Below are 113,050 nucleotides of genomic sequence, written 5' to 3' on the forward strand. Positions count from 1 at the left end.
CGGACGCGGGACGCCGGGCGCGCGGGACGCCGGGCGCGCGGGACGCCGGGCGCGCGGGACGCCGGGCGCGCGGGACGCCGGGCGCGCGGGACGCCGGGCGCGCGGGACGCCGGGCGCCGGGCGCCGAGTGCCGGGCGCCGAGGGCGCGGAGTCACCAGGCGCGGCGCGCCGGGCGCTGGGCGCGGCGCGCACTGAGCACCGGAGGCGCGCACCTTGCGCCGAGGCGCGGGACATGCCGGCGGCTCGCACGGAATCGCCCGCCCCGACGGATTTCGGGGCGGGCGATTCGGTGTTGCGCGGTAGAGGCGCGCGGGTCAGGGGGCCGTGTACGTGACCGTGATCTGCTGGTAGCCCAGGGAGCGCAGCAGCCCCTCCAGCATCTTGCGGGTGTTCTCCTCGGCGCGGGCGGAGAGACCGCTGTCCCGGGCGGCGGCGGTGATCCGTTCCTCGGCGAGCTGGTAGACCTGCTGCTGCCGGTTGGGGTCGTTGCCGACCAGGTCACCGAGCCGGTTGAGCAGACCGCGCTGCTCGGCGAAGACGTAGCTCTTCTCCAGGTCGAGGTTGGTCTCGCCGAGCTGCGGCGCGGGCAGCTTGATCTCGACCGACTTGCCGTCCGCGGACTGGACGACGGCACCCTCACCGATCTTGGTGAAGTCGACGTACGCCTCGACGCTGCCGGCTCCGACGAACAGGGTGCGCTCGTTGAGCAGGAAGTCCGGAACGTTGCGGCGGTCGTTCTGCGTGTCGACCACGACCTGGAAGTTGCCCTCGGCGGCCACGTAGCGGCTGAGGTCCTGGATCGACTTCAGCAGCGGGGGTTGGCTGCGGTCGGTCTGCTCCTTGGCGAACGGGTTACGGAAGTCGGGCAGGAAGCCTGTCACCTGGACGCCGAGCAGCACGACCACGGCAAGCGCGGCGGCGCCCAGCAGAAGCAGCAGGCCCCGGGCCGCCCCACCGCCCCCGGAGCCGCCAGGTGTGTCGGTGGTTGGTTCGGGTGTCGCGCTCGACCGCTCCTTGAGATCGTCCGCGGTCGGGTAACCGGGGAACTCCTTCGTGGGCTCGTTGATGCCACCGTCGCGGGCCATCACGCTCACCGTCCTCGTCAGACACGTCGTCTGTCAATGACGGTACGGCCCCCGTACGACAGCCGCGCGGCGAGCGGCCGGAAAGCACAAACGGGCAGGTCAGGCGAAGGCGGAGAGCCCGGTGAGCCGCTGTCCCACGACGAGCTGGTGGATCTCCGAGGTGCCCTCGTAGGTCAGCACGCTCTCCAGGTTGTTGGCGTGGCGCATCACCGGGTACTCCCCGGAGACGCCGTTGGCGCCGAGGATGGTCCGGCACTGCCGGGCGATGGCCAGGGCCTCGCGTACGTTGTTCAGCTTGCCCACGCTCACCTGGTCGGGGCGGAGCCGGCCGGCGTCGGCGAGGCGGCCCAGGTGCAGCGCGAGCAGTTGTCCCTTGACCAGTTCGACTGCCATGTCGGCGAGCTTGGCCTGGGTGAGCTGGAACCCGGCGATCGGGCGGCCGAACTGGGTGCGGGTAGTGGCGTACGCCAGGGTGGTCTCCATGCAGTCCCGGGCGGCGCCGAGGGAGCCCCAGACGATGCCGTACCGGGCTTCGGTGAGGCAGCTCAGCGGGGCCTTGAGCCCGGCGGCCTCGGGCAGTTGGGCGTCGGCCGGGAGCCGGACGTCGTCGAGCACGATCTCGCCGGTCACCGACGCGCGCAGCGACATCTTGCGGTGGATCTCGCGGGCCGTGACGCCGGGCGTGTCCATGGGTACGGCGAATCCCCGCACGCCAGAGTCGGTGCGCGCCCAGATCACCGCGACGTCGGCGATAGGCGCGTTGGTGATCCACATCTTGCCGCCGTTGAGCAGCCAGTCGTCGCCGTCGCGGCGGGCGCGGGTGTTCATGGAGGCGGGGTCGGAGCCGTGGTCCGGCTCGGTCAGGCCGAAGCAGCCGATCGCCTCACCTGTCGCCATCGACGGCAGCCAGCGTTGCTTCTGCTCCTCGCTGCCGTAGCGCCAGATGGCGTACATGGCGAGTGAGCCCTGCACGGAGACCAGCGAGCGGAGGCCGGAGTCGCCGGCCTCCAGCTCCTGGCAGGCCAGTCCGTACGCGACGGCGGAGGCGCCGGCGCAGCCGTAGCCGGTGAGGTGCATGCCGAGCAGCCCGAGTTTGCCGAATTCGCGGGCCAGCTCGCGGGCCGGCACGCGGCCGTCCTCGTACCAGTCGGCGACGTGCGGGCGGACCAGGTCGTCGACGAGGTGGCGGACGACGTCGCGGATCTGCCGCTCCTCGTCGGTGAGCGACGGGTCCAGGTCGAGCAGGTCCAGCGCAGCGGTCATGGACGCCACCTTAACGAAGGCTCAGCGCGGGAAAGAAGGGCTCGTCACTCGATCGGCTCGGAGAGCACGAGCACCCGGGCGTGGATCTGGTTGCGCTGCTGGAGGGCGGCGCGCAGCGCCCGGTGCAGCCCGTCCTCCAGGTAGAGGCCGCCGTTCCACTGCACCACGTGCGGGAAGAGGTCGCCATAGAAGGTGGAATCCTCGGCGAGGAGCTTGTCGAGCGCCAGCTCGCGCTTGGTGGTGATCAACTGGTCCAGGCGCAGCGGACGCGGCGGAATCTCCGCCCACTGCTTGAGCGTCAGATTGTGCTCCGGATAGGGACGCCCGTCCCGGACCGCTCTGAAGATCACGACGGCACGCTCCCCTCCCCGTGGCCGGGCCGACCGACGGCGCCGAGCCGGGCCGCGGCGGGCACCGCGCGGCGCGGCACCGATGACCGTGCCAGCCTAGCCGCCCGGTGCACGTTGCGTTCTGCTCCCTGATGTCAGTTTCGCTATCGGTCGTCCGATCCTCAACCGGACGAACGGGACATCTGGTTCAGCTCCACCGGCCCCGCCGCACCACCTCGTCCACTCCGCGACGTCCGCGACGCAACGACGGTGACCGATGGTCGGGGGCGCGGTAACCGATTGTGATGGCACCGACGGGTTGGTACTCCTCCGGCACGCCGAACGCGTCCCGGTAGGCGGCCAGTCGCTGCGGCGGCATGCCGAAGAAGCACGCCCCCAACCCCTCGTCCACCGCGGTGAGCAACATCAGCAGCGCGGCGAAGCCGGTGTCGACATGCCAGTACGGCACCGGCCAGCGGTCGGTCGACTGGTCCGTCCAGCCCTTGTCCGGCTCGGCGTACCGCCGTAGGTAGGCCGACGCGTTGGCGTGCGGCACCACGATCAGTGGCGCCCGGCGCATCCCGGCCAGCCACCGCTCCCGGCCGCCGCCGTCCGGCGTGGTCGCGGCCCAGAACCGGTCCCGGTCGGCGGCCTCCTCCAGCACGAGGAAACCCCAGCCCTGCGCGAACCCGGCCGACGGGGCGCGGATCGCGTGGTCGAGCAGCCGGTCGACCACGCCGGGCGGGACCTGGCGGTCCGGGTCGTAGTTACGCACCATCCGCCGTCGGCGGACGACCTCGGCGAACTCCATCAGGCGCCGGGGCGGATGCCCCAGGCACCCCGCCAGGTCCTGCCCGGCTTGAGCGTGAGCACGTCCTTGCCCGACCGGAACGCGTCCGGCGGGCAGGTCATCGGCTCGATCGCCACCGAGCGGCGGTGCCGCTCACCGGTGAGGGCGTCCCCGGTGAACACCTGCCACCAGCCGAACTCGGCGTCCGCCCAGATGCGCACGCCCGCCGAGCCGTCCGGGGCGGCGAGGCTCACCGAGGAGCCGCCGTCCGCGTCGCGGATCACCCCGCCGAAGCAGAGGTCCAGCTCCGCGCCGCCGATCCGGCGTGGGCTCGTCCAGTCGTACTGGGTGCCGGCCACCGGGCTCGCCCCCACCGGCAGCAGCCGACCGTCCACCAGCACACGGGTACGGGCGGGCAGGCGCATGACCAGGTCGTCCACGGCGACGCCGGGCAGTTGCAGGTACGGGTGCACGGAGAACCCGAACGGCGCCAACTCGGCACCGGTGTTGGTCACCTCGTGCTCGGCGCGCAGCCCGTCCGCGTCGACGCTCCACCGGCTGCGCAGCCGCAGCGGCCACTCGTAGCCGGGCTGCGGCGGCAGGTCGTAGCCGATGGTCACGGCGTCCTCCGACTGCTCCAACAGCTGCCACGGCACCCAGTTGACCAGGCCGTGGATGGCGACGTGCCGTTCCGGCTCGGTCAGCGCCAGCCGGTGCGTCTGTCCGCCGAACTGGTAGCGGCCGTCGCGGATCCGGTTCGGCCACGGTGCCAGCACCTGCCCGGCACAGCCGGGGCAGACCTCGTCGGTCCGGTACCCGTCGACCAGGTCGACGCCGTCGTGCCGGTACGTCCGCAGCCCGCCGCCCACCTCCACGATGACGGCCTCGTGGCCGGCGGCGGAGATGGTCCACTGTGCGCCGGAGAACGGGCGCTGGTCGGGGCTTTCCATGCCGGCGACCCTAACCGGTCAGGTGCGCTCACCGCTCGACGCGGTAGCGGCCCGGTACCGCAGCAGCGCCGGGAACGCGACAGCCAGCACCACCACGAGGACCGCCGAGGCGAGACCGCCGGCGACCCAGGCGACGCCGCCACCGAAACCGGCGGCCATGGTGCCGGCCCGCAGGTCACCCAGGCGCGGGCCACCCGCCACCACCACCGTGTTGACGCCCTGGAGTCGACCGCGCATCCGGTCCGGCGCGTACACCAGCAGCATGGACTGCCGAAGCACCGCGCTGATCAGGTCGGCGGCGCCGGCCACGGCGAGCAGGGCGACCATCAGCCAGAGCTGCTGGGCCAACCCGGCGGCGGCGACGGCGAGACCCCAACCGACCACTGCGAGAACCAGGCCGAGCCCCTGGCGGCGCAGCCTGCCGATCCAGCCGGAAGTCAACCCGCCGAGCATCGAGCCGATCGCGATGGCGCTGTAGAGCAGGCCCACCGACCCTCCGCCGCCGAACCGTTCGTTGGCGATCTCCGGGAAGAGCGCCCTCGGCATGGCCAGGATCATCGCGATGAGGTCCACCGCGAAGGAGAGCAGCAGCACCGGCGTGGTGGCCAGGTACCGGAATCCGTCGACCACGCTGGCCAGGCCGGCGCGGCGGGCCTGGCCGTCGTCGGTCGGCTCGGGCGGCAGCGCGGGCAGGCGCAGCGCGGCCCAGAGCATCGCGGTGAACAGCACGGCGTCCACCCCGTACGCGATCGGCAGCACCACAGAGGTGTCCGGCGAGGCGGAGAGGATCAGGCCGGCGGCCAGCGGGCCGGCGACCGAGGCCGCGGTGAAGGTCGTGTAGTTCAGGGTGGTGGCCGACGCCACCAGGTCCTCCGGGACCAGCCGGGGCAGCATGGCGCTGCGGGCCGGCGAGGTGATCGCGAACGCCACCGACTGCAACGCCATGAGCGCCAGCAGCAGCACCGGACTGCCCACGTCCAACACCGCCTGGAGCAGCAGCCCGAGAGTGGATGCCCAGAGCAACAATGAGCCACCGAGCAGCACCGCACGGCGGTCGCGGGCGTCGGCGACCGCACCGCCCCACAACCCGAAGATCAGCAGGGGTACGAAGGCCGCCACGCCCAGCAGACCCACCCAGAACGAGTCCCGGGTCAGCGCGTACATCTCCACCGGGACCGCGACAGCGGTGAACTGGAAGCCGAACATCGCCACGGTGTTGCCGAGCCACAACCGCCGGTACGCCGGGACGCGCAGCGGACGGACGTCGATCGCCCAGCGGCGCGCTCCGCGCGGCCGGGTCTCCTGCACGCCTGTCACGGGGCCAGCCGCTCGACGGTCCACGCACCCTCGTCGAGGTGGCGGAAGCGCAGCCGGTCGTGCAGCCGACCGGCCCGGCCCTGCCAGAACTCCACCGAGTCGGGGCGGACCCGCAGCCCACCCCAGTGCGGAGGGGTCGGAATGTCGTCGTCGGCGTACCGCTCGGCGACCTCCCGGTAGTGCTCCTCAAGTGCGGCCCGGTCCGGCACCACCTGCGACTGGGGGCTGGCCCAGGCGCCCAGTTGCGAGCCGCGCGGACGGCTCGCGAAGTACGCGTCGGTCTCGGCCCGGTCGACAGGGGCGATCCGTCCGGTGACGACCACCTGCCGCTGCATCGCGAACCAGGGAAAGACCAGGCTGGCGTACGGGTTGGCGCTCGCCTCGACACCCTTGCGGGAGAGGTGGTTGGTGAAGAAGACGAAACCGCTCGGGTCGTACCCCTTGAGCAGCACCGTCCGTCCACTCGGCCGGCCGTCGGCGTCGGCGGTGCCCACCACCATGGCGTTGGGCTCGGGCAGCCCGAAGGCCACCGCGTCGGCGAACCAGCTGCCGAACTGGGTGTGCCAGTCGGCGGCCAGGTCAGCTTCGGTCAGGCCCAGGTCCGCCGCGTACTCGTTACGCATGGCGGCCGGGGCGGGTGTGTCACCCGTCACGTCCCCACTCCTTCTCGACGGCCTCGCCGACGCCCTCCCGCGCTGACCAGCCCGCACCGCCCCCAGTCTCACCGAGCCGCGCGGAGAATGCGCGTCCTGAGATGTCGTGTGCAGCACAGTGACGGTGGGTCGCGTATCCGGTTACCGAGCGGGCAAGATGTTCCGAACACATCCCTGAGGGTCGCCTGAGGCGCCCGGCCGATCGGGCCGGATGAGCGATCGGGCGCACCGACCAGATCCAGGAGAGTGACATGGCCGACTTCAAACCCGGACTGGAGGGCGTCGTCGCCTTCGAGACCGAGATCGCCGAACCTGACCGCGAGGGTGGCGCGCTGCGCTACCGCGGGGTCGACATCGAGGATCTGATCGGCCAGGTTTCGTTCGGGAACGTGTGGGCGCTGCTTGTCGACGGTCGGTTCGGGCCGGGCCTGCCGCCCGCGGAGCCGTTCCCGGTGCCTGTGCACTCCGGCGACATCCGGGTCGACGTGCAGTCGGCGGTCGCCATGCTGGCACCGTACTGGGGGCTCAGCCAGCTGCTGGACATCTCCGACGAGCAGGCCCGCGAGGACCTCGCCCGCGTCTCGGTGACCGCGCTCTCCTTCGTCGCGCAGTCCGCCCGGGGCCTCGGGCTGCCGGCGGTGCCGCAGAAGGAGATCGACAAGGCGCAGACCGTCGTCGAGCGGTTCATGAAGCGCTGGCGCGGCGAGCCCGACCCGCGGCACGTCAAGGCCGTCGACGCGTACTTCATCTCGGCCGCCGAGCACGGCCTGAACGCCTCCACCTTCACCGCCCGCATCGTCGCCTCCACCGGGGCGGACGCGGCGGCCTGCATCTCGTCGGGCATCGGCGCCCTCTCCGGCCCGCTGCACGGCGGCGCCCCGTCGCGGGTGCTCAGCATGCTGGAGGCGGTGGAGCGCAGCGGCGACGCCGAGGGCTACGTCAAGGGCGTCCTGGACCGCGGCGAGCGCCTGATGGGCTTCGGCCACCGGGTCTACCGCGCCGAGGACCCGCGCGCCCGCGTGCTGCGGCGCACCGCCAAGGAGCTGGGCGCGCCGCGCTTCGAGATCGCCGAGGCGCTGGAGAAGGCGGCCCTGGCCGAGTTGCAGGCCCGCCGCCCGGACCGGGTGCTGGCCACCAACGTCGAGTTCTGGTCGGCGGTCGTGCTCGACTTCGCCGAGGTACCGGCGCACATGTTCACCTCGATGTTCACCTGCGCCCGGATGGGCGGCTGGAGCGCGCACATCCTGGAGCAGAAGCGCCTTCAGCGGCTGGTCCGCCCGTCCGCCAGGTACGTCGGTCCGGAAACCCGCAAGCCGTCCGACGTCGAGGGCTGGGCCGCCATCCCGCACGGCGTCTGATCCGTCCGACCTGGGCCCTTCCGGCACGCCTGGCGTGTGGGAGGGGGCCCCGGGTCGCGTCCAGCGCCGGATGTGGCGAACGACTCACGCCCGCCCTCGGGGGCCCGGCTTGAACCGATGGGTCCGGGTGCGAGGATGAGGGCCGGCAGTGTCGCCGGGCCCGCCCTCGCCCTTGCGGAAGGATCTTCAAGACCGTGGCTGACGCACCGACCATCCGGATTCCCGATGAGATCAAGCCCGCCGACGGCCGTTTCGGCTGCGGCCCGTCCAAGGTCCGTCCGGCGGCCGTGTCCGCACTCGCCGAGGTCGCCACGAGCTACCTGGGCACCTCACACCGGCAGAAGACGGTCCGCGACCAGGTGGCGCGGCTGCGCTCCGGCATCGCCGAGTTCTTCTCGCTGCCCGAGGGCTACGAGGTCGTGATCGGCAACGGCGGCACCACCGCGTTCTGGGAGGTCGCCACCTTCGGCCTGATCCGCGACCGGGCGCAGTTCGCCAGCTTCGGCGAGTTCGGCGCCAAGTTCGCCAAGTCGGTCTCCGACGCGCCGTTCCTGGGGCAGCCGACCGTCCGCAAGGCGGACGCGGGCAGCGCCCCGGCCCTGGTCGCCGAATCCGGTGTCGACGCGTACGCGACGCCGCAGAACGAGACCTCGACAGGTGTCGCGGTGCCGATCAGCCGGGTGGCCGGCGCGGACGAGGGCGCGCTGCTGCTCGTCGACGCCACCTCGGGCGCCGGCGGCCTGGAGGTGAACGTCGGCGACACCGACGTCTACTACTTCGCGCCGCAGAAGTGCTTCGGCTCCGACGGCGGTCTCTGGCTGGCCCTGATGTCGCCTGCCGCACTGGACCGGGCCGCCGAGATCAAGGCGTCCGGGCGGTACATTCCGGCGTTCCTCGACCTGGTCACCGCGATCGACAACTCGCGGTTGGAGCAGACGTACAACACCCCGGCGTTGGCGACCATCTTCCTGGCCGCCGAGCAGACCGACTGGATGAACGCGCAGGGCGGCCTGGCCTGGGCGGCCAAGCGCACCGCGGAGAGCGCCGCGACGGTGTACGGCTGGGCGGAGCGGTCCACGGTGGCCACCCCGTTCGTCACCGACCCGGCGCTGCGGTCCAACGTGGTCGCCACCATCGACTTCGCCGACGGGGTGGACGCCACCGCGATCGCGAAGGCGCTGCGCGCCAACGGCATCGTGGACACCGAGCCGTACCGCAAGCTGGGCCGCAACCAGCTGCGGGTGGCGCTCTTCCCGGCCGTCGAGCCGGCCGACGTCGAGGCGTTGACCGCGTCCATCGACTACGTGGTCGAGCGCCTCTGAGCTTCGTCACGGTCGGTGTCCGTGGAGGCCTCCACGGACACCGACCGTGATCATCGTTGCAGCTCAGTCGCGACATGCGGGGTGTCGCTTCCCCCACCCCGAGACAGATGCGCGTACGGTGGTCCGAGACGCCTGGGTGGCCGACTCGTGGCGTGCGGCCAACGAAGCGGGACGGAGGCAACGCTATGCGCCCAGTACGCTTCGTCGCCCTCTCCGAGGACGGCCATGCCCTGGTTCTCGCCGACGAGGTCGGGCGGCTGCTCGCACTGCCGATCGACGAACGGATCGCCGGCGCGTTGCACGCCGAGCCGGGCGCGCCGCCGCTCCCGGCCGCGCCGACTACCGTCGACCCGGTTCCGTCGCTGTCCCCTCGGGACATCCAGGCCCGCATCCGCTCCGGCGAGTCCGCCGAGGACGTCGCCCGGATCGCCGGGGTGCCCGTCGACCGGGTGCTGCGCTACGCCGGCCCGGTTCTCCAGGAACGCGCGATGCTCGCCCAGCACGCCCGCCGTACCCGGCTCAGGGGTGCGGAGAAGCCCACCCCGCTCGCCGAGGTGGTCAACGGCCGGCTCAGCCAGCACGGCATCGACACTGAGAAGATCTCCTGGGACGCGTACCGGCGCGACGACGGCACCTGGCGGATCATCGCCACCTGGCCGTCGGGCAAGGCCACCGCCCAGGCCATCTGGGATCTCGACAAGACCCGGCAGGCGGTCACCCCGCACGACGACATGGCGCAGTATCTGTGCGCCGAGCGGCCCACGCCGATCCTCGGCCAGGAGCCGGCGCCGGAGCGGGGTGGGCACGCCCTGCCCGGTCCGTCGCGGGGCGAGCCGAGCCGTGGTGGTCACGGGCTTCCGGCGGCGTCGGAACACCCGCGCCCCGGCCGGGATCCGATCCGTGCCGGCCGGGACGCCCTGCTCGCCTCACTGGACCGTCCGCTCGGCGCCTCGTCGGGTCGCGGGTTGGAGCCGCGTACGCCGGCTGCCCTCGCCGGTTCGGACGCTCCCCGGCAGCGGCCGGTCGGTGGCGGTGCGGCGGCGCTGCTCGGCGGCGGCCAGGGTTCGGCCTTCGACGACGATTCGGACGCGCCCAAGGAGGTGCCGGCCGTGCCGTCGCTTGCGGTCCTGCGGCCGCGTCGGACCGGCACCGCGGCGGCTGCCGCAGGCAGCGGTGGCGAGTCCACAGATTCCAACGGCAAGCCGCGTAAGCGGCTGCCGAGCTGGGACGACGTGCTCTTTGGCAGTGGCCCCGCCGCGCGTGAGTCCTCCTGACGCTTCGCGTTGACGGGTGGCGGTTCGCCACCCGTCAGCGCGAGGCACGCGGCGCGTCCGCTGCCCGATCTTCACCGACTGCTTGTGGTGTCGTCGGCGCCCCTGCGGTCGAGGTCCGCGACCTCGCGTACGGCTTCGGCGATCGCCCGGAAGTCCTTCTTGAGGATCGCTCCGTGGTTGCTTGTCACCTTCGCGCCGATCCGGATGTGCTGGTTGCGGGTGGTCACCGCGTCGAGGCTGGTGCGGATCCGCTCCTGCTCGTCACCGCGACTGCCGAGGGACGTCCCGGAGGCGACGACGTACCGCACCGGAACGGTGATGGCGTCCAGCACCGGGCCCAGCTCGCGCTCGCGGGACAACCTGCCCAGCTCGATGTTGCTGTCCGCCATCTGCTCGGCGTTCATCCGTGGGGTCAGGCCGGTCGGGCGCAGCAGCGGCATGAACAGGTTCATCCGCCGGAACAGCTTGCGGATGCGCTGCTCCATGGCGTCGTCGAGCCAGTCGTACGGGAAGGCGCCGTCGACCAGGACCGCGCCCATGGCGCGGGCCGGGTTCCGGCGGACCCAGTGCGCCCCGACGACGGCCCCGTAGGACCAGCCCACGAGCACCGCCCGGTCCACTCCCCTGGCCGCGAGGACGGCGTCGACGTCCCGGACTGCCGCTTCGAAGGAGTAGTCCGTCGAACGCTTCGACGTCCTGCCGCGCGCCCGCTCGTCGTAGGTGATGTGCCGCCACCCCGCCCCCAGGTCGGCGACGACCCGCCGCCAGTAGCGCTGGGTGGAGAACTGACCGTTGAGGTAGAGCACCGGGATGCCGGGGCCTCCGGTGTCGGTGACGGCCAGGGCTGTGTCGTCGACAGCCACGAGGCCCGTCCACGTCGAGCGGGTCGAGGGCGCGTTGTTCGTCGTCATGTCATCAGTCCTGTTCAGAGGCTACGAGCGGTGATGTCACCGAGGGAGGTGGTGGCGCGGATGTCGAGGTCGGCGGCGCCGTCGTTCCGCAGGGCGTTGCTGACGCGGCCGTGGCCGGTGCCGGCGTCCAGGGCCGCCGAGACGCCGACGGCGGCGGCGACCGAGATGTCGCCGGACTGGGTACGGAGCACGACTGTGCCGCGCGTGGCCTCGGCGATGGTGATGTCGCCCCGGGTGGTGCTGATGTCCGCGGAACCGTTGAGCCGGCCGACGTGGACGTCACCGTCGATCGCGGTGAGGTGGACGCTCGCGGCCTCGTCGATCTTGATTCGGCGGTACGCCCCGTCGAAGGCGACGTCACCGAGGCGTCCGACGCCACGGATTTCGGCGCTGGCGGTGCGGGCCTCGACGCGGGAGCTGGCGGGCAGTTGGACGGTGACCTCGACGGCTCCCGAGGGGCCGAGGAGCTTGTTGGCGGGCTTCGCTGTGGTGATCCGCAGGACGCCGTCGGCGTAGGTGACGGTGGTCTGCTCGGCGGTCGTGACGTCGCGGCGCCGGTGGGGGTCGGCGGGCAGCACCTCGACGGTGGTGTCGACGCGGTCCGCGGCGATGAACTGGATGCGTCCGGCGGGAACGTCCAGGACTGCGGAGATCGGGGTGGGGGTCTCGAAGGTCTGCATCGTGCTCTCCCAAGCTCGTTCGCTGTTTCCGATACGGGAAAAGCTACGTTGCTTTCTAAATACCGGCAACGGGATCGTTGCGCTGAGTTCGCGTATTCCCAGCTAGGAAGATTGAAGTCATTGCAATGGATCAGAAACTAATGCAACGACAGCCAGCTTCGGCGTTGCAATGGATAGTGGGTGAACGCTACGGTGGGGACGTCAGGAACGTCGTACGGGACCACCGAGGAGATCGCGATGCCGGGAGGCAGGCTCACCCAGCAGGAGCGCCAGCAGATCGCGCTGGGGCTGGCCGACAGCCAGCCGTACGCGGAGATCGCCCGCCGCCTCGACCGTCCCACCTCGACAGTCACCCGGGAGGTGATGCGCAACGGCGGCCCCACCGGCTACCGGGCCGACCTGGCCCACCTCGCCACGGAACGCCGCACCCGTCGACGCGGGCCCGCCGCCACCCGGGCGGTCGAGTCGGTCCCGCCGCCGCACGGGCGCGACGCGCGAGCCGTCGCCGAGTACGAGGAGACATTCACCACCGTGCTCATGTCCTCGGGCCTGAACAGGATGGCGTCCCGGGTGCTGACCTGCCTGTTCACAAGCGACGCGGGCAGCTGCACCGCATCCGAGCTCGCTCGACGCCTCCAGGTCAGCCCGGCGTCGATCTCCAAGGCGATCACGTTCCTGGAGAGCCAGAGCCTCGTCCGCCGGGAACGCGACGAACGCCGCCGCGACCGCTACGTCGTCGACGACGAGCTCTTCTACCAGGCGACGATCGCCAGCGCCCGGGCCAACGACCAGCTCGTCGCGACCGCACGCCAGGGCGTGGCGCTCCTCGGCCCGGACAGCCCCGCCGCCGCCCGCCTGGAGAACATCGCCCGCTTCCTCGACTTCATCAGCGAAAGCGTCATCCGCGCCGCCGAACAGGCCCGCCAGGTCCTGCACACCAGCCCGGGTCAGAGCGGCCAGGCGGCGAGCCGGTCGTAGCGCGGTCGAGGGCCGAGGTGGCTGCGCACCAGCAGCAGCTCGGTCGCCGACCAGTCCGGCCCCTGGTAAGCGTCCAGAGTGGCCACGTCGGCGTCGAGGTCCGCCGGGGTCATCCGGTCGCCGGGGCGGGCGATGGTCAGGTGCGGCCGGAACGGCTTGTCGTCGTACGGCAGGCGGGCCTCGCGCAATCGGGACCGGATCAGCCGGGCCAGGTCGCGCAGCACCTCGACGTCGCCGCGCAGATCCACCCAGAGCACCGTGGACCGGTCCCGGCCGAACCGGCCGCCGCCGCCGAGGCTCAACCGGGGTACGGCGTACCGACCGTCGTGGAACCACTCGGCGGCCAGCCCGAGCGCGCTCTCCACCTCGACCAGCCGGGCGGCCTCGACCACGCCGAGGAACGCCAGGGTCAGGTGCAGGTGGGCGGGGTCGGCGAGCCGTACGTTGACGCCGGAGGCGGTCGCCGCTCCGACCCGCAGCCGGGCGACCTGCGCCCCGAGATGGTTGACCGCCTCGACGGGCGGACAGACCGCGACGAAGAGCCGCACACCGTCTAGTGGTGCCGTTGCCGGTGCCCCGCCCGGGCCGCCGGCAGGGTCAGACCGGCGGCGTGCAGCACGCCCTCGACCCGTACCCGCTCGATCTCCTGGTCGACACCCTCCAACTCGGCGAGGTGTTCGGTGATGCCCAGGGCGCGGCACGCCAGTCGCAGCCGGTCGTCGTACGCCTGGAGCACCGCGCCGTGCCACACCATGGACCGGCCCGTCCCGCCGAGCCGCTGGCCGGCGAGGCGGCGCAGGTCGGCGGCGAGGTGCTCGAGAGGTCGCCTGTCGGCCCTGTCGAACTCGCTGAGGTCGATGTCCCGGGTCAACGCGTCGGCTTCGATGGCCCGGTCGAGGCGGGCGATCGTGCGTTTCTCCCGTCTACGCTCACGCCACTCCGACCAGCCGCAGACCACCCGGTCGAGGATCTCGTCGTAGCAGAAGAGCAGCGCGAAAGCCGCCGGGAGGCTGGCCACGGCGAGGAACGCCAGGGCCAGCATCAGCGCGCGTCCGACTCCCACGTATCGACGCTAAGCCCCCTCGTGCCGCCTCGCCAGCGATTTGGCCGCATCCGCGCCATCCGCTCATCAAGACGGGCGCGTCAGCAGTCGGTGGAGGTGACGTAGAAGCGGGGCATCGGCAACACCCGGAAACGCAGCCGGGCACCGGAGCGGCGCAGCTGCCAGGTGAGCGCGATCAGGGCTGCGGCCAGCGAGATGAGGCCGCCCATCCAGATGCTGGCACCGGCGCCGAAGCGCTCCGCGACCCAGCCGATCAACGGCGCGCCGACCGGGTTGGTGCCCAGGAACACCAGCACCCACAGCGCCATCACCCGTCCCCGGAACGCCGCGTCCACGCCCAGCTGGACCCGCTGGTTGGCGGCCTGGGCGAAGAAGACCATGAAGAACCCGGTCGGCACGAGCAGCGCCACAACCAGCCAGTACGTCCCGGCGAAGCCGACCAGGGTGCCGAAGCTGGCGCAGGCGATCGCGGCGCCGAGCACGAGCCAGACCGACGGCCGGCTACGCCTACCGGTGCCGCTGAGCGCACCACCGAGCGCACCGACGGCCAGGGCGGTGCTGAACAGGCCGAAGGAGGCCGCACCGGTGTGGAAGACCGTCTTGGCCAGCGCGGCGAGGGTGAGCTGGAAGTTGAACAACGACATGCCGATCACCGACATGACAGCCATCGGCAGCAGCAGGTCCGGCCGACGCCACACGTACCGCAGGCCGTCGACCACCTTCGCGGACGCCCGCTCGTCGCGCGGCAGCAGGGCGTCGCGGTGCAGTTCGGCCGTCCGCATCCGTACGACGTTGACCAGCGGCGCGACCGAGCTGAGGGCCGTGAAGAGGAAGACCGGGCCCACGTCGAACGCGGCGATGGCCAGGCCGGCGACGGCCGGGCCGACGATCCGGGCCGAGTTGAACACGGCGGCGTTGAGCGACAGCGCGTTGGGCAGCAGGGGCGTACCGACCAGCTCGGAGACGAACGCCTGGCGGACCGGGGTCTCCACAGCGTTTGCCGTGCCGAGCAGCGCGGCGAACGCGAAGACGTGCCAGAGCTGCACCAGGTCGGTGAGGACCAGCACGGACATGCCCAGGGCCAGCACGGTCCAGAAGGCGTTCGCGGCGAAGAGCAGCACCCGCTTGTCGTACCTGTCGGCGAGCCGGCCGGAGAAGAGCGTGAGCAGCAGCACCGGGGTGAACTGACACGCGGTGACCACGCCGAGCGCGGTCGCCGAGTTGTCGGAGAGGTCGAGGACGAGCCAGTCCTGGGCGATGAACATCATCCAGACACCGATCAGTTTGATCAGTTGCCCGGTGGCGAAGAGCCGGTAGTTGCGGACCTGTAGGGACTGGAACATCGTGCTCAGCTTGGCCTGCACTCTTGGTGCGCCTCCTCGGACGTACGCGTCATCGACAGGTGACGGCACGGCCCGGTGGCGCGGGCGTGGCTCAGGCGCGAGCGAGCTGCTGGAGAATCTGGGCGGCCCTGTGCAGGGTCTCCCGTTCGTCTTCGTCGAGCGCGGCCAGCCGGTGGGCCAGCCACTCGTCGCGGGCCCGCTCGAACTGGTCGAGCACGGCCTGCCCTCCTTCGGTAGCCGCGAGGATGACCTGCCGGCCGTCGGTCGGATGGGGTGTCCGCCGCACGAGGCCGCGGTCCTCCAACTTCCCGACGATCTTGGTCATCGTCGGTGGCTGCACCCGCTCGACGTCGGCAAGCTCCCGGGGCGTCATGGCGCCCGCCAGCCGCAGGCTGGTGAGCGCGGAGACCTGGGTGACCGTGAGGTCGCCGACCGGTCGGGCCTGGCGGACCCGCCGGTTGAGTCGGGTGATCGCATCACGCAACTGGGGAGCCAGCTGCGCCGGTGGCACGCGTTCCGCCGTCACCGTCCGCTCCATCACGTTAGTTAGCTTAACTAATGAGCATGGCTAACGACATCCGTTATGACCAGGCTCACGAGGATGTTTGTGCACTTCCGGGCGGGGAATCCACCTCGATTCCCCGCCCGGACGCACGTCAGAGCACCAGGGACTCGATGGGCCCGCGCAGGAAGTACAGCACGAACAGAGCGGCCACCCCGTACAGCAGCGGGTGGATTTCCCGGGCCTTGCCCCGGGCAAGTTTGACCACCACGAAGGTGATCAGACCGGCGCCGATCCCGTTCGAGATCGAGTAGGTGAACGGCATCAGCACGATGGTGAGGAACGCCGGGATGGCGATCTCGTAGTCGGACCAGTCGATCGTCCGTACCGCAGTCATCATCAGGAACCCGACCACCACGAGCGCCGTCGAGGCCGCCTCGAACGGCACGATCACCACGAGCGGCGCCAGGAACATCGCCAGCAGGAAGAGCGCGCCGGTGACCAGGTTGGCCACCCCGGTCCGCGCACCCTCCGCGACACCCGCGGCGCTTTCGATGTACGACGTGTTGCTGGAGGTGCTTGCCGCACCGCCGGCCGCCGCGGCGATCGAGTCGACGAGCAGGATCTCCTTGGCCTTCGGCGGGGTGCCCTTCTCGTCGAGCAGGCCACCCTCCTGACCGACCGCCACCATCGTGCCCATGGTGTCGAAGAAGTCCGTGATCAACAGGGTGAAGACGAACATCAGCACGACCAGCCAGCCGGCGCGACCCCACGAGTCGAGCACGTTGAACTTGCCGAGCAGCGACAGGTCCGGCAGGTCAACGACGGTCTTCGGCAACTCCGGCACGTTCAGCGACCAACCCTTCGGGTTGGGCTTACCGTCGACGAACGACGGCCCGATGTTGCCGACGGCCTCCACGATCACCGCCAGCACCGTCGACGCGAGGATGCCGATCAGGATCGCGCCCTTCACCCGGCGCACCACAAGCACCAGAGTGATCAAGAGGCCCACCACGAAGACGAGCATCGGCCAGCTCACCAGCTTGCCGCCGATACCCAGGCCCACCGGGACCGTGGTGTTGGCGGCATCCGGGATCCGGCGGACGAAGCCGGCGTCCACCAGACCGATGATGGTCAGGAAGAGACCGATTCCAACCCCGATCGCGGTCTTCATCTGGGTGGGCACCGAGCGGAACACGGCGGTCCGCAGACCGGTCAGCACCAGCACCGCGATGATCACACCTTCGATCACCACCAGGCCCATCGCGTCGGCCCAGGTCATCTCCGGCGCGATCTCGTACGCCACCAGGGCGTTGACGCCCAGACCGGCGGCGAGCGCCAGCGGGAACCGGCCGACAACCCCCATCAGGATCGTCATCAGGCCGGCGACCAGCGCCGTCGCGGCGGCCAGCGCGGGAATCGGGAGGGTCTTGCCGTCCCCGTCGACGGCCCCACCGAGGATCAGCGGGTTGAGCACCACGATGTACGCCATCGTGAAGAAGGTCGCCAGGCCACCGCGTACCTCACGGCTCATCGTCGAGCCGCGGGCGGAGATCTCGAAGAACCTGTCGAAACCGTTACGCGGGTGAGCGGGGTCGGGGGTTGTGCCGTTCTCGGGCGGCGCTACTGCCATCGGGTCCTCGCAGGTGATCTTCCGGATGTCGCGCGCATCGTCCCAGATCACCGGCGGGCAGGGGAAGTGGATCGCGTACGCTTGCCCGATGCCGAACGAGCAGCCGCCGCGGCCCGCGCCACTCGACCCGCCGATGGTGCCGTTCGCTGTCGCCGGGCTGATCGCCTGGGCGGTGGCCGGGCTCGTCCTGTTGATCTTCTTCCGGGGCTGGCTGACCGACAACGGTCACGAGAACTGGCTCTGGACCTGCCTCGCCGGGTTCCTCTGGGGTTTCCCCGGCCTCGCCGTGATGCTGCGACACGACGCCAACCGGCGCCGCCGCCGCGCGAGCTGACCCGCGGGCGCGAACCGTCAGGGGTGCCCGTACGGCTCCGCCGGCTCGGCAGCCTCCACCGACCCCGGCGCGCGGCTCACCGACATGGCCTCCACGGCGCTGTCGTCGTACACCGTGGGAAGTTCCTCGACGGCGGTCTCGACCGCCTCGATCAGCGTCTCGGAGTGGGCGCCGCACCCGTGGTCGGCGCTGACCACCCGGCCGTCGTCGGGGGCGTAGAAGTTGCCACACGCGCCGAAGGCCTGCCGCATCGCGCCCGCCAACGGCAGGTAGAAGCCGCAGGTGCCGCATCGGGCGGCTGCCGGCGCGGCCGTGGAGATCGCGGCGGACGGGCCGTGCTCACCGTCGTACCAGCGCTGCGCCGCCTCGATCCGGCCCTCCCGGGAGAGCACCCGCGCACGCCCCAGGCCCAACTCCCAGGCTGTCTCCTCGACCGCCGGGTCGTCGGAGAGCAGGTAGCCGGGGACCAGCCGGTCGTCGTCCGGCGGCGTCGGCAGCAGGTCACCCGGACCGAGGTCGCCCGGCTTGAGACGCTCCTGCCAGGGCAGCCAGCCGGGCGCGAGCAGCGCGTCCGAGCCGGGCAGCAGCACCGTCTCGCAGATCGTCACGGTCTTGCTGCGCGGCACCCGGGTGACGGTGACCGCCCACCGCCAGCCGCGGTAACCGGCGAGCCGACATTCGAAGTAGTGGGTGACCAGCCGATCGCCCTCGGCAACGACCTGCAGGTGGTCGCCGACGTCGTCGGCGTCGACCTCGGTGATGCCGGCACGAGCCACCTCGACGGCGGCGGCGCAGACCTGGTCGAGACGAGCGGCACGGGTGGAGGCGGGCCTGGTCACCCGACCATTGTTCCCCATGCCACCCGCAGGGGTGACAGGGACTCCCGGGGAACCTTTCCCCGAGAGTGGTGCGGCGCACCTGGATCAGATGGGCGAGGATGGTGCACATGCCGTCGTACTCCCGCTCCGGGCGTTCCGTCCTCGGGCGGACCGTCGGCACCGGCATCCGGGCGGTCCGCCTGCTGCTGCGCGGTTCGGTGGGCAGCGGACGCTGGGTGACCCGCCGGGCCGGCCGGGCCCGGGCCCGCGGCGCCGGCGGCGAGGTCGGCATGGTCCGCCTGTTTGATCTGCACGCGCTGTCCTGCGCCGGTGACACGCTCATCGCCATCGGCCTGGCCGGGACGATCTTCTTCAACGTGCCGCTGGGCGAGGCCCGCAGCAAGGTCGCGCTCTACCTGCTGGTGACCATGGTGCCGTTCGCGATGCTCGCTCCCGTGGTGGGCCCGCTGCTGGACCACTTCCGGCACGGCCGGCGGTACGCCCTGGCCGCCACCATGCTCGGCCGCGCGTTCCTGGCCTGGCTGATCTCCGACTACATCCACGGGTTCGGGCTCTATCCGGCCGCGTTCGGTGTGCTCGCGTTGTCCCGCGCGTACGGCGTGGCACGCTCGGCCGCCGTGCCCCGGCTGCTGCCCGAAGGGCTCGGCCTCTCGCAGGTGGGCGCGCGGGCCAGCGTCTACGGCACGGTCGCCGGCGCGTTGGTGGCGCCGATCGGGTTGGCGGCGTTCTGGTTCGGGCCGCAGTGGCCGCTGCGGGTCGCGTCGGTGATCTTCCTGGTCGGCATGGTGATCTCCCTGCGTCTGCCGCCGAGGGCCGACTCGGAGCCGCCCGAGCGTGTTCCCCGGCCGCTGCGGGCACTGGGCCGCCGTGGCGGCGACCGGCCGCTGGGTCGGGGGCGACCCGCCGGGCGGCTGGTGATCGCCACCCTGATCGGTGCCGCGACGCTGCGCGCGGCGTACGGCTTCCTGCTGCTCTTCCTCGCCTTCGCGATCAAGAAGGGCGACCTGACCACCGACGTGTTCGGTCGGGAGCTGGGCGCCGAGTGGGCGTTGGGCCTGGTCGGCGGAGCGCTGGCGGTCGGCAGTTTCCTGGCCACCGCAGTCGGCACCCGGCTGCGCATCCACCGGCCGGCCACCATCCAGTCCAGCAGCATGGTCATCGTGGCCGGCGTGGCGGTGCTCGCCGTGATCCAGTTCTCGCTGCCGATGGTGGCCCTGCTCTGCCTGGTCACCGCGCTGGTGAGTGGGGTGGCGAAGCTGGCCGTGGACGCCTCGATCCAGGAGCGCATCCCGGAGCGGTTGCGGGCCAGCTCGTTCGCCCACTCGGAGACGGTGCTGATGTTGGCGTTCGTCGCCGGTGGAGGCCTCGGGCTGGTGCCGTTCGACGGGAGGATGGGCATCGCGGTCGCCGCCGGGGTGGCTGTGCTGGCCGCGACCCGGGGTGTGCTGGTGGCAGCCCGGCTGCGCGGCGAGAAGCTGGCGGGCCGGCCGCTGGGCGACGACGAGCTGGGCGACGACGAGTCGGTGGACGATGCGGCCGACCCGACGCCCACCTCCCCGGCACCCAGCCAGGCCAGTTCGCCGCAGTACGACGAGTCGAGGCTGACCCCGCCGGGCTACCACATCTACCGGCCCTCCTCGGCGGTCGGCGGCCCGGGTGGCGGCACCGACGAGGAGTCCCGCCGGGAGTCTCCCGGGCCGCTGTCGTGAGTGGCCTGCTCGTGGTGACCGCGGTGCCGGCCGAGGCGGACGCGGTCCGGGCCGGCCTGACCGACACCGCGGTGACCGTCGCTCCGGTCGGGGTGGGTCCGGCGGTGGCCGGTGCCGCCACCGCCCGGCTGCTGGCGCTGGCCGAGGCGGCCGGGCATCCGTTCCGTGCGGTGGTCAGCGCCGGCGTGGCCGGCGGCTTCGCCGGGCGGGCCGCGGTCGGCGACACGGTGCTCGGCTCCGCAAGCATCGCCGCCGACCTGGGCGCCGAGTCGCCGGACGGGTTCATCCCGGTCGACGAGCTGGGTATGCCGCCCGCACTGCTCGGCGGTGGCAGCGTGGTGCCGGCCGACCCGACGTTGCTTGCGGCGTTGCGCGGCACCCTGCCGGCCGCCACCGTCGGCCCGGTGCTCACGGTCAGCACGGTCACCGGCACCGCGGCCAGCACGGAGGAGCTGCGCCTGCGACATCCGGAGGCGGTCGCCGAGGCCATGGAGGGGTACGGGGTGGCGGTCGCCGCCGCGCAGGCCGGGGTGCCCTTCGCGGAGCTGCGTACCATCTCCAACCCGATCGGCCCGCGCGACCGCGACTCCTGGCGGCTGCGCGAAGCCCTCACCGCCCTGACCCTGGCGGCCCCGGCGCTGCGCTGACGGGCCCGACTTCGAGCGTGAGCGCCGACGGCCGACTTGGCTGTAGCTCGAACCCGCAGGCGAGCAGGAAATCGACGTCGCCGGCCTCGGCCATCGCGTGGGTGGTCCGGATGCCGGCCACCGCCATCTCCCTGGCCAGCAGGCCGATCAGCTGCCGCCCGATGCCCAGGGTCCGCAGGCCGGGAGCGACGAGAACGCCCTCCAACACCAGCTCACGCCGGTCGCCCCAATCCTCGCCGAGGCGCAGATCGAAGCTCCGCTCATGGGCCCTCAGCTCACCAACCGGCCCGGCACCTGGCACCTCCGCGAGAAAGCGCCACGATGTGGCCGGCAGCCCTTCGGTGGCACGCCGGAACCGCACCTGGGCCCGCGTCCGGTTCCGCAACCGTCGCTCGTCGCGCCGCGCTCGATCCAGGTCGTAGGTCAGCTCCGGGACGCGGACCGGCCACAACCGCTGCGGAAGCGTGTACGAGTGCACCCACCAGGCGCCCGGCCAGTCCTTGAGGGTGAGGACCCGACGGACGTCGAGGTGCGCCGGGTACCGACGGCCGGCCTCGTCCCGTGGCTCGTCCTCCCGCGCATGCTCTGGCTCGCTTACCACCTCGCAGGAGGGGTCGCCGGGCATCGTGACGGCGAGCTCGCCGCCGGCCGCACGGACCAGCAGCTCCACCGTCCGGAACGCCGGCCGGGCACCCTGCCCCGCCTCGATCCGCGCCACGGTGCTCTTCGGAACCCCGGCCTGCTCGGCCAACTCCCGCTGGCTCAGATCGGCGCGCCGACGAAGATCCCGCAGGGTCGCCCCCACGTCGATCGCACCCTTGTCGGCAGCCACCCCACAATGGTTTTCCGCTCAGATCGCGCCGTCAACAGCACCCCGTCCATCTGTGGACAACCCTGTGGATAGTGTCGCCGTCGCTGTGCACATCCCTTGCTGAGTGCCTGTAGAGCTGCCCCGTGGGTGGGGCAAGCCTGCCTGGTGCACGTTTCCGGCCGGGCGGGGCACGGGACGTCCCCGGGCCGCGCCGAGCACGGCATGTCCCCGGCCAGGCCGAGCAACGAAGGTCCCCGGCCGCGCCGAGCACGGCAGGTCCCCGCCGGGCCGAGCAACGAAGGTCCCCGCCGGGCCGAGCAACCAAGGTCCCCGCCGGGCCGAGCACCGCAGGTCCCCGCCAGGCCGAGCAACCAAGGTCCCCGCCGGGCCGAGCAACCAAGGTCCGCAGCTCACCCTGACGCACAAGGTCCGGCCCACCCCGCCGGGTGGCCGTACCCACGCTGATCATCATCGCCGCCATCGCGCCCCACTCACGGGGCAGCTCTACAGGGAGCAGCCGTGACCACCGCCACCCCGCACAGGCCGCCACCCCGACGATGGCTGGCTCGCACCTCACAGACCCGGCACCACGAAGAAGGCGTCAGCGGGTGCGGGGCTAACGTGAGGGCGTGGCGCTCTCTCTGGCGATCTCCCCCTGCCCCAATGACACGTTCGTCTTCCACGCACTGGTGCACGGCCGGGTGCCGGGTGCGCCGCCGGTCGAGGTCACGTACGCGGACGTGGACGTCACCAACACGGCCGCCGAGCGTGGCGCGTTCGACCTGGTGAAGGTGAGCTTCGCGGCGCTGCCGTGGCTGCTCGACGACTACCACCTGCTGCCCTGCGGCGGGGCGCTCGGGCGCGGCTGCGGGCCGCTGGTGCTCACCAGGGGCGACCGCACCGACCTGACCGGCGCCACGGTGGCGGTGCCGGGCGACCGGACCACCGCGTACCTGCTGTTCCGGCTCTGGTCGGCCGGTCAACCGCCGGCGCGGATCGAGGTGGTTCCGTTCCACGAGATCATGCCGGGCGTCGCGGCCGGCCGCTACGACGCCGGACTGGTCATCCACGAGGCCCGGTTCACCTACCACCGGCACGGCCTGACCGCGCTTGTCGACCTCGGCGAATGGTGGGAGGCCGACACCGGCCTCCCGATCCCCCTCGGCGCGATCCTCGCCCGGCGCGGCGCGGTCGACCCGCAAGCCGCCGCCGGCTGGGTCCGCGAGTCGGTCCGGCAGGCCTGGGCGGACCCGGCGGCCAGCCGGGAGTACGTCCTCGCGCATGCACAGGAGATGGAACTCGACGTGGTGGACCGGCACATCGGCCTCTACGTCAACGAGTTCACCGCGGACCTGGGCGAGGCCGGCTTCGCCGCGGTGACGGCGCTCCTCGACCGCGCCGCCACCGCCGGGCTGGTGCCTCAGACCTCCAGCTCGCGCGCGACCGCGTGGACCAGCTGAGCGATCTTCTGCGCGGTCTTCTTGTCCGGATACCTGCCACGACGCAGGTCCGGCTGGACCTTCGCCTCCAGCACCTTGATCATGTCCTCGACGAGGCCGTGCAGCTCCTCGGCCGGCCGGCGACGCAACTCCGCCATCGACGGCGGCGCGTCCAGCAGCTTGACGCCCATGGCCTGCGCGCCCCGGCGGCTGTCCACCACGCTGAAGTCGACCCGCTGACCACCCTTGAGGTCGGTGACGCCCGCCGGCAACGCGCCCTTGGGCAGGAACACGTCACCGCCCTCGTCACTGGTGACGAAGCCGTATCCCTTGGCCGTGTCGTACCACTTCACTCGACCCGTAGGCACCTGAAAACCCCTGCTTCACTTGAGCCGCTACTGCTCCAAGGCTAGCTGGATCATGCCGTCGAGCGCCCCTGGGAATCCGTAGAGATCGTCCAGAACCACTTTCGCACCCGCCGCGCGCAACTCGTCCGGCGAGCACGGACCGGTCGCCACGGCGATCCCGGGCACCCCGGCGACCCCGGCCGCCACCATGTCCGCCACATGGTCGCCGACGTAGTGGGTGGCGTCGTGCTCCCGCAGGGCTGTCGCCTTCTGCTCGGCGAACAGGTCCCCGGCCAGCTCGTCGACAGGGAAACCGAGGTGCTCCAGGTGCAGCCGCGCCAGCCGGCCCATCTTGGCGGTGACGACAAGCACCCGACCGCCCCGCGCGCGGATCGCGTCGATGGCCTCCCGCGCACCCGGCATCGGGACCGTCGGGGTGATCGCGTACGCCGGGTACAACTCGCGGTACGCGTGCACCGCCGACTCGACCTGCTCCGGCGGGAACCAGTGCGCGATCTCGGTGCGCAGCGGCGGGCCGAGCCGGGACACGGCCAGGTCGGCGTCCACCGGCACGCCAGTCCTCGCGGTCAACGCCCGGAACGTCGCGGCGATACCGGGACGGGAATCCACCAGGGTCATGTCGAGATCGAATCCGACGGTCAGCGCAGACATGCCGAGAAACGTACCCGGAGACTCCCGACCGGGCGGACGTCCGAGGGGCGCGATGACCGGGTGCCGGGCTAGCGTGGAAAGACGATGAGCACCTCACTCGCCGACCACCTGCGGTCGCTGCCCGACGAGTCACTTGCCGCACTCCTGCAACTGCGGCCCGACCTCGTCGTGCCCGTACCGGCCGACATCTCCGCACTGGCCATCCGGGCCCAGTCCCGGGTCTCGGTGGCCCGCGCGCTGGACGGGCTGGACCAGTTCACCCTCCAGATCCTCGACGCCGCCCGCCTCACCCGGAACCCGAACGACGGCACCACGGCCACCGACGCGGTGCTCGCCATGGCGACCACGGGGCCGCACCCGCCGGCGCCGACGGCCGTGCGGGCCGCCGTGGGCAGGCTACGGGCACTCTTCCTGCTGTACGGCCCGGAGCACGCGCTCCAGGTGACGACCGCCGTCGACGAGGTGGCCCCGTACCCCGCAGGACTCGGCCGGCCCGCCGCGGACCTGGACCCGCGCACGGCCGCGCTCTGCGCGGACGCGGCGAAACTGCGTCGGACGCTGCTCGCCGCGCCGCCCTCGGCCCGGGCGATCCTGGACCGGCTGGCTGCCGGTCCCCCGGTGGGCAGCGTGCCCCCTGGCGCGTTGCAGGCGCCACCCGTCGGCGCGGAGGACCCGGTCCTCTCCGACCCGACCAACGGCGGCGCGCCGGCCGGCTCCCCGGTGCGCTGGCTTGTCGACAACCGGTTGCTCGTGCCCATCTCGGCCGGCTCGTCGACGGCGAGCGGCACCGTCGAACTGCCCCGTGAGGTCGGCCTGCTGCTGCGCCGCGACAGCGGTCCGCTCGGCCCGCTGCGTACCAGTCCACCGCCGGTGGCCGCCGCTCCGCGCGAGGCGAAAGCAGTCGACTCGGCCGGCGCCGGGCAGACCATGGAGGTGGTCCGGCACACCGAGGGGCTCCTGGAGCAACTCGCCGCGGAACCAGCGCCGGTGCTGCGCTCCGGCGGCATCGGGGTACGCGACCTGCGGCGGTTGGCACGTACCGCCGGGCTGGACGAGCCGACGACCGCGCTGCTGCTGGAGGTCGCGTACGCGGCGGGGCTCGCCGGTGAGCTGGAGATGCCCGGCGCGGCCGCCACCCGGTACGGGGTGGATCAGCAGGTGATGCCCACCGGCGGGTACGAGGTGTGGCGGGCCGCGTCGCTGGCGCAGCGCTGGGAGCAGCTGGCCCGCGCCTGGCTGACGATGACCAGGCAGGTGGGGCTGGTCGGTCGCCGCGACGACCGGGACCGGCCGATCACCGCGCTCTCCGCCGAGGCCGAACGGGCCGGCGCGCCGGCCACCCGACGGGCGGTCCTCGGCGTACTCGCCGATCTGGAGCCGGCGACCGCGCCCACCCCGGAGGAGGTGCAGGACCTGCTGGACTGGCGTGCGCCGCGGCGCAGCCGGGGCCGGGAGGCGGGCCACCGGGAGGTGCTGGCCGAGGCGGCGCAGCTCGGCGTCACCGGGCTGGGGGCGCTCACCTCGTACGGGCGGCTGCTCCTGGGCGACCTCACGTCGGCCGACGAGCGGGGCGCGGACGACCCGCTGGGCGTGCACGCGGACGTCGAGAGCGGCGACCCGTCGGACGCCGCCCGCGCACTTGACGCGTTGCTGCCCGCGCCGGTCGACCACTTCCTGGTGCAGGCCGACCTGACCGTTGTGGTGCCCGGCCCGCCCGAACCGGCGTTGGCCGCCGAGTTGGAGGCGATGACCGAACTCGAGTCGGCCGGCGGGGCCAGCGTGCACCGGGTCACCACGGCGAGCGTGCGCCGGGCGCTGGACTCCGGCTACTCGGCAGGTGACCTGCACGACGTGTTCCGCCGACGCTCCCGTACGCCGGTGCCGCAGGGCCTGACCTACCTGGTGGACGACGTGGCCCGTAAGCACGGCGGGTTGCGGGTCGGCCTGGCCGGGGCGTACCTGCGCAGCGACGACGAGGCGCTGCTCAGTGAGGTGCTTGCCGACCGGCGGCTGGAGCCGTTGACGCTGCGCCGGCTCGCGCCGACGGTGCTGTGCACCCCGTACCAGGTGGGTCGGCTGCTGGGCGCGCTGCGCGAGGCCGGGTACGCGCCGGTGCAGGAGGACGCCACCGGTGGCACCGTGCTGTCCCGGCCCCGGATCCGACGGGCACCGGCCCGGGTTCCGATGACCACCCGGACGCTCGACCCGCTTGCCGCTCCGAAGCTGCCCATGCCCCGCCTGCTCGGCGTGGTGGAGCACATCCGTCGGGGTGACGCGGCGGCGCGGGCGGCCCGGCGGGCGCCGGCGGTGGTGCGCGGCGGCGCGGCGGGGCTGGGCGGCGGTCCGGTGCCGGCGCACACGCACACCGAGGCCCTCGCAGTGCTCCAGCAGGCGGTCCGCGACAAGGCGCTGGTCTGGGTCGGCTACGTCGACGCACACGGGGCGACCGCGTCCCGGCTGGTCAAGCCCGTCTCGATCGGCGCCGGGTATCTGCGCGCCGAGGACGAGCGGACCGAGATGCTGCACACGTTCGCGCTGCACCGGATCACCGCGGCAGTGCTCGCGGACTGACCGGGCGTGCCGCCGCTGGCCTGGTCGGTCAGCGGCGGCTGCGGCGTACGGTGCCGACGACGGAGACGACGAGCAGCAGCGCGAAGCCGGCGCCGGCGGCCTCCCCGACCGAGTCGACGAAGCCCTGCTGGAGCACCAACCACCCGAAGAGGAACCACCCGAACAGCAGCGTCGCCGCGACGGCGTACGCGATCACGGTCGCTCGGGACACCTCGTCGGGCGGTGCCTGCTCGTACTGCGCGATCACTTCACGGTCGACCGTCATGCCCAGCCTCCCCGCCCGGTCCGGCCCTGGACTCCCAGGGTGACACTCCTGGGACCGGTGTGACAGGGGATAAACCCCCGATCCGGGGTGTGTCGGTCAGGTGCCGGGGCGCCGGCCGACCAGCACGACGCGGGTGCCGACCTTGCCCAGCTCCCACATCCGCACGGCGTCGGCGTGCAGCAGGTTGACGCAGCCGTGCGAGCCGATCGACTTGTCGTGCAGGTAGGTGGTGGTCTCGTGGAAGCCCATGCCCTGGGTGAAGTGCTGCCAGTAGGGCAGCCACACCTCGTACGGGTCGGACCACTCCTTCGGGTTGCGGAAGTTGACCGTGTACGTGCCGGCGGGGGTGCGGTAGCCGGACATGCCGGTACGGGTCACGGTCGGCTCCATAACCACCTTGCCGCCCCGCATCGCCCAGACGGTCTGCCGGGTCAGGTCGACGCAGAACGTGGTGCCGGTGCCGGCCTTGCAGCTGGCCGGGTTGGTGGTGGCGAGGCGCTGGGCCACGTCGTAGGTGGTGGGGCCGGCGCGACCCTCGACGGGGCGGATGCCGTACCTCTTCTGGAACTTCTTGATGGCGGCGCAGTCGGCGGCGGACTGCCGGCCGTCCACGGTCACGGCCCCGAAGCCACCCAGGCGGGCCAGGTAGGTCTCGACGGCGCGCTGGTGCTGGCCCTGCGGGCAGCCGGCGACTGTCGACGTACTCGGGGCGGCTGTCGGCGTGGGGGCCTTGCGTGTCGGTTTCGGGGTGGGCGTCCGGGAGGGTTTCGGGGTGGGCGTGGCCGGCGTGGGCCGGCCGCGCTGGTCCGGCCCGGACGTGCCGCTCGCCCCCGTTGCCTGTTCCGCCACACCGGCTGGGGCGGCTCCCCCGCCACCACTCCCGCCGGACTGCGGATCGAACGTGCACGCACCGGCACCGACCAGCACGACCACCAGCAGGGCAACCAGCCGGAAAGTGCTCTGGACACGCCTCATGGCACCTCCCCTGACAGTTGTCCCTTTGCTAGACGTTCGTAGGTGCCGTCCCGGTTGCACCTGGTGAGCATCTTTCTTTCGACATCCCCCACCGTGCAACACTGGATGGTCGGCCAACCGAGGAGAGGACACTGGCGTGAGCGGTGGACCACTGATCGTGCAGTCGGACAAGACCCTGCTGCTGGAGATCGACCACCCCGACGCGCAGGCCTGCCGGATGGCGATCGCGCCGTTCGCCGAGTTGGAGCGTTCACCGGAGCACGTGCACACGTACCGGTTGACCCCGCTGGGTCTGTGGAACGCCCGGGCGGCGGGGCACGACGCCGAGGGGGTCGTCGACTCGCTGCTCAAGTACTCCCGCTATCCGGTGCCGCACGCGCTGCTTGTGGACGTGGCCGAGACGATGGACAGGTACGGCCGGCTCCAGCTCGCCAACGATCCGGCGTACGGGCTGGTGCTGCGCGCGCTGGACCGGCTGGTGCTGATCGAGGTGGCCAAGAGCAAGAAGCTCGCCGGGATGCTCGGCGACAAGATCGACGACGACACGATCCGGGTGCACCCGTCCGAACGTGGCCGGCTCAAGCAGGCGCTGCTGAAGCTGGGTTGGCCGGCGGAGGACCTGGCCGGTTACGTCGACGGTGAGGCACACCCGATCGAGCTGGCGGAGGCCGGCAAGGACGGGCGCAAGCCGTGGACGCTGCGGTCGTACCAGCGGGAGGCCGTGGAGGCGTTCTGGGCCGGCGGGTCGGGTGTCGTGGTGCTGCCCTGCGGGGCCGGCAAGACCCTTGTCGGCGCGGCGGCGATGGCCGAGGCGAAGGCGACCACGCTGATCCTGGTGACCAACACGGTCGCCGGCCGGCAGTGGAAGCGGGAGCTGATCGCCCGCACGTCGTTGACCGAGGAGGAGATCGGCGAGTATTCGGGTGAGCGCAAGGAGATCCGCCCGGTCACCATCGCCACGTACCAGGTGCTCACCTCGCGGCGCGGCGGCGCGTTCACCCATCTGGACCTGTTCGGGGCCCGCGACTGGGGCCTTGTCGTCTACGACGAGGTGCACCTGCTGCCCGCGCCGATCTTCCGGTTCACGGCGGACCTCCAGGCCCGCCGCCGGCTGGGCCTCACGGCGACTCTGGTACGCGAGGACGGCCGGGAGGGGGACGTGTTCAGCCTGATCGGCCCGAAGCGGTACGACGCGCCGTGGAAGGACATCGAGTCGCAGGGCTGGATCGCCCCGGCCGAGTGCACCGAGGTCCGGGTGACGCTGACCGACGCGGAGCGGATGTCGTACGCGACGGCGGAGGCCGAGGAGCGGTACCGGATGGCGGCGACCGCCCGCACGAAGCTGCCGGTGGTGAAGGCGCTCGTGGACCGGCACCCGGAGGACCAGGTGCTGGTGATCGGCGCGTACATCGATCAGCTGCACCAGCTCGGCGAGTACCTCGACGCGCCGATCATCCAGGGCTCGACGACGAACAAGGAGCGGGAGCGGCTGTTCGACGCGTTCCGCACCGGTGAGATCCGCACGCTGGTGATCTCCAAGGTCGGTAACTTCTCCATCGACCTGCCCGAGGCGGCGGTGGCGATCCAGGTGTCGGGCACGTTCGGGTCACGCCAGGAGGAGGCGCAACGGCTCGGTCGGGTGCTCCGGCCGAAGGCCGACGGGCGGCAGGCGCACTTCTACACGGTGGTGTCCCGGGACACGATCGACACCGAGTACGCGGCGCACCGGCAGCGCTTCCTCGCCGAGCAGGGGTACGCGTACACGATCGTCGACGCCGACGACGTCCTCGGCCCGAAGCTCCCGACAGTCGACTGATCCTGCTGGGCTGTCCCGGGGCAGCGCGACCGGGCCCGGACTCCGCGACGACGACACCTCGGCCCGCGGCGACCCGGTCAGCTCTGACCGGTGACGCTCACGGGGAGAAGCGCTGCACCAGGACCGCGAGCCGCCGGTCGTGGTCGGCGCGGCGGAGCCGACCGCTGCGCATCAGTGTGACGAGCCCGTGCAGGCCGGCCCAGAAGGCCTCGGTGACCGTCTCGAGGTCGTCGTCCGCGGCGACCGGGCGCACCGTCTCGGACAGTTCGGCGAAGCCCCGGGCCAGGTCGGTGGGTACGTCCTGGCTGGCGAACGGCAGGTCCACGGCGAGGGTGAACATCGCGTCGTAGATCGCTGGCCGTTGCTGGGCGAACGCGACGTACGCGGCGGCCACATCGGCGACCGTCTGTCGGGGGTCGGCGGCGGAGGCCCGGGCCGAGGCCAGTGCGGTCGCCAGTTCGGCGAAGCCCTCGACGGCGACCGCCGCCATGATGGCGTCCTTGCCCTTGAAGTGGCTGTAGAGGACGGGCTGGCTGTACTCGATCTCGGCGGCGAGCCGCCGGGTGGTCACCGCTTCCCAGCCTTCGGTCAGGGCCAGGTCGCGTGCTGCGGCGACGATCGCGCGTTCGCGGTCCGCCCGCTCGCGCTCCCGGCGCGACTGAGTCGACATGACAGCTATCCTAGCACCGCTAGCGTTTCTGCCATCGCTCTGCTAGCGTCGCTCTCGAATCTAGCAACGCTAGGAACTGGAGCGGATCATGCTGGCACCCCTCGCCTACGGGCTCGCCGTCGTACTCAGTCTCTTCGTCGCCTTCATCGGCGCGCGGTTCCTGCTCGTACCCCGGGCTGCGGCCGCCGGATACGGCGTGCCGGCCCGGCCGGACGGCGACCCCGCCTACCTGACGGTCAAAGGACTGAAGGACCTCACCTTCGGGCTGCTCGGCCTCGCCCTGATCGCCTTCACGACCGCCGACGCGGTCGCGTGGTTCATGCTGGTTGTCGCGCTCGTCCCGCTGGGCGACACCGTCATCGTGCTGCGCAACGGCGCAACGAAGGCCTTAGCCTTCGGCATCCACTTCGCCACCGCCATGGTGGTCCTCCTGAACGCCGCCCTGCTGTTCGCCCTGTAACCGGACTCGGCCCCAAACCTGACCCGCGCATGTTGATCAAGGAATTTGCGTCATCGATCGGACTGATGATGACGCATACTTCTTGATCCTCGTCACCTTGCAGGATTTCCGGCCCCACATAGCTGACGGTCTTCCTAAGGGCCGTCCACCCAGGACGTCGGGAAACACCGCGTGGGACGGGCCCGTCGGAGCCTATTCATTTGATGTCGCGAAGCGCATGATATGGGGGTGACTGCGCGGCGGGTAGCAATCCTGGTGACGTGTCTCGTGGTAGGAGCGCTCGGAGCGACCTTCGCCTTCAGCCAGTGGGACCAAGCAGATCGAATCGCCACCGTGGCGTCGGCCCTGACCGCGGTAGCGGCGCTAGGTGTGGCGGTATGGGCGGCGTTGCCGGGAAATAGCCAAGGCCACCGTGCCGGCAACACCGGCAGCGCCACCGCACGTGGGCTGGGCAGCCGAGCGAACACCGGGGTGACGGGCTCGTCCACGATCGCAGGGCCAGCGGTTGCGGATCGGACCGGTGACGCTCAGGCCAGCAATGGCGGCAGCGCCAACAGCGGTGTGAACCTCCACCCCTGACATCGAGGCCCTGCGCGGCGAAAGGGCTCGCGGTGAGCTTGAGACGATTGCCCGAGGCAGTGGCCCGCGACACCGGCAACGCGACAGCCGACGGCGGCGGATTCGCCAACACCGGCGTGATCAGGGGTTCAGTCACCATCGACTCGCGGCCTGTCGCCCGGTCGGCCTACCGCCAGCAGGTGCAACGCATCGCCCCGTCGGATCTACTGGACCGGGAACAGGAACTGGCCGAGCTCACGGCGTTCTGCACGCTGCCTGATGCCGCCGGCTACCGGTGGTGGCGTGCGGACGCGTGGGCTGGCAAGTCGGCGTTGATGTCCTGGTTCGTCCTGCACCCGCCGTACGGCATACGACTCGTCTCGTTCTTCATTACTGCCCGATGGGCCGGACAAAGCGACAGGGTCGCCTTCACAGACGTGGTCATCGAGCAATTGGCCGAACTGCTTGGTGAGCCCATGCCGGCCCATTACACGGACGCGACTCGCGACCAGAACTTTCTCGATCTACTCGACCGTGCTGCCGAGACCTGCCGGACACGAGGTGAGCGATTGATCCTGCTCATCGACGGCTTGGATGAGGATCGCGGATCGGACGGGTACAGCATCGCCGCACTGCTGCCCGCAACGCCGCCGGCCGGAATGCGCATCGTCGTTTCTGGGCGGCCGGCCCCCCCGATCCCCACCGACGTGCCAGATAGCCATCCGTTGCGCGACCCCCGGATTGTTCGACTACTGAACAGATCGCCGCAGGCGGAGGTGAACAGGGCAGACATGCTGCGGGAGTTGGCCAGGCTGCTGTCGGGCGCTCCAGCCGAACAGGACCTGCTGGGTCTCCTCACGGCCGCCGGCGGCGGCCTCAGCGCCAAAGACCTTGCTGACTTGACCGGCTGGCCGGACTGGCACATTGAGGACCGCCTCAGCACCGTGGCTGGTCGGTCGTTCACCCAACGTCCGAGCCACTGGCAGCGCAACACGGGACCCGACGTGTACGTGCTCGGTCACGAAGAACTGCAGAATGCCGCAGTTGAGCGCCTTGGCCAAGCGCGACTGCAGGGCTACCGGCAACGTCTACACGTCTGGGCCGACACCTTTCGGGAGCAACGGTGGCCGGCCGATACCCCCGAATATCTGCTGCGTGGCTACTACCGGATGCTGCTCGCCACCGGCGATGTATCCAGGATGATCGCCTGCGCCGTGGACCCTCACCGACACGACCGGATGCTCGACATCACCGGGGGCGACACTGCCGCCCTCGCTGAAATCACCGCCACTCAGGACGTCATTCTCGCCCAGCCCGATCCTGACCTGGTGGACATGGCTCGCCTTGCCATTCATCGAGACAACCTCGCGGGACGCAATGCCACCATTCCGACCGGGTTACCGGCCGTCTGGGCATCCCTCGGCCAGCCTGTTCGGGCCGAGGGATTGGCACACTCCATCGACCAACCCGATCGGCGGGCGTTGGCGTTGACTGAGCTCGCGTCGACGTTCGCCAACGGTGGCGACGTCGAGCGGGCTGGCGTGCTGGCCGATCGCGCTGAGGCGCTGATTCATTCGGGCGCTGATCCACACCGGCGGGTGCAGGTATGGATCGCCCTGGCCGGGGCAGTTGCCCAGGCAGGCGACGCTGAGCGGGTCGGCGGGCTGGCTGAACGCGTCGAGGAGCTGGTTCGCGCGGCCGACCGCCCTGACTGGCAGGCGTGGGCGCTGGCCGGCCTGGTCGTGGCGGTAGCCGCAGCAGGCGACACCGCGCGGGCTGACGGGCTGGCTGACCGCGCCGAGGAGCTAATTCGCTCGATTGACAATACGGAGAGGCGTGCGCGGGCGTTGTCCGGACTGGCGGCAGCGGTGGCCGCGGCAGGCGACAGTCATCGCTCCTACACCCTGGCCTGCTCGATTGGTCAACCTGAGCCGAGGGCGCGCGCATTGATCGCCGTGCTGAGAGCAGTGGCCGCAACGGGCGACGGCGACCGGGCTGGTGCGTTGACTGATCAGGCCGAGGATCTGATTCGCTCGCTTCCTGACCCACACCAGCGGGCGCAGGTATGGATCGTCCTCGCCGGGGCAGTCGCCCAGGCAGGCGACGCCAAGCGGGCTGGGGCGCTGGTCGAGGGTGCTGAAAACCTGATTCATTCGATGGGCCCCACCGACCGGGCGCAGGCGTTGATTGGCATGGTCGTGGCAACTGGCGGAGCTTACGACTCCGAGCGGGCGACTGTGCTGGTCGACCGGGCCGAGAAGGCAGTCAACTCGATGGTCAGCCCGGACAGAAAAGCGTGGGCGCTCAGTGAGTTGGCGAGGGCTGTCGCGGAGGCCGGCGACGCGGAGCGGGCCGGTGCGCTGGCCAACCACGCCGAGGAACTGGCTCGTTCGGTCCGCGACCCGGACCGGCTGGGGCGGACGCTGGCCGCTCTGGCCCCGGCGCTGGCTGCGGCCGGCGACGTCGATCGGGCAGAGACACTGGTGCGTTCGATCAGCGGCCGAAGGCTGGAGGCGGAAGCCTGGGCATCAGTGGTGCGAGTGACGGCTGCGGCAGGCGAAATCGAGCGGGCCGAAGGGCTGGCGCGTTCGATCAGCGGCCGTGACCGCCGGGAGCGGGCACTAGGTGCGCTCGCGCCGGCGGTGGCCGCAGCGGGCGAGGTCGAGCGGGCAGAGATGTTGGTCCGTTCCATCACGAACCGAGACCGGCAGGAGCAGGCGTTGTCTGGGCTGGTGCCGGCGATGGCCGCAGCGGGCGACATTGAGCGGGCGGAGAACCTGGCCCGTTTGATCACCAACCAGAGTCGCAGGGAGCGAACCTTGGGTGCGCTTGTGCCGGCGATGGCCGCAGCGGGCGAGATTGAGCGGGCAGAGATGTTGGCCCGCTCAATTGGTCGCCGTCAGGGGCGGGCCAAAGCGATGACCGCGATAGCGGAAACGGCGGCAGGCATGGCCGAGACCGCGGCGACCGAGGGCAACACGAAGCGGGCGGGGGCGATCGTCCGCTCGATCAGGAGCCCCGACCGGCAGGCGTCAGTGGCGACGGCTCTTGCCCGACGGATCGCTGCGGCTGGCCAGATCGAACAGGCAGAAGCGTTGGTGCGGTCCGTTCAGAGTCCGAAGCAGCAGGCAGAGGCACTCAGCGCGCTGGCGGAGGCGGTGGCTGCAGCGGGCGACGCGGAGCGAGCGGAAGCATTGGTCTCGTCGATTGACCGCCGCGACTGGCAGGTGCCAGCGTTGGCGGCTCTGGTAACGACGATCGCCAAAACTGGTGATGGGGAGAAGGCGGGCGCCCTGGCCGACCGGGCGGAAGATCTGGCTCGGTCGATCAACCATCTGGACCGGCGTGCCCGGGTGATGGGCGTGCTGGTCGCGGCGGTTGCTGCGGCCGGTGACATCGATCGGGCCGCGAGGCTCGCCAAATTGATCGACAACCCGGAGAGTCGAGCGAGAGCCTTGACCGCAGTCGTGATCTCGACGGCGGGGGCAGGGTGCACTGAGCCCGTCCGGGCCCTTGCTCATCGGGCGGAGGAGCTCGTCCACCTAATTGAACGTCCGGACAGCCGGGCGCGGGCGTTGGCACGGCTGGCAGTGGCAATGGCGGTGGTGGGCGATGCAGAGCGGGCCAGTGCGCTGGCCGACCAGGCCGAGGAAATGGTTCGTTCAATCAGCAACCGGACCCAGCGTGCACAAATTTCTCTCACGCTTGCGGAGATGGCTGTGGCAGGCGGCGAGATCGAGTGGGCCCAGAAGCTGGTCCGTTCTATTGGCCGGCCGGATCAGCAGGCGTCCATTTTGGCCGCGCTGGCAAGGACGGCGCTGGATGCCGGGAACGTCGAGTCGGCCAAGGATCTGGCCCAGTCGATACGGAATCAGGAGCGGCAGGCGTCGGTGCTGACCAGACTCGCCAGAACAGCAATGGCCAGCGGCGACACCGAGGGTGCCGAGAAATTGGCCCGCTCGATCGGAAATGTGGAGCGACAGGCAGCGGCGCTGACTACGTTGGCAGAAATGAACGCTGCCCGCGCACCGATGCTCATCGCGTGGGCGTTCCGTCTAGGCAGTTGGACGACTCCGCTGAGGGCTCTGGTTCAAGTCCAGCCAGCTGCACTGACGGAGGTCGCCGACGAATTCCTGGACCTCGCCTGAAGGCCAGAGCCGATGCCGAGGTCACGCACGACGTACCGCCCGGTGCCCTGGAAAATCAGCGGGGAGCAGCGGCGGGCGCGGCTCCCGCAGGCCGGGGACCGTCGGGCCGTCGGCCTGGGCCGCGCGGGGCAGTGGCGCCGCCGCCGGACCGGGCGCGACGACGCCGACGGTGAACAGTCCACCGGATGGGTGAAACGGACGGGGCCGGCGGGTCGCCGCAGAAGCGACCCGCCGGCCCCGACCCTGAAGTGAGCTATCCGGCGCCGCCGGCGCGGAACGCCACCCAGGCGTCGCTCATCCGGTCGGCCTGACCGGCGGTGAACATGTTCATGCAGGAGTCCTGCGTGTAGTCCATGAAGTTGTGGATCGGGTCGAGCCCGGGCGCGGTGCAGGTGTCAGCTCCCACCGGGCAGTTGAACTGCGGCGCCGCCTCGCGCGGGGTGTCCGCGACGAAGTCGCCGGACGCCGAGCAGCCGTGCGCGAAGGTGTGCTCCAGCATCAGCCAGTGCCCGACCTCGTGGGTCAGCGTGTCACCGAGTGCGTACTTGCCAGCTGTGCCGCCCGGCATCGACTCGTCGAGCATCACCACGCCGTCGATGTAGTCGCGGCCGTTGTTGTAGCCCTTCGGGAAGTACGCCCAGCCGAGTAGCCCGCCGCCGATGTTGGCCGCGTACACGTTGAGGGTTTCCGAGTCACCGGTGTACAGCGCCTTCTTCATGTCCCGCTCGTTCTTGCCGGGCTCCACCGTGTACCAGGCGCTGTTCACCGTCCACGTGGTGTCGACGAGCGAGAACCGGAACGGCGTGTTGGAGGCGTCTGCCGCGGTGCGCCCCGCGAACGAGTCGTTGAGCACCGTCATCTGCGCGGCGATCAGGTTGTTCCACCTGGTCGTCTCGGCGGCGGTGAGCGGATGGTCGGAGATCATGTGGAAGACCGTCGGGATGGTGACGCTGCCGTTCGGCAGGCGCGGAGCGTCCTTGACCACGCCGTAGGCGTTGGCTTCGTTCTTTGAGTACAGCTCCGGTTCCTGGGCGGTGGCGCCCTGGGCGAGCCGGGCCGCGCCGTGCGGGTCGGCGCCCGGCTCGCACGCCGCTACGCCCGGGGAGGCGGTCGCCGGGGCGGCCGTGGCGAGTGCCCCGGAGGCGCCGCCGGACGCCAGGAGCGTCGCGGCGGTGGCGGTGAGGACCGCCAGTCGGAAGGTCGGTCTCCTGCGCATCGGTGCACCTTTCAGTGAGGGAGGCGGTGCGGCGTCGATGACGTCCTTGCTCGGGTATGAGAACACGCCGACGACATCGACAACAGACCCTCTGAGCAGGGCGGACGGCGATGTAACGGATCCGGATCGGCCAGCGCTGTTTGGCCGCTCCGGCGGAGTTCAGAGGACCCGGGTGGCCTGCTCGGCGGCGACCACGGCGTCCCGCCGGGCCGGGTCGAGGTTGGCGCTGATGACCACTGACGCGCCAGCCGAGAGCGGCGCGAGCAGCCACTTCAACGGCTGCTCGTGCTCGGCCGCGTCGACGAGCAGCCGATCACCGGCACGCAGGTCGAGCATCCCGGCGACCTCCCGGGCGAGCGCCCCCCACTGGCCGTAGGTGGTGCCGTCCGCGCTGGCCGGGTCCGACGGGCGGATCGCGGTGTGGTCGGGCGTGACGTCCGGGTGGCGGAGCACCTCGGCGGACCAGTCCAACCAGCCCAACGGCACGTCGACCAACTGCCCCGGCCCGGTACCGACGAGGTAGCGGTGCGGGGCGTCCGGCACGTCCTCCAGCCAGTCGTCCTGCCGCTGCGGAGTCACGAAGACCGCGTCGAACGGCCGGTCACCGCCGGGTTCGAGCACTGGCAGGCCCGCCGTGGCGCGCGGCCGGAACGACACCGCCAGGCCGCACGCCCACGCGCCCAACAACACCGCAGCGGTACGCCAGTGCGGCGGCAGTAGCACCGCTACGCGGCTGCCGGGGCCGAGCCCGCAGCCGTCCCGCAGCAGACTGGCGCTGCGCGCCGACCAGGCGCCGACCTGCCGGGCGGTCAGGTCGACGCGTTCGCCTGTCGCCTCGTCGCGGTAACTCAGCAGCGGGCTCTCGGCCGCTGTGGGCGGGACGATCGGGTCGGCCGTGGCGTGTGGCTGCATCTGCGTGCTCCCGTGTGACGACGTCGGCACCACCCTACGCAACGACGCTGCTGGTCAGCGTGCACCGGGAGCGGTGGCAGGTGCCCGCCGTCGTCGCGGTCGCCCTGGTCGCCGTGGTCGGGCGGCGCGGCGGCGCGCCGGTCACTCAAGGTGACGCCGAGCGCGGTCCGCCACCCACCACCCCGGCCTTTGCTTTGCATACCTATACGCGACACTCACGCTGCGCGAGCACGACGATGGCCGCCGCCCAGGAAGGCCGGCATGAAGTCGCAGCTCAACGTGGGTGTTGCCTATTGGTATGCAGAGCAAAGGGGTTGGTCGGCCCGGCCGGAGGCACGGGCAGACTTGCGCTCAGTGACGTAGACCCCGTCGCGGGCCTGGGAAACCCACAGTGAGCCCTCGACCTTCGGACGACGGCAGAACCCTCATCGGGACCACGCCGCCCCACCTCACCTCAGAGGCAGTTCCGGGCCGCCGTCGAGCAGCGGGGCGAGCAGGTCGCCGTACTCCTCGACCCGGTCCAGGACCTCGGCGGCGGTGAACTGGCGGACGGCGGGCCTCCGGCCGCGGGCGCCGGCCTCGACCTCGTCCCAGGTCAGCGGCGTCGACACCGACGGCACCGACTGGGCCCGCAGCGAGTACGGCGCCACTGTGGTCTTCGCCGCGTTGTTCTGGCTCCAGTCGATGAAGACCTTGCCGGGGCGCAGGTTCTTCGCCATCTTCGACACGATCAGCTTCGGATGCGCCTTCTCCAGCTCCTGCGCGATCCGACGCGCGTAGGCCGAGACGTCGTCGGCGGACTGGGCGCCGGCGATCGGGCAGCAGAGCTGCATGCCCTTCTTGCCAGACGTCTTCGGGTACGAGTCGATTCCGTCGTCGGCGAGCCGGTCACGCATCAGCACCGCCACCGGGCAGCACTCGGCGAGCCCGGCCGGCGGGCCCGGGTCCAGGTCGACGACCATCATGTCGGGGTGCTCGCCGACCTTCCACTGGGGCGTGTGCAGCTCCAACGCGGCCAGGTTGGCAAGCCAGACCAGGGTGGGCAGGTCGTCCGCGACCACGTAGTCGATGGTCTCCCGGCCCTTCGTCGAGCCGGGCGCTGGCAGATTCTCCACGCGTACCCAGTCCGGGGTCGCGGCCGGCGTGTTCTTCTCGAAGAACGACTTGTCGTCCACCCCGTTGGGGAAACGGATCCGGGTGACCGGCCGGTCCCGCAGGTGCGGCAGCAGCACAGGCGAGACCCGCGTGTAGTAGTCGATCACCTCGCCCTTGGTGAAGCCGGCCGCCGGATAGAGCACCTTGTCCAGGTTGGAAAGCTCAAGCGGGCGGCCCTCGACATCCACCCGTAGCCGCTCAGCCGGCATCGTCGACCTCCTCCGGCGGCTTGTCCGGGCGCAACCGCAGCACCCGGGGGAAGCGCAGCCGGCCGTCGGGGGTGCGCTGGCCGTACTTCACCTCCACCACCACCCTCGGTTCTACCCAGATGGCGCCCCGGGCATCCTCGCGGGGCACACCCGCCGCGAACGGCGACGCGCCGGAGCGCAGCGGCTCCAGCTCGGCGAGGAGCGCCCGTTCGATGGCCGCGCCGATCCCGCCGCCGACCCGCCCCCGGTAGATCAACCGACCGTCCGGGCCGGGCACCCCGACGAGCAGGCCACCGATCCGGCGCGCTCCCGGCCGCCAGCCGCCCACCACGAAGTCGCCGGTCACCTCCAGCTTGACCTTCACCCAGTCCGGCGAGCGGACCCCGGGGCGGTAGACGGCGCCGACCCGCTTCGCCATCACACCCTCCAGGCCGTGCTCACCTGCCGCCTCGTAGGTGGCCGGGCCGTCGGAAAAGACCGGCGGGACCGCCCACCGGGCACCGCCGAGGGCGAGCGCGTCCAGGGCCTCGCGGCGGCGCTCGTACGGCCAGCCGGTCAGATCGTCGCCGTTCCACCGCAGCAGGTCGAAGATCATGTACGTCACCGGCATGACCGCCGCCAGGCGGGCCGCTCTGTTCCGGTCCCGCACGTGCATCCGCTCGGCGAGAGCCGTGAACGACGGCTGGCCACCCTCGCCGAGCAGCACCACCTCGCCGTCGAACAGCGCGTCGTCGACCTGCTCGTGCAGCGTGGCCAGCTCCGGGTACGCGGCGGTGATCTCCGCGCCAGAGCGGGCATACAGGCGCTGAGCACCGTCGGAGATGTCGGCGAGGGCGCGGATGCCGTCCCATTTGAACTCGTACACCCAGCCGTCACCGGCCGGGAGCGACCCGGTCATCGCGAGCATCGGCTTGAGCGGCGCGCCGGGCACGACCCGACTGTAGTAGCAGGCCGAACACCTCGCGTCCGGTTCTTTCGGATGCGAGCATGGTCGATACCGGGGAAGGGAGCGCAGGATGCGTGCCATCTGGAAGGGAGCCGTGTCGTTCGGGCTCGTCTCGATCGGGGTGAAGTTGTACTCCGCGACCGAGGAGAAGGACATCCGGTTCCATCAGGTGCACCGCGAGGACGGCGGGCGGATCCGCTACAAGCGCACCTGCTCGGTCTGCGGCGAGGAGGTCACCTACGACGACATCGCCAAGGGCTACGACATCGGCGGCGGCGAGATGGTGATCCTCACCGACGAGGACTTCGCCGACCTGCCGCTGACCAGTTCACGCGCGATCGACGTGCTGGAGTTCGTCCCCGCCGAGCAGGTCGACCCGATCCTCTACAACAAGGCGTACTTCCTGGAGCCCGAGGGCACGGCCACCAAGCCGTACGTGCTGCTGCGCGACGCGCTGATCGACTCGGAGCGGGTGGCCATCGTCAAGGTGGCGCTGCGCCAGCGGGAGCAGCTCGCCACGCTGCGGGTACGCGAGGGTGTGCTGCTGCTCAACACGATGCTCTGGCCGGACGAGATCCGTACCCCCGACTTCGGGTTCCTCGACGAGGACCTCAAGGTGCGTCCCCCCGAGCTGGCGATGGCCAGTTCGCTCATCGACTCGATGACCGGCGAGTTCGAGCCGGACGTCTTCACCGACGACTACCGGGCGGCGTTGCAGGAGGTCATCGACGCCAAGGTGGAGGGTCGGGAGGTCGTGCAGCCGGAGGAGGTCGAGGAGGCCCCGGCGGCGGCGGTCGACCTGATGGCCGCGCTGAAGGCGTCGGTGGACCGGGCCCGGGCGGCCCGCGGCGAACAGCCCGCGCGTGGCGGCGGTGGCGAGCCGACGCCTATCTCGTCGGCCCGTTCGGCGCAGAAGACGGCCGAGAAGAAGGCGACAAAGGCGCCCGCGAAGAAGACCACCGCGAAGAAGACGGCGGAGAAGAAGGCCACCGAGCCGGCGAAGAAGACCGCCGCCAGGAAGACCCCCGCGAAGAAGGCGGAGCCCGCGAAGAAGACGACCGCGCGCAAGACCGCGCCCCGCAAGAGCGCCTGACCGTACGCCGCACCGGGGGTGTCCACCGGACCGGGTACGCTCCGCCGGCCAGTGGCCACCGGAGGAGCCCCCATGCCGTACACCCCTGATCTGGGTCGGTTGTTGACGCCCGGCGCCCGATTCACGGACCAGCACGGCGCGTACCTGATCGAGGTCCACCCGGTGGGCGACATCGCGCTGCCGACCGGCCAGGTGGTCGGGTGCGACCCGCTGGTCCGGCCGGAGGCTGAGCCGTTCACGGTGACCGTGCCCCCGGGGCGGCATCCGGCCCGGGCCTGGGTGGCCGCGGTGCTCCGGGAGGACGCCGAGGTGGACCGGCGGGTCGCCGCGCTGGAGTTGGTGATCTCCGACGGGCCGACGGTCCGCTGGGAGCCGGCAGTCGTCGGCGACCAGGACGTCACCGACCTCGGCGCCGACGACTACTTCGGGTACGGGGTGGACGCGGGCGCCGGCACGCTGGCCGACCCGACGGCGCTCGCCGTCCTGGAGACCTGGGAGGAGGAGCAGGTCGAGGAGGTGTTCATCCCGGCGGAGCTGCCCTCGTCGCCGGTCCCGGGGCTGATCACCGCCGTCCTGGACGAGGCCACCGGCGCGAACGTCGTCACCGTCGCCACCGGTTGGGGTGACGGTTGCTACGGCACCTGGATCGGTCGGGCCGCCGACGGGCGGGTCACCTCGTTCGTGACCGACTTCATGGTCGTCCCTGGATAACCGCCTCCGACGGCGTCCCTGGGCGATCCGTGCCGTCCGGGGCGGGCACGGTAGGCCGCCGGGCGGGTACCGTGTGCGTCGGCTTTCCCCCCGGCACCGGGTGCCGGCCACACCTTCGCAGCAGGGAGTCGACGACGTGAGCGAGCGGACGCAGCAGAACCGGTCGGAGGGCCAGAGCCCGGCGACGAAGGCGGGGCGGCGGCTGGCCGCCCAGCTGGCGGAGCAGAAGGCCGCCGAGGCGAAGCGCCGCCGCAACGCGTGGGCCGGCGGCCTCGCCGGCATCGCCGTGATGGCACTGCTGATCGGCGGTTTCGTGTGGGTCGACAAGACGCGGGGCGACGACGACAAGTCCGCGAACCAGGCCGCCGCGACCCCCACCGCCTCCGCCCCGGCCGCGGACGCCCCCACCGCGCCCCCGGCTCCGCAGTTGCCTAAGGACGCCGACCCGGCGCTGGGCAGCAAGCCGAAGGTGACCGCGGGCAAGGGCGAGCTGAAGAAGCTCACGGTCACCCCCGTGATCAAGGGGACCGGCCCGGCGGTGAAGCAGGGGCAGACCATCACCACCAACTACGTGGGCGTGTTCTACAAGGACGGCAAGGAGTTCGACTCGTCCTGGAACTCCGGCCAGCCGGCCTCCTTCCCGATCGGCGTCGGTCAGGTCATCCCGGGCTGGGACCAGGGCCTGGTCGGCGTGACGGTGGGCAGCCGGGTGCAGCTCGACATTCCGGGCGAGCTGGCGTACGGCAACGACGAGGCCGCCGCCGGTGGACGCCCGACCGGGCCGCTGCGCTTCATGGTGGACGTACTCGCCGCACAGTGACCTGCCCGGATCGTCCCGGTTGTCGCCGGGCCGCGATGGAGTTGTTCACATGGGGCTTCCGGCCCGTCACCCTCCGGCAGTAGGTTCGGCGTCACCCCGGGCGGCCCACCGCCCGGGGTGACCATGCGGACGCGGGACGCGGAGGTGCACGTGACTGACGAGCCTGGGCGCACGGCCCGGTTGATGTGGACGCATTTCGAGCCGGTGCACGCGGTCACCTACTTCCACCCCCGGGCGCGGGCCGCGTACGAGGCGGTCGGGCTACGCGGCTACTGGCGGGGTTACTTCGCCGGGCGGGCCGCTCCGCTGGGCCCCACCGAGGCGGCCCCGGTGATCTCCGCGTTCTTCACCTTCGCGCCGCCCATGGTGACCAGGGCTCTGCCTGCGGTGTGGCGGTTGGCCACTCCGCAGGAGGCGCTGCGTGCCCGGCTGACCGGCGCGGTGCAGGCCCTCGCCGAGCTGACGTACGAGCTGCCGGAGACCCATCTGGCGGAGACCGCCGACCTGTTGGAGCGGGCCGCCGGGGCGGCGCAGACGGCCGGCCGGCTGCTCGGCGCGGTCAACGCGGCGCTGCCGATCGGGGAGTACCCCCTGGCCCGGATGTGGCAGGCCGCGACCACGCTGCGCGAGCACCGGGGCGACGGGCATGTGGCGGCGCTCGTGGCCGCCGGCCTGGACCCGGTGGAGACCCTGGCGTGGCGGGTCGCCGTGGACATGTCGCCGCAGAACCTCCTGGGTCGGGGCTGGTCCGAGGAGCAGTGGGGGGCCGCCCGCGAGCGGTTGACGCAGCGGGGTTGGTTGACACCGGACGGGACGGCCACCGAGCACGGCCGGGCCGGCTTCCAGGCGGTCGAGGACGCCACAGACCTGGCTGCCGCCCACCCGTGGCAGACCCTCGGCTCCGACGACACGGACCGGCTCCGGGAGCTGCTGGAGCCGATCGCCAGGTCCTGCCACACGCTGATCCCGGAGGGCAGCCCGATCGGACTGCCCGCGCTGCCCGGCTGACCGGACGCCTCCGGGTCGGGCAGGATGGGCCCGTGGCGGATGCGGTGGTCTTCGACCTGGACGGCGTGATCGTGGATTCCGAGCCGGTGTGGGAGGAGGTCCGGCGGGCGTACGTGGCGGCGCACGGCGGCACGTGGCAACCGGACACGCAGCGCCGGTTGATGGGCATGAGCACCGGTGAGTGGGCGCACTACCTCAGCGGCGAGCTGGGGGTGGACCGCACCGCCGGGCAGGTCGCCGACGAGGTGGTCGAGGAGATGACCCGGCGCTACCGGGAGCACGTACCCCTGATCGACGGCGCCGACGAGGTGGTGCGCCGGCTGGCCGCGCGGTGGCCGCTGGGGCTTGCCAGTTCGTCGCCGACCCGGCTGATCGCGGCGGCGCTGGCCGCCACCGGTCTCACCGACGCGTTCGTGACGACCCTGTCCACCGAGGAGACCGAACGCGGCAAGCCGGCCCCGGACGTGTACCTGAGCGTGGCGCGGCACCTCGGCGTCGACCCGGCCCGCTGCGTGGCGGTGGAGGACTCGTCGAACGGGGTCCGGTCCGCCGCCGCCGCGGGCATGCGTGTGGTGGCGGTGCCGCACGGGTCGTACCCTCTCGACCCGGACGCGGCCGGGCTGGCCGTGGTGTCGCTCGCCGCGATCGGCGAGCTGACCCCGGAGCTGGTGGACGACCTGGGTTGATCGAGGCTGAGCGGGGTACCGCAGCCGCGGTGCTCGGCGCGGAAGCCGTGCAGGGTGAGGAGACCACGGATGAAAGCCATCGTGTACGAGCGCACCGGCGATCCTTCGGTGCTGGAACTGGTCGACCGGCCGGTGCCGGAGCCGGGAGCGGGCGAGGTCCTGGTCCGGGTGGCGGTCTCGGGGGTGAATCCGACGGACTGGAAGTCCCGCCGCAGCGCCGCGCCGGACGGGTGGCAGATTCCCGGCCAGGACGGGGCGGGTGTGGTGGAGGCGGTCGGCGAAGGGGTCGGCCGTGAGCTGATCGGTGAGCGGGTCTGGATCTGGGAGGCGGCCTGGCGGCGGCCGTGGGGCACCGCCGCGGAGTACACGCTGGTGCCGGTCCGGCAGGTGGTACGCCTGGGTGACGCCTCGTTCGAGGTGGGGGCCAGTCTGGGCATCCCGTTCCTCACCGCGCACCGTTGCCTGACCGCCGGTGAGTTCATGCCTGACGCGCTGCGCGCCGGTGCCCTGGCCGACCACACGGTGCTGGTGCAGGGCGGGGCGGGCGCGGTGGGCAACGCGGCGATCCAGCTCGCCCGCTGGGCCGACGCCACGGTGATCACCACGGTGAGCAGCGCGGAGAAGGCGCAGCTCGCGGCGGCGGCCGGCGCCTCCCACGTGATCAATTACCTGGAGCAGGACGTGGTCGAGGAGGTCCGCAGGATCGCCCCCGACGGGGTGCACACGATCGTGGAGGTCTCCCCCGCCCGGAACGCCGCTATCGACGTGCAGGTGCTGCGGCACGGCGGCGCGGTGTGCATGTACGCGGACGACGGCGGGGGCGAGGTGACCATCCCGATCCGCCCGATGATGGTGCCGAACGCGCGTTGGCAGTTCGTGCTCGTCTACACCGAGCCGAAGGCGGCCAAGGCGCAGGGGGTGGTCGACGTGGCGGCGGCGGCCAACCAGGGAGGCATCCGGGTCGGCGCGGACGCGGGCCTGCCGCTGCACCGCTATCCGCTGGCCGGGACGGCCGACGCACACCAGGCGGTGGAGGACTCGGCGGTGGGCAAGGTGCTGATCAGCACCAGCGACGCCTGATCGGGTCGCGCACCACCCGATTTCCCCGTCATCAGGACAGAGGCGAACAAGTTTCGCAACAATGACAGTGCGGGTCGCCCCGCGTGGAACGGGCGGCCCCGGCGCGGTGCGAACGCCGGGGCCGCCCCCCTGGGGAGGAATGTCAGGAGTAATCCCTCACCCAACAGGCGACGGTGCCCGGAAATACGTTACGGGGCTGTCAGCTCCCGGACAGTCAGCTCGCCCCCGGCGTACTGCGAACGGACGACCTTCTTGTCGAACTTGCCGACGCTGGTCTTCGGCACCGCGTCGATGAACGCCCACCGCTCGGGCAACTGCCAGCGGGCCACCGAACCGGCCAGGAACTCGCGCAGCTCCTCGGCGGTCACCGAGGCACCCTCCCGGACCACAACGGTAGCCAGGGGCCGCTCGTCCCACCGCTCGTCCGGCACACCCACCACGCATGCCTCAAGCACCGCCGGGTGGGCCATCAGCGCGTTCTCCAGCTCCACCGACGAGATCCACTCACCACCGGACTTGATCACGTCCTTGGCGCGGTCGGTCAACGTGATGTACCCGTCCGGCGAGAGGGTGCCCACGTCCCCCGTACGCAGCCAACCGTCGCGGAACTTCTCCTCGTCCGGGACGTCGTCGCCGACGTACCGGGCGGTCACCCAGGGCCCTCGGACCTCCAGCTCCCCCACGGCCGTGCCGTCGGCGGCAAGCGGCTCGCCCAGCGGGCCGACGATCCGCGCCTGCACCCCCGCCGGCACCCGCCCCTGCGTGTAGCGGTACCGCCACGCCTGCTCACCGCTCGCGCCGGCCGGTGGACGCGAGACCGACCCCAGCGGGGACATCTCCGTCATCCCCCAGGCGTGGATGACGTCGATCCCGTACCGCTCGTCGAACGCGTGCATCAACGCCGGCGGACAGGCCGACCCGCCGACGATCACCTCGGTGAGCGAGGAGGTGTCCACGTCGTGGTCGTCCAGGTAGGCCAGCAGGTCGGTCCAGATCGTCGGCACCGCGCCGGCCAGGGTGGGCCGCTCCGCGGCGATCATCTCGGCGATCGGGGCGGCCTGGAGGAACCGGTCCGGCATGATCATCGACGCGCCGGAGAGGAACGCCGCGTACGGCAGGCCCCACGACATGGCGTGGAACATCGGCACGATGGCCAGCTCCCGGTGGGTCGGTCCGAGACCGAAGCCCTCCGGCATGCAGACCTGCAAGGAGTGCAGATAGATCGACCGGTGCGAGTACGCCACACCCTTCGGGTTGCCCGTGGTGCCGGAGGTGTAGCAGAGCGCCGCCGCGTCGCGCTCGTCCACCTCGGGCCAGTCGTACACCTCGGGACGGTCGGCGAGCAGCGCGTCCCAGTGGTGCACGGTGATCCGGTCACCGGCGGCCGCGACGAGCGGCGCCGGATCGCCGCCGCCGACCACCACCACGTGCCGCACCGTGGTCAGCTCGCCGATCACCCGGGCCAGCAACGGGATGAGGGTGGTGTCGACGAGCACCACCCGGTCCTCGGCGTGGTTGGCGATGTAGACGACCTGGTCGGGAAAGAGCCGGATGTTGAGGGTGTGCAGCACCGCGCCCATGCTCGGCACCGCGAAGTAGGCGACCAGATGCTCGTTGTTGTTCCACATGAAGGTGGCGACGCGCTCGTCGCCGGTCACCCCGCACTCGTCACGCAGCGCGTGTGCCAGCCGGGCGGCGGCCCGACCCACCTCGGCGTACGTCATCCGGCGGGGTTCGGCGCCGGTCCAGGTGACCACCTCCGCCGTGCCGTGCACGGTGGCGCCGTGGTCGAGGATCCGGGAGACCTGAAGGGGGGCGTCCATCATCGTGCTACGCATGGGTAACAAGCTAGTGTCGCCTGTCACACCTTGGGAACCCCCGTAAATTGTCGCAGGTGAGCATCTCCTGGGCCGATTCGTACGTGGGACAGTTACGCGCGCTCGCCGGGGACCGGACGCTGATGTTCGTCGGCGCCCGTGCCGTGGTCAGCGACAACGCCGGACGCATCCTGCTGATCCAACGCTCCGACAACGGCCAGTGGGCCATGCCCGCCGGGGCCATGGAGCTGGGCGAGTCGATCGCCGACTGCGCGGTGCGGGAGGTCCGCGAGGAGACCGGGCTGAGGGCGCTGCGGGTCTGCGCGTTCGCCCTCTACACCGGCCCGGACCGGACCAGCACCAACATGTACGGGCACACGTACCAGGTCTTCACCACGGCGTTCAAGGTCGAGGAGTGGGACGGGCAGTTGACCCGGACCACCGACGAGACCACCGACGCCGGCTTCTTCCCCCGGGACCGGTTCCCCGCCCCGCTCTCCGGCTCGGTCCTGGAAACCCTGGACGACCTGGACGTCTTCGAGAAGACCAACCGCCTGATCCTCAAGTAGGAAGGCCCCGGAGCCGGTCGGCTCCGGGGCCTCACCAGGTCGGATCAGTTCGCCGGCACCACACCGACGTCGATCGTCACCACACCGCCGTCCACCACCTCGATCACCGTGCTGTCGGCGTACTGGGCGTTGTACGGCGACTCCGGCACCAGCGTGACGTCCGAGTCGGTCGCGTCGTCCCCGACGTCCGGGGTGGTGGGCAGCCAGCCGTAGGTCAGCCCGGCCCGGACCACGTACCGTCCCGGCGGCAACGCGCGCTCGTAGTCGCCGTAGATCGAGAATCCGGACGTGGGCGCCTCGATCGGGGACCCGCCCTCGGGGATGAACGTCAGCCTGTTCACCGGCGGCTCGTAGCCGATCAACGGCTCACCGGCGTCCCGCTGGCCGTCGCGGTCCTCGTCGTACCAGCCGGTGCCGCGTACGGTGCCCTGGGGCAGGTAGGAAGTCGTTGCCGAACGGGTGTTGTTGGCCTGGTCGGTGTCCGGGTTCGCGGAGGTCACCGCCGCCGTCAGGGTCAGTGGGCCGGCGGGCGTACCGGCGCCGACGGTGACGTCGAGCGGGAGGTAGTGGTACTCGCCCCGGTACACGGCGTCCCGCTGGCACTCCCAGTACCAGACGCCGCTCCCGGCCTCCTGCCCCGGCTCGCACGTCCAGTCCGGATTGCCGGCACGGCCGGCCGTCGGCCGCACCGTGGGGGCGAGCAGCAGACGGACCCGGACGTCCTCGGCCGGCTGGTCGGACAGGTTCTCCACCACGACACCGACAGGCACGGTGTCGCCCGCGACCACCTGATCGTCGAGGAGCACCACGTTGGTGACCGCGATGTCGGTGGCGTCCACCGGGCCGGGACCGACGTAGCGGTACCGCACGTCCGTCTCGTTGTTCGAGTCGGTCATCCACTCCCGGCTGGACGTGGTGACCCGTCCGTGCACGGAGAAGCGCTCGTCGTCGACGCCTGCCACAGCCCGCATGGGGATGGTGATGGCGGCGGTGGCGTCCGGGGCCAGCGGACCGGCGGTACAGATCAACGGCGTCGACGCCAGGTCGCAGGTCCAACCGTCGGCGCCGGACGGCTCGCCGTCAAGCGTGACGCCTGTCGGGCGGTCGACGACCAGCCGGAGATTCTGCGCGGTCGCTGTACCTGTGTTCTTGACTGTGAACATCGGCTGGAGCAGCCCACCCTCGACCGGCACGTCCGTCTCGCCCCACACCCCGGTGTCCGGGCCGGGCAGCAGGTGCAGGTCCGCGGCGAGCGCGTAGGTCGTCTGGACCTGGTCGGTGTTGTTGGTCCTGGTCACCTCACGCGCGCTGGTCGAGGCCGTCGCCGCGATGGTGGCGACCTTTCCGGCAGGTCCGGCCGGGAGGTTGAGGTAGATCTGTAGCGGCTCCGCCGAGCCGCCCGCCGGCACCGCGCCGTAGGAGTGGACGCATTCGAAGGTGGTGTAGTCGCACTGCCAGGATGCGCCTGCGATCGAACTGCCGGAGGGCAGTTTGAAGGAGACCCGGACATCGTCCACGCCCGCCGTGCCGATGTTGTCGACGCTCGCCCGCACGACCACGGTCGTCCGGTCCGGCCAGATCAGGGCCGAGGAGCTGACGGTGGCCAGGTCGAGCCGTAGGTCGGCGCGGCCGGCGGCTGCGGCCGGCGTGGCCTGCGTCGTCGCGACTGCCGCAGCTGAGGTGAGCAGCGCGAGACCGACGCCGAGCAGGCGGCGTCCGAGGTACTGAGGCATGCACGTCCCCCGAGTAGGTAGGAAGACCGCGCGCGGCCGGCGGAGCCGCCGCGAGCGGCGCCGGCCGGTACGCCCCGTGCGACCGGCCGGGGGAACCGCTGATCGGCGGTTCCCCCTGAAGGACGTCGAAGGTCGTGATTTCGTTACGCGGTCCACACGGCGGGACGGGGGCCCGTTCACGCGCGAGTGCCGGACCCACCTCGGGCACGTGACGGTCAGTTGTCCACCGCCGCCCCTCCCGACCGCCCCGGCGACACCCGGGGCGGCCCGGAGGGGGCCAGGTCAGATCATCGTCTGGGACTTGGCCTCCATGTCGGCGGCCGCCTCGTCCTTGGACTCGCGGGTCAGCGGCTTGCCGCCGGGTGCCGGAGCCTCGCCGCCGAGCGGGTCGGCACCGCCCTTGGCACCCTGCGGACCGGCGCCGCGCAGTTCCTTGTTGGGCAGCGCCAGGGTCACCACCACCGCCACGATCGCGATCAGGCCGGCGGTCAGGAAGACCATGTCGAGCGCGTCGACGAAGGCGTTCTGGATAGCCGACCGCACCGGCCCGGGCAGGGCCATGATGGTCGCCGGGTCGTTGATCGAGATGTTCGTGCCGCCGCTCGCCGCCACCTGTGCCTGCTGCTGTGGCGGGAGCTGGGCGATCGCGCCGGGCAGCCGGTCGGACAGCCCTCCGGCGAGCCGCGTGGAGAGCACCGCGCCGAGGATCGCCACCCCGAACGAACCGCCGAGCGACCGGAAGAACGTCGCCGACGAGGTGCCGGCGCCCAGGTCACGGACGGAGACCGCGTTCTGCACCGCGAGGACCAGCGACTGCATGCAGAGCCCCAGGCCGACGCCGATCACCACCATGAAGGCGAACGCGAGCCAGAGCGAGGTACCGACCTTCAACTGGGTGAACAGGAACATGCCGACCAGCAGCGTCACCGACCCGGCGACCGGGAACCACTTGTACCGGCCGATCCGGCTCATCGCACGCCCGGTGAGGATGGAGGTGACGATGATGCCGGTCATCATCGGCAGCATCAGCAGACCGCTGCGGGTCGGCGAGGCGCCCTTGACGATCTGCAGGTAGAGCGGGATGAAGATGATCGACCCGAACATCACCAGACCGAGGACGAACCCGGCCGAGTTGGCGAGCGCGAACGTGGCGCTGCGGAAAAGGCGCAGCGGCAGGATGGGTTCGGCGACCCGGGCCTCCTGGAGTACGAAGAGCACGGCGAGTACGGCACCCGCGACGAAGAGCCCGATGATCACCCCGGAGCCCCACGCGTACTCGTTGCCGCCCCAGCTCAGCGCCAGCAGCAGACAGCTCACCCCGGCGACCAGCAGGCCGGCGCCGAGCCAGTCGATCGCGTGGTCGCGGCGCTCGAACGGGATCAGTCGCATGACGTGGTAGCAGACCACGATGGCAAGGATCGCCAGCGGAACGTTGATGTAGAAGATCCACCGCCAGTCCGTCTCCGCGAAGTAACCACCGACCAGCGGGCCGGCCACCGAGGAGATGCCGAAGACCGCGCCGAACAGCCCCTGGTAGCGGCCACGCTCGCGGGGTGACACGACGTCCGAGATGATGGTGAACGCCAACGTCAGCAGACCACCGGCGCCGAGGCCCTGGATGCCCCGGGTGACGATCAACTGGGTCATGTTCTGCGACAGTCCCGCCAGCAGCGACCCGACCAGGAACGTGCCGATCGAGAACAGGAACACCGGCCGGCGCCCGTACAGGTCGGCCATCTTGCCGTACAGCGGGGTCGACGCCGTCGAGGCGAGCAGGTACGCGGTCACCACCCACGAGTAGTGGTTGATGCCGCCAAGCTCACCGACGATTGTCGGCAGGGCCGTACCGACGATTGTCTGGTCGAGTGCGGCAAGCAGCATGCCGGTCATCAGACCGATCATGAGCAACCGGATCTGCTGACGGTTCAGCACCGGCGCGGCGGAGGCTTCGGTGGTCATGTGCCCTTCTATCCCGCGAGCCGCAGAACATGCGCCGAGCCGCGAAAAACCCCAACCCCGCCCCACCGGTGTTGATCATGAAGTTATCGCCACGACACGCCGGCCTCGATGGCGGCAACCTCATGATCAACGCCGGTGGGGCGGGTGGGGTCAGGCGAAGGCCTTGGTGATCTGGGCGCAGAAGGCGGGCAGGTCGTCCGGTTTGCGGCTGCTGGTCAGGTTGCCGTCCGTCACGCACTCCTCGTCGACCCAGGTGGCGCCGGCGTTGGTCAGGTCGGTCCGCAGGGTGGGCCAGGAGGTGATCCGCCTGCCCCGCACCACGTCGGCCTCGACAAGCGTCCACGGGCCGTGACAGATCACCCCGACCGGCTTGCCCGCGTCGAAGAACGCCTTCACGAACCGCACCGCGTCCGGGTCGCCCCGCAGGAAGTCCGGGTTCGCCACCCCGCCGGGCAGCACCAGCCCGTCGTAGCCGGCCGCGTCCGCCTTGTCCGCGGTGACGTCCACGTCGTACGTGCGGGACTTGTCCAGGTGGTTGAACGCCTGGATGGAACCGGGCTTGAGCGAGACCAGCTCGGCCGTCGCGCCTGCCTTCTCGACCGCCTCGCGCGGCTGGACGTACTCGACCTCCTCGACGCCGTCGGCGGCCAGGAAGGCGATCCGCTTGCCCTGAAGTGTCGCTGCCATCTCGGTACATCTCCTTTCCGAGGGGTACCACAGTTCCCTTCCCGACCCGCAACGCCCGAAACGGCCCCAGCCAGTAAGGAAGGGCACGACCCGTCGCCGCGCAGGTTTGTCCGGCAGGCCGCTGGGGACCCGGGGCGGCATGGCAGGAGCAGCAGCGGAACAGCGCCGGCTCGCCACCGTCGTGGAGAGCTGGCTCGGACGCCCGGTCCTCGTCGTCGGCGACGCCATGTTGGACGAGTGGCGGTTCGCCGAGTCCGACCGGCTGTGCCGGGAGGCACCCGCCCCGGTCCTCACCCTGCGTCGGCGGATCTCCGCCGCCGGCGGGGCCGCGAACACCGCGGTCAACGTGGCCACCCTGGGCGGCCGGGCGGTGCTTGTCGCACCGGTGGGCGCGGACGTCGCCGGCGACGAACTGCACGACTGCCTGGACCGTGCCGGCGTCTGGGACCGGACGGTCAACCAGCCGGGCCGGCCCACCCCGGTGAAGCGGCGGATGCTGGCCGGCAACCAGATCCTGCTCCGGGAGGACTCCGGCGACCCGGACGACGCGCTCGACCCGGACGGCGTGACCCGACTGCTCACCGCCCTGGACTGCGCCACCGAGGAGCTGCGCGCCGCCGCCGGCGGGGAGGCGCCGACGCTTGTGGTCTGTGACTACGGCCTCGGCGCGCTGCCCGCGCCTGTGCGCGCCTGGCTGGTCGAGCAGCGGGAGCGGTACGCCACTGTCGCGCTGGACGCCCACGACCTGGCCGACTGGCGGGGGCTCGCGCCCACGGTCGTCACTCCCAGCTTCGCCGAGGCGACCCGACTGCTGGCCCGCGCCGGCGGTGCGACCCGACCGGCGACCGGCCCCGGTCTGCACCTGGAACATCCCGACCACGATCCGGCCGACGGCCCGTCCGAACTGAGCGTCGGCGCCGCCCCGGGCGGAGCCCGCGCCGACGACGCCACCGACGACCGCCAGGGCCCGGTCGGTGAGCCCACACCCGGCGAGGGCCGGGTCGCCCTGACCGGTGACGGGCTCAGCGTCACGGGCACCGGCGTCACAGTGAACACCGAGGCCGGGGCGGGCGTCGACCGGGCCGTCCTGGCCGAGTCACGCCTCGCCGAACTGCGCGCCCACACCGGGGCGGACGTGGTCGCCGTGACCCTCGACACCGAGGGCGCGGTGGTCGGCGGCGCTGACGGGGAGCCACGGCGCAGCCACAGCACGCCCGTACCGGCGAGCCACGCCGTGGGCGCCGGCGACGCGTACCTGGCGGCGATGACGCTGGCCCTGGCCGCCGACGCACCGCTGCCCACCGCAGCCCAGCTCGCCCAACTGGCGGCCACCATCACGGTCTCCGACACCGGCACCTGCGTGTGCCGGCGCGAGGACCTGCTGACCGCGCTCGACCTGCCGCCGGAGACCGTCGGGCACCCGTCGCTCGTCGGCACCGACGAGTTGGAGGCGCTCGTCGCCGAGCACCGCGAGGCGGGACGGTCGGTGGTGTTCACGAACGGTTGCTTCGACGTGCTGCACCGGGGCCACGTCCGCTACCTGGAGCAGGCCCGCGCCCTGGGCGACCTGCTCATCGTCGCGGTCAACTCGGATGGCAGCGTCCGCCGCCTGAAGGGCCCGGACCGGCCGGTCAACCCGGTCGAGGACCGCGGCGCCCTGCTCGCCGCCCTGTCCTGTGTGGACCACGTGGTGGTCTTCGAGGAGGACTCACCCGCCGCGCTGATCGAGGCCGTCCGCCCCGACGTGTACGTCAAGGGCGGCGACTACCCACCGGAGCTGGTGCCCGAGGCGCCGCTGGTGCGCCGGCTGGGTGGGCAGGTCCGCACCCTGGGGTACGTGCCGGACCGGTCCACGTCCGCGATCATCGAGCGGATCCGGGCGCACAGCCAGGACCGGGAACCCGAGCCGGCCCGGGAACCCGACCCGTCGCTGAACACCCGCACCCGCGCGTCGTGAACCGCCCCCTCGACCCCGGCACGCCGGAGGGCTTCCGCACCGACCGGCTGGTCGACGTGCTGGTCCCGACCCGCAACCGGCCGGCCGAACTGGCTGTCACCCTGGCCGGGCTCGCCGCCCAGGAAGGGGTGCCCGGCTTCGGGGTGGTGGTCAGCGACCAGTCCGACGGTGAGCCCGCGTACGCCCACCCGGCGGCGGCCACCATGGCCCGGGCGCTGCGACACCGGGGGCACCCGGTGCTGCTGACCCGCCGGCTGCCCCGACGCGGGCTGGCCGAACACCGCGCGTACCTGCTCGCCGCCTCGGCCGCCCGGTACGTGCTCAACCTCGACGACGACGTCTGGCTGGAACCGGGGGCGCTGCACCGACTGGTCACCGCGATAGGTGAGCTGGGCTGCGGATTCGTCGGCAACGGCGTGCACGGCCTGTCGTACGTCGAGGACGTCCGACCGGAGGCGCACGGGCACTACGAGGAGTGGTCGGGGCCACCCACGCCGGAGCGGATCCGGCCGGGCACCCCGCAGTGGGACCGGGCCCGGATCCACTCGGCGGCCAACCTGCTGCACGTCACGGACCAGGTGGCGCTGCCGCCCGGCGCGTGGCGCGCGTACAAGGTGTCCTGGATCGGCGGGTGTGTGCTCTACGACCGGGCGAAGCTCGTCGACTCGGGCGGGTTCGACTTCTGGCGTCGGGTGCACGAGAAGCACCAGGGCGAGGACGTCGCCGCCCAGCTCGCCGTGCTGGCCCGGCACGGCGGGGCGGGCATCCTGCCCAGCGGCGCCTACCACCTGGAATCCCCCACCACCGTCACCGAACGGGACGTGGAGGCGTGGGAGGTAGTCCTCGCCGACGAGGACACCCCGCAGCCGGCCTGAGCGCCCGCTACCGGCTGAGCAGGTCCCGCGCGGCCTCCAGCACCTCGACGACGGGCACGTCGGTGACGAACGAGTCGCGGTGCGGGCATTCGCCGTCGCCGGGCCGGTGCGGGTAGATGCCAGGCGTGCAGTCCACCCCGCAGACCGGGCAGTGCACCATCCAGGAACTGATCGGCCGGTGCCGGCCCCGCAACGGATTCGCCGTGGTGATCAGGTTGCCGACCCAGAAGATGCCGACCGTGGGCGTGCCCACCGCGGCGGCCAGGTGCACCGGGCCGGTGTCGTTGGAGACGACGAGGGCGCAGTCCGCGTAGCAGCCGATGAGGCCGCCCAGGCTGAACGTGCCCACCTGCGGCCGGACCGGCACCCCGGCCGCCGCGACCACCCGGTCAACCACCTCCTGCTCGGCGGGCGTACCGGTGACCAGCACCTCGTACCCGTCGTCGTGCAGGGCACGGGCCACCTCGGCGAAACGTTCGGCGGGCCAGCGACGGCGGGTGTCGGTGGCGCCCGGGTGCAGCGCCACCCGGGGCCGGTCGGCCGGCCCGAGCACCCGGGCCGCCTCGGCCCGGTCGTCGTCGGTGACGGCAAGCGTCGGCACGATCGTGGTCGCCGAAGCGCCCACCAGCCCCACCACCTCCAGGTAGCGGATCACCTCGTGCTGGTAGTAGATGTACGGCAGACACCTGTCCAGCGGCGGCGCGTCGTCGGCGCGCAGACCCACGGTCAGCCGGGCGCCGAGCCGACTGACGAACGGATTCGAGTTGGCCCCTCCGCCGTGGATCTGCACCGCGATATCGAAGTCCTCGCCGACGGCGGCGGCCACGAAGTCGTCGATCGACGACTCCGGCTCACCCGGCTCCGGCGTACGGATGCCGGGGGCGGGCGGCACCACAAGGACCCGGTCCACCGGGCCGGGCCGGTCCTGCCAGAGCTTCACGTGCCACGGCGCACCGAGCAACACGATCTCCGCCGAGGGGTACGCGGCACGCAGCGCGTCGAGCGCCGGCAGCGCGAACACGAAGTCACCTAGCGCGTTCGCGCGCAGCACGGCGATCCGTTGCACGTCGGGGACGAGCCCAGCCGTCGGGCCGAGCAGGGACGGGGTGGCCACGCGGGCCGCTACGGCCTGTCGATCTCGCCGACGGTGTCCGGGTGGTGCAGCTCCCGGTCCGCCGCGGGATCGGCAGGCATCGGCGTACCCCCGGAGGCGTTGCCGGAACGCGGCCCGGTGCGGCCGACGGTGATGGTGCGCGGCGTGGGCCGCGTCGCGCGGGGCACCCGGACGCGGAGCAGACCGTGGTCCATCACCGCGTCGATTCCGTCGGGGTCGACCCGGGACGGCAGGTCGATCCGGTACTCGAAGCCCCGCGTCTCGAAGCCGCCGGGGATGCCCTGGTCGGCGTTGACCTCCGCCTCGGAACGGGCCCGCACGCACAGCTCCCGGTCGTCCAGCTCGACCGCCACCTCCTCCGGCGCCACGCCGGGCAGCCGGACGACCACCTCCCAGCCGTCGGAGGTCTCGGTCAGCTCGACGTCTGACGACGCGGACCGGCCACCCACCAGGCGACTCAGCTCGGCGCGCAACGACTGCAACTCTCCCATCGGGTCCCAGCCCTGCTGGCGGCCTCGCCACCCCCTGCTGAAACCGCCGCTCTGCTGCTCGCTCATCTCACCTCTCCGATCCGCTGAGGGGCCGTGGTCGGCCGCAGGGAGCTGGGCGCGTCCAGGCCGGCGTCCCGGTCGACGCCCACGCCGAGCCGGTCGACCAGCTCACCGCCGAGCCAGGCACTGATGCCGAGGATCGCCAGCGCGACGATCTCGATCGCGATCAAGGCGCCGCCGGCGGCCCGGGAGTCCGCGTTGAGCCGGACCGCCCAGACGGCCGCGAAGAGCAGGATCACCGCGACGTTGGCCCCCGCGTGAAGCAGACCGACCCGCTTCGCGCGGGTGCCCGTCGGGATCGCCAGCAGGTCGAAAGAGCCGGCCGCCGCCGCGAGCAGGCCGCCGATCAGACCGACGGTGATGTTCCAGTACGCGACCTCGCCGAGGAAGTCGGGACCGCCGACCGTGTCCACCACGTCGAACAACACTGCGGTGACCAGCAGCGCGACCGGGAACATGACAAGCATCGGATGGACTGGGTGACCCAGCACCTTGAGTCGGCTCTCCATGTCCTGGCCTCCACGTGTCGGCTTCACTGCGCGACGGTCTCGTACGGCGGGCCGTACCCCGGGCGACCCGGCGCAAACCTCGCGCTGGTCACGGCGGCCTAGGCTGGCCGATGGTGGTACCCGCCACCGGCTCAACGGTCGAGGGAGGATCGACGTGACGGTGGAGATCACTTCGCATGAGGAGCTACGCGACCTGCTCGGCGTGCCCCATCCACGGGCCGCCAACAAGGACCGCCCCCGCCTGCACGAACGCGACCGCGACTGGCTCGCCGCCTCGCCGTTCTGCCTCGTGGCCACGGCCGGGGCGGACGGCACCTGCGACGTGTCGCCCAAGGGCGACCCGGCCGGGTTCGCCCTGGTGCTCGACGACACGACAATCGCGCTTCCCGAACGGCCGGGCAACAAGCGGGCCGACGGCTACCGCAACATCCTCGACAACCCGCACGTCGGCCTGCTCTTCATGATCCCCGGCCGCACCGACACGCTGCGGATCAACGGACGCGCCCGGCTCGTGCGCGACGCGCCCTGGTTCGACGACATGGTGGTCAAGGGACACCGGCCGATCCTCGCCGTCGTGGTGGAGATCGAGCAGATCTTCTACCACTGCGCGAAGGCGTTCCTGCGCTCCGAGCTGTGGCGGCCGGAGACCTGGCAGCCGGACGCGCTGCCGACCCGGGCCCGACTGATCAAGGAGGTCGAGGCGCCGGCGGAGAGCCTGGAAGACCTGGAACGGCACTACGGCCCGGAGTACGTGAAGACCATCTACGCCTGACCGCTGCCGGGCGGGCACGCTCACCCGGGAGTGACCGACACCATCCACAGGTGACCGTCCGGGTCGGCGAAGGTGCCCGCGTACCCCCAGGGTTGTGCCGCCGGCTCGGTGACCACCTCGGCGCCGGCGGCGCGCGCCCGCTCGACGAGCGCGTCCGCGTCTGCGGGCGAGGCGACGTCGAGGCTGAGCACGCACTCGCTCTGCCCCCGCGCGGCGACCTCGTTCGCACCGATCACCCAGCCGAAGCCACCGCTCGGGATCAGCATCAGCCGCAGCCCGTCGTTCACCGCGAACTGCAACGGCTCCGGAAGACCGTCGTCGGCCAGCTCCCCCACCGCGTCGAGGCCGAGCCCGTCGCGGTAGAAGCGGTACGAGGTGGGACGGTCGGCGATGGGCAGGCTGACGGTCACCGGCGCGAAGGTCATGGTCGGACGCCTCCAGAAACGTGGACGGGCACGGTCACCGCACCAGTATTCGCTGAATTAGCGTAGCCATGGTGACCGCAGACGACTGGCTGGCAGACACCCGCACCTCCTACGACACCGTCGCTGTCGACTACGCGCACCTGGTGCGCGACTTCCTGGCCCATGCACCGTACGAACGAGCCGCCCTGGCGCTGTTCGCCGAACTCGTGGCCACCACCGGAGGTGGACCTGTCGCCGACGTCGGCTGCGGGACGGGGCGCATGACCGCCCACCTGAACACACTCGGCGTCGACGCCTTCGGCATCGACCTGTCCCCCGGGATGATCGCCGTGGCACGCCGCGACCATCCCGACCTCAGGTTCGAGGTGGGTTCGATGACCGACCTCGACCTGGCCGACGGCTCGGTCGCCGGCCTGATCGCCTGGTACTCGCTCATCCACATCCCCGACGACCAGCTCGGCGCGGTCCTCGCGCACTTCCGGCGGGTGGTACGCCCCGGCGGCCCACTGTTGCTCGGCTTCCACGTGGGCGACGAGACGACCCTCAAGACGGAGGGCTACGGCGGCCACCCCATGAAGATCCACGTACATCGCCGCCGGCCGGCCCAGGTGTCGGCCCGGTTGCGCGAGAGCGGATTCCGGGTCGAGGCGGAGACGACGGTCACCTCACCCGAGAGCAAGCTCGGCGCGATCATCTTCGCCCGCCGGGAGCCCTGACCGACGCCATCGAGCACCGCCTGCGGGCGCCTCCCCCGATCAATCGCCTCGGGCGGCGGTACGACCCCACTGCTCGCGCAATTCGCCGAAGACCCGGTGGAATTCGGGGAACGTCTTCTTCACGCATTCCGGATCGTCGAGTTCGATCCCATCGGCGCAGAGCCCGGTGACGCTGAAAGCCATGGCGATCCGATGATCCGCGTGGCAATCGATCAGCGCGGGCCTGGGCCGGCCGGGCTGAATCTCGATCCAGTCGCGGCCCGTTGCCACCTCGACGCCCATTGCGCCCAGATTCTTGGCGCACGCGTCGAGACGGTCACATTCCTTCACGCGAGTGTTGTAGACGTCCTCGATTCGCACCGGACCGTCGGCGTAGGGGGCGATTGCCGCCAAGGTCGGCATGGTGTCGGAGATGTCACGCATGTTCACGGTCAGCCCGCCGAGCCGGCCGGTTCCGGTGACTGTGGTCCGGCCACTGTCGACTGTCACGTCGGCGCCCATCCGGCGAAGGATGTCGACGAATCCGATGTCACCCTGCATGACCTCGGTGCCGAGGCCCGCAACGGTGACGGATTCACCGGTCAGGGCCGCAGCCGCGAAGAAGTAACTGGCCGTCGAGGCGTCCGGCTCGACGCGGTAGTCGCGGGCCGCGTACCGCTGCGGGGGCACCGTGAAGGTGTCGTCGTGCCACTCGACCGACACGCCGAAGTCGCGCATCATCCGGACCGTCATCTCCACAAAAGGCCGCGACACCATACCGGTGACCTGCACTTCCAAGCCCTCCGTCATGGCCGGCGCGCCATCAGGAGCGCGGTCAGGAACTGCGAGGAGATCGAGGAGTCGAGGCGGAGCCCGCCACCGCGCAGTCGGCGGGCGTCGATGACGACGGGCAGGTGGTCGTCGCGGTCCTCGAATCGTAGATCGGCGCCCAGCTCCCGTAGCGCGGCGGTCACCGGCCCGACCGGGCGTCGGCGCATCTGCGGCGAGGCGTCGAACCGGAACTCGCCGTCTCCGAGGGCACCGAGGGCGGGAAGAAAACGGGCCGCAGTGCCGGAGTCGCGACAGAAGACATCGGCGGAACGGGAGGGCGGACCGGTCGGGTCGCCGTCGATGCTCCAGACCTCGTCGGTGTCGAAGACCACGTAACCGAGTGCACGCAGCCCGGATCGGAACGCTTGCGTGTCATCGGAATCCAGGGCACCCGTCAGTCGCGAGGTGCCCTCCGCCATGGCCGCGAGGAAAAGCGCTCGAGCCGTGACGGACTTCGAGCCGGGAACAGGTACGTTCGTCAAATTCCCACCTCTGCCCTCTCCCGCGCGGCCCGGAAGAACGGCAACAGTCTACGTGCCGCGCCCGTTGGCGACCGTCTGTGGCACTGACCACTGGCCACTGGCATATGGATGGCACGGCATCTCAGGATGATGAAAAGGTGGTGGCAGGGGAATCCGCCCGACAGATCGCCAGATCTGCACTTCCGAACACTGGAGGTTCCGTGGCCAAGGGCTACTGGGTCAGTGCCTACCGCACCATCTCAGACCCCGAGAAGCTGGCTGCCTACAACAAGCTGGCCGGTCCGGCCGTCCAAGCCGGGGGCGGGCGGCTCCTCGCCCGGGGCGGTCGGGTCGTCGCACACGACGCCGGAATCGCCGAGCGCACCGTCGTGATCGAGTTCGACAGCTTTGAACAGGCCGTCGCGGCACACGAGAGTGAGGCCTACCAGGAGGCGCTTGTCGCCCTCTCCGACGGCGTCGAACGCGACTTCCGCATCCTCGAAGGCGTCGACTGACCGGAGGCTCGGCCGGCCCGGGCTCACCGGCTGGACGAGGCGGTCACTGAGCGGCATGCGGACCGGCACCACGAACGGCGGCGTGATCGACCTCGGAAAACGGCGAAGCCCAGGTCGATGACCTGGGCTTCTGTGCCGAGCCGCCTGACGGAATCGAACCGTCGACCTACGCATTACGAGTGCGTCGCTCTAGCCGACTGAGCTAAGGCGGCAACGATCAGCAAGTGTACGGCACCCCTCGCCCGCCGACCGAACGGGATACCCCTCCCCGCCCCCGTACGACCAACCGGACATCGGCCGCCATCTGGACGTTTACCGGACAGCGCATGATCGGGTCCGGTACTACGCTGCGGCGGGTGAGCGACGAACGCGACCACCCCGAGCGGGCCGTCCGACGGCCACGCAGCACCGATCCGCTGGAGTTGGGTTTCACGCCGCGCAAGCCGGTGCCGTGGCTGGCCCCGTTCCTGCTGATCAGCACGGGCATCCGTACGCTGCTGGCGGTGCTCTTCGGGGCGTACCTGGACAAGCGGGAGTTGCAGAACGCGTTCGGCGACGGCATCTTCCGCCAGGTCGGGCCGGACGGTGGCCTGTGGCTCGACTACGTGGCCGACCTGGGCGACGGTTTCAACGCCACGTACTCGGTGGCGTACCTGCTGGCGCAGCCGGAGCTGACCGTGGACGGACACCGGCTGCCCCGGGCGCAGACCCTGGTGATGGGCGGCGACCAGGTGTACCCGTCGGCGGCGTACGCGGAGTACGAGAATCGGTGCAAGGGTCCCTACCAGGCCGCGCTGCCGGCGACGCCGCCGGAGCAGCCGACGTTGTTCGCGGTGCCCGGCAACCATGACTGGTACGACGGTCTGACGGCTTTCCTGCGGCTGTTCGTCCGCTCCCGGGACCGCAATTTCGCCGGTTGGCGGACCGGGCAGTCACGGTCGTACTTCGCTGTCGAGTTGCCGGCGGGCTGGTGGCTGCTGGGTGTGGACGACCAGTCCGGCTCGTACCTGGACGACCCCCAGCTGGCGTACTTCGACGAGGTGGCCCGGCGGCTCGGCCCGGAGTCGAAGGTGATCGTCGCGACGCCGTCACCGACCTGGGTCAAGGCCGCCGACCATCCGACGGCGTACGACTCGATCGACTACTTCATCCGGACGATCATCGACCCGACGGGGGCGCAGGTCCGGCTGCTGCTCTCCGGCGACCTGCACCACTACGCGCGCTACGCCGGCACGGACCGGCAGTTGATCACCTGTGGGGGTGGCGGAGCGTACCTCTACCCCACCCACAAGCTGCCGGAGCGCATCGAGGTGCCGCCACGGGACACCCCGACCCGGCGGGCCAGCCGCACCCAGCAGTACGACCTGGTGGCCCGCTACCCGGACGCGGCCCGCTCCCGCCGCTACGGCTGGGGCATCTTCGGTCGGCTGCCGTTCCGCAACCCCGGGTTCACGACCCTGCTCGGCACCCTGCACACCCTGCTGATGCTGGCCATGGCGGGTGCCACCGCGAACTGGGAAGACAGCACCAACCAGCGGCTGTTCAGCGTTCCGCTGGTGGCGATGGTGCTCGTGACTGTGGTGGCGGCGGCCCTGTTCGCCAAGCCGCCAAGCGCGAGCGGCAAGCGGCACGCGCGGCACTGGATACTCGGCGTCGGCCACGGCGTGGCCCAGGTGGCGCTGGCCGCCGGGGGCACCTGGGTCTGGTTGGCGCTGCCGTTCTACGACTGGCCGTGGCCACTGCCGGCGGTCGCCGCAGCGGTGCTCTACGGCCCGGTGATCGGGTTGGTGGCCAGCCAGTTGGTGGCCGCGTACCTGCTGGTGGCGAGCGCGTTCGGGGTGAACGTCAACGAACTCTTCGCCGGCCAGGGCATCGAGGACTCCAAGGCGTTCCTGCGGCTGCGCATCGACCCGGACGGCACCCTGACCATCTACCCCATCGCGGTGGACCGGGTCTCCAGAGACTGGCAGATCAACCCCGACCAGTCACCCGCGGCAAGCTGGCTGACCCCCAAGGCCCCGCTGAACCCCCGCCTGGCCGAACCCCCGATCACCCTCATCTGAAGCCCACGCCAAAGGTTGATCATGGAGTTGTTGCCCGGACACGCCGAGCGGACGGGCAATGACTTCATGATCAACCGGGGCCGACGGCCGGGCCGGGGCGAGGGCCGGGGCTGGGGGTCAGGGGGTGTAGTGCTGGTCGTGGGCTTGGCGGGGGGCGCAGACCGACGCGCGGGAGCAGGAGCAGCGGGAACCGTCGGCGTCCAGACGGACCGTCACCGCGTCCCGTGGAACGCTGTGGCCGACCACCCGGCCGTCGCCCTCGGGCGTGGTGACCCGGCTGCCGACCGCCGGGGCGGTCTCCTGGAATCGCTGGTACAGGGGATGTTCGTACTTCAGGCAGCACATCAGCCGCCCGCACGCCCCGGAGATGCGCAGCGGGTTCAGGGGCAGGTCCTGATCCTTGGCCATCCGGATGGTCACCGGCTCGAAGTCGGTGAGGAACGTGGCGCAGCACAGGTCGCGACCGCACGAACCGATACCGCCCTGCACCCGCGCCGAGTCGCGGGCGGAGAGCTGGCGCAGCTCCACCCGGCAGTGCAGCGTGGCACCCAGGTCGCGGACCAGGGAGCGGAAGTCCACCCGGTGCGGCGCGGTGAAGTAGACGGTGCTGCGCTCGCCACCACCCTCGGCGGAGCCGAGCACATGGTCGACGGCCACCACCTTCATCGGCAGGCCGTGCGCGCGGATCAGCCGCTTCGCGGCCACCTTCGCCTCGGCCTTGCGGCGGCGTAACGCCTCGTCCCGACGCAGGTCGTCGTCACCGGCCAGCCCCACCAGACGGGGAAACCCGTCGGTCTCCTCGGTCACCCACTGGGCGGCCCACACGCACTCGGCCACCTCGGGCCCGTCGTCGGTCGGGACGAGCACCCGGTCGCCGACCTGCGGACGCAGGTCGCCCGGGTCGAGGTAGTAGAGGCGCCCGTACCGGTTGAAGCTGACCGCGCAGAGCATGCCCATCCCCCCACCCTACGACGGGACACCGCCGCGAGCGCACCGGCCGGCCACGGCCGCCGCCATCCATGACCGTCGACTTGACCTATTGCCCGGCGACCCGTCGTGCCGTTGCGCCTCGCCCGGACGGTTGAATCCGGGCCGGCGCGGAGGACAAACGGCTCCGGGCGGCGTTGAGTGGAGGCAGACCTGCGGGGGGTGCAGGGGGAAGACCACGGCGTCGCCGTGGGCGCCGGCTCACGTCGGGCGCCCGCGAGCGGCGCCGTGGTCTGCCCGGAACGCGGCTACCAGCCGACGCGGGTGGGCTGCCCGTAGCGGGGCCTGCCGTCCACCGGCGGACGCCAGGCGGACTCGGCCAGGCTCGGCGCCCACTGACGCAGCAGCGTCTCGGCCCCGTCGTACGCGACGCAGAGCACCGCCAGCACCCGCGCGGCGATCTCGGCGGCGTCGGCCACCCCCGGCCCGACCGGCCCGGGCGGCAGCGGCGGACCCGCGGCGGTGGCGGCGACCACGGCGACCGCCTCGGCCGAACGCAGCACGTCGGCGAGTGTCCGGGCCAGGGCCAGCCGGCTGCCCTCCACCCAGTCGGCGAGCGCGTCCGCGTACCCGGCTGTGGATTCGAGCCGGCCGACCAGGCTCTCCGGACCCTCGTCCAGGTGGCGCAGCAGCGCCGCGCGTTCCTGCCCGTACGCGGTGGCGGCCGGACCGGACCACAGGACCGGGTCGGTGAGCGTGGCGCAGACGTCGTCGTACCCCCGCACGAGCCGGCGCACGGCGTGCCCGGCGCCGGTGAGCGGCGCCGGATGCAGGTCGAGGAAACCGCGGACCGCGTCGCCGGGCAGCACCTGCATGCGGCGCAGCAGTGGCCAGACCCGGTGCCCCTCGGGGACGCCCGCGGCGAGCAGCGCGTCCACCCGGTGCAGCAGGTCGAGGCCGGGCTCGGCGAGCCGGTCCAGCGGATCCATCACGGCTCCCCGGTGAGCCGGCGGCGGGCGGCCCGGTCGACCTCGCCGTAACGGTCGGCGGCCTCACGGACGGCGGACGCGGCGGCGGCCAGCCGGACGGCGGCGGCCCGTGCCTCACGCGCCCGGTCGTCGGTGGCGGCGGTCCACTGCCGGTGCAGCGCCCGGCCGATTTCGCCGGGGCGGCCGGGGGCGTCCGCGCCGAACGCCACCTGGGCCGGATCGCTTGCGGTGACCCGGTGGGACAGGGTCGTGAGGGTGGCGCTCGCCTCGTCCAGCCGGGCGGAGAGCGCGCGCAGCGTGTCCATCTCAGGCCCCCGCGAGCGGTCGGTAGGCGGCGAACGTCTCGTTGTGCAGCTTCTCCCGCGCCCACTCGGCGGCGTCGGCCGCCGCGGTGACCGCGGCCTGCACGGAACCGGCCACGTCGCGCGGGCTGCGGGTGTGCAGCGGGCCGAGGAACCGGACGTCGGTGATCCGCCCGCCGGCGGTGACCACGACCTCGACCAGGCCGTCCGGCGACCGGACGGTGACCTCGACGGTCGACACCGCCTGGTCGAACTCGGCCTGGAGGGATTCGATGCGGCGGTAGCGCCGCACCGCCTCCTCGATCCAGGCTTCGTCGATCTCCCCCCGCGGCATCGGCCGACTCCTCCCGGATGACCCTTACTGAGCGTGCCGTCACCGTCACCACGGCACACCGGACCGTACCGCACAGCAATCGCGCCTGTCGATGCCTGTGGATGACCGGTCCCCCGGGTGGGACCACGGGCCGGGGAGCTGCGGGTCAGCCCTTCCAGAGGGCGAGCATCATGGCCTCGACGGCGATCCGCGGCTTGACGTTCGCCTCGATCGCCGCCCGGCAGGCGAGCACGGCCTCCAGGCGGCGCAGCGCCCCCTCGGCGTCCCACTTCTGCGCGCCGGCACCGGCCAGCGCCGCCGTGTCGGTGTGCACCGGGGCGACGGGGGCGCGCAGCGCCATGGTGAGCGCGTCGCGGTAGAAGCCGGCCAGGTCGACGAGCGCCCGGTCCAGCGCGTCACGCTGCGCCCTGGTGGCCCGGGACTTCTGCCGCTTCTCCAACTCCTTGAGCTGGCCGGCGGCACCCCGGATCGCGCCTGCCGCGCCCCGCCCGGTGCCGCCCGCGCCGAGCGCCGTCTCCAGAGCCGCCCGCTCGGCCGTGTCCGATTCGGCGACCGACGCCTCGGCCTCCGCCTCGGCCGCCTCGATGAGCGCCGACGCCGCGTCGAACGCCGCGCCGACACCGGTCAGCCGGCGAGGAACGGCGAGCACCGCCTCGCGTCGCTTACGGGCCTCCGGGTCGCGGGCCAGCCGGCGGGCCCTACCGACATGCCCCTGCGCGGCCGCCGCCGCCCACTGCGCCACGTCGGGCGCGATGCCGTCCCGCCGGACCAGCACCTCGGCCACCGCCACGGCCGGCGGCTGCCGCAGGGGTACGACACGACAGCGCGACCGGATGGTCACCGAGACGTCGTCCGGGTGGGTGGACGGGGCACAGAGCAGGAAGACCGTCCGCGGTGGCGGCTCCTCGATCGCCTTGAGCAGCGCGTTGCCGGCCGCCTCGGTGAGCCGGTCGGCGTCCTCGATGACCACCACCTGCCACCGCCCGCCGGACGGGGTACTGGCCGCGCGCAGCACCAGCGCACGCATCTCGCCGACGCCGATGGACAGCCCCTCGGGCACCACCATCCGCACGTCGGCGTGGGTCCCGCCCATCGTGGTGTGGCAGCCGGGGCACTCGCCGCAGCCGGTGCCGTACGCGCACTGGAGCGCGGCGGCGAAGGCCCGCGCGGCCACCGAGCGGCCGGAGCCGGGCGGGCCGGTGAAGATCCAGGCGTGGGTCATCCCGCTCGACGGGTCCACGCCACCGGGCGCGGCGTCGGTGCCGCTGGTCGGGCCGGCGGCGATCAGCGCGGGCTCCCGGTCGGCCGCACCGGTACGCAGCACGGCCGCTGCCGCGGCGGCGGCCCGGCGCAGCTCGGCGACCGCCTCGTCCTGACCGACCAGGTCGGCGAAGACGTCGGGCATCAGGTCTTGTGCTCCATCGTCACCAGCTCCGCGTCGGATAACTCAGGCTGCACCGACGTGTCCGGGCCCTGCGCCGGGCGGGGGTGCACGATGCCGCCCGGCTTGCCGAGCATCTCCTCGACCCGGCGGACCACCTGCGCGGTGATCTCGTCGACCGGCCGGGACGCGTCGAGCACCAGGTAGCGCTTCGGGTCGGAGGCGGCGAGGTCGAGGAAGGCGTACCGGACGCGCTCGTGGAACGCGACGGACTCGGCCTCCAGGCGGTCGGTGCCGGTGTTGCGCGAGGCCACCCGGGACAGGCCGGTGCGCGGCTCGACGTCGAGCAGGACCACCAGGTCCGGCTTGAGGCCGCCGGTGGCCCAGGAGGAGAGCCAGGAGACCTCGTCGACCGGGAGAGTGCGCCCCGCACCCTGGTACGCCAGGGACGAGTCGACGTACCTGTCGCTGATCACCACACCACCCCGGACCAGCGCGGGACGGACGACGGTGGCCACGTGGTGCGCCCGGTCGGCGGCGTACAGCAGCGCCTCGGCGCGTGGGGACGGCGCGTCGTCGCCGGAGGTGTCCAGCACGAGGGACCGGATCCGTTGTCCGACGCCTGTGGCCCCCGGCTCGCGGGTGACGACGACGTCGCACCCCTGATCGCGCAGCCGCTCGGCGAGCGCGGTGAGCTGGGTGGACTTCCCGGCGCCCTCGCCGCCCTCGAAGACCACGAAGAGCCCGGCGGAGACGAACGGCTCGGACGGCATGAGCGGCCGACCCCGGATGGAGCCCCAGAGGTCGGCGAGGACCGGTACGCCCTTCTTGTCGTCCATCTGCCCGAACGCGCTGATACCGGCGAAGATGCCTGCGGCACCGGCGGCGAGCAGCAGCAGTCGGGTCGACGAGATGGACAGGCCCAGGTCGGCGATCTCCAGCTTGCGTGAGCCACCGACGCCGACCAGCACGCTGCTCAGCCCGATGGCCAGGATCAGCACCAGCCGGGTGCCGATCTGCACCACCGCGAAGACCCGGCCTCGCACCTCGTCCTTGATCTCGCCGCCCAGCAGGGTGGTGCCGGCCAGGAAGGCCATACCTGCGCCGGCGCCGACGAGTACCGCGCCGACTATCGCCATGGACAGGTGGATGGCGAAGGCGAGGGTCATCACGGCGGCGCTGGCGAGCACGATGCTCATGCCGAACCAGCGGCGCCGGGACATCTCCTTGACGACCATCGGGCCGAGGCCGATGCCGAGCGCCAGGCCGACGAAGATCGCGCCGAAGAGCAGTGAGAACGCGGCGTCACCGGCGCCCAGCGAGTTGGCGAAGAACTTGGCCGTGCCGACCACGATGCCGCCGCCGGCGAAGGCGCCGAAGATGCCGAGCACCAGGCCTCGGACGAGCGGGGTCTGGCCGATGTACTTCCAGCCCTCGGAGAACTGCCGGAACATGCTCTGCTCGGCACGCTCCGCCTCGCCGCGCTGCGCCTCGCTGATCTCCTTGATCCCGAACGCCACCACCAACGCGGTGGCGAGCCGGGAGAAGGCGTTGAACCAGAGCGCGAGCTGGGCGGGCTCCGCCCAGGAGGGCAGGTCGCCACCCACGGCGCCTCGGACACCACGGTCGAGCACGGCGAGGCCGATGGCCGCGGCGACCGGGGTGAGGCCGTACGTGGTGATGAGGGTGAGCTGGTTGGCCGCCTCCAGCCGGGCCCGCGGGATCAGGTTGGGGACCGCGGCCTCCTTGGCCGGAATCCACAGCAGGGTGAGCGACTCGATCAGGAAGGTGGCGATGAGCGCCCAGCCGACCACCAGGCCGCCTGCGGCACCGCTGAGGGCGTAGAGCGGAATGGAGGCGAAGAGCACGAAGCGCAGCAGGTCGCAGATGACCATCGTCCAGCGCCTGTCGAACCGGTCGGCGAAGACGCCGGCCACCGGACCGAGCACCAGCGCGGGCAGCAGCCGGATCGCGGTGACCCCACCGAACGCGGCACCCTGGGCGGTGCTGCCCTGCACCTGCGAGGCGGCGAAGAGGGCGGTGGCCAGCAGGCCGAGCCAGTCCCCGAAGGAGGCCGCGCCGAGCACGATCCAGAGCCTGCGGAACGGCCGGATGCGCAGCACCGAGCGGATGGCGGCGTAGCCGGACGCGTCGACCTGGCCGCCGTTGGGCTTGTTGGCGGCGTTGCCCGACTGGTCCCCCGGGCGCGACACGCCGGGCGACTCGCCGCTGTTCTGGCTTTCGATGGCCGTACCTCCACGTGCCGGCCCATCGCTGGGCATCCCCGGTGGAACACTCTAGTCCCGGTGGGGGGCCGCCCCACCGGCGACATTCTCCTGCTCGCTGAGCCTAGGCCGCTTGAGGCACCGACCGCAGCCCGGACGTACGCGAGGGTGTTTCGCATTCATCGTCGGACAGTTAGCGTGCACACGTGGCCATCGAAAGCGACAAACTTCGCGAGCGCCTGGACCGGGCGACCACCCAACTCGACCCGCCGTACGCCGTGGTCGACCTCACCGCCTTCGACGCCAACTCGGCCGCGCTTGCCGAACGCGCCGCCGGCAAGCCGGTCCGCCTCGCCAGCAAGTCGGTACGCAGCCGGGAGTTGATCAGCCGGGCGCTCAGCCGGGGCGGCTGGCGGGGCGTGATGGCGTTCACCCTGCCCGAGGCGATCTGGCTCGTCCGGGCCGGCGTGAGCGACGACGTGCTGCTCGCGTACCCCACCGCAGACCGGGCGGCCCTCGCCGAGCTGGCCGCCGATCCGGCACTGGCCGCCGCGATCACCCTGATGATCGACGGCACCGGGCAGCTCGATTTCATCGACCACGTCCGCGCCCCCGGGCAGCGCGCCGAGCTGCGGCTCTGCCTCGATCTGGACGCGTCCTGGCGACCGCTGCGCGGGCGGGTGCACGTGGGCGTACGCCGCTCACCCGTGCACAGCGCCCGGGCAGCCGGCGCCCTCGCCGCCACAGTCGCCGGTCGGGCCGGCTTCCGGCTGGTCGGGCTCATGTCGTACGAGGCGCAGATCGCCGGCCTGGGCGACGCGCCGCCGGGGCAGACGCTGCTGGCCGGCGCGATCAGGCTGGCCCAGCGCGGGTCGTACCGCGAGTTGCTGGCCCGCCGGGGCGCGGCGGTGGCCGCGGTACGCGAGCACGCCGACCTGGAATTCGTCAACGGCGGCGGCACCGGCAGCGTGGCCGCGACCAGCGCCGATCCCGCGGTCACCGAGGTCACCGCGGGATCGGGCCTGTACGGGCCGACGCTGTTCGACGCCTACCGCGCCTGGCGGCCCACCCCGGCGGCGTTCTTCGCCTGCGCGGTGGTCCGCCGGCCGACGCCGGAGCTGGCGACGGTGCTCGGCGGCGGGTGGATCGCCTCCGGTCCGGCCGCCGACAGCCGGCTGCCCCGGCCGTGGCTGCCGGCGGGGCTGAAGCTGGTCGGGACCGAGGGCGCCGGCGAGGTGCAGACCCCGCTGACCGGCCCGGCCGCGGCCACCCTGCGCGTCGGCGACCGGGTGTGGTTCCGGCACGCCAAGGCCGGCGAGCTGTGCGAACGCGTCAACGAACTGCACCTGGTCGAGGGGGACGCGGTCGTGGCGACAGTGCCCACCTACCGGGGCGAGGGGCAGGCCTTTCTGTGAGGCCGGGCCCCGGCGCCGCGTCAGGCGGGTTGCGCCGCCCCAGCCGGTTCGTCGGCGGTCCGGTCGCTGTCCCGGCCGTCGACCTGACGGTGCAGGTACTCCCGGATCAGCGCCTTCGCTTCCAGCAGCACCCGCTCGTCACCGTTGGGCTTCCGGCGGAAGGCGAGCTTGATCAGCGCGTCCGCCGCCTCCACCGCGATCTCCAGCACGAAGCGCAGCTTCGGTACGTCGGTGAGGCCGAAACGTTCGGTGAGCACCCGGGCCAACTGGTCGGCGATCACGCCGTTGTTGTCCCGTTGCTCGTCGAGCAGGTGCAGGTCGACCACGTCGCCGAAGTGCAGGGTACGGAAGCCGGGGACGGTGCGGTGCATCGTGATGTACTCGTCGATGCCCGCGTCGACGCCGTCCCACCAGTGGGTCATCTCGTCGGAGGCGAACCGCTCGTCGAGCCGCTGGAGGTAGGACTCCATGGTGCGCAGGGTCAACGCCTGCACGATCGCCCGTTTGTCCGGGAAGAACTGGTAGACCGACCCGATCGCCACCTCGGCACGCTCGGCGAGCAGGGTGGTGGTCAGTCCCTCGTACCCCACCTCGTCAACGAGTTCGGCGCAGGCATCCAACATGCGCTGTACCCGCGCGACACTTCGACCCTGCACCGGTACGCGGCGCAGCGGCCCGGTCGTGGCGGCTGGTGTGGACACTCGGCGCCACCCCCCTTCGACGGATGAACATATCTACACGTCACGAGTCCGTGACTACCGGTACAACGAGCGGACCTCGATTGCGGTATTTACCAGGTACAACGTTCCTGATATGAAGTCAGTTCATATTCATGAATGAGGAGCGCGCATGGCCGGCACCGCACCGCTCACCGCCCGTTGGTCCAACTGGGCCGGCAACCAGCGTGGCAGCGCCACCGCGATCCTGCGCCCCGCCTCGCCGGAAGACGTCAGCGAAGCCGTCCACGACGCGGCGGCGACCGGTCACCGGATCCGGGTGACCGGCAGCGGCCACTCGTTCACCGCCGTCGCGCTCGCCGATGACAGGCGGATGGACCTCTCCGAACTGGCCACCACCATCAGCGTCGACGCCGAACGCCGGCTGGTAACCGTACCGGCGGGAATGACCCTGCACGCGCTCAACAGCCTCCTCGCCCGGCACCGGCTCGCGCTGCCCAACCTCGGTGACATCGACGCGCAGACCGTGGCCGGGGCGATCTCCACAGGCACCCACGGCACCGGCGCCGGCTACGGCTGCCTGTCCACCTTCGTCGAGGCCGTCACCCTGGTCACCGGCACCGGAGAGGTGCTGCGCTGCTCGGCTGACGAACACCCCGACGTCCTCGCCGCCGCCCGGGTGTCCCTCGGCGCGCTCGGCGTCCTGGTCGAGGTCACCCTGCGCTGCGTGGACGCCTTCGTGCTGCGCGCCCACGAACGCCCCGCAGCCCTGTCCGACGTGCTCGACGAGCTGCCCGCGCTCATCGGCAGACACGACCACGTCGAGTTCTACTGGTTCCCGTACACGTCCCGGGTCCAGGTCAAGGCCAACGACCGGGTACCCACCAACGACCGGCCGCTGCCCCGCTGGCGCGGCTGGCTGGACGACGACTTCCTGTCCAACACCGTCTTCGCCGGCGCCTGCCGTCTCGGCCGGGCCGTGCCGGCGCTGGCCCCCGGCATCAGCGCCGTGTCCGCCCGCGCGCTCACCGAACGCCACTACACAGGCCGCTCCGACCAGGTCTTCTGCACCCCGCGCCGGGTCCGCTTCGTCGAGATGGAGTACGGGCTTCCCCGCGAGGCGCTGCCCGACGCGCTCGCCGCGCTCCGCCGGATCGTGGACGGGCTGCCGTTCAAGGTGCTGTTCCCGGTCGAGGTGCGCTTCACCGCCGCCGACGACATCTGGCTCTCGCACGGCTACGGCCGGGACAACGCGTACATCGCCGTGCACCAGTACGTCGGGATGCCGTACGAGCCGTACTTCCAGGCCTTCGAGAAGGTCGCCACCGAGCTGGGCGGTCGCCCGCACTGGGGCAAACTGCACTACCGCGACGCGGCCTCGCTGGCCACCGCGTACCCCCGTTTCGCCGACTTCCAGGCCGTCCGCGACCGCCTGGACCCCGACCGGGTGTTCGCCAGCCCTCACCTGACCCACGTCCTCGGGGCCTGACGGCTAGCGCGCGAGGTCGGCCAGGTCGACGGCGGCGGCCACCGCCTCAGCGACCTCGTCGTCGAGGTGCACGCCGTCGCCGCTGTCCAGCACCGGGTGGATGTGGTCGGGTGCGGCCGGGACTGATCACCGCCGTCCGGAACCCGCCGCCCAGATCATGACCCTCCGGTCGATCCGTCGACGTCCAGTACGACCCGGCCTCCGGCCGAGGCCCGCTCGACCAGTTCGTGTGCCTGCGCGATCTCCGCCAGGGGCAGTCGGGCGGCGATGGGATAGCGCAGGTCGCCGGCGACAAGCGCGGCCGTCAGGTCGGCCGCGGCGGCCTGGTTCGCCGGCTCCGGGAAGTCGTCGTTGCTGAGGAACCGGACCGTGACGTTCTTGAAGCCGAGGGGCCAGAACGGGATACGCGGTTCGGCCTCCCCGGTCGCGTACGCGGCGACCACACCGCCGTACCTGAGGACGTCCAGATTGGTCGCGAGGTTGGCGTCGAAGGCCAACTCGGCGACCCGGTCGATCGGCTCACCGCCGGTGACGTCGAGGATCCGGGCGGCCAGGTCGTCACCGGCGGAGTCCACCGCGTGGTGCGCGCCCGCCGCCAACGCCGACTCGACCTGCTCAGGCCTCCGTACCGTCGCGATCACCGTGGCTCCGCCCCGACGGGCCACCGCCAACGCGGCCCGCCCCACCGCGCCGAGGGCTCCGGTGACGAGGACGCGTTGGCCGGTCACCGGCCCGTCGGCGAAGATCGCCCGGTGGGCCGTGATCCCCGGGATGCCGAGTCCGGCCGCCTGCTCGTACGGCACCTCGTCGGGCAGCGTCACGGCGTGCCCGGCCGGCACCACCGTGTACTCGGCCGCGGTGCCGAAGGGGCGGTACGACTGGGCGAGAAAGACCCAGACCCGCTCGCCCACCCGCGCGGGATCGACACCCGGCCCGACGGCGTCGATCACCCCGGCGCCGTCGCCGTGCGGCACCACCCGGGGGAACGACATGGTCGACCCCCACCAGCCCTGCCGTTTACCCAGGTCACCGACGTGGATCCCGGAGACCGACACCCGGACGCGGACCTCGCTGTCCCCCGGCGTCGGATCGGGCAGCTCACCGACCCGGAGAACCTCGCGGGCCGGCCCCTGCCTGTCGTACCAGGCCGCGCGCATCACGCACCCACCGGATCGGTGGTGGTGCCCTGCTCGGAGCTGACCACCTCGTCGATCAGGGAGAAGAACGCCTGGATGCCCTGCCGGTTCCCGCCCCGGCGGCGGGACTCGGCGAAGTCCTCGGGCGAGGCCCAGAAGACGATGTCCAGCCACTCCCCGTCATCGAGTCGGATCAGTCGCGCGCCGAGGAAACCGGCACGGTCGGCCTGGAAGTCGGCAAGCATTGCCGGCCGTGCGGCAAGCAGGGCATCGGCGCGCTCCGCGGCCACGCGGAAGCGGGTGATCTCGACTGTGGTCATCGTCCTCAATCCGTTCGGGTACTGGGATCCGCGTCCCGGACGCCCAGCATCAGCCTGAGCTGGGCGAGCAGGACGTCGCGGAATTGCGCTGGTGACGGCGTGGCATGGTGCTGGACACGCGAGACGATCAGGCCGGCCAGAGCCGCGAGCAGGAAGTCGGTCACCGCGTCGGCGTCGTGGGCAGGCGTGAACGCACCCCGCTCGACGCCCTCCCGCACGGCTGCCAGGAAGGGCTCCCGGTACCGAGTCAGCACCTCGGCGCTGTGGTCGCGAAGTTCGTCGTCGCGCATCGCGGATCGCCAGAACTCGACGAGAACCCGCCTGGCGCTCTCCGAGTTGTGCAGGCTCCGGTCGGTCAGGGCGACAAGTCGTCGCCACGGATCGGCCTCGGCGGCCGACACCGCTCGCAGGGCGTCGACCTCCCGGTCGGTGAACACCTGCATGGCCTCGATGATCATGTCCTCCCGCGAACCGAAGTAGGTCTGGAGGGTGCTGATCGCGACGCCGCCGGCCGCCGACACGTCCGCGAACCGCGTGTTCTCGTATCCGCGCGACGCGAGCACGTCCATCACCGCGTCGAGAACGGCAACCCGCTTCTCCCCGCCCGCGCGCCTCTTCCGACCAACCGGCATGGCAGTACGGTACGGCGGTACCGGCTGAACGTGTAGGCGCGCGACCTCGGGTGTGGCGCAGAGCACCGCCAACCACCTCGACCGCGTCCTCGGCGGCGGCGCTCAGCCGCCCGACGCCACCACCTGGTCCGCGCCGGCACCCAGGGCCCGGACGTAGCCGAGCACCCGCTGGTACGCCGCCCGGTAGTCGCCCCGCAGACCTGGCGGGGTGCCCGGGTCGGCAAGCGCTGCGGTCAGGTCAACCAGCCGGAGGGCCGGCGCCAGGTCGGTCCAGGTTGGCAGTGCCTCCATCCGGGTCACCGTCCAGCGCCCCGGGGCGGTCTCGGTGAAGGTCGCCCGGGCCATCACACCCTCGCGGTTGTCGTCGATCGGCTCCTCGTGCCGGGCCAGTTCGTTGCCCATGCCGAAGACCACCCACTTGTCGCCGAAGCGCTGGAACGGCTGCACCGCGTGGGCGTGATGGCCCAGGATGAGGTCCACGTCGGGCGAAGAGATCAGCTGCTGGGCCCAGGCCCGCTGGTCGGCGTCCGGCAGGTGCTGATACTCCGTACCCCAGTGCAGGCTGAGCACGACGATGTCGGCGCCGGCGCTGCGCGCCTTGTGGGCGGCGACGAGGATCTCGGGCGGATCGATCAGGTTGGCCAGCCACGGCTGGCCCGGGGGGCGGCTCAGCCCGTTGAAATTCAGGCTGTACGCCAGGTGGGCGACGCGGACGTCGCCGACCTGGTAGATCCGGGGCCTGGCCGCTTCGGCGGCGCTGCGGGCGCTGCCGGTGTGCCCCAGACCGGCGGCGTCGAGTGCGCGGATTGTCCGGGTCACCCCGTCGGCGCCTTGGTCGAGGGTGTGGTTGGAGGCGGTCGAGCAGCCGTCGAATCCGGTGGTGCGCAGCCCGTCGAGCACCTGCGGGGGCGCGTTGAACGACGGATAGCCGGCGAACGGACCCTCGGGATCGGCCAGTGGCGTCTCGAGGTGGCACAGCGCCAGGTCGGCGCTGCGGACCGCCGTGGCGACCCCGGCGAACATCGGGGCGAAGTCCATGCCGCCGGCACGGGCACCGTCCCGGCGCGCCTGGTCGGTCACCGCTGGATGGATCAGAACGTCACCGGCGGCGACGAGTCGCACGGTCCGCCGGTTGGCGGGATCCCGGGTCGGCCCGGTGGACGCCCCGGGGGCGACGGTGTGCGGGGAGGCATGCGACGCGGTGGCGCCGGCTGGCGAGGGACTGTCCGCGTCCGTCGTCCGGATGCCGACCGCGGCCACGGCGAGCAGCACCGCACCCGCCGCAGCACCGACGAGCACGCGCCGACGCGGGACAGGAGCTGCGAACATCCCCTCACGTTAGGCAGTCCACACCAGAGCCTCGCCACCAAATTGGACATCTAACCCATTAGGGTCGGCTTGCTGGCTGTCACTCCTCGGCGGGACTGGCGGTGGCCTTCTTCGGGGCCGCCTTCTTCGCCGGGGCCGCCTTCCTGGCCGCCGTCGCCTTGGCAGTGGTGGTCTTCTTCGCGGCCGTGGACTTGCTGGCGGCGGCCGTCTTCTTGGTGGCAGTCGCCTTCTTGGCGGGCGCCTTCTTCGCCGCCGCCTTCTTGCGCGGCGCCGGACCCTTGGCCCGCTTCTCGGCGAGCATCTCGGAGGCTTCCTCCAGGGTCAACGCCTCAGGGGTCTGCCCGCGCCGCAGCGACGCGTTGAACTCCCCGTCGGTGACGTACGGGCCGAAGCGCCCATCCTTGATCACCAGGGGCTTCTCGGTCGCCGGATCGACGCCCATCTCCCGCAGCGGCGGCGCGGCGGCGCGACGGCCACGGGTCTTCGGGGCGGCCAGCAGGGCCAGCGCCTCGTCGAGGGTGACCGTGAACATCTTGTCCTCGGAGTCCAGCGATCGGAACTCCTCGCCCCGCTTCACGTACGGGCCGTAGCGGCCGTTGTTGGCGAACACCTCGACACCGTCCGGCGCGACGCCCACCAGCCGGGGAAGGCTGAGCAGCTTGAGTGCCTCGTCGAGGGTCAGCGAGTCAGGTGTCTGCGTCCGCAGCAGCGACGACTTGCGCTCACCGCTGGACACGTACGGACCGAACCGGCCGGACTTGAGCACGATCGGCTCGCCGGTGGCGGGGTCGTCGCCCAGCTTGCGCTCACCGCCGCCGCCGAGGAACAGCTCGTGGACCTTCTCCGGGGTCAGCTCGTCCGGGGCCAGGCCCTCGGGGATCGGCGCCCGGTCGCCCTGGGTGCCGCCCTCGTCGCCCTCGCCGGAAGCCGGAGCCGGTGCCTGCTGCTCGCCGCCTGGCAGTTCCCGCTGGAGGTACGGCCCGTACCGGCCGACCCGTACGACGACCTCGCGGCCCTCGTCGTCGGTGAAGAGCGGGATCGAGTTGACGCTGCGCGCGTCGATGTCGCTCAGGTTCTCGGTGACCAGCTTCTTCAACCCGCCGGAGCGGGCGATGTCCTGGTCGCCGGCACCGTTGGCGCTGCCGAAGTAGAACGCGGTGAGGAAGTCGACGGCGGCGTGGTCACCGCCGGCGATCTCGTCCAGCTCGTTCTCCATGGTGGCGGTGAAGTCGTAGTCGATGAGGCGCGGGTAGTGCCGCTCCATCAACCCGATGACCGCGAACGCCAGGAAGGTCGGGATCATCGCCTGACCGCGCTTGGTGACGTACCCACGGTCCTGGATCGTCTGCATGATCGACGCGTACGTGGACGGGCGGCCGATGCCCAGCTCTTCCAGGGCCTTGACCAGCGACGCCTCGGTGTAGCGCGACGGCGGCTGGGTGTGGTGGCCCTGCGCGGCCAACTCGTCGGCGGTCAGCGGCTGGTCCTTGACCAGGGTGGGCAGCCGGCGCTCGGCGTCCTCGGCCTCGGCGTTCTCGTCGTCGCTGGACTCGACGTACGCGCGCAGGAAGCCCGGGTCGGTGATGGTCTTGCCTGTCGCGCCGAAGTCGGCCTCCTCCTGGGAGGTGGAGACCGCGCGGATGCGCACCGAGACGCTGGAGCCGACCGCGTCGGTCATCTGCGAGGCGATGGTGCGTCGCCAGATCAGCTCGTAGAGCTTGAACTCCTCGGCGGACAACTCCTTGGCCACCTCGCCCGGGGTGCGGAAGTTGTCCCCCGCCGGGCGGATCGCCTCGTGCGCCTCCTGCGCGTTCTTCACCTTGCCCGTGTAGCGGCGCGGCTCCGGCGGCACGCTGCGCTCGCCGTACAGCTCGACGATCTGCCGGCGGGCCGCCGAGATGGCCGTCTCGGACAGGTTCACGGAGTCGGTACGCATATAGGTGATGTAGCCGTTCTCGTACAGGCGCTGCGCGGTGCGCATCGTCTGCTGCGAGGACAGGCGCAGCTTGCGGGCCGCCTCCTGCTGGAGGGTCGAGGTGATGAACGGCGCGTACGGGCGGCGGCGGTAGGGCTTCTCCTCGACCCGGGTGACGGTGAACGGCCGCCCGTCGAGGCGGGCCGCCAGACCCCGCGCGCCACTCTCGTCGAGGTGCACGACCCCGGCGCCGGCCTTCACCCTGCCGGTCGTCGGCTCGAAGTCCTTACCGGTGGCGATCCGGTCGCCGTTGAGCGCGATGAGTGTGGCGTTGAACGAACGCGGACCCTCACCGGCGTTCGCCACGGCGAGGGTGGCCAGGATGTCCCAGTACTCGGCGGTGCGGAACGCCATCCGCTGCCGCTCCCGCTCGACCACGATCCGGGTCGCCACGGACTGGACGCGGCCGGCCGAGAGCCTCGGCATGACCTTCTTCCACAGCACCGGGGAGACCTCGTAGCCGTAGAGCCGGTCGAGGATCCGCCGCGCCTCCTGGGCGTCGACCAGGTCGCGGTCGATCTCCCGGGGGTTGGCCACCGCCGCCTGGATCGCCGGCTTGGTGATCTCGTGGAAGACCATCCGCTTGACCGGCACCTTGGGCTTGAGCGTCTCCACCAGGTGCCAGGCGATCGCCTCGCCCTCGCGGTCCTCATCCGTGGCCAGGAAGATCTCGTCGACCTCCTTGGCCAGCTTCACCAGCTTGCTGATCTGCTGTTTGCGGTCGGCGGAGACGACGTAGAGGGCGTGGAAGCCGTTGTCCACGTCCACGCCGAGGCGGGCCCAGGACTCACCCTTGTACTTGGCAGGCACGTCGGCGGCGTTGCGCGGGAGGTCGCGGACGTGACCGAAGCTGGCCTCCACGACGTACCCCGGGCCGAGGTAGCCCGAGATCGTCTTGGCCTTCGCCGGTGACTCGACGATGACCAGACGGGTGGTTCCAGCGTTGCTCGGCACGTCTCTCCCCGACCTCACTCCTGCTCGTGGCCTGCCGGCGCCCGGACAGCGACCGCTTTCGACCCCGCCGTCGCACCGGCGGTCCGGATGTCCAACGTAACGCGCCGTCCGCGTTTCGGGATTCGCGGGCGGCAAACCGCCACCGCGCGACGGTCAACTCCCGCCCCGCCGCGCTCGGCACTGCCGGACGGCGCCACCGTACACCGTGGGTAGGCCCCGAAGCGGGTCACTGTGACGATGGCGGACCGTCGGCCGAGGTCCGACCCGCCCGTTTTCGGCCTGGATCGACCCGCCGGACTGTCCTACACCTGACACCTCGCCGCCCAGGCCCGCCCCCACGCGACAGGGGGGTCAGGGACGCACCGGCCAGGCGTCGGCCGGAGTGGCGGGCGGAGGGCCGCCGACCAGCTCGGCGAGCCGGGCCAGGCGGCGACGGCCGGTGATCCGGTACGCCGGTCCGCCCTCGTCAGAGCCGAGGAACGTGCCGGCCAGCCCGGCGGCGGCGAGCGCCGCGCCCACCGGTTCCCAACACTCCCGGTCGCTCTCCCCGAGCCCCAGCAGGAACCCGCCGGGCGGCTCCGGCGTCCCGGCGGCGGCGAGCCACAACCGCAGCCGCCGGCCGGTGAGATGGAAGGTGGCAGGTGGGCGTTTCGCCGGGCCGTTCAGCCACGCCGCCGCGAGCGGTTTCAAGACCCGGGTGTACGACGTACGGACGGCGTGTCGCTCGTCCCCGGTCGGCTCCCAGCTCGCCGCCAGCCCGCGCTGTCTCAGTTCGGCGACGAGCACGTGCACCCGCCAGGCGGCGTCCACCCGTACCGAGAGGCGTGCGGTGCCGCCCATCCGTACCACCTCGCCCGGGCCGGCGAGAAGTCCGGCCAGGTCGGCGACCGTCGGCTCGGCCGCGTCGGCGCCGAAGAAGACCAGTTGCCTGCCGGCGTCGTCGGCCGGGACCTGTGGGTCAGGGTGCGCCGGGCCGCCGCGCCGCCGCGCGGGTACTGACACGTCGGGCTCGGGCGCGGGGAACAGCGCCGGGGGCGGTTGCGCCTTCCCGGGATCACCGAGCCCGCTCAGCGACACTCCGGCACCTCGTCGAAGGCCTGTTTCAGCTCCTCGGAGTTGAGCTGGCTGGTGTCCAGGGCGCTGGCGTCGTACTCCTTGTTGAGCGTCTCGACGGCGGCCCGCACACCGGCGTAGAAGGCGGTCGGCTCGCTTGTGCTCAGCTTGTCGATGGTGTCCCGGGCCCGACCGTACGCGTCCCGCATCTTCTCCAGGGAGCCACGGAAGCCTGCGGAGATCACCTCGCCGTTGTCGGTCTCCGGCACGCCGGCCTGCTCCACCTTGCGGCGTGCGGTCTCGCTCGCCTGCTCCGCCCCGCCGAACAGCCGCACCAGGTTCTCCTTGGCCTGCGCCGGGGTGGTCTGCGCGGTCATCTGCTCATCCGTGCTGCTGGTCAGCTTGTCGATCTCGGAGCGCCACGGGGTGAGCGCACCGCAGACGGTGGCCGCCCAGGCCCGGGGGCTGGGGTTCCCTCCGCAGCCGGTGAGCACGACGACGATCGTGGCCAGGACCACCGTGAACTTTCCGGCGGCAGACGCCCGGCACGTACGCATGCGTTGCAGCGTACGGCCTTTGGCCAGGCGTGGCACCGGTCCGGACGGCCGGGGTCCCCGGCCGACGCGTACGTCGACCGGGGACCCCGGTGCCGTCGACGGTCAGGCGCTGACCGTCTCCGGGCGGTGGTCCGTGCTGCCCGCGCCGGTGTTGCCACCGGCGTCGGAGTCGTCCATCGCGATGCCCTTGCGCTTGCTGAACATCACCGACGCCACGATGATCGCCGTCGCCACCAGCGCGATGGTCACCCGCAGACCGACGTTGCGGTCGTCGCCGACGCTCCACGCCACCACGGCCGGCGCGATCAGCAGCGAGACCAGGTTCATCACCTTGATCAGCGGGTTGATCGCCGGGCCGGCGGTGTCCTTGAACGGGTCGCCGACGGTGTCGCCGATGACAGTCGCGGAGTGCGCCTCGGAGCCCTTGCCGCCGTACGCGCCGTCCTCGACGAGCTTCTTGGCGTTGTCCCACGCGCCACCGGAGTTGGCCAGGAAGACCGCCATCAGGGTGCCCGCCCCGATCGCCCCGGCCAGGTACGACGCCAGAGCGCCGGGCCCGAGACCGAAGCCGACCGCGATCGGCGCCAGGATGGCGAGCAGACCGGGGGTCATCAGCTCGCGCTGCGCGTCCCGGGTGCAGATGTCGACGACCTTGCCGTACTCCGGGCGCTGGGTGCGGTCCATGATGCCGGGCAGCTCACGGAACTGCCTGCGGACCTCCATCACCACGGCGCCTGCCGAGCGGGACACCGCGTTGATGGCAAGCCCGGAGAAGAGGAAGACCACAGCCGCGCCGATGATGAGGCCGACCAGGTTGCGCGGGTTGGCCACGTTCAGCGAGTTGAGGATCTCCGACCCCACGTCACCCACCCCGGCGTCCGCGTACGCGGTGCGCAGCGAGTCGGTGTACGAGCCGAACAACGCGGTGGCGGCCAGGACCGCCGTGGCGATCGCGATGCCCTTGGTGATCGCCTTGGTGGTGTTGCCCACCGCGTCCAGCTCGGTGAGCGTCCGCGCGCCGTGCTCGTCGATGTCGCCGGACATCTCCGCGATGCCCTGGGCGTTGTCCGAGATCGGCCCGAAGGTGTCCATGGCGACGATCACGCCGACAGTGGTGAGCAGACCGGTGCCGGCCAGCGCCACCGCGAACAACGACAGCGTGATCGAGCTACCGCCGAGCAGGAACGCGCCGAACACACCGGCGCCGATGAGCAGCGCCGAGTAGACCGCCGACTCCAGGCCGATGCTGATGCCGGCGAGGATGACGGTGGCCGCGCCCGTCTGGGAGCTCTTGCCGATGTCCTGCACCGGACGGCGGTTCGTCTCGGTGAAGTAGCCGGTGAGCGCCTGGATCGCGGCGGCCAGCACGATGCCGATCACCACCGCGCCGATGGCCACCAGCCGTGGGTTGCGGTCGACGTCGGTCAGCCCGCCCTCCAGACCGGCGAAGGTCGCCGGCAGGTACGCGTACGCGGCGATCGCCACCAGCACCGCGGAGAGGACCGCGGAGAGGTAGAAGGCCCTGTTGATCGCGGTCAGCGCGTTGCGGTCCGCCGCACGCAGGCGGGTGATGAAGACACCGACGATCGCGACGAGCACGCCGATGGTGGAGATGATCAGCGGGAAGACCAGGCCGTCCTCGCCGAACGCGGCCCGGCCGAGGATGAGCGCGGCGACAAGCGTCACCGCGTACGACTCGAACAGGTCGGCGGCCATGCCTGCGCAGTCACCGACGTTGTCGCCCACGTTGTCGGCGATGGTGGCGGCGTTGCGCGGGTCGTCCTCAGGGATGCCCTGCTCGACCTTGCCGACCAGGTCGGCGCCGACGTCGGCGGCCTTGGTGAAGATGCCACCGCCGACCCGCATGAACATGGCGAGCAGCGCGGCGCCGAAGCCGAAGCCCTCCAGCACGGTCGGCGCGTCGCCCCGGTAGACCAGGACGACGAGCGCCGCACCGAACAGGCCCAGGCCGACGGTGAGGAAGCCGACCACGCCACCGGTCCGGAAGGCGATCTTCATGGCGGCCTCGCGGCCACCCTGTCGCTCCCGGGCGGCGGCGGCGACGCGCAGGTTGGCGCGGGTGGCCAACCACATGCCGGCGCCGCCGATGAACGCGCTGAACAGTGCGCCCACCACGAAGAAGAGCGAGCGGCCGATCTTCACGGCCGTCTCGCTGCCGTCGGTGTCGTGCACCGGCAGCAGGAAGAGCAGCACCACGGCGATCACGACGAAGATCGCCAGGGTGCGGAATTGGCGGAGCAGGTAGGCGGAGGCGCCCTCCTGGACCGCCCCCGAGATCTCCTGCATGTTGGTGGTGCCCTTGCCGGCTGCCAACACCGCCTTTGTGAGGGCGGCGGCGAAGACGAGCGCCACCAGCGCGATCACCGCGGCGATGACGACGTACGTCACATTGCTTCCGGTAAGGGAAAGCCCGCCGCCGTCGGCGGCCAAGGTCTCGGACATCTGTGTCCTCCTGTTACCGAACACTCGCGCCGGTGGGTGGAGACGCACCGACCAGCGCCTGGATGCGGAATCGCAAGCGCGCCAACCCACACCAGCGGACCAGCGATGACCACCCATACCCGCTGGCTGCGGGATGGATCACTTGCTGACAACCCGGGTACTGTAGCCCTCCACAGTGTTGGAGGTCACACGCAGGTGGCACCGTGTCTCGATGATCTTCATCGCTGTGTTATGAAACGAAATCTGATATAGGGATCAATCCATGACAGGAAGGCCGCATCCCGACGGGGATGCGGCCTTCGTACGACAGTCGTGGATCAGCGGCCGACCGGCCACACCATCCGCACCTCGGTGCCGACGCCCTCGTCGACCGGTCGCACCTGGAGGTCCTCGACGAAGCCGGCCAGCAGCGCGAAGCCGACGCCTGTGGTCAACGCCTCGTCGGTGAGCGACTCGTTGGCCAGCGCGTCCGGGGGCAGCGCCGCCAGCCCGATGCTGGCCTCGATCGGCGCCCGGTCGACCACCCGCACCGCGTACGAGCCACCGTCGGACATCTCCACAAGCACCGGATCGGGCACGCCGTACTGCCGGTGCAGGGCGACGGCCCTGGTGCACGCCTCGCCGATGGCCAGCCGCACCTCGTCCAGCAGGTCCTCACGGACCCCGGCGCGCCTGGCGACGGCGACGCCGACCAGCCGGGCGGTGCGTACGTGCACCGGCGCCGGGGAGAAGGAGAGCCGGACTGTCGCCATCACGCGTTGGCGCCGCTCGGCTCCGCGCCGACCGCGGCATCGACAGTGGGATGCAGCGGGAACACCTGGTCCAACGCGGTGATCCGGAAGATCTTGAGCAGTGGCTCCTTGTCGCAGACCAGGGCGAACGAGCCGCCGGCCGTACGCAGCCGCTTGAGCGCGCCGACAAGCACACCCAGCCCGGTGGAGTCGAGGAAGTCCACCCGACCGAGGTCGACCACCACGTGCCGGGCGCCGCCGTCGATCAGTTCGAGAAGCCGTTCGCGGAGCCGGGGCGCGGTGTAGACGTCCACCTCACCGCCGACCTCGAGCACCGTGTGCTCACCCACGGTGCGGGTCGCCAGTGACAGCTCCATCGGTCCTCCTCGCCAGAGCCGTAAACTCTTCTGGGCATCTAACCATTACCGCCGGGCCAGCCTGCGGTCGCCGGCAGAGGCTTCCCTTTACCCCCCGGCCCGACTTTTCATCTCCGAACACCAGTGCGAGAGTGCAGGGCGTGACCTCCGACGACTTCAGCTCCGCGCGCCTGTCGCCGCGGCATGACCTGGAGCCGTCGGCCAGCGCCACCGTATCCGCAGGTCCAGGCGTCGGGCCAACGCCTGTCGACCTGCTGCGTCGGCTGCGTGCCCGAACCGCCGGCGACCCGGTCACCCACGTCGAACGGGTACCGGCCCGTGCCGGGGTGCCCGCGCCGTGGCCGCCGTGGGCACCGCCGGAGCTGCGCGACGCGTTCGCCCGTCGCGGCGTCGCCGCACCCTGGCGGCACCAGGCCGAGGCGGCCACCCTCGCGTACGACGGCGGGCACGTCGTCGTCGCCACCGGCACCGCGTCCGGCAAGTCGATGGCGTACCAGCTCCCGGCGCTGGCCACCCTGCTCGCCGACCCCCGGGCCACGGTGCTCTACCTGGCACCGACCAAGGCGCTCGCCGCCGACCAGTTGCGGGCCGTCGCCGGGCTGGAGCTGGAGGGGGTACGCCCCGCCTGCTACGACGGGGACACTCCGCGCGCCGAGCGGGAGTGGATCCGCAGGCACTCCCGGTTCGTGCTGACCAACCCGGACATGCTGCACCACGGCATCCTGCCCGGGCACGCCCAGTGGTCCGGTTTCCTGCGCCGGCTCGCGTACGTGGTGATCGACGAGTGCCACACCTACCGGGGGGTCTTCGGTTCGCACGTGGCGCACGTACTGCGTCGGCTGCGCCGGCAGTGCGCCAGGTTCGGGGCCACCCCCGTGTTCGTGCTCGCCTCGGCGACCTCCGGCGACCCGGCGACCGCGGCCGGGCGACTGACCGGCCTGCCCGTGACGGCCGTCACCGAGGACGCCTCACCGCGCGGCGGGGTCACCTTCGCGCTCTGGGAGCCACCGCTGCTGCCACCCGACTCGGGATCCTCGCCCCCGGTGCCCCCGCAGGCGACAGGCGACCACGACGACCTCCACCAGGTCCGCCGGTCGGCGCTGCGCGAGACCGCGGACCTGCTCGCCGACACGGTCGCCGAGGGGGTACGCACACTCGCGTTCGTCCGCTCCCGCAAGGGCGCCGAGGTGGTGGCCGCCAACGCCCGCCGGGCACTTGACGACGCCGTCCCGGGGCTCGGCGACCGGGTGGCCGCCTACCGGGGCGGCTACCTGCGCGAGGAGCGGCGCGAGCTGGAACGGGCGCTGCTGCACGGCGACCTGCTCGGCCTGGCCTCCACCAACGCGCTGGAGCTGGGCGTCGACCTGATCGGGCTGGACGCCGTGCTGATCTGCGGCTACCCGGGCACCCGGGCGTCGCTGTGGCAGCAGGCGGGCCGCGCCGGGCGCTCCGGGCAGGAGGCACTGGCCGTGCTGGTGGCACGCGACGACCCGCTCGACACCTACCTCGTGCACCACCCGGAGGCGATCTTCGGGGCGCCTGTGGAGGCGACGGTGCTCGACCCGGCCAACCCGTACGTGCTGGCCCCGCAGCTGGCCTGCGCCGCCGTCGAGGCGCCCCTCACCCCTGCCGACCTGTCGCTCTTCGGCGACGGGGCGAAGGAGGCGATCGACGAGCTGGTGGCCGCCGGGGCGCTGCGGCAGCGGCCCACCGGCTGGTACTGGCGGCACCGGGAACGCCCCGAGGTGGACCTGCGCGGCGAGGGCGGCGCACCGGTCTGCGTGGTGGAGTCGGCCACCGGCCGGCTGCTCGGCACCGTCGACGGCGGCTCGTCGCACTTCCTGCTGCACCCCGGCGCTGTCTACCTGCATCAGGGCGTCTCGTACGTGGTGGACGACCTCGACCTCGCCGACGGCTGCGCGCTTGTGCACGTCGAGGAGCCGGACTGGTCCACCCACGCACGGGACGTCACCGACCTGTCAGTGGTGTCGGTGCGCTCCTACGTGGACGCCGGCCCGGTCGGCATGTTCCTCGGCGAGGTGGACGTGACCAGCCAGGTGGTGTCGTACCAGCGGCGGCGGATCGCCACCGGCGAGGTGATCGACACCCGGCCGCTCGACCTGCCCACCCGGGAGCTGCGCACGGTGGCGGTGTGGTTCACGCTGTCGCCGCAGTCGTTGACCTCCGCCGGGGTCCAGCCGGCAGACGTGCCTGGTGCGCTGCACGCCGCCGAACACGCCGCGATCGGCCTGCTGCCGCTGATGGCCACCTGTGACAGGTGGGACATCGGCGGGCTCTCCACGGCCGTGCACCCGGACACGGAGGCGCCGACCGTGTTCGTCTACGACGGGCATCCGGGTGGCGCGGGTTTCGCGGAGCGGGCGTACGGGACGGCGTCGGCGTGGCTGCGGGCCACCCGGGACGCGATAGCGGAGTGCGGCTGCGAGGCCGGCTGCCCGTCGTGTGTGCAGTCACCGAAGTGCGGCAACGGCAACAACCCGTTGTCCAAGCCGGACGCGGTCCGGGTGCTCGACGTGGTCCTCGCGAACCTGCCCGCCTGATCGACCCTTGCATGATTCCACCCGGCACGGGGCACAATGCATGGGAGCGCTTCCATCGATGCCTGTCCTGCTGTTCACCCGCGCCCCGAGGAGGAGCCGTGGCCGACACCATCGCCGAGACCGTCGACCTGCTCTACACCATCGACCAGGAACAACTCACCCTCGACCAGCAGATCGCGCTCGGCTCCGCGCTTGCCGCGCTGGCCCAGGCGGAACGGCTGGAGCAGATCAACGAACGGCTGCGCGGCATCCACCAGGTCCTCAACACGTGGGCGCTGCGCGTCGCGACAGCGGACGGCCGCTGACCTCACGGGCGGGTCGCCGGCACCGATGGTGAGAGCGGGGGCGCGGTTGGTTGCCGGGCTGTGCGAGACTCCGGCGCATCATTCCCCTGAGGAGATCAGATGCAGCTCGACAACTTGCAGAGCCAGCACCAGTTCCACGTCCGCCAGCGGCTGCGGATGATGGTCAACCAGTACGAGGTCCGGGCGGTCTCCCCGGACGGCACCGAGGGTGAGCTGCTCGCGTTCGCGCAGCAGAAGCGGCTCGCCTTCAAGGAGCAGGTGACGATCTACACGGACGACTCGAAGCAGCAGCCCCTGCTCGGCTTCAAGGCCCGTCAGCGCCTCGACCTCGGTGCCACGTACGACGTGACCGACGCTGCCGGGAACGCGATCGGCCTGTTCCGCAAGGACTTCGCCCAGTCGCTGCTGCGGTCGACCTGGCACGTCGAGCAGGCCGGTCTGCCGCAGGTGACGGGTCAGGAGCGCAGCCTGCCGGTTGCCCTGCTGCGCCGGTTCGTCGACTCGCTGTCCTGGCTGCCGTACCACTTCGACTTCACCGCCAATGGCCAGCCGGCCTTCACCGTGGTGAAGAAGTGGGGCCTGCGCGACAAGTACGTCGTCGAGGTGCAGAACCCGCAGCTCGACCGCCGCCTCGTCATCGCGATGGCCGTGGCGCTCGACGCGCTCCAGTCGCGCTGACGGTCCAGCCCCTGTGCGCCGCCCGCCGCTGATCCGCGGCGGGCGGCGCGCTGGCGGGCGGCCCGTTGACGCACGGCCCGTTCGCCCGCGGCCCGTTCGCCCGCGGCCCGTTCGCCCGCGGCCCGTTCGCGCGCGGCCCGTTCGCGCGCGGCCCGTTCGCGCGCGGCCCGTTCGCGCGCGGCCCGTTCGCGCGCGGCCCGTTCGCGCCGGCGCGTCAGATGCCTGCTCAGCCGCGCAGCGGGCCGGCCCGGGCCGTCGACGCCGCGACCCGGGACATTCCGGGTAGGGGCGTGAACGCCACCTCGACGGTCACCAGCAGGTCCAGCCCGTCGAGGCGACAAGCGGTCAGCCGGCCCCCGTTGCGTCCGGCGATGTCACCTGCCAACGCGCAGGCCCTCCCGTCGCCGTCGAGTGCCCGGGCGGCGCCGGCCAGGGCGCCGAGATCGGCTGCCACCGCTGCCCGTTGACGCGCCATCCCGGCGGCGGCGACGGCCGCGCCGAACGTCCCGAACAGCACGAAGACCAGCCCGATCGCCAGGATCAGGACTGTCGCACCGCCTCGCTCCGCCTCCAACCGACAGTCATCGAGTCGGTTGGCGTCAGGGGTGTGCCTGAAGCGACGCGACGAGCCGTCAGTTCGTCGCAGGCCGAGGCGGTCCGGCGAGCAGTCAGTTCGTCGCACTGCCGTCCCCCTCGGCAGCGCCCGGTTCCATCGCGGCGACAGCGGTGGCGGACACGGTGATCCGCCCAAGCCGGCCGCCCAGCGTCCGGACGGGTGCGCGGACCGTCGCCCGCACCCGCTCACCGTCGACGGACACCGACACCTCCGCGTCCGGCGGCCCCGTGGGCCCGCCTCCCCCGCCCCGGGCGGCGGCCAGTGCCGCCTCCCGGGCGGTGTGCAGACAACGTGCCTGGGTGCTGACGGCGTTGACCGCGGTCAGCCCGGCAAGCAGGAGCAGGAGCAGCGCCGGCAGACCGGCCGCCAGTTCGGCGGTGAACGACCCTCGGTCCCCGCTGGCGGCCCGTACCGCAGCGCGGATTCTGAACCCACCACCAGCCGCACGCCCGGACCTCCGATCGCGGCCGGCCTGCCGGCGCCCGATCACTTCAACGCCCGGTCGATGACGGCGGTCAGGGCCGACTGGACGTTGCCTGACGTCAGCACCTTCAGCAGGATCCCGGCGAACGCGACAGCGGCGAGCGTGCCGACGGCGTACTCGGCCGTGTTCATCCCGGCGTCGCCCCGCAGGCGACCGATGAGTTTGCGCATGGCTGTTCCCTTTCTCGATGGGTCAGAGCACGTCGCCGAGGACAGCGACGATCACCGGCACCAGGCCGGCGAGAATGAACGCGGGCAGGAAGCAGAGCCCCAACGGCAGCACGATGAGCACGCCCGCCCGGCGGGCCGACGCCTCGGCGGCCGTGCCCCGGTCGGCGCGCAGGTCGTCGGCGAGCCGGGTCAGCGCACCGGCCAGGGCGGCACCACTGTTTGCCGAGCGCAACGCGGCCGATGCCAGCCGCTCCGCACCCGGCACCCCGTCGAGCGCGGACCACGCCTCCGCCGGACCGCCACCGAGTAGCAGGGTGCGACCGACCCGGGCCAGCCTGCCGGCGAGCGGACCGTCCAACGCCTCCGCGACGGCCAGCACCGAACGGTCCACCGGAGCCCCGGCCCGCATCGCCGCGGCCAACAGGTCGGCGGCGAGCGGCAGGTCGACGGCCTCCCGAAGCCGGCGTCTGCGGACGGCCGGCGGTTCGATCCGCCGCAGGCCCACATCCAGCAGGTACGCGGCCAGGGCCCCGCCGAGCAGCCCGAACCACCCTTCGATCACCACAGCCACGGCGAGCCCACCCAGGCCCGCCGCGAGCCGGATGGCGTCCGGCCGCCACCGCCTGGCTGTCTTCCGCCGGTCGACCGGCGGGCACCCGGTTTCCGGCCTGCTCACCGGCCCGCGCTGGCGCGGTCGGAGTGGTGCCACGAAGAGGGCAGCGACCACCAGACCGACGGCCACGAGCAGCACCGGGGACATCAGGCGGCCTGCCCCGGGGTGGCGCCCAGCCGCTCGGCCCAGAGCAGACCGACGACCTGGAGGGCGACCGCGACGATCGCGCAGATGCCGCCGACCGTGTCGTGCAGGAGCACCGCCACGGGATCGACGCCGATCCCGTACCCGAGCCCGATCCCGCCGACCGGAAGCGCCGCCAACAGCCAGGCCGTGGCCCTGGCGCCAGCCGCCTGTGCCGCGGCGGCGGCGAGCCCTCGGTCGGTGGCCCGCGCGTCCGCCTCGATCCGCTCGACGAGTTCCGCCAGGGGTGCGCCCGTCCGGTCCGCCAGCCGCACCGCAGCCGAGGTCAGCTGGCGGAGCCGGTCCGAGCCGCCGACCGAGGCGATGTCGATGGCCGACGGCGCGGGCAGGCCGGCCCGCAGGTCCGCAGCGAGGCCACAGAGCTGGTCCAACGCACGCCGCCGGACCCGGTCGGCGCGCCGGTTGGCTCGCCGACGCAACAGGCCACGCACGATCAACGTGCCGTACCCGCCCACCGCGACGCCGCCGACCGGACCGGCGACCACGGCACCGGCACCGGCCCCCACCAGGCAGACCAGCAGCAGTACGCGCGCCGGTCGTGCCCCTGCGGTCGCGGTCGCGCGCGACCCGCCACCAACTCGGTCGGCGACCCGTGGGTCATCGTTGCCGACATCCCTTGGCAGGACCGTCGGCATCGCAATCGCGTTGCGGCTCAGCTCGTCCGCTTCCCGGGCGATGCGACTGTCGGCCAGGTCGACTGACGGGCCGATCAGACGATCGATATCGGGCTCCCCGACACCGATCGTCGGCACGGCCACGGAGCCGTCGGTGCGGGGGGCCGCGTCCAGGACCACCGCTCCCGGCCGGGTGGTGCCGGCGGGGCGACGGAGGTCCCGGCGGGTCGGCGGACGGGCCGGGCCCGGCGGACGCGTCGGGCCGCCCTCCCCCGCCCATCTCGTGCCGCTCAGAGTGTCCCGCGTGTAGGGGGCGGCCAGCGTCCGTCCGCCACCGGCGGTCGGCGGTCGCGGCGAAGCGGTGGTCGGACGGCCAGAAGGTGGCGGATCTCCGGGCGTGCGGCCCAGTTCCCTCACCCACTGCACGAGAGCCTCATCCGGATCAGCGCCGGCGGTGCCTCCACCCCCGGCCAGCACCCGACGGCGGCGGGCCCGGACGGTCCGCACCGGCCACGCCACCAGAACCGCGGCGCCCACGAGCAGCACCACCACAAACATCGTTCCGCCGGTCATGCCGGACCCGCCGTTCCGGGCCACGGCTCACCGAGGATCGGTGGCACCGCCACGCCACGCTCGTGCAGCAGCGCCGCCAGCGCACGGGCCGCCTGCCCCAGACCACGACCACGCACCCAGGCGGGGACCACCGTGACCAGCCGGTCCGGCCCCTCCGGGAGCAACAGACAGATCGACTCCAGGACCCGCCCACGGTCGCCACGTCGTACCTGAAAAAGGACCTGCAACGCGGCGACCACCTGGGCGTGCAGCGCGGCCCGGGGCAGCCCGCCCAGCATGCCGAGCGCCTCCAACCGCGCCGGTACGTCGGACGGCGCGTTGGCGTGCAACGTGCCGGCGCCGCCGTCGTGGCCGGTGTTGAGCGCGGCCAGCAGATCGACCACCTCACCGCCCCGGCACTCGCCCACCACCAGCCGGTCGGGCCGCATCCGCAGCGCCTGCCGGACCAGGTCCCCGAGACTGACCACGCCCGACCCCTCGACGTTGGCGGTACGTGCCTGGAGCCCCACCACGTGCGGATGCCCGGGGCGCAGCTCGGCGGCGTCCTCCACCAGCACGATCCGCTCGGTCGCCGGCACCAGGGCGAGCAGTGTGTTGAGCAGGGTCGTCTTGCCCGAACCGGTGCCCCCGGACACCAGGTACGCCAGCCGGGCGGCGACCACGGCAGCGAGCACGGGAGCCACAGGTCGGGGCACAGTCCCCTGGCGCACCAGCTCGTCGAGGGTGAACGGCCGGTGCCGGAACGTACGCAGCGACAGATAGGGACCCTCGGTCGCCACCGGCGGCAGCACGGCGTGCAACCGGGTGCCGTCGGCCAGCCGGGCGTCCGCGTACGGGGAGCCGTCGTCGAGCCGACGTCCGGCGCTGGCGATGAGTCGCTGCGCCAACCGGCGGACGTCCTCCACTGTGCCCACCGGTACCGGGACCTGGTGCAGCCCCGCTCCCCGGTCGACCCACACGCGGACGCCGTTGACCAGTACGTCGGTCACCTCCGGATCGGCCAGCAGCGGCGCCAGCGGCCCGGCGCCGACCAGGTCGTCGTGCACCCGGTCAGCGATGCGCAGCACGGCGGTGTCGCCGAGCACCGCGGCGGCGGGTTCCGCGCGTACGGCGGACACGATCGCCGCAGGCGTGACCGGGGTGGTGGCACCGGCGATGCGCTGCCGCACCCGGGCGGCGAGGGAGGGGTCGTCCGGCCGGCCCGTCATGCCGCACCTGCCGCCGGTACGCCGGTGAGGTTGGCGACTATCCGTTGGCAGAGCGCCGCCAGTGGCCCCTTCCCGGCGGCGGCGGGCGCCTCGCCCCGCTCCAACCCCCGACACAGCCCCGGCTCGGGGCGCAGCGTGCCGGCGAGGGGCAGCCCGAGCGCCCGCGCCACCTCGGTGGCACGTAACCGGCCCGGGGCGGGCCCGCGCACCACCACCGAGAGCGCGGTGCAGTGCGGGGCGGCGGCCGCCACCACCCGGGCGGCAGCGGCGACGGCGCGCAACTCCGCAGGTACGACGACGTACGCCTGGTCAGCCGCCTGCAACGCGACCACGGCGGCGTCGTCCAACTGCCGGGGCAGGTCGATGACCACGAAGTCCCGGCCACGTCGGGCGGCGTCGACTGTCGCCGCCATCGCCGACGCGGGCAACGCCAGCAGGTCGCCGCGATCCCAGGAGAGCACCACCAGGTCGCCCCGGCTGGGCAGCGCCCGGACCAGCGCCGGGGCGTCGACCCGCCCGTCGGCGCCACTGAGCGACGGCCAGCGCAGCCCCTCCAACTGCTCCCAACCGAGTACGAGGTCGAGACCACCGCCGAGCGGATCGGCGTCGACGAGCAGAGTGCGCAGCCGCGCCCGCGCCGCGGTGACCGCCAGGCCACCGGCGAGAACACTCGCGCCGGCGCCCCCGCGCCCACCGAACAGCGCCACGATCCGCGCGCCGGAGCCGTCAGCATCACCGGGACTCTGCTCGGCGAACCGGTCCACCAGCCACGGTTCGGCAGTCGGCAACGTGGCGACATGCTCGGCGCCGATCAGCTCGGCGATCTGCCAGCCAGGGTCGAGCTGACCGGCCCGGCCCACCAGCACCAGCCGGGGCCGATGGGGCAACCGGGCCCGCAGGCACGACTGCGCCTGGTCGGCGCCGAGCAGGACCAGAGGCGCGGGAAGCCAGCGGGTACGGGCCGCCGCCGGATCGGCGGCGAGCTCCACCTCGGTGCCGCCGGCGGCGGCGAGCCGGAGCAGATCGTCGAGCAGGTCATCGTCGCCGGTGACGAGCAGGGGTAGCCGTCTGATCGGGGATGGAACGGAGGTACGGGGCGGCATCGCGGCCTCCAGCGGTCGGCTCGGTTGTGCCGCCGACACTGCTCTCGACCAGCCCTCGCTGAACGCCCCTGACGGGCCTTCTGTGGATAACTGGGGCGCCTGTGGACAACGCCCGCCGGGACAATGGATCTGCTATGCGCGAGGATTGCCGCGCAGCCCGCACGGCGATCAACTCCTCGCCGAAGTGCCCCGCACGACCACCGAACCCGTCGCCCGGTTCACGGTCCGCGAATCCGAACCTCCACGGCAGCGTCGGATAGCCTGCACCGACCGCGACGACACGGAGCCCGACAATGAAGCTGCCGCCCGGAGCCACCGGCTTCAACCGGCCGCTTGCTTGAGGCCGTGAAGGCGTTCGCCGCCTCGGGCAGGCCGCCGAGCTTGTGATTGGTCGTCTGGATCGAGCGGCAAGCACGTGGTGGGGCCAGACCCGCCGGCAGTCGGCCACTGCCGTACAGCCGCAGAACCGCCCACAGACGGGCCGGAGGACGAACTGTGAGCTGCGGTGGAGCGCTCCCCGGAAAGGGACGACCCCCGTCGGGGGGAGACGGGGGTCGTCGATGGTTCGGCTCCGGGGGGGTCGAGCCGAACCACTCAGCGGTCACGGGGGGTGCAACCGCCGAGGGTCTGTCTGTTTTCGTGGATGTGAAAGCTCGTCGTACCGACAAGTCTGCCTGAGCGCGCCCGTCACGTCGAGTGGTGCCGTCTCCACTCAGTGCGAAAATATCCTCGCGCAGTGTGAGCGTGATCACGCGGAGCGGAGATGGCGGTGCCGGCCCGCAGGTCTGAGGGGTGGCGTGACCCCGGGCACCCGCCGACGATAGACCATCGGGCTAGACTTTCGCGCCGTGGGCCGAAGTGCCGCTTTCTTCGATCTGGACAAGACCGTCATCGCCAAGTCGAGCGCCCTGGCGTTCGGTAGGCCGTTCTACCGGGACGGGCTGATCACCCGGCGTGACGTGGTCAAGTCGGCGTACGCGCAGCTGATGTTCCGGCTGGGCGGCACCGACGAGCAGACCATGGCCCGAACACGGGACTACCTGGCTGCGCTCTGCAAGGGCTGGCAGGTGGAGCAGGTCCGTCAGATCGTCGCGGAGACGCTGCACGAGCTGATCAACCCTTACGTGTATGCCGAGGCCGCCGCCCTGATCGAGGAGCATCAGGCTGCCGGTCGGGACGTGGTGCTGGTCTCCGCGTCCGGTGAGGAGATGGTCCGGCCGATCGGTGAGCTGCTCGGGGTGACCGACGTGATCGCCACCCGGATGACGGTGCGCGACGGCCGGTACAGCGGCGAGGTGGAGTTCTACGCGGCGGGTCCGAGCAAGGTCGAGGCGGTCACGGAGTTGGCCGCCCTGCGGGACTACGACCTTGCCGACTCGTACGCCTACTCCGACTCGTACAGCGATCGTCCGTTGTTGGAGTGCGTGGGGCACCCGAGTGTGGTGAACCCGGATCGGCAGTTGCGGCGGCTGGCGTCGGAGAACGCGTGGCCGGTGTTGGAGTTCCGGCACCCGATCCCGCTGGGCCGCCGGCTGCGGGAGCGGCCCGCCGTCCCGGTGGCCGCGGCGGCTCTGGGTGTCGGTGTGGGCGTGGCCATCGGCATCGCCTGGTACGGCAGGCACCGGCGCACCCGCGCCGCCACCACTGCCTGACGGGTCGCGGCCACGAGCCGTGGTCGACGCCGCCGAGGGCGGGCGGTCGACAGGTGGGGTCAGGCGGCGGCGAGGATCTCGTCGCCGATGGCGGTGAGCTGGTCGGCGCCGACCTCGACGGCGGCCATGTAGTGGCGCAGCCAGGAGCGCAGCCCGTCGGGGGTACCGGTGGCGAAGGCGCCGGCAGAGCCGACGTACTCCGGTTCGCGGTCGCGGTGACCGACGTCGACGGCGAGCAGGCCGCGCGGGTCGAGGCCGCTGGAGAGCAGCACCAGGCGGGCGGCGCCGCGGGCCACCACGCCGGACGGGCCGGCGAACGGGCGCAGGTTGAGCAGTTCCCCGTGTACGACGGCGGCGAGCACCAGCGGGGAGACCTTCGTGCCGCCGGCGACCAGCCCGGCGAGCCCGTCGAGTCGGGCGGCGACGACCGGGTCGGCCACCGGGCGGCCCAGTTCGGCCTCCGGCACGATGTCGCGGGCGGCGAGGACGTGCAGTTTGGCGAGGGCCTGCCGGGGTGCCCTGGGCCAGAGTTCGCTCAGCCCGGGCAGCGCACCGGCGACCCGCAGCGCCCCTTGGAGCACGGGGTCGGTGACGGTGCCGGCCCGGACCTCTTCGCGCTCGTGCACGGCCCCTTCGAGGGCGGCGCTGGCCACCGCCGAGCGCAGGCTGACCTCGGCCGCGACCTGTCCGCCGTTGCGGCGCAGCGCACGGTGCCCGAGCGCCTGGTCGAAGCGCTCCCGGGCCTGGTCGACGGCGGATGCGATGTCGGCTAGCGCGAGCAGCGGGGCGAGCGGATCGGTGGTCACCCGCCCACGCTAGCGACCCGTCCCGGCGTCACGGGGCGCACCCGCCCGCATCGCGACCCGGACCACCCGGTCCGGGTCGAGGTCGATCAAGGCGTACCCGCCGGGTCCGGGCACGAACGGGCCGTCGGGCGCGCGCCGGTGGCCGCTCGGCGCGACGGAGTGGGCAGCGCTCGCCGCTCGGGGACACCACGACTACCCTCATCCGCAGCGAGACGCAGGTCACCACCCCGAGGACGAGGAGTCACGGCATGAGCGAGGCATTGGCAAATCTGCTGAACGAGACGCGCCAGTTCCCCCCGCCAGCCGAACTCGCCGCGCACGCCAACGTCACAGTCGACGCGTACGCCGAGGCGCAGAGCGACAGGCTCGCGTTCTGGGCGAAGCAGGCCGACCGGCTGGCCTGGTCGAAGAAGTGGGACGAGGTCCTCGACTGGTCGAATCCGCCGTTCGCGAAGTGGTTCGTCGGCGGGCAGCTCAATGTGGCGTACAACTGCCTGGACCGGCACGTCGAGGCGGGCCTCGGCGACAAGGTCGCGATCCACTGGGAGGGCGAGCCCGGTGACACCCGCACCATCACGTACGCGGATCTGCACGAGCTGACCTGCCGCGCGGCGAACGCGCTCACCGACCTGGGGGTGACGGCCGGCGACCGGGTGGCGATCTACCTGCCGATGATCCCGGAGGCAGCGGTGGCGATGCTGGCGTGCGCCCGGATCGGCGCGGCGCACAGTGTGGTCTTCGGCGGTTTCTCCGCCGACTCGCTGAGCAACCGCATCCAGGACGCCAGCGCCAAGGTCGTCATCACCGCGGACGGCGGTTACCGGCGGGGCAAGCCGTCGGCGTTGAAGCCGACGGTGGACGAGGCGGTGGCGAGCTGCCCGTCGATCGAGCACGTGCTCGTGGTCCGCCGCACCGGCGAGGAGGTCGCCTGGTCGGAGAAGGACCACTGGTGGCACGAGACCGTCGAGACGGCGTCGGCCGAGCACACGGCGCAGCCGTTCGACGCCGAGCACCCGCTGTTCATCCTGTACACCAGCGGCACCACGGCCCGGCCGAAGGGCATCCTGCACACCACCGGCGGCTACCTCACGCAGGCGTCGTACACCACGCACGCGGTCTTCGACCTGAAGCCGGAGACTGACGTCTACTGGTGCACCGCCGACATCGGCTGGGTCACCGGGCACTCCTACATCGTGTACGGGCCGCTCTCCAACGGCGCCACCCAGGTGATGTACGAGGGCACCCCGGACACGCCGCACAAGGGCCGGTTCTGGGAGATCGTCGACAGGTACAAGGTGAGCATCCTCTACACGGCTCCCACCCTGATCCGGACGATGATGAAGTGGGGCGAGGACATCCCGGCCGGCTTCGACCTGTCGTCGCTGCGCCTGCTGGGCAGCGTCGGCGAGCCGATCAACCCCGAGGCGTGGATGTGGTACAGGCAGCACGTCGGCCGGGGTGAGCTGCCCATCGTGGACACCTGGTGGCAGACCGAGACGGGCTCGATCATGATCTCCCCGCTGCCCGGGGTGACGGCGGCGAAGCCGGGTTCGGCGATGACGCCGCTGCCGGGCATCGTGGCCGACGTGGTGGACGACCAGGGCCAGTCGGTGCCGAACGGCGGTGGCGGTTACCTGGTGCTGCGTGAGCCCTGGCCGTCGATGCTGCGCACCATCTGGGGTGACGACAACCGGTTCATCGAGACGTACTGGTCGCGGTTCGAGGGCATGTACTTCGCCGGGGACGGCGCGAAGAAGGACGACGACGGGCACATCTGGCTGCTCGGCCGGGTGGACGACGTGATGCTGGTGTCCGGGCACAACATCTCGACGACCGAGGTGGAGTCGGCGCTGGTGTCGCACCCGTCGGTGGCCGAGGCGGCGGTGGTCGGCGCGACGGACCCGACTACCGGTCAGGCGATCGTCGCGTTCGCCATCCCGCGCGGCAGCACGGACATCGCCGGCGAGGCCGGTGAGCAGCTCATCTCTGACCTGCGCAACCACGTGGCGAAGACGCTCGGCCCGATCGCCAAGCCGCGGCAGATCATGCTGGTGCCGGAGCTGCCGAAGACCCGCTCCGGCAAGATCATGCGCCGGTTGCTGCGGGATGTGGCGGAGAACCGGTCGCTCGGCGACGTGACCACGTTGCAGGACTCGTCGGTGATGGAGCTCATTTCTTCCGGGATGAGCGGCGCCAAGTCCGACGAGGACTGACGGCAGGCGTACCCCCGTCGGGGGTGGCGGTCCGGACGGACCGTCACCCCCGTCGTCGTTTGTGGAGGTACGACCGGAAGCGCTCCCAGCCAATCTCGGACATCGACTGTCCAGGCAAGGACGCACAGATAACGCATCGATCACGATCCCGCCGTTTGGCTTGTTTCTCATTTAGTTTCACGCGCGTCAGGTGTTGTCGATGCGCCCTCACCGCGTCTCGGGACCGCCGACGTCCTCAGCCCATGCCGAGAACGGAGTGGCATGAACAAGAACTCCCATCCGGGGTCGCGCCGACGAATACTCGTCGCGCTACCCGCCATCGCCCTCGCGGCCACCACACTGACCGTGGGTGGCAGCGCGGCGGCCCAGTCGGCGTCCGGCACCCCTCGGGCGGTGATCGGCGCCGACGAGTACTACATCAACTACGCCGAGCCCGAGGTGCAGCCCGACAGCACCGGCCGCGAGGTGAAGGGCAAGGGCGGCGTGTACGCGCCCGCCGGCGACGCGGCCCGCGCATTCGACCGCAAGCACGCCCGGGGTAACCCGGTCACCGCCAAGCAGTTGGCGAAGATCGAGGCCAAGTCGATCCAGACCGGCAAGAACCCCCGCAAGATCAAGCAGGCGCCGACCACGCAGACGGCGAAGCTGCTGACGCTGCTTGTCGAGTTCAACGACAAGGCCAACGACGACTTCACGAACGTGATGGTCCCGAAGACCGTGTTCGAGGACCGCACCTGCGTGCCGGGCACCGTGCAGAACGGGCCGAAGCACAACAAGATCCCGGACCCGGGCCGGCTGCCGCACGAGGACAACAACTCGATGTGGGTGCCGGACTTCTCGCCGTCGCACTACAACAAGATGCTGTACAGCAAGAAGGGCATCACCGAGCGGGTCCGCACGGACCTCAGGGGCCCGGACGGCAAGAAGGGCATCGACATCTCGGGCCGCACCATGCACAACATGTACCTGGAGATGTCCAAGAACGCGTACACGGTGGACGGGCAGGCCAGCCCGTGGATCACCGTGCCGCACTCCGAGGGCTGGTACGCGGCCAACCGCTGCACCCAGGACGAGAACGGCAACTGGGTCCCCGGCCGGGAGCAGTCGATGAACGGCCACCCGGACAACCCGGCCGGCGCGGGCCGGCTGGCGGGCGACGCGATCGAGGCGCTCGCCGCGAAGGACCCGAACTTCCCGTGGGCCGACTACGACATCGAGGACCAGGCTGACCGCGACGGTGACGGCAACCTCTTCGAGCCGGACGGCGTGATCGACCACCTCGTGCTGGTGCACGCCGGGCAGGGCAAGTCGCGCGGCGGCGGCGACCAGGGCGTGTACGCCGTCTGGGCGCACTCCTCCTCGGTTCCGGGTGGCTACACCATCCCGGGCACCAACCTGAAGGTGTCGAACTACATCGTGCAGCCGGAGGACGCCGGCGTCGGCGTCTTCGCCCACGAGTTCGGCCACGACCTGGGCCTGCCGGACCTCTACGACACCTCCGGCAACGCCGACTCCGACGTGGACTTCTGGGACCTGATGGCCTCGGGCTCGCACTCCGGTGAGATCTTCCAGGCGCTGCCGACCCACATGGGCATCTGGGACAAGTGGGTGCTCGGCTGGGCCGACCCGCTGACCATCCGCCCCGGCTCGAACCCGCGTGAGGTCAAGCTCGGCCAGACCTCGCGTACGCCTATCGACTCCGAGGACGGCATCAAGGTCGACCTGCCGGACAAGATCACGACGCTTGCCACGCCGCACAGCGGCACCAAGATGTGGCACAGCAACAACGACCAGAGCTGGGCGGACGTCAAGCTGAGCCGGTCGGTCGACGTTCCGGCCGCCGCCGACGCCAAGTTCTGGATGTGGAACAACTACATCATCGAGGAGGACTGGGACTACGGCTTCCTCGAGCTGTCCACCGACGGCGGCACGACCTGGACCGAGCAGAAGGTCTACGCCGAGGACGGCACCGTGGTCACCACCCCGGACAACTACGGTGACCCGAACGGCCGGATGAACGACTTCGGCGGCAAGAAGTACGGCCTGACCGGCAGCACCGACGGCTGGCGGCACGACTACGTCGACCTGTCGGCGTACGCCGGGACGACCGTCCAGGTCCGGCTGCGTCTCGCCACCGACGAGGCGTTCGAGGAGCGCAACTGGTTCGTCGACGACTTCTCGGTCACCGGCGGCGGCGCCACCACCTGGAGCGACGACGTCGAGGGCGGCGACAACGGCTGGACCGCCACCGGCGGCACCTTCGTCGACACCACCGGCGCCGGCTGGAAGGTCTCCGGGGGCGTCGAGACCCACGCGCACTACTACCTGGCCGAGTGGCGCAACTTCGACGGCTTCGACAAGGGCCTGAAGTACGCGTACGACACGATCTACTCCCACGAGGCGTGGAAGGTGGACCGGATCTCGTACAACGCGCCGGGCATGCTGGTCTGGTACCGGGACACCGCGCTCGGCGACGTCAACCACGTCACCGGTCAGATGACCGCGCTGCCCAGCTACGGCGCGAAGGGTGGGCTCCTGATCGTGGACTCGCACTTCGACCCGTACCGGCGTACCGGCGAGGCGGCGGTGAAGGACCCGTCGGTGACGGACAACCTGCCCAGCCGTCCGCAGTCGGCGAACGCGGCCTTCGGCCTCCAGAAGACGTACCCCTTCACGGAGTGCCTGGAGGCGGCGGACGAGCCGTACAGCGAGTACTGCACGAAGTTCAAGGCGCAGAAGCCGGTGAAGGCCTTCACCGACGCCAAGGGCTGGTACCCGGGCATCGAGATGCGGGACGGGGCTCCGTACGCCCGCGACAACGACGCCTCGGTGGTGCTCCCGTCGCGGAACAACGCGCCGTACACCACCCGGGTGACCAACCCGGACGGTAGCCCGGCGCCGGAGTTCTACGGCGTGACGCTGGGCGGCGGCGCGATCGTCCTGGGCACCGGTAACCCCGGTGACGCGGGCGTGAACTTCGGCGTCTCGCTGACGGTGAAGAAGGCCGCGAAGGACAACTCGTCGGCCACGATCTTCGTCACCCCGGCGAAGAAGTGACGGTTTCCCGCTGGGGCGACTGACAACAGCGGTATCGGTGGGGCCGGTGGGCGGAGACGCCCCCGGCCCCACTGCCGTACGGCCGATCAAATTGATCGAAAATCGTCGTTGTAAAGACGTTCGGACGAGCCGGGCTGGCCAGCGTGGCTGATGAAGCGTGGGTGTGTGACGGAGAAAAGCACGGCGAACAAAATCTTGCAACAAATCGACGCGTGCATCTTCCCACCTGTCCCAGCAGTGTCTATGTTCACCATTGGTCCCACTCGTGGGATCGATCTCCCGCCGGCCTGTACCCCCGTTGGGCCGGTTCCCTCACACCGGAGGTACCACGTGCGCAAAGTCGCAGTGGGTCTGATCGGGCTCTCACTGACGGCGACGGGTCTTGCTTTCGGCCCGTCCGCCTCGGCGGCGCCTCAGCCCAAACTGCCGGCAGCAGCACCGGCCGCTGCCGAACCGCAGATGCTGAAGGACGAGCTCCCCGACAAGCTCGAGGAGAAGCGTCGCGAGCTGCGGGAGCAGGGTCTCAGCGACGTGCTGAGCGGTCGCAGCAAGCCGATCGAGCGCAACGGAAGCAAGGTCGTCAAGGTCGGGAAGGTCGGCAAGGCGGGCGGCAACGCCAACGCCCGCACCGCTGGCGCACCGGCCACCCAGGATCAGTACGTCGAGCTTGAGCGTGAGCGGACCGACAAGATCTTCGTGATCCTTGCCGAGTTCGGCGACGAGCGGCACCCGTCCTACCCGGACAAGGACATGAACCCGGACATCGCCGGACCGGCGACGTTCGACGGGCCGCTGCACAACAAGATCCCGCAGCCCAACCGGGCCGTGGACAACTCCACGATCTGGCAGCCGGACTTCAGCCCGGAGCACTACCGCCAGGTCTACTTCGGTACCAACCCCGGCGACGAGTCACTGAAGCAGTACTACGAGGCCCAGTCCTCCGGCCGGTACACGGTCGAAGGCCAGGTCACCGACTGGGTGAAGGTCCGGTACAACGAGGCCCGCTACGGTCGTTCCGACGACCCGATCGCGGACGCGGACACGGAAAACAAGGCCAACGACCCCGCCGTCTGCGCGGACAACGTCTGCTCGAACACCTGGGCCCTGATCCGCGACGCCGCCAACCAGTGGGTCGCCGACCAGAAGGCCAAGGGCCGGACGGACGCGCAGATCGCCGAGGAGATGCGGTCCTACGACCAGTGGGACCGGTTCGACTACGACGGTGACGGCGACTTCAACGAGTCGGACGGCTACATCGACCACTTCCAGATCGTCCACTCCGGCGGCGACCAGGCCGACGGTGACCCGCAGCAGGGTGAGGACGCCATCTGGAGCCACCGCTGGTCGGCGTTCAACAGCTCGCCCGTGGGTCCGCCGAACTTCCCGATCGGTGGCACCCAGATCGGCAACACCGGCGTCTGGATCCGCGACTACACGATCCAGCCGGAAAACGGTGGCCGCAGCGTCTTCTACCACGAGTACGGCCACGACCTGGGCCTGCCGGACGACTACGGACCGGCCGACAACAGCAACGAGCATTGGACCCTGATGGCCCAGAGCCGGCTCGGTGCCAAGAACGACCCGGCCATCGGCGACCGCGGTGGCGACCTCGGTGCCTGGAACAAGCTCCAGCTCGGCTGGCTCGACTACGAGGTAGTGGTCGCGGGCCAGAAGCGCACGCTGCCGCTCGGCCCGCAGGAGTACAACTCGGACAAGGCCCAGGCCGCCGTGGTGGTGCTGCCCCAGCGGGAGTACACGTTCAACTACGGCGCGCCGTTCGAAGGTTCCAAGCAGTACTTCTCCGGTAACGACGACAACCTCGACAGCTCGATGACGAGGACGTTCGACCTCACCGGCAAGTCCTCGGCGGCGCTGTCGCTCAAGGGCAAGTACAGCATCGAGGCCGGCTACGACTACCTCTACTTCGAGGGGTCCACGGACGGCGGTCAGAGCTGGTCCGACCTGAGTGGCACCGTCAACGGCAAGCCTTTCGGTGTCGACGGCGCCGGACGCCCGGCTCTCTCGGGCACCAGCAACGGCGCATGGGCGGACATCAACGTCTCGCTCAACTCGCTCGCTGGCAAGTCTGCGCAGGTTCGCCTGCACTACGTCACCGACGGTGGCGTGTCCGAGGGTGGCTTCTTCGGTGACGCGATCACCGTGACCGCCGACGGGCAGACCGTGTTCACCGACGGCGCCGAGACCGCCGACGCGGGCTGGACCTTCGACGAGTTCGAGACGGTCGGGGCGACCTACACCCGGCTGTTCGACAACTACTACATCGCCGGCAACCGGTCGTACGTCTCGTACGACAAGTACCTGAAGACCGGCCCGTACTTCTTCGGCTACGCGAACACCCGCCCGGACTGGGTGGACCACTACGCGTACCAGGAGGGCCTGCTCATCTCGTACTGGAACACCCGCTGGTCGGACAACAACACCGCCCCGGCGTCGGAGTCCAACCCGGGCGGTCACCCGGGTGAGGGTCGCAACCTGTACATCGACGCGCACCCGCGCCCGATCTACAACCTCACCGGCGCTCCGTGGCGGGCCCGCGTCCAGGTCTACGACGCACCGTTCAGCCTCAAGAAGGCCGACTCGTTCACCCTGCACCTCAACAGCCAGCCGCAGTACATCCGCGGTCAGGCTGCCGAGCCGCTGTTCGACGACACCAAGAAGTACTTCTACGAGGAGCTGCCGAACCACGGCGTCAAGCTCCCCGCAGCCGGTGTCAAGATCAAGGTTCTGGAGCAGGACGGCACCTCGATGAAGATCCGGATCAGCTGACCACTGATCCCGCACCACCAAGCGACGCCCGGGCAGTTCTTCTGCCCGGGCGTCGCCCCTTTGTCCAGCCGGGAACCGTTCGACCTGCTGGAACGTCTCACCACCGTGCCCCTCGCCCCCCGCGTCACGATCCTCGCCGCGCTCCTCCTGCTGCCCCTGACCGCCTGCGCCGAGCCGCACGCCAGCGACAGCGCCTCCTCGGCCTCCAGCACTCCGACGCCGACCGCGCCTGCCCCGTCCGAGCCCGTCCCGACCGTCGCCGCCCCGACCGGATCCGCCTCCCCGGTGCCCCCGCCCGGACGCACCACTCCACCGCCCCTGTCCCGCACCGTCCCGCCGACCATCCCCGCCGTGCCGAAGCCGCCCAAGCCGACGGATCCGACCGACAAGCGAGCGTCCGACCTGGTCTCCGGCCACATCACCCGCGGTGGATCAGGCCCCTGCTACGGGCTCGTCTCCGAGGACGGCATCGAGTACGCGGTGCACGGCACCGGCTCCGGCAAACTGACCGAGGGCAGCTTCGTCACCCTCCGGGTCATCTCCCGATCCTCCGAGGTCGACTGCGGACCGGGCGTCCCCGTCAGCATCGTCACCCGGTGACCCGCCGGCACCGAGTCCCCCGCCGGTAGGGGACAACCCGGGATTCTCCCTGTTCACCGCGACCACCAGGGTCATCTGAGGCATCCGGGTCCTAGGCTGTCTGCCATGACCGACCAGCGCGGCGGAGCCGTCGACGAGTCCTGTGTCCTCACCGAGGGGCCGTGGACGCACCGTTTCGTCGGCGCCAACGGCACCCGGTTCCACGTGGTCGAGGCCGGCACCGGTCCGATGGTGCTCTTCCTGCACGGCTTCCCGGAGCACTGGTGGGCGTGGCACCAGATGCTCCCGGCCGTCGCCGACGCCGGCTTCCGGGCGGTCGCCGTCGACCTGCGCGGCTACGGCGCCAGCGACAAGCCACCCAGGGGGTACGACGGCTACACCCTCGCTGCCGACATCGCCGGGCTGATCCGGGCGCTCGGTGAACGGTCCGCGACACTTGTCGGCAGCGGCGTCGGTGGCATGGTCGCCTGGACGGTGGCGTCGTTCCACCCGGCCCTGGTCCGCCGGCTCGTGGTGCTGGGAGCACCGCACCCGCTGCGGCTGCGGGCAGCCATCTTCGCCGACCCGCGCGGGCAGTTCGCCGCCTCCACCCCGGCTCTGAAGTTCCAACTGCCCCGCTACGAGCACGTCCTGACCCGGGACGGCGCAGCGGCCGTGGAGGAGATCCTGCGCCGCTGGGGTGGGCCACGATGGGTGGCCGGATCGGACTTCGAGGCGTACGCGCAGCGATGCCGGGAGGCGATGCGCATCCCGCAGGCCGCGTTCTGCGCGTTGGAGGGCTACCGGTGGGCGTTCCGCTCGGTGCTGCGACTGCACGGCTACCGGTTCGTACGCCTCATGCAGAAGCCGCTTGTCACCCCGACCCTCCAACTGCACGGCGCCACTGACGTCGCCTCCCTGCCGAGGACGGCCCTGGGCTCCGGACGGTACGTCGTGGCCCCGTACGAGTGGCGGCTGCTCGACGGCGTGGGCCACTTCCCGCACCTGGAGGCACCGGACCTGGTGCTCGGCGAGGTCCTACGGTGGGCCAAGTCCTGACCTGTCGCACCAGGTGCGGTAGTCAGACCCGCTGCTCCCGCAGGTCGGTGACCTCGGCGGCCGGCGCCCAGCCCTGGTAGACGCCGAAGTCGAAGACCTCCAGCCGCATCGCCTCGGCCACCGGCCAACGGCCGCCCGTGTACTCGACGCGCAGCCAGGCGTCGTGTTCGCCGAGCACGATGAACGGCTGCCCCTGCCACGTGCAGGTGGTCCGCACATACGCCAGATCCTCGATGTCGCTGGCCGGCAGCACCCGCACGTACCGGCCGGGCCGGACCTCCTCGAAGCCCTCGGCCGGCTCGGGCTGGTAGAGCCGGATGTCGTCGCCGTCCGGGCTGGCCTGGTACTCCCGGCCCCGCCAACGGGCCACATAGCCGTCGCGCATCACGCCTCCGGAACCCGTCGCCACACCACCACGTCCGTGTCGAGCGACGCGACCACCCGCTCGGTGCCGTCCGCGCCGATCCGCCAGAGCTGGGCGCCGTGCGGCAGACGGGCGCTGTCCACCTTGAACTCGGCCACCACGTCGCTGCTCTCGCCAGGCGCGAAGCCGTTACCCCGGAACGGCGGGCGTTCGATGACCCAGCCCTCCATGGCCCGCATCGCCGGCTCGTTCTGCCCCCCGTACGGGATCCGGTAGAGGCTCGGCCGGTGCGCCGGCCAGCGCAGCACGTAGATCTCCTCGGCGTCCCGCACGAACGGCGAGGCCGGGTAGTTGAGGCCGAGCGCGTCGTACAACTGGGCAGGCGTGGTCAGGTGGGCCAACTCGCCCGCCCGGTGCACGAAGCCGGACACCCGGTCGTACCCCCGCTCCAGGTAGTACGCGAGCTGGCTGGGTGCGATCGCCTTCTGCATCACCGTCGGGCGGGCCGGGTCGACCGCCGCCGGAGCGTACCGGGGTCGGGCGGCGGGCTCCGCCACGGCGGGCGCCTCCTCGGTGTCGACCTCCAGGTCGTCCCCGAGCCCCACTTCGGCGGCCCAGTTGGCAAGGGCGACGATCTGCTCACCGGGCAGCTTCGCGCCGACCGGGGTGCCCGGATTGACGGCGAACGACCAGTCCTCGTCCGGCCAGCGCCGGATCAGTTGGGCGAACTTCACCCCTACCGTGTCGACGTCACCGTCGGTGTGGTCGGCGAGGCGCTCCGGCGACGTGTAGACCACCACGTACGTCTCGCCGTCGAGCTGGCCGGTACGCCAGACGAAACCCGGGTCGCCGGGGCGGCTGCCGGGCACCGACTCAGGTGCGGCGGGCAGCAGCACCCGGGCCAGCAGCAGGGTGGACAGGAACGTGTCGGTGCTGCCCGCGCCGGCCGCGTTGAGCAGGTCCTCCTCGACCGTGTTGGCCGGCGTGAAGTCGACAGGCGCCGGCTCCGCCGGGTTCGGCTCCTCGCCGCCCGCAGCCGGGTACGGGTCGCCGCCGCCGGTGTCCGCGCGGGAGGGCTCCGGCGAGGGTGACGGCGTGTCACCGGCCGTGCGGGGCGGCTCCGGGACGCTGTCCGTGCGGGGCGGCGGGGAGCCGACAGGGTCGCCTCCGGCCCGGTCCCCGACGAGGTCATCCGCGTACGGCCCGGCGGGTCGACCCGCGGCGACCGGCTCGGTCAGGTCACGGGACTCGATGACGGTGCCCTCGATGACGATGGGCGTGAACCCGCGGCGCGGTGCCGGCGGGCTCGAGACCGGCTCCGCGACGGACGGCGACAGCTCCTCCACCGGCTCGTACCGGGCCTGCTCCCCCGGCCGGCCACGCGGGATCGGCTGCGTCTCCTCGGCCGCCGTGTTTGGGCGAACCGGTGCGGGCCCACCTGTCGCCCGGAAGGCGCGGGTGGGCTCCTCGGCCAGCGGATCCGGGCGGCGCGGGGGCAACGGCTGGGTGGGCTCGTCGCCGGAGGTCAGCGGGTCGCCGGACGGCGGCCGCAGCGGCCGGCTGACTGTCGCGTCGCCAAGCGGAAAGGCCCGGGTGGCACCCTCGGCGGCCGCGTCGGTCATCGGAAAGGCCCGGGTGGCACCCTCGGCGGTCGTGTCGGCGGGACGGCGGCGGGGGAACGGTTGGCTGCCCCGCGCGAAACGGGACGGCGGCGTGGCCCGGTCGCCGGGCCGGCCCCCGCCCGGCGTCGGGCCGGCGGCGCGGTCCCGGCCGGACGCCGGTTCGAAGAAGGAACGCCTGTCGCCCTGGGCCGTGCCGTTGGCCGGGGCGGCCACGGCGTCGCCGGCCCGGCCGACCGGCGGGCGGCCGGTCGTGGTCGGGCTCGGCTCGGTCGGAACGGCAGCAGGACGCTCGATGGGAGTCGACGGCGCGAACCGGGGTGCGGCCGCTCGAGCGGCGTCCGGCACGGAGTCGGTGCGCGGCACGGCGTTCGGGTGTCGCTGGCCGGCCGCGGGCATGTCGTCGGTGCCGGACAGGCGGGACAGGTCACCCGGCCTCGGCGTGCTCCGCGGCGCGCCAGGGGCCAGCGGGTTGGTCATCCGGGGCACCGCCTGCCGCGTCGGCGCCTGTCGCACGGGCGGTGCCGCCACCGGCTCGGGGCCCTGTGGCGGGGTCGAGCCGGACGGCGTGGGGCCGGTGCTCGGCGTCGCGCCGGCGGCGTCCCGACCGGTCGCGCCGTTGCGGGTGCGGGCGAGGGTCTCCGCCCGCTCCAGCCGGGCGCGGGCCCCCATGGCGCGCCCGGGAAGTCGGACGTCACCGCGGGAGAGCTGGGAGACGAACCAGGCGGGCAGGTAGCCCTCCACCGGTAGCCCGGGGTTGACCGCCAGCCACCACTCGTGGTTGGGCCAGCCGACCGCGAGGTCGGTGAACGGGACCCGCCGGTTGCTGCCCGGATGGTCACCGAGGCAGGCCCGCAGCGCGGCGGTGGAGGTGAACGCCAGCACGTGCGTACGGCCGCCGGTGGTCCAGGTGCCCCAGCCGGGCGACGTCTGACCGGCCAGCGCCGGCGCGGCGACGGGCAACAGCAGATCGGTGCGGGACAGGAGCCGGAAGTACAACTCCTGGTCGTTGGCGCGCAGCGCGTCCCGCATCGCCACCTCGGCCTCCGTGGCCGGCTCCCATTCGGTCACGGCCACCTCTCCTTCCGAGAACAGGCCACAGGTATCGCGTACAACCTACAAGGTGGTATCAAGATCACAATGGCTGGCCGGCGACGGTCCGCCGGGGCGTCGACGAGGCGATAACATCCCGTCCCGGAGCCGACACGATACGGAGGCCGTCGATGTCCCGGTCGATCGCGCGCCAGGTCCTCGCAGGCCTGGCGGCCGGCATGCTGACCGCGCCGGCACTTCCGACAGACGCCGCCGACGCCGCGTCGCGTGTGGCACCGACCTGCGCGAACCCCCTGGCGCCCGTCCGGCCGGTCGCGGCCCTGCCGTGGACGCAGCAACGGTACGACCCCACCCGGCTCGCGCCACTGGCCTCCGGCGCCGGAGTGACGGTGGCGGTGGTCGACTCCGGGGTCGACCGGGTCCATCCGCAACTGGCCGGGCAGGTCCTGGCCGGCACCGACCTGCTCGACCAGGGCGGAGACGGCAGCCGCGACTGCGCCGGGCACGGCACCGGTGTGGCGAGCATCATCGCGGCACAACCCCGCCCCGGCGTCGCCTTCCACGGCCTCGCACCGGGTGCCCGGATCCTGCCGGTACGGGTGAGTGAGCAGCAGGTGGTGCAGGGACGGGAGTCGGGGCGTACGGTCAGCGCCGCCGACTTCGCCAAGGCCATCCGATGGGCCGTCGACCACGGCGCCGACGTCGTGAACCTCTCCGTCGTCCTGTACGCCGACGACCCGGCCGTGCACGCCGCCGTCGCGTACGCCGTCGAGAGGGACGTGGTGCTGGTGGCCGCCGCCGGCAACCTGCACGACAGCGGCGACCCGCGCCCGTTCCCGGCCGCGTACGACGGAGTGCTCGGGGTGGGCGCGATCGGGCCGGACGGTGCACGGGCCGGCTTCTCGCAGACCGGCCCGTACGTCGACCTCGTCGCACCGGGCAGTGAGGTGCTGACCGCCGCGCCCGGGCAGGGCCACCAGCGGGTCGAGGGAACGAGCTACGCGGCGCCGTTCGTGGCCGCCACCGCCGCCCTGCTGCGCCAGTACCGCCCCGAGCTGACCGCTGCCCAGGTGGCCGAACGGATCATCGCCACCGCCGATCCGGCGCCCGGCCCGGGGCACGGGTACGGCGCGGGCGTGCTGAACCCGTACCGGGCGGTCACCGAGACCGGACCGGGTCAGCCGGGCGGGCCGCGGACGGTCGCCGCGCTCGCCGACGACCGGGCCGACGCGGCGCAACTCGCCCGCGACGCCCGCCGGGCCGTGGCCCGGGACCGGGCCCTGCTGGTCGGCGCTGTGGTCGGGACGACTGCGGTCGCCGTGGTGCTGCTCGCCCTGGTGCTGCCCCGGGGCGCGCGCCGCCGGTGGCGGCCCGCCGACCCGGTGTGACCTCGTCGGGCTGCCGGGGAACGCCCCGACCGGAGCCGGCCGGGACGCGAGCCCGGACATGGTCAGCGCTTCCGAACCACCGGGATCACTGGAACAGCCCGGTGTTCTTCTTCTCGGTGTCCAGATAGTCGGCGGCGGAGTCGTTCACCGCCAGCCTGATGTCACGCAGCATGGCCTGAAGGTCCTGCGAGGCGGACCGCCACCGCGCCTGGCGCTGCTCGTACGCCTCCCGGGCCTCACCCGCCCAACCGGCCACCAGCGGCGCGGCGTCGCGTTCGAGTTGGCCGAGCTGCGAGTCGAGCGTGTTCAGCGCCTTCTGGATGTCCGCACCGGCCTGCTGAAGCGCGGTGAAGTTGACGACCAGCACACCGTGGTCCATCGGAGCTCCCTCCCGAGCGGGGTCAGAGCGGCAGTTGGATGCCGCCGCGGTTGGTGCCGGCCACCCGGCCGGCCGCCTCGTCGTCCGAGACGTCGTACTGCCGACCTGCGGTGCGGATCGCCCCGGCGGTCTCCCGCAGGGCGCGGTGCAGCGCTGCCTGGTCCTGCGACCACTGCTGCTTGACCTGCTCGAACGATCGCCCACCGGCGCCGCGCCAGGCCTGCTGCAACACCTCCAACTCGGCCAGCAGGCCGGTCAGCATGGACTGCAACGACTGGTCAACCTGCTCGAACTTCGCGGCGGTCTGCTTCATCACCGCGGCTTCTGCCTGGGTCTGGGACACCCGGACGTCACCTCGTCTCCTCGATCGCGCCTGATCGTCGACGTGCCCGGAGGGCGCGTCGGTCGCGTGGCCCGCTCGTCGACGCACGTCGGACACGGGTCAGCGATGCACTTCGTGGCTGACGGTAGCGGCCCGGTTGCGGTTCTGCTACCCCCGACCCCTCCCCTGTGGACAACCACGGCAGCCATCGGTCGCTTACGATGTGCCGCAGCCACGTCGCGGCGCGTGACGGGTCAGCGAGGGGCCTGCCGCCCGGCACGGTCCACACTGGTCGAGGAGGCTCGGTGCGGGCGATCACCACCGGAGGCCCGCGGCAGGCCCCGATCGACCCGGGCCCGGCCACCGTCGGCATTCCCTCCGGTCCGGGCGTCGCCGCGCCTCGTCGGCGCGGCGGTCGATGGGCGACGCTCACGCGGGCCGGCACCGGCGTACGCGCCGGCCAACTGGTCGCCGCGCAGGTCGCGGTGGCGCTCGTCCTCGCCGCCCTCGGTCGGAGCGCGCCGGTGACCGTCATCGCCGTGACGGCGGCGGCGCTGCTGATCGTGGCAGCCGGCGCCCGGCTCCGGGGGCGATGGCTCTTCGAGTGGCTGGGCACCGCCGCCGGGCACCTGACCCGCCGCCGGGCGCTGGTGGGGTCCGCGGGGCCGGCCGAGTTGCTCGACCTTGTCGCCCCGGGCGCCGTGGTCCGCTCCACTGAGCTGTCCGACGGGCCGGCGGCGGTCCTGGAGGACACCGGGGGCATGGTCGCGCTGTTGGAACTCGGCGATCCCGGCGACCTGCTCGGCGACGCGTCGCACGCGATCCCGCCGCCTTCCGCCCTGCTGCCCGCACCGGGGGTGGACGTCCCGCCGCTGCGGATCCAGCTGCTGCTCGCCGGAGCGCCGGCGCCGGTGCCGGCGGCCGGGGGCACCGTCGGCACGTCGTACCGGCAGCTCACCGACGGCCGGCTCGCCGGGCGGGAGCAGGCGCTGCTGGCGGTGCGCGTGCTGCGGGTCGACGGCTGGTCGGAGGAGGCCCTGCGCCGGGTGCTCGCCGGCACGGTACGCCGCATCGTCCGCCGGCTGGGGCCGCTGACCGCGCGGCCGCTCGGCGTACCCGCGGCGCTGCGCGTCCTGGGCGAGCTGGCCCACCACGACGACGGCCAGCCCGTGCGCGAGTTCTGGCCGGCACTGCGGTCCGGCCCCCTGGTCCAGGCCACCTTCCGGCTGACCCGGTGGCCGGACGCCGACGGCGCTGGCGCCCGCCAACTCGCACCGCGACTGCTCGCGCTGCCGGCGACCGCGACGACCGTGTCGATCTGCGCCGGCCCGCCGCCGGCCAGCGGCGCCGCCGAGGTGCCGACCGAGCTGACCGTACGGCTGGCGGCCGGGACGACGACCGAGCTGACCCTGGCCGCCGAGGCCCTGGACCGGTTGGTGACCGGCCTGGGCGGAGGGCTCCGGCGGCTGGACGGGGCCCACCTGGAGGGGTTGGCCGCCACCCTGCCGCTGGCGCTGGCGACGGCGGGCGCGCAGCCCCGACCGGCGCTCGACGACTGGGAGCTGACCCTGGGCCAGGCGGGGATCATGGTCGGCACCAACAGGCACGGCGGCGCGGTCACCGTGCGGCTGTTCCGACCGGAGAGCACAAGGGTGCTGCTGGTCGGTGGCGTACGCGCGGCCCAGCTGGTGGCGCTACGCGCGATGGCGCTGGGAGCCCTGGTGGTGGTGCAGACCGCGCGACCACGCGTCTGGGAGCCGTTCGTCAGGGGGGTGGGCGCCCCGGGCCTGACGATCCCGTTGATCCCGCCCGGCCGTGCGGTGGCCGACGGGGTGGCGACCGCGCTGCGGCCGTTGCTGCTTGTGGTCGACGCCGCCGGGCCGGTGCCGGCCGAGGCGGAGCGGGGAGCACCGTGGCGGGCCACCCTCGTGGTGCGCGACGAGTTGACAGCTGCGGACACCGACGTGCTGAGTCGTGCGGACCTGGCGGTGCTGCAACCGCTGGGCGCTGCCGAGGCGGCGCTTGCCGGTGCGGCGCTGGGGCTTGGCGGTTCAGCCGAGTGGCTGACCCGGATGCGGGACGACATGGTGGCAGTGGTGAACCGGCGGGCGCTGCGCTGGGCGCTGCTCGCCCCGACCCCGATCGAGGCGCAGCTGATCGGCCGGCCGGCGCGCGGCTGACCTGGTCGCGCGTCGAACCGGCGGGTTACGCAGTCGCGGGTGTCGTGGCACGATCCCCGCCATGGGTTTTCTGAAAGGTCTGCTGATTCGGCTGGCCAGCACAGCGTTGGCTTTCT

At 71.9% G+C, this 113,050-nt stretch carries 101 protein-coding genes, 1 tRNA gene and 1 pseudogene (1 of these 103 running past the window's edge); 39 read left to right on the plus strand and 64 right to left on the minus strand.

Annotated elements, in window-relative coordinates:
* Positions 1 to 314: 314 nt before the first annotated feature.
* From ACZ6N8_RS04185 to pdxH, 7 genes are all read right to left on the minus strand, one after another.
* Positions 315 to 1,085 carry a DUF4230 domain-containing protein gene (locus ACZ6N8_RS04185; protein ID WP_364368894.1) on the minus strand — a complete coding sequence of 257 codons (771 nt, stop codon included), beginning with the start codon at positions 1,083 to 1,085 and terminating at the stop codon, positions 315 to 317.
* 99 nt (positions 1,086 to 1,184) lie between these two features.
* Complete coding sequence (locus tag ACZ6N8_RS04190) at positions 1,185 to 2,348, minus strand: acyl-CoA dehydrogenase family protein (protein WP_466007423.1); 1,164 nt, start codon at positions 2,346 to 2,348, stop codon at positions 1,185 to 1,187.
* 44 nt (positions 2,349 to 2,392) lie between these two features.
* Positions 2,393 to 2,698, minus strand: coding sequence for a type II toxin-antitoxin system VapB family antitoxin (locus ACZ6N8_RS04195; RefSeq protein WP_007454850.1), 306 nt, complete (start codon positions 2,696 to 2,698; stop codon positions 2,393 to 2,395).
* A 187-nt stretch (positions 2,699 to 2,885) separates the two neighbouring features.
* Complete coding sequence (locus tag ACZ6N8_RS04200) at positions 2,886 to 3,488, minus strand: nitroreductase family protein (protein WP_466007424.1); 603 nt, start codon at positions 3,486 to 3,488, stop codon at positions 2,886 to 2,888.
* On the minus strand, positions 3,488 to 4,417 hold the full coding sequence (locus ACZ6N8_RS04205; protein WP_466007426.1) for an aldose 1-epimerase family protein: 930 nt from the start codon (positions 4,415 to 4,417) through the stop codon (positions 3,488 to 3,490). Before ACZ6N8_RS04205 ends, ACZ6N8_RS04200 begins: the two co-directional genes overlap by 1 nt.
* An 18-nt stretch (positions 4,418 to 4,435) precedes the next feature.
* Entirely contained in the window at positions 4,436 to 5,734 is a 1,299-nt protein-coding gene (locus ACZ6N8_RS04210; protein ID WP_466008286.1) for an MFS transporter, read from the minus strand.
* A complete protein-coding gene (pdxH, locus tag ACZ6N8_RS04215) occupies positions 5,731 to 6,357 on the minus strand; it encodes a pyridoxamine 5'-phosphate oxidase (protein WP_466008288.1) in 627 nt (208 codons plus the stop codon). Before pdxH ends, ACZ6N8_RS04210 begins: the two co-directional genes overlap by 4 nt.
* A gap of 281 nt (positions 6,358 to 6,638) precedes the next feature.
* On the opposite strand from pdxH, the gene ACZ6N8_RS04220 reads away from it, so the two are divergent.
* The 3 genes from ACZ6N8_RS04220 to sepH all read left to right on the plus strand — a co-directional run bounded on the left by ACZ6N8_RS04220 (position 6,639) and on the right by sepH (position 10,341).
* Complete coding sequence (locus ACZ6N8_RS04220) at positions 6,639 to 7,745, plus strand: citrate synthase 2 (RefSeq protein ID WP_466007428.1); 1,107 nt, start codon at positions 6,639 to 6,641, stop codon at positions 7,743 to 7,745.
* A gap of 194 nt (positions 7,746 to 7,939) precedes the next feature.
* On the plus strand, positions 7,940 to 9,067 hold the full coding sequence (gene serC / locus ACZ6N8_RS04225; RefSeq protein WP_466007429.1) for a phosphoserine transaminase: 1,128 nt from the start codon (positions 7,940 to 7,942) through the stop codon (positions 9,065 to 9,067).
* A 185-nt stretch (positions 9,068 to 9,252) separates the two neighbouring features.
* A complete protein-coding gene (sepH, locus tag ACZ6N8_RS04230; protein WP_466007431.1) occupies positions 9,253 to 10,341 on the plus strand; it encodes a septation protein SepH in 1,089 nt (362 codons plus the stop codon).
* 71 nt (positions 10,342 to 10,412) lie between these two features.
* On the opposite strand, the gene ACZ6N8_RS04235 is transcribed toward sepH, so the two are convergent.
* Both ACZ6N8_RS04235 and ACZ6N8_RS04240 read right to left on the minus strand, forming a co-directional pair.
* Positions 10,413 to 11,252 (minus strand): alpha/beta fold hydrolase, encoded by an 840-nt coding sequence (locus tag ACZ6N8_RS04235; protein ID WP_466007432.1) that lies wholly within the window; start codon positions 11,250 to 11,252, stop codon positions 10,413 to 10,415.
* Positions 11,253 to 11,266: 14 nt separating this feature from the next.
* Complete coding sequence (locus ACZ6N8_RS04240) at positions 11,267 to 11,932, minus strand: DUF4097 family beta strand repeat-containing protein (protein WP_466007434.1); 666 nt, start codon at positions 11,930 to 11,932, stop codon at positions 11,267 to 11,269.
* Positions 11,933 to 12,169: 237 nt separating this feature from the next.
* On the opposite strand from ACZ6N8_RS04240, the gene ACZ6N8_RS04245 reads away from it, so the two are divergent.
* Positions 12,170 to 12,910 (plus strand): helix-turn-helix domain-containing protein, encoded by a 741-nt coding sequence (locus ACZ6N8_RS04245; RefSeq protein WP_466007435.1) that lies wholly within the window; start codon positions 12,170 to 12,172, stop codon positions 12,908 to 12,910.
* Here the strand turns inward: ACZ6N8_RS04245 and thpR are convergent.
* From thpR to ACZ6N8_RS04270, 5 genes are all read right to left on the minus strand, one after another.
* A complete protein-coding gene (gene thpR, locus ACZ6N8_RS04250; RefSeq protein ID WP_466007437.1) occupies positions 12,880 to 13,458 on the minus strand; it encodes an RNA 2',3'-cyclic phosphodiesterase in 579 nt (192 codons plus the stop codon). The two genes, ACZ6N8_RS04245 and thpR, sit on opposite strands and share 31 nt — an antisense overlap.
* Positions 13,459 to 13,463: 5 nt before the next feature.
* Positions 13,464 to 13,973, minus strand: coding sequence for a hypothetical protein (locus tag ACZ6N8_RS04255; protein ID WP_466007439.1), 510 nt, complete (start codon positions 13,971 to 13,973; stop codon positions 13,464 to 13,466).
* An 80-nt stretch (positions 13,974 to 14,053) separates the two neighbouring features.
* Positions 14,054 to 15,337, minus strand: coding sequence for an MFS transporter (locus ACZ6N8_RS04260; RefSeq protein WP_387116092.1), 1,284 nt, complete (start codon positions 15,335 to 15,337; stop codon positions 14,054 to 14,056).
* 70 nt (positions 15,338 to 15,407) lie between these two features.
* Entirely contained in the window at positions 15,408 to 15,857 is a 450-nt protein-coding gene (locus ACZ6N8_RS04265; protein ID WP_208760915.1) for a MarR family winged helix-turn-helix transcriptional regulator, read from the minus strand.
* Positions 15,858 to 15,972: 115 nt separating this feature from the next.
* The gene (locus ACZ6N8_RS04270) at positions 15,973 to 17,451 is read right to left on the minus strand and encodes an NCS2 family permease (protein WP_466008289.1); all 1,479 of its coding nucleotides are present in this window, start codon (positions 17,449 to 17,451) and stop codon (positions 15,973 to 15,975) included.
* Between the two features lie 88 nt (positions 17,452 to 17,539).
* On the opposite strand from ACZ6N8_RS04270, the gene ACZ6N8_RS04275 reads away from it, so the two are divergent.
* The gene (locus ACZ6N8_RS04275) at positions 17,540 to 17,785 is read left to right on the plus strand and encodes a DUF2530 domain-containing protein (RefSeq protein WP_139584040.1); all 246 of its coding nucleotides are present in this window, start codon (positions 17,540 to 17,542) and stop codon (positions 17,783 to 17,785) included.
* 17 nt (positions 17,786 to 17,802) lie between these two features.
* Here the strand turns inward: ACZ6N8_RS04275 and ACZ6N8_RS04280 are convergent, their stop codons facing one another.
* The gene (locus ACZ6N8_RS04280) at positions 17,803 to 18,642 is read right to left on the minus strand and encodes a DUF3027 domain-containing protein (protein ID WP_466007442.1); all 840 of its coding nucleotides are present in this window, start codon (positions 18,640 to 18,642) and stop codon (positions 17,803 to 17,805) included.
* 89 nt (positions 18,643 to 18,731) lie between these two features.
* Here ACZ6N8_RS04280 and ACZ6N8_RS04285 point away from each other — a divergent pair, with 89 nt between their 5' ends.
* Both ACZ6N8_RS04285 and ACZ6N8_RS04290 read left to right on the plus strand, forming a co-directional pair.
* Positions 18,732 to 20,333 (plus strand): MFS transporter, encoded by a 1,602-nt coding sequence (locus tag ACZ6N8_RS04285; RefSeq protein ID WP_466007444.1) that lies wholly within the window; start codon positions 18,732 to 18,734, stop codon positions 20,331 to 20,333.
* Entirely contained in the window at positions 20,330 to 20,980 is a 651-nt protein-coding gene (locus ACZ6N8_RS04290) for a futalosine hydrolase (protein ID WP_466007445.1), read from the plus strand. Before ACZ6N8_RS04285 ends, ACZ6N8_RS04290 begins: the two co-directional genes overlap by 4 nt.
* Here the strand turns inward: ACZ6N8_RS04290 and ACZ6N8_RS04295 are convergent.
* Positions 20,943 to 21,812, minus strand: coding sequence for a helix-turn-helix domain-containing protein (locus tag ACZ6N8_RS04295; RefSeq protein WP_466007447.1), 870 nt, complete (start codon positions 21,810 to 21,812; stop codon positions 20,943 to 20,945). The two genes, ACZ6N8_RS04290 and ACZ6N8_RS04295, sit on opposite strands and share 38 nt — an antisense overlap.
* A 608-nt stretch (positions 21,813 to 22,420) precedes the next feature.
* On the opposite strand from ACZ6N8_RS04295, the gene ACZ6N8_RS04300 reads away from it, so the two are divergent.
* Complete coding sequence (locus tag ACZ6N8_RS04300; RefSeq protein WP_466007449.1) at positions 22,421 to 23,251, plus strand: 1,4-dihydroxy-6-naphthoate synthase; 831 nt, start codon at positions 22,421 to 22,423, stop codon at positions 23,249 to 23,251.
* Here the strand turns inward: ACZ6N8_RS04300 and ACZ6N8_RS04305 are convergent.
* Complete coding sequence (locus ACZ6N8_RS04305; protein ID WP_088986676.1) at positions 23,212 to 23,598, minus strand: cold-shock protein; 387 nt, start codon at positions 23,596 to 23,598, stop codon at positions 23,212 to 23,214. The genes ACZ6N8_RS04300 and ACZ6N8_RS04305 overlap by 40 nt on opposite strands.
* Positions 23,599 to 23,625: 27 nt before the next feature.
* Positions 23,626 to 24,249, minus strand: a complete 624-nt coding sequence (locus tag ACZ6N8_RS04310) for an HAD family hydrolase (protein ID WP_387116114.1) — start codon at positions 24,247 to 24,249, stop codon at positions 23,626 to 23,628.
* 84 nt (positions 24,250 to 24,333) lie between these two features.
* Between ACZ6N8_RS04310 and ACZ6N8_RS04315 the strand changes: the two genes are divergently transcribed.
* Positions 24,334 to 26,820, plus strand: coding sequence for a helicase-associated domain-containing protein (locus tag ACZ6N8_RS04315; RefSeq protein WP_466007451.1), 2,487 nt, complete (start codon positions 24,334 to 24,336; stop codon positions 26,818 to 26,820).
* A gap of 28 nt (positions 26,821 to 26,848) precedes the next feature.
* Here the strand turns inward: ACZ6N8_RS04315 and ACZ6N8_RS04320 are convergent, their stop codons facing one another.
* Together ACZ6N8_RS04320 and ACZ6N8_RS04325 are read right to left on the minus strand one after the other, a co-directional pair.
* On the minus strand, positions 26,849 to 27,085 hold the full coding sequence (locus tag ACZ6N8_RS04320) for a hypothetical protein (RefSeq protein ID WP_364368955.1): 237 nt from the start codon (positions 27,083 to 27,085) through the stop codon (positions 26,849 to 26,851).
* Between the two features lie 96 nt (positions 27,086 to 27,181).
* Positions 27,182 to 28,060 (minus strand): L,D-transpeptidase family protein, encoded by an 879-nt coding sequence (locus ACZ6N8_RS04325; RefSeq protein WP_466007453.1) that lies wholly within the window; start codon positions 28,058 to 28,060, stop codon positions 27,182 to 27,184.
* 136 nt (positions 28,061 to 28,196) lie between these two features.
* Between ACZ6N8_RS04325 and ACZ6N8_RS04330 the strand changes: the two genes are divergently transcribed.
* On the plus strand, positions 28,197 to 29,876 hold the full coding sequence (locus ACZ6N8_RS04330; protein WP_466007455.1) for a DNA repair helicase XPB: 1,680 nt from the start codon (positions 28,197 to 28,199) through the stop codon (positions 29,874 to 29,876).
* 97 nt (positions 29,877 to 29,973) lie between these two features.
* Here the strand turns inward: ACZ6N8_RS04330 and ACZ6N8_RS04335 are convergent, their stop codons facing one another.
* On the minus strand, positions 29,974 to 30,546 hold the full coding sequence (locus ACZ6N8_RS04335; protein ID WP_466007457.1) for a TetR/AcrR family transcriptional regulator: 573 nt from the start codon (positions 30,544 to 30,546) through the stop codon (positions 29,974 to 29,976).
* An 88-nt stretch (positions 30,547 to 30,634) separates the two neighbouring features.
* Between ACZ6N8_RS04335 and ACZ6N8_RS04340 the strand changes: the two genes are divergently transcribed.
* Complete coding sequence (locus tag ACZ6N8_RS04340) at positions 30,635 to 31,006, plus strand: DUF4267 domain-containing protein (RefSeq protein ID WP_466007459.1); 372 nt, start codon at positions 30,635 to 30,637, stop codon at positions 31,004 to 31,006.
* Positions 31,007 to 31,617: 611 nt separating this feature from the next.
* A complete protein-coding gene (locus tag ACZ6N8_RS04345) occupies positions 31,618 to 35,712 on the plus strand; it encodes an SMC family protein (RefSeq protein WP_466007461.1) in 4,095 nt (1,364 codons plus the stop codon).
* Between the two features lie 253 nt (positions 35,713 to 35,965).
* Here the strand turns inward: ACZ6N8_RS04345 and ACZ6N8_RS04350 are convergent, their stop codons facing one another.
* From ACZ6N8_RS04350 to ligD (ACZ6N8_RS04365), 4 genes are all read right to left on the minus strand, one after another.
* Positions 35,966 to 36,928: a zinc metalloprotease gene (locus ACZ6N8_RS04350; RefSeq protein ID WP_466007462.1), complete on the minus strand. Its 963-nt coding sequence runs from the start codon at positions 36,926 to 36,928 to the stop codon at positions 35,966 to 35,968.
* A 159-nt stretch (positions 36,929 to 37,087) separates the two neighbouring features.
* On the minus strand, positions 37,088 to 37,840 hold the full coding sequence (locus ACZ6N8_RS04355; RefSeq protein WP_466007463.1) for a TIGR03089 family protein: 753 nt from the start codon (positions 37,838 to 37,840) through the stop codon (positions 37,088 to 37,090).
* Between the two features lie 449 nt (positions 37,841 to 38,289).
* Positions 38,290 to 39,204 carry a non-homologous end-joining DNA ligase gene (gene ligD / locus ACZ6N8_RS04360; RefSeq protein ID WP_466007465.1) on the minus strand — a complete coding sequence of 305 codons (915 nt, stop codon included), beginning with the start codon at positions 39,202 to 39,204 and terminating at the stop codon, positions 38,290 to 38,292.
* On the minus strand, positions 39,194 to 40,135 hold the full coding sequence (gene ligD / locus ACZ6N8_RS04365; protein WP_466007467.1) for a non-homologous end-joining DNA ligase: 942 nt from the start codon (positions 40,133 to 40,135) through the stop codon (positions 39,194 to 39,196). Before ligD (ACZ6N8_RS04365) ends, ligD (ACZ6N8_RS04360) begins: the two co-directional genes overlap by 11 nt.
* Before the next feature lie 85 nt (positions 40,136 to 40,220).
* Here ligD (ACZ6N8_RS04365) and ku point away from each other — a divergent pair, with 85 nt between their 5' ends.
* The 6 genes from ku (at position 40,221) to ACZ6N8_RS04395 (ending at position 45,548) form a co-directional block, all read left to right on the plus strand.
* Positions 40,221 to 41,243 (plus strand): non-homologous end joining protein Ku, encoded by a 1,023-nt coding sequence (gene ku / locus ACZ6N8_RS04370; RefSeq protein ID WP_466007468.1) that lies wholly within the window; start codon positions 40,221 to 40,223, stop codon positions 41,241 to 41,243.
* Between the two features lie 72 nt (positions 41,244 to 41,315).
* Positions 41,316 to 41,954 carry a DUF4241 domain-containing protein gene (locus tag ACZ6N8_RS04375; protein WP_466007470.1) on the plus strand — a complete coding sequence of 213 codons (639 nt, stop codon included), beginning with the start codon at positions 41,316 to 41,318 and terminating at the stop codon, positions 41,952 to 41,954.
* Positions 41,955 to 42,054: 100 nt separating this feature from the next.
* Complete coding sequence (locus tag ACZ6N8_RS04380; protein WP_466008291.1) at positions 42,055 to 42,774, plus strand: FKBP-type peptidyl-prolyl cis-trans isomerase; 720 nt, start codon at positions 42,055 to 42,057, stop codon at positions 42,772 to 42,774.
* A 150-nt stretch (positions 42,775 to 42,924) separates the two neighbouring features.
* Positions 42,925 to 43,782: an SCO6745 family protein gene (locus ACZ6N8_RS04385; protein WP_466007472.1), complete on the plus strand. Its 858-nt coding sequence runs from the start codon at positions 42,925 to 42,927 to the stop codon at positions 43,780 to 43,782.
* A 32-nt stretch (positions 43,783 to 43,814) separates the two neighbouring features.
* Positions 43,815 to 44,468, plus strand: coding sequence for an HAD family hydrolase (locus tag ACZ6N8_RS04390; RefSeq protein WP_466007473.1), 654 nt, complete (start codon positions 43,815 to 43,817; stop codon positions 44,466 to 44,468).
* A gap of 69 nt (positions 44,469 to 44,537) precedes the next feature.
* Complete coding sequence (locus ACZ6N8_RS04395) at positions 44,538 to 45,548, plus strand: NADPH:quinone reductase (protein ID WP_466007475.1); 1,011 nt, start codon at positions 44,538 to 44,540, stop codon at positions 45,546 to 45,548.
* Positions 45,549 to 45,736: 188 nt separating this feature from the next.
* On the opposite strand, the gene ACZ6N8_RS04400 is transcribed toward ACZ6N8_RS04395, so the two are convergent.
* Positions 45,737 to 47,371, minus strand: coding sequence for a long-chain fatty acid--CoA ligase (locus ACZ6N8_RS04400; protein ID WP_466008293.1), 1,635 nt, complete (start codon positions 47,369 to 47,371; stop codon positions 45,737 to 45,739).
* A gap of 71 nt (positions 47,372 to 47,442) precedes the next feature.
* Between ACZ6N8_RS04400 and ACZ6N8_RS04405 the strand changes: the two genes are divergently transcribed.
* Positions 47,443 to 47,934, plus strand: coding sequence for an NUDIX domain-containing protein (locus tag ACZ6N8_RS04405; RefSeq protein WP_466007477.1), 492 nt, complete (start codon positions 47,443 to 47,445; stop codon positions 47,932 to 47,934).
* A 44-nt stretch (positions 47,935 to 47,978) separates the two neighbouring features.
* Here the strand turns inward: ACZ6N8_RS04405 and ACZ6N8_RS04410 are convergent, their stop codons facing one another.
* From ACZ6N8_RS04410 to ACZ6N8_RS04420, 3 genes are all read right to left on the minus strand, one after another.
* Complete coding sequence (locus ACZ6N8_RS04410) at positions 47,979 to 49,667, minus strand: hypothetical protein (RefSeq protein ID WP_466007479.1); 1,689 nt, start codon at positions 49,665 to 49,667, stop codon at positions 47,979 to 47,981.
* 282 nt (positions 49,668 to 49,949) lie between these two features.
* Positions 49,950 to 51,626, minus strand: a complete 1,677-nt coding sequence (locus ACZ6N8_RS04415) for an MDR family MFS transporter (RefSeq protein WP_466007480.1) — start codon at positions 51,624 to 51,626, stop codon at positions 49,950 to 49,952.
* A 150-nt stretch (positions 51,627 to 51,776) separates the two neighbouring features.
* Positions 51,777 to 52,313: a type 1 glutamine amidotransferase domain-containing protein gene (locus ACZ6N8_RS04420; protein WP_364368998.1), complete on the minus strand. Its 537-nt coding sequence runs from the start codon at positions 52,311 to 52,313 to the stop codon at positions 51,777 to 51,779.
* Positions 52,314 to 52,452: 139 nt separating this feature from the next.
* Between ACZ6N8_RS04420 and rfaE2 the strand changes: the two genes are divergently transcribed.
* Positions 52,453 to 54,270: a D-glycero-beta-D-manno-heptose 1-phosphate adenylyltransferase gene (gene rfaE2 / locus ACZ6N8_RS04425; RefSeq protein WP_466007482.1), complete on the plus strand. Its 1,818-nt coding sequence runs from the start codon at positions 52,453 to 52,455 to the stop codon at positions 54,268 to 54,270.
* Positions 54,267 to 55,145: a glycosyltransferase family 2 protein gene (locus tag ACZ6N8_RS04430; protein WP_466007484.1), complete on the plus strand. Its 879-nt coding sequence runs from the start codon at positions 54,267 to 54,269 to the stop codon at positions 55,143 to 55,145. The genes rfaE2 and ACZ6N8_RS04430 overlap by 4 nt, the downstream gene beginning before the upstream one ends.
* A 7-nt stretch (positions 55,146 to 55,152) precedes the next feature.
* Here the strand turns inward: ACZ6N8_RS04430 and ACZ6N8_RS04435 are convergent, their stop codons facing one another.
* From ACZ6N8_RS04435 to ACZ6N8_RS04445, 3 genes are read right to left on the minus strand one after another with little or no spacing between them, the layout of a single operon-like run.
* The gene (locus tag ACZ6N8_RS04435; RefSeq protein WP_466007486.1) at positions 55,153 to 56,259 is read right to left on the minus strand and encodes a glycosyltransferase family 9 protein; all 1,107 of its coding nucleotides are present in this window, start codon (positions 56,257 to 56,259) and stop codon (positions 55,153 to 55,155) included.
* 8 nt (positions 56,260 to 56,267) lie between these two features.
* On the minus strand, positions 56,268 to 56,816 hold the full coding sequence (locus ACZ6N8_RS04440) for an Hsp20/alpha crystallin family protein (protein ID WP_466007488.1): 549 nt from the start codon (positions 56,814 to 56,816) through the stop codon (positions 56,268 to 56,270).
* On the minus strand, positions 56,813 to 57,319 hold the full coding sequence (locus tag ACZ6N8_RS04445; RefSeq protein WP_466007490.1) for a DUF2231 domain-containing protein: 507 nt from the start codon (positions 57,317 to 57,319) through the stop codon (positions 56,813 to 56,815). The genes ACZ6N8_RS04440 and ACZ6N8_RS04445 overlap by 4 nt, the downstream gene beginning before the upstream one ends.
* A gap of 154 nt (positions 57,320 to 57,473) precedes the next feature.
* Here ACZ6N8_RS04445 and ACZ6N8_RS04450 point away from each other — a divergent pair, with 154 nt between their 5' ends.
* Complete coding sequence (locus tag ACZ6N8_RS04450) at positions 57,474 to 58,091, plus strand: pyridoxamine 5'-phosphate oxidase family protein (protein ID WP_466007492.1); 618 nt, start codon at positions 57,474 to 57,476, stop codon at positions 58,089 to 58,091.
* Positions 58,092 to 58,111: 20 nt separating this feature from the next.
* Here the strand turns inward: ACZ6N8_RS04450 and ACZ6N8_RS04455 are convergent, their stop codons facing one another.
* On the minus strand, positions 58,112 to 58,516 hold the full coding sequence (locus tag ACZ6N8_RS04455) for a VOC family protein (protein WP_466007494.1): 405 nt from the start codon (positions 58,514 to 58,516) through the stop codon (positions 58,112 to 58,114).
* Positions 58,517 to 58,587: 71 nt separating this feature from the next.
* Here ACZ6N8_RS04455 and ACZ6N8_RS04460 point away from each other — a divergent pair, with 71 nt between their 5' ends.
* The gene (locus tag ACZ6N8_RS04460; RefSeq protein WP_466007495.1) at positions 58,588 to 59,232 is read left to right on the plus strand and encodes a class I SAM-dependent methyltransferase; all 645 of its coding nucleotides are present in this window, start codon (positions 58,588 to 58,590) and stop codon (positions 59,230 to 59,232) included.
* Positions 59,233 to 59,271: 39 nt separating this feature from the next.
* Here the strand turns inward: ACZ6N8_RS04460 and aroA are convergent.
* Positions 59,272 to 60,461, minus strand: a pseudogene (gene aroA, locus ACZ6N8_RS04465) (3-phosphoshikimate 1-carboxyvinyltransferase).
* A 263-nt stretch (positions 60,462 to 60,724) separates the two neighbouring features.
* Between aroA and ACZ6N8_RS04470 the strand changes: the two are divergent.
* Positions 60,725 to 61,018 (plus strand): DUF1330 domain-containing protein, encoded by a 294-nt coding sequence (locus tag ACZ6N8_RS04470; protein WP_466007496.1) that lies wholly within the window; start codon positions 60,725 to 60,727, stop codon positions 61,016 to 61,018.
* A 138-nt stretch (positions 61,019 to 61,156) separates the two neighbouring features.
* Here ACZ6N8_RS04470 and ACZ6N8_RS04475 read toward each other — a convergent pair.
* A tRNA-Thr gene (locus ACZ6N8_RS04475) sits at positions 61,157 to 61,230 on the minus strand.
* Positions 61,231 to 61,374: 144 nt separating this feature from the next.
* Here ACZ6N8_RS04475 and ACZ6N8_RS04480 point away from each other — a divergent pair.
* A complete protein-coding gene (locus ACZ6N8_RS04480) occupies positions 61,375 to 63,081 on the plus strand; it encodes a metallophosphoesterase family protein (protein ID WP_466007498.1) in 1,707 nt (568 codons plus the stop codon).
* Positions 63,082 to 63,198: 117 nt separating this feature from the next.
* On the opposite strand, the gene ACZ6N8_RS04485 is transcribed toward ACZ6N8_RS04480, so the two are convergent.
* From ACZ6N8_RS04485 to tmk, 6 genes are all read right to left on the minus strand, one after another.
* Positions 63,199 to 64,038: a PSP1 domain-containing protein gene (locus tag ACZ6N8_RS04485; protein ID WP_466007500.1), complete on the minus strand. Its 840-nt coding sequence runs from the start codon at positions 64,036 to 64,038 to the stop codon at positions 63,199 to 63,201.
* A gap of 278 nt (positions 64,039 to 64,316) precedes the next feature.
* A complete protein-coding gene (locus ACZ6N8_RS04490) occupies positions 64,317 to 64,997 on the minus strand; it encodes a hypothetical protein (RefSeq protein ID WP_466007502.1) in 681 nt (226 codons plus the stop codon).
* Positions 64,997 to 65,302: a hypothetical protein gene (locus ACZ6N8_RS04495; RefSeq protein WP_139583726.1), complete on the minus strand. Its 306-nt coding sequence runs from the start codon at positions 65,300 to 65,302 to the stop codon at positions 64,997 to 64,999. The genes ACZ6N8_RS04490 and ACZ6N8_RS04495 overlap by 1 nt, the downstream gene beginning before the upstream one ends.
* Before the next feature lies 1 nt (position 65,303).
* Complete coding sequence (locus ACZ6N8_RS04500; RefSeq protein WP_007454690.1) at positions 65,304 to 65,633, minus strand: YbaB/EbfC family nucleoid-associated protein; 330 nt, start codon at positions 65,631 to 65,633, stop codon at positions 65,304 to 65,306.
* Between the two features lie 145 nt (positions 65,634 to 65,778).
* Complete coding sequence (locus ACZ6N8_RS04505) at positions 65,779 to 67,038, minus strand: DNA polymerase III subunit delta' (protein ID WP_466007504.1); 1,260 nt, start codon at positions 67,036 to 67,038, stop codon at positions 65,779 to 65,781.
* Positions 67,038 to 69,296: a dTMP kinase gene (tmk, locus tag ACZ6N8_RS04510; RefSeq protein ID WP_466007506.1), complete on the minus strand. Its 2,259-nt coding sequence runs from the start codon at positions 69,294 to 69,296 to the stop codon at positions 67,038 to 67,040. The genes ACZ6N8_RS04505 and tmk overlap by 1 nt, the downstream gene beginning before the upstream one ends.
* Before the next feature lie 149 nt (positions 69,297 to 69,445).
* Between tmk and ACZ6N8_RS04515 the strand changes: the two genes are divergently transcribed.
* On the plus strand, positions 69,446 to 70,654 hold the full coding sequence (locus ACZ6N8_RS04515; protein ID WP_466007507.1) for an amino acid deaminase/aldolase: 1,209 nt from the start codon (positions 69,446 to 69,448) through the stop codon (positions 70,652 to 70,654).
* A gap of 20 nt (positions 70,655 to 70,674) precedes the next feature.
* Here the strand turns inward: ACZ6N8_RS04515 and ACZ6N8_RS04520 are convergent, their stop codons facing one another.
* Positions 70,675 to 71,277 (minus strand): TetR/AcrR family transcriptional regulator, encoded by a 603-nt coding sequence (locus tag ACZ6N8_RS04520; RefSeq protein WP_364370744.1) that lies wholly within the window; start codon positions 71,275 to 71,277, stop codon positions 70,675 to 70,677.
* Positions 71,278 to 71,503: 226 nt separating this feature from the next.
* Between ACZ6N8_RS04520 and ACZ6N8_RS04525 the strand changes: the two genes are divergently transcribed.
* The gene (locus tag ACZ6N8_RS04525; protein ID WP_466007509.1) at positions 71,504 to 72,820 is read left to right on the plus strand and encodes a D-arabinono-1,4-lactone oxidase; all 1,317 of its coding nucleotides are present in this window, start codon (positions 71,504 to 71,506) and stop codon (positions 72,818 to 72,820) included.
* A 155-nt stretch (positions 72,821 to 72,975) separates the two neighbouring features.
* Here ACZ6N8_RS04525 and ACZ6N8_RS04530 read toward each other — a convergent pair whose 3' ends face one another.
* The 10 genes from ACZ6N8_RS04530 to ACZ6N8_RS04575 all read right to left on the minus strand — a co-directional run bounded on the left by ACZ6N8_RS04530 (position 72,976) and on the right by ACZ6N8_RS04575 (position 84,347).
* On the minus strand, positions 72,976 to 73,977 hold the full coding sequence (locus tag ACZ6N8_RS04530) for an NADPH:quinone reductase (protein WP_466007510.1): 1,002 nt from the start codon (positions 73,975 to 73,977) through the stop codon (positions 72,976 to 72,978).
* A complete protein-coding gene (locus tag ACZ6N8_RS04535) occupies positions 73,977 to 74,276 on the minus strand; it encodes an antibiotic biosynthesis monooxygenase family protein (protein WP_466007511.1) in 300 nt (99 codons plus the stop codon). The genes ACZ6N8_RS04530 and ACZ6N8_RS04535 overlap by 1 nt, the downstream gene beginning before the upstream one ends.
* A gap of 5 nt (positions 74,277 to 74,281) precedes the next feature.
* The gene (locus tag ACZ6N8_RS04540) at positions 74,282 to 74,908 is read right to left on the minus strand and encodes a TetR/AcrR family transcriptional regulator (RefSeq protein WP_466007513.1); all 627 of its coding nucleotides are present in this window, start codon (positions 74,906 to 74,908) and stop codon (positions 74,282 to 74,284) included.
* Positions 74,909 to 75,010: 102 nt separating this feature from the next.
* Entirely contained in the window at positions 75,011 to 76,237 is a 1,227-nt protein-coding gene (locus ACZ6N8_RS04545; protein ID WP_466007514.1) for a CapA family protein, read from the minus strand.
* 79 nt (positions 76,238 to 76,316) lie between these two features.
* Positions 76,317 to 79,166 (minus strand): type I DNA topoisomerase, encoded by a 2,850-nt coding sequence (topA, locus tag ACZ6N8_RS04550; RefSeq protein ID WP_466007516.1) that lies wholly within the window; start codon positions 79,164 to 79,166, stop codon positions 76,317 to 76,319.
* Between the two features lie 351 nt (positions 79,167 to 79,517).
* Positions 79,518 to 80,243, minus strand: a complete 726-nt coding sequence (locus tag ACZ6N8_RS04555; RefSeq protein ID WP_466007518.1) for a hypothetical protein — start codon at positions 80,241 to 80,243, stop codon at positions 79,518 to 79,520.
* Complete coding sequence (locus ACZ6N8_RS04560; RefSeq protein ID WP_364369060.1) at positions 80,234 to 80,776, minus strand: hypothetical protein; 543 nt, start codon at positions 80,774 to 80,776, stop codon at positions 80,234 to 80,236. The genes ACZ6N8_RS04555 and ACZ6N8_RS04560 overlap by 10 nt, the downstream gene beginning before the upstream one ends.
* Positions 80,777 to 80,878: 102 nt before the next feature.
* Positions 80,879 to 83,239 carry a sodium-translocating pyrophosphatase gene (locus tag ACZ6N8_RS04565; RefSeq protein WP_364369063.1) on the minus strand — a complete coding sequence of 787 codons (2,361 nt, stop codon included), beginning with the start codon at positions 83,237 to 83,239 and terminating at the stop codon, positions 80,879 to 80,881.
* 317 nt (positions 83,240 to 83,556) lie between these two features.
* A complete protein-coding gene (locus ACZ6N8_RS04570; protein ID WP_466007520.1) occupies positions 83,557 to 83,994 on the minus strand; it encodes an ATP-binding protein in 438 nt (145 codons plus the stop codon).
* Positions 83,991 to 84,347 carry an STAS domain-containing protein gene (locus ACZ6N8_RS04575; protein ID WP_139583733.1) on the minus strand — a complete coding sequence of 119 codons (357 nt, stop codon included), beginning with the start codon at positions 84,345 to 84,347 and terminating at the stop codon, positions 83,991 to 83,993. The genes ACZ6N8_RS04570 and ACZ6N8_RS04575 overlap by 4 nt, the downstream gene beginning before the upstream one ends.
* A 140-nt stretch (positions 84,348 to 84,487) precedes the next feature.
* Here ACZ6N8_RS04575 and ACZ6N8_RS04580 point away from each other — a divergent pair, with 140 nt between their 5' ends.
* The 3 genes from ACZ6N8_RS04580 (at position 84,488) to ACZ6N8_RS04590 (ending at position 87,891) form a co-directional block, all read left to right on the plus strand.
* Positions 84,488 to 86,908, plus strand: a complete 2,421-nt coding sequence (locus ACZ6N8_RS04580) for a DEAD/DEAH box helicase (protein ID WP_466007522.1) — start codon at positions 84,488 to 84,490, stop codon at positions 86,906 to 86,908.
* A 98-nt stretch (positions 86,909 to 87,006) separates the two neighbouring features.
* A complete protein-coding gene (locus ACZ6N8_RS04585) occupies positions 87,007 to 87,213 on the plus strand; it encodes a hypothetical protein (RefSeq protein WP_364369072.1) in 207 nt (68 codons plus the stop codon).
* A 99-nt stretch (positions 87,214 to 87,312) separates the two neighbouring features.
* Positions 87,313 to 87,891, plus strand: coding sequence for an LURP-one-related family protein (locus tag ACZ6N8_RS04590; RefSeq protein WP_354816220.1), 579 nt, complete (start codon positions 87,313 to 87,315; stop codon positions 87,889 to 87,891).
* 226 nt (positions 87,892 to 88,117) lie between these two features.
* On the opposite strand, the gene ACZ6N8_RS04595 is transcribed toward ACZ6N8_RS04590, so the two are convergent.
* The 7 genes from ACZ6N8_RS04595 to ssd form a co-directional block, all read right to left on the minus strand.
* Positions 88,118 to 88,537, minus strand: coding sequence for an Rv3654c family TadE-like protein (locus ACZ6N8_RS04595; protein WP_466008295.1), 420 nt, complete (start codon positions 88,535 to 88,537; stop codon positions 88,118 to 88,120).
* A gap of 22 nt (positions 88,538 to 88,559) precedes the next feature.
* Positions 88,560 to 88,931 carry a TadE family type IV pilus minor pilin gene (locus ACZ6N8_RS04600; RefSeq protein ID WP_466008297.1) on the minus strand — a complete coding sequence of 124 codons (372 nt, stop codon included), beginning with the start codon at positions 88,929 to 88,931 and terminating at the stop codon, positions 88,560 to 88,562.
* A gap of 62 nt (positions 88,932 to 88,993) precedes the next feature.
* Positions 88,994 to 89,161, minus strand: coding sequence for a DUF4244 domain-containing protein (locus ACZ6N8_RS04605; RefSeq protein WP_151492073.1), 168 nt, complete (start codon positions 89,159 to 89,161; stop codon positions 88,994 to 88,996).
* 22 nt (positions 89,162 to 89,183) lie between these two features.
* Entirely contained in the window at positions 89,184 to 89,921 is a 738-nt protein-coding gene (locus tag ACZ6N8_RS04610) for a type II secretion system F family protein (RefSeq protein WP_466007524.1), read from the minus strand.
* Positions 89,921 to 91,165, minus strand: coding sequence for a hypothetical protein (locus tag ACZ6N8_RS04615; protein ID WP_466007526.1), 1,245 nt, complete (start codon positions 91,163 to 91,165; stop codon positions 89,921 to 89,923). The genes ACZ6N8_RS04610 and ACZ6N8_RS04615 overlap by 1 nt, the downstream gene beginning before the upstream one ends.
* Positions 91,162 to 92,373: a TadA family conjugal transfer-associated ATPase gene (locus ACZ6N8_RS04620; protein WP_466007528.1), complete on the minus strand. Its 1,212-nt coding sequence runs from the start codon at positions 92,371 to 92,373 to the stop codon at positions 91,162 to 91,164. Before ACZ6N8_RS04620 ends, ACZ6N8_RS04615 begins: the two co-directional genes overlap by 4 nt.
* On the minus strand, positions 92,370 to 93,476 hold the full coding sequence (ssd, locus tag ACZ6N8_RS04625; RefSeq protein ID WP_466007529.1) for a septum site-determining protein Ssd: 1,107 nt from the start codon (positions 93,474 to 93,476) through the stop codon (positions 92,370 to 92,372). Before ssd ends, ACZ6N8_RS04620 begins: the two co-directional genes overlap by 4 nt.
* Positions 93,477 to 94,324: 848 nt before the next feature.
* Here ssd and ACZ6N8_RS04630 point away from each other — a divergent pair.
* On the plus strand, positions 94,325 to 95,128 hold the full coding sequence (locus ACZ6N8_RS04630; RefSeq protein WP_364369151.1) for an HAD family hydrolase: 804 nt from the start codon (positions 94,325 to 94,327) through the stop codon (positions 95,126 to 95,128).
* Between the two features lie 59 nt (positions 95,129 to 95,187).
* Here the strand turns inward: ACZ6N8_RS04630 and ACZ6N8_RS04635 are convergent, their stop codons facing one another.
* On the minus strand, positions 95,188 to 95,934 hold the full coding sequence (locus tag ACZ6N8_RS04635; protein ID WP_387116307.1) for a Fic family protein: 747 nt from the start codon (positions 95,932 to 95,934) through the stop codon (positions 95,188 to 95,190).
* Between the two features lie 248 nt (positions 95,935 to 96,182).
* Here ACZ6N8_RS04635 and acs point away from each other — a divergent pair, with 248 nt between their 5' ends.
* The 5 genes from acs to ACZ6N8_RS04660 all read left to right on the plus strand — a co-directional run bounded on the left by acs (position 96,183) and on the right by ACZ6N8_RS04660 (position 105,629).
* Positions 96,183 to 98,147: an acetate--CoA ligase gene (gene acs / locus ACZ6N8_RS04640; RefSeq protein WP_466007532.1), complete on the plus strand. Its 1,965-nt coding sequence runs from the start codon at positions 96,183 to 96,185 to the stop codon at positions 98,145 to 98,147.
* 261 nt (positions 98,148 to 98,408) lie between these two features.
* Positions 98,409 to 101,204 carry an immune inhibitor A domain-containing protein gene (locus tag ACZ6N8_RS04645; protein WP_466007534.1) on the plus strand — a complete coding sequence of 932 codons (2,796 nt, stop codon included), beginning with the start codon at positions 98,409 to 98,411 and terminating at the stop codon, positions 101,202 to 101,204.
* Between the two features lie 345 nt (positions 101,205 to 101,549).
* Positions 101,550 to 103,991 carry an immune inhibitor A domain-containing protein gene (locus tag ACZ6N8_RS04650; RefSeq protein WP_466008299.1) on the plus strand — a complete coding sequence of 814 codons (2,442 nt, stop codon included), beginning with the start codon at positions 101,550 to 101,552 and terminating at the stop codon, positions 103,989 to 103,991.
* 60 nt (positions 103,992 to 104,051) lie between these two features.
* The gene (locus ACZ6N8_RS04655; RefSeq protein WP_466007536.1) at positions 104,052 to 104,591 is read left to right on the plus strand and encodes a hypothetical protein; all 540 of its coding nucleotides are present in this window, start codon (positions 104,052 to 104,054) and stop codon (positions 104,589 to 104,591) included.
* Positions 104,592 to 104,696: 105 nt separating this feature from the next.
* Complete coding sequence (locus ACZ6N8_RS04660) at positions 104,697 to 105,629, plus strand: alpha/beta fold hydrolase (protein WP_364369166.1); 933 nt, start codon at positions 104,697 to 104,699, stop codon at positions 105,627 to 105,629.
* A gap of 22 nt (positions 105,630 to 105,651) precedes the next feature.
* Here ACZ6N8_RS04660 and ACZ6N8_RS04665 read toward each other — a convergent pair whose 3' ends face one another.
* Positions 105,652 to 106,017 carry a hypothetical protein gene (locus tag ACZ6N8_RS04665; RefSeq protein WP_364370759.1) on the minus strand — a complete coding sequence of 122 codons (366 nt, stop codon included), beginning with the start codon at positions 106,015 to 106,017 and terminating at the stop codon, positions 105,652 to 105,654.
* Positions 106,014 to 108,683: an SseB family protein gene (locus ACZ6N8_RS04670; RefSeq protein WP_466007538.1), complete on the minus strand. Its 2,670-nt coding sequence runs from the start codon at positions 108,681 to 108,683 to the stop codon at positions 106,014 to 106,016. Before ACZ6N8_RS04670 ends, ACZ6N8_RS04665 begins: the two co-directional genes overlap by 4 nt.
* A 152-nt stretch (positions 108,684 to 108,835) precedes the next feature.
* Here ACZ6N8_RS04670 and mycP point away from each other — a divergent pair, with 152 nt between their 5' ends.
* Positions 108,836 to 110,053, plus strand: coding sequence for a type VII secretion-associated serine protease mycosin (gene mycP, locus ACZ6N8_RS04675; protein WP_466007540.1), 1,218 nt, complete (start codon positions 108,836 to 108,838; stop codon positions 110,051 to 110,053).
* Positions 110,054 to 110,138: 85 nt separating this feature from the next.
* Here mycP and ACZ6N8_RS04680 read toward each other — a convergent pair whose 3' ends face one another.
* Together ACZ6N8_RS04680 and ACZ6N8_RS04685 are read right to left on the minus strand one after the other, a co-directional pair.
* Positions 110,139 to 110,432 carry a WXG100 family type VII secretion target gene (locus ACZ6N8_RS04680; RefSeq protein ID WP_139586784.1) on the minus strand — a complete coding sequence of 98 codons (294 nt, stop codon included), beginning with the start codon at positions 110,430 to 110,432 and terminating at the stop codon, positions 110,139 to 110,141.
* Between the two features lie 22 nt (positions 110,433 to 110,454).
* Complete coding sequence (locus ACZ6N8_RS04685; RefSeq protein ID WP_357990466.1) at positions 110,455 to 110,775, minus strand: WXG100 family type VII secretion target; 321 nt, start codon at positions 110,773 to 110,775, stop codon at positions 110,455 to 110,457.
* Positions 110,776 to 110,975: 200 nt separating this feature from the next.
* On the opposite strand from ACZ6N8_RS04685, the gene eccE reads away from it, so the two are divergent.
* Positions 110,976 to 112,934, plus strand: coding sequence for a type VII secretion protein EccE (eccE, locus tag ACZ6N8_RS04690; protein WP_466007542.1), 1,959 nt, complete (start codon positions 110,976 to 110,978; stop codon positions 112,932 to 112,934).
* A gap of 61 nt (positions 112,935 to 112,995) precedes the next feature.
* A protein-coding gene (locus tag ACZ6N8_RS04695) for a phage holin family protein (RefSeq protein WP_364369179.1) crosses the window boundary here: on the plus strand, positions 112,996 to 113,050 show its 5' end (the start). The gene runs 332 nt beyond the window's last position; 55 of the gene's 387 nt are visible here — the first part of the coding sequence; its start codon is at positions 112,996 to 112,998; its stop codon lies off the right edge, out of view.

It is taken from the genome of Micromonospora sp. NPDC047521, from assembly GCF_055587305.1.

What these genes read in the sequence shown, in the direction of transcription:
- ACZ6N8_RS04185 (WP_364368894.1), bottom strand. Translation starts at nt 1,085, where the DNA reads ATGGCCCGCGACGGTGGCATCAACGAGCCCACGAAGGAGTTCCCCGGT.
- ACZ6N8_RS04190 (WP_466007423.1), bottom strand. Translation starts at nt 2,348, where the DNA reads ATGACCGCTGCGCTGGACCTGCTCGACCTGGACCCGTCGCTCACCGAC.
- ACZ6N8_RS04200 (WP_466007424.1), bottom strand. Translation starts at nt 3,488, where the DNA reads ATGGAGTTCGCCGAGGTCGTCCGCCGACGGCGGATGGTGCGTAACTAC.
- ACZ6N8_RS04205 (WP_466007426.1), bottom strand. Translation starts at nt 4,417, where the DNA reads ATGGAAAGCCCCGACCAGCGCCCGTTCTCCGGCGCACAGTGGACCATC.
- pdxH (WP_466008288.1), bottom strand. Translation starts at nt 6,357, where the DNA reads ATGCGTAACGAGTACGCGGCGGACCTGGGCCTGACCGAAGCTGACCTG.
- ACZ6N8_RS04220 (WP_466007428.1), top strand. Translation starts at nt 6,639, where the DNA reads ATGGCCGACTTCAAACCCGGACTGGAGGGCGTCGTCGCCTTCGAGACC.
- sepH (WP_466007431.1), top strand. Translation starts at nt 9,253, where the DNA reads ATGCGCCCAGTACGCTTCGTCGCCCTCTCCGAGGACGGCCATGCCCTG.
- ACZ6N8_RS04235 (WP_466007432.1), bottom strand. Translation starts at nt 11,252, where the DNA reads ATGACGACGAACAACGCGCCCTCGACCCGCTCGACGTGGACGGGCCTC.
- ACZ6N8_RS04240 (WP_466007434.1), bottom strand. Translation starts at nt 11,932, where the DNA reads ATGCAGACCTTCGAGACCCCCACCCCGATCTCCGCAGTCCTGGACGTT.
- ACZ6N8_RS04245 (WP_466007435.1), top strand. Translation starts at nt 12,170, where the DNA reads ATGCCGGGAGGCAGGCTCACCCAGCAGGAGCGCCAGCAGATCGCGCTG.
- ACZ6N8_RS04270 (WP_466008289.1), bottom strand. Translation starts at nt 17,451, where the DNA reads ATGGCAGTAGCGCCGCCCGAGAACGGCACAACCCCCGACCCCGCTCAC.
- ACZ6N8_RS04275 (WP_139584040.1), top strand. Translation starts at nt 17,540, where the DNA reads ATGCCGAACGAGCAGCCGCCGCGGCCCGCGCCACTCGACCCGCCGATG.
- ACZ6N8_RS04280 (WP_466007442.1), bottom strand. Translation starts at nt 18,642, where the DNA reads ATGGGGAACAATGGTCGGGTGACCAGGCCCGCCTCCACCCGTGCCGCT.
- ACZ6N8_RS04285 (WP_466007444.1), top strand. Translation starts at nt 18,732, where the DNA reads ATGCCGTCGTACTCCCGCTCCGGGCGTTCCGTCCTCGGGCGGACCGTC.
- ACZ6N8_RS04310 (WP_387116114.1), bottom strand. Translation starts at nt 24,249, where the DNA reads ATGTCTGCGCTGACCGTCGGATTCGATCTCGACATGACCCTGGTGGAT.
- ACZ6N8_RS04315 (WP_466007451.1), top strand. Translation starts at nt 24,334, where the DNA reads ATGAGCACCTCACTCGCCGACCACCTGCGGTCGCTGCCCGACGAGTCA.
- ACZ6N8_RS04320 (WP_364368955.1), bottom strand. Translation starts at nt 27,085, where the DNA reads ATGACGGTCGACCGTGAAGTGATCGCGCAGTACGAGCAGGCACCGCCC.
- ACZ6N8_RS04325 (WP_466007453.1), bottom strand. Translation starts at nt 28,060, where the DNA reads ATGAGGCGTGTCCAGAGCACTTTCCGGCTGGTTGCCCTGCTGGTGGTC.
- ACZ6N8_RS04335 (WP_466007457.1), bottom strand. Translation starts at nt 30,546, where the DNA reads ATGTCGACTCAGTCGCGCCGGGAGCGCGAGCGGGCGGACCGCGAACGC.
- ACZ6N8_RS04340 (WP_466007459.1), top strand. Translation starts at nt 30,635, where the DNA reads ATGCTGGCACCCCTCGCCTACGGGCTCGCCGTCGTACTCAGTCTCTTC.
- ACZ6N8_RS04350 (WP_466007462.1), bottom strand. Translation starts at nt 36,928, where the DNA reads ATGCGCAGGAGACCGACCTTCCGACTGGCGGTCCTCACCGCCACCGCC.
- ACZ6N8_RS04355 (WP_466007463.1), bottom strand. Translation starts at nt 37,840, where the DNA reads ATGCAGCCACACGCCACGGCCGACCCGATCGTCCCGCCCACAGCGGCC.
- ligD (WP_466007465.1), bottom strand. Translation starts at nt 39,204, where the DNA reads ATGCCGGCTGAGCGGCTACGGGTGGATGTCGAGGGCCGCCCGCTTGAG.
- ku (WP_466007468.1), top strand. Translation starts at nt 40,221, where the DNA reads ATGCGTGCCATCTGGAAGGGAGCCGTGTCGTTCGGGCTCGTCTCGATC.
- ACZ6N8_RS04375 (WP_466007470.1), top strand. Translation starts at nt 41,316, where the DNA reads ATGCCGTACACCCCTGATCTGGGTCGGTTGTTGACGCCCGGCGCCCGA.
- ACZ6N8_RS04395 (WP_466007475.1), top strand. Translation starts at nt 44,538, where the DNA reads ATGAAAGCCATCGTGTACGAGCGCACCGGCGATCCTTCGGTGCTGGAA.
- ACZ6N8_RS04400 (WP_466008293.1), bottom strand. Translation starts at nt 47,371, where the DNA reads ATGGACGCCCCCCTTCAGGTCTCCCGGATCCTCGACCACGGCGCCACC.
- ACZ6N8_RS04410 (WP_466007479.1), bottom strand. Translation starts at nt 49,667, where the DNA reads ATGCCTCAGTACCTCGGACGCCGCCTGCTCGGCGTCGGTCTCGCGCTG.
- ACZ6N8_RS04415 (WP_466007480.1), bottom strand. Translation starts at nt 51,626, where the DNA reads ATGACCACCGAAGCCTCCGCCGCGCCGGTGCTGAACCGTCAGCAGATC.
- ACZ6N8_RS04420 (WP_364368998.1), bottom strand. Translation starts at nt 52,313, where the DNA reads ATGGCAGCGACACTTCAGGGCAAGCGGATCGCCTTCCTGGCCGCCGAC.
- rfaE2 (WP_466007482.1), top strand. Translation starts at nt 52,453, where the DNA reads ATGGCAGGAGCAGCAGCGGAACAGCGCCGGCTCGCCACCGTCGTGGAG.
- ACZ6N8_RS04440 (WP_466007488.1), bottom strand. Translation starts at nt 56,816, where the DNA reads ATGAGCGAGCAGCAGAGCGGCGGTTTCAGCAGGGGGTGGCGAGGCCGC.
- ACZ6N8_RS04445 (WP_466007490.1), bottom strand. Translation starts at nt 57,319, where the DNA reads ATGGAGAGCCGACTCAAGGTGCTGGGTCACCCAGTCCATCCGATGCTT.
- ACZ6N8_RS04455 (WP_466007494.1), bottom strand. Translation starts at nt 58,516, where the DNA reads ATGACCTTCGCGCCGGTGACCGTCAGCCTGCCCATCGCCGACCGTCCC.
- ACZ6N8_RS04485 (WP_466007500.1), bottom strand. Translation starts at nt 64,038, where the DNA reads ATGGGCATGCTCTGCGCGGTCAGCTTCAACCGGTACGGGCGCCTCTAC.
- ACZ6N8_RS04490 (WP_466007502.1), bottom strand. Translation starts at nt 64,997, where the DNA reads ATGGATCCGCTGGACCGGCTCGCCGAGCCCGGCCTCGACCTGCTGCAC.
- ACZ6N8_RS04495 (WP_139583726.1), bottom strand. Translation starts at nt 65,302, where the DNA reads ATGGACACGCTGCGCGCGCTCTCCGCCCGGCTGGACGAGGCGAGCGCC.
- ACZ6N8_RS04500 (WP_007454690.1), bottom strand. Translation starts at nt 65,633, where the DNA reads ATGCCGCGGGGGGAGATCGACGAAGCCTGGATCGAGGAGGCGGTGCGG.
- ACZ6N8_RS04505 (WP_466007504.1), bottom strand. Translation starts at nt 67,038, where the DNA reads ATGCCCGACGTCTTCGCCGACCTGGTCGGTCAGGACGAGGCGGTCGCC.
- tmk (WP_466007506.1), bottom strand. Translation starts at nt 69,296, where the DNA reads ATGCCCAGCGATGGGCCGGCACGTGGAGGTACGGCCATCGAAAGCCAG.
- ACZ6N8_RS04520 (WP_364370744.1), bottom strand. Translation starts at nt 71,277, where the DNA reads ATGTTGGATGCCTGCGCCGAACTCGTTGACGAGGTGGGGTACGAGGGA.
- ACZ6N8_RS04525 (WP_466007509.1), top strand. Translation starts at nt 71,504, where the DNA reads ATGGCCGGCACCGCACCGCTCACCGCCCGTTGGTCCAACTGGGCCGGC.
- ACZ6N8_RS04530 (WP_466007510.1), bottom strand. Translation starts at nt 73,977, where the DNA reads ATGCGCGCGGCCTGGTACGACAGGCAGGGGCCGGCCCGCGAGGTTCTC.
- ACZ6N8_RS04535 (WP_466007511.1), bottom strand. Translation starts at nt 74,276, where the DNA reads ATGACCACAGTCGAGATCACCCGCTTCCGCGTGGCCGCGGAGCGCGCC.
- ACZ6N8_RS04540 (WP_466007513.1), bottom strand. Translation starts at nt 74,908, where the DNA reads ATGCCGGTTGGTCGGAAGAGGCGCGCGGGCGGGGAGAAGCGGGTTGCC.
- ACZ6N8_RS04545 (WP_466007514.1), bottom strand. Translation starts at nt 76,237, where the DNA reads ATGTTCGCAGCTCCTGTCCCGCGTCGGCGCGTGCTCGTCGGTGCTGCG.
- ACZ6N8_RS04560 (WP_364369060.1), bottom strand. Translation starts at nt 80,776, where the DNA reads ATGCGTACGTGCCGGGCGTCTGCCGCCGGAAAGTTCACGGTGGTCCTG.
- ACZ6N8_RS04565 (WP_364369063.1), bottom strand. Translation starts at nt 83,239, where the DNA reads ATGTCCGAGACCTTGGCCGCCGACGGCGGCGGGCTTTCCCTTACCGGA.
- ACZ6N8_RS04575 (WP_139583733.1), bottom strand. Translation starts at nt 84,347, where the DNA reads ATGGAGCTGTCACTGGCGACCCGCACCGTGGGTGAGCACACGGTGCTC.
- ACZ6N8_RS04590 (WP_354816220.1), top strand. Translation starts at nt 87,313, where the DNA reads ATGCAGCTCGACAACTTGCAGAGCCAGCACCAGTTCCACGTCCGCCAG.
- ACZ6N8_RS04605 (WP_151492073.1), bottom strand. Translation starts at nt 89,161, where the DNA reads ATGCGCAAACTCATCGGTCGCCTGCGGGGCGACGCCGGGATGAACACG.
- ACZ6N8_RS04610 (WP_466007524.1), bottom strand. Translation starts at nt 89,921, where the DNA reads ATGTCCCCGGTGCTGCTCGTGGCCGTCGGTCTGGTGGTCGCTGCCCTC.
- ACZ6N8_RS04615 (WP_466007526.1), bottom strand. Translation starts at nt 91,165, where the DNA reads ATGACCGGCGGAACGATGTTTGTGGTGGTGCTGCTCGTGGGCGCCGCG.
- ACZ6N8_RS04620 (WP_466007528.1), bottom strand. Translation starts at nt 92,373, where the DNA reads ATGACGGGCCGGCCGGACGACCCCTCCCTCGCCGCCCGGGTGCGGCAG.
- ssd (WP_466007529.1), bottom strand. Translation starts at nt 93,476, where the DNA reads ATGCCGCCCCGTACCTCCGTTCCATCCCCGATCAGACGGCTACCCCTG.
- acs (WP_466007532.1), top strand. Translation starts at nt 96,183, where the DNA reads ATGAGCGAGGCATTGGCAAATCTGCTGAACGAGACGCGCCAGTTCCCC.
- ACZ6N8_RS04645 (WP_466007534.1), top strand. Translation starts at nt 98,409, where the DNA reads ATGAACAAGAACTCCCATCCGGGGTCGCGCCGACGAATACTCGTCGCG.
- ACZ6N8_RS04660 (WP_364369166.1), top strand. Translation starts at nt 104,697, where the DNA reads ATGACCGACCAGCGCGGCGGAGCCGTCGACGAGTCCTGTGTCCTCACC.
- mycP (WP_466007540.1), top strand. Translation starts at nt 108,836, where the DNA reads ATGTCCCGGTCGATCGCGCGCCAGGTCCTCGCAGGCCTGGCGGCCGGC.
- ACZ6N8_RS04680 (WP_139586784.1), bottom strand. Translation starts at nt 110,432, where the DNA reads ATGGACCACGGTGTGCTGGTCGTCAACTTCACCGCGCTTCAGCAGGCC.
- eccE (WP_466007542.1), top strand. Translation starts at nt 110,976, where the DNA reads ATGTGCCGCAGCCACGTCGCGGCGCGTGACGGGTCAGCGAGGGGCCTG.